58 protein-coding genes and 2 pseudogenes are annotated in these 85,995 nt (G+C 43.1%); 29 read left to right on the top strand and 31 right to left on the bottom strand.

Translation table 11 applies throughout. From position 1 onward, the window contains the following. Positions 1-372: 372 nt before the first annotated feature. Entirely contained in the window at positions 373-510 is a 138-nt protein-coding gene (locus ACPK8D_RS02265; protein WP_424716218.1) for a hypothetical protein, read from the bottom strand. A gap of 473 nt (positions 511-983) precedes the next feature. Here ACPK8D_RS02265 and ACPK8D_RS02260 point away from each other — a divergent pair, with 473 nt between their 5' ends. From ACPK8D_RS02260 to ACPK8D_RS02250, 3 genes are all read left to right on the top strand, one after another. Then, the gene (locus ACPK8D_RS02260; RefSeq protein WP_424716217.1) at positions 984-1,247 is read left to right on the top strand and encodes a hypothetical protein; all 264 of its coding nucleotides are present in this window, start codon (positions 984-986) and stop codon (positions 1,245-1,247) included. Positions 1,248-2,144: 897 nt separating this feature from the next. Beyond that, positions 2,145-2,663 carry a 4Fe-4S dicluster domain-containing protein gene (locus tag ACPK8D_RS02255; RefSeq protein ID WP_424716216.1) on the top strand — a complete coding sequence of 173 codons (519 nt, stop codon included), beginning with the start codon at positions 2,145-2,147 and terminating at the stop codon, positions 2,661-2,663. Next, a complete protein-coding gene (locus ACPK8D_RS02250) occupies positions 2,660-4,423 on the top strand; it encodes an aldehyde ferredoxin oxidoreductase C-terminal domain-containing protein (RefSeq protein WP_424716215.1) in 1,764 nt (587 codons plus the stop codon). Before ACPK8D_RS02255 ends, ACPK8D_RS02250 begins: the two co-directional genes overlap by 4 nt. A 128-nt stretch (positions 4,424-4,551) precedes the next feature. On the opposite strand, the gene ACPK8D_RS02245 is transcribed toward ACPK8D_RS02250, so the two are convergent. Beyond that, positions 4,552-6,105, bottom strand: coding sequence for a dicarboxylate/amino acid:cation symporter (locus ACPK8D_RS02245; protein WP_424716214.1), 1,554 nt, complete (start codon positions 6,103-6,105; stop codon positions 4,552-4,554). A 461-nt stretch (positions 6,106-6,566) separates the two neighbouring features. On the opposite strand from ACPK8D_RS02245, the gene ACPK8D_RS02240 reads away from it, so the two are divergent. After that, positions 6,567-7,085: an NUDIX domain-containing protein gene (locus tag ACPK8D_RS02240; protein WP_424716213.1), complete on the top strand. Its 519-nt coding sequence runs from the start codon at positions 6,567-6,569 to the stop codon at positions 7,083-7,085. Positions 7,086-7,190: 105 nt separating this feature from the next. On the opposite strand, the gene ACPK8D_RS02235 is transcribed toward ACPK8D_RS02240, so the two are convergent. From ACPK8D_RS02235 to ACPK8D_RS02210, 6 genes are all read right to left on the bottom strand, one after another. Beyond that, complete coding sequence (locus ACPK8D_RS02235; RefSeq protein ID WP_424716212.1) at positions 7,191-7,445, bottom strand: hypothetical protein; 255 nt, start codon at positions 7,443-7,445, stop codon at positions 7,191-7,193. 220 nt (positions 7,446-7,665) lie between these two features. Continuing rightward, the gene (locus ACPK8D_RS02230) at positions 7,666-8,484 is read right to left on the bottom strand and encodes a nitroreductase family protein (RefSeq protein ID WP_424716211.1); all 819 of its coding nucleotides are present in this window, start codon (positions 8,482-8,484) and stop codon (positions 7,666-7,668) included. Positions 8,485-8,866: 382 nt separating this feature from the next. Continuing rightward, positions 8,867-11,053: a DEAD/DEAH box helicase gene (locus tag ACPK8D_RS02225; protein ID WP_424716210.1), complete on the bottom strand. Its 2,187-nt coding sequence runs from the start codon at positions 11,051-11,053 to the stop codon at positions 8,867-8,869. Between the two features lie 419 nt (positions 11,054-11,472). After that, a complete protein-coding gene (locus ACPK8D_RS02220) occupies positions 11,473-13,380 on the bottom strand; it encodes a threonine--tRNA ligase (RefSeq protein ID WP_424716209.1) in 1,908 nt (635 codons plus the stop codon). Positions 13,381-13,666: 286 nt separating this feature from the next. Then, complete coding sequence (locus ACPK8D_RS02215) at positions 13,667-14,773, bottom strand: AI-2E family transporter (RefSeq protein ID WP_424716208.1); 1,107 nt, start codon at positions 14,771-14,773, stop codon at positions 13,667-13,669. A 227-nt stretch (positions 14,774-15,000) separates the two neighbouring features. Continuing rightward, positions 15,001-17,301 carry a phosphoadenosine phosphosulfate reductase family protein gene (locus tag ACPK8D_RS02210; protein ID WP_424716207.1) on the bottom strand — a complete coding sequence of 767 codons (2,301 nt, stop codon included), beginning with the start codon at positions 17,299-17,301 and terminating at the stop codon, positions 15,001-15,003. A gap of 459 nt (positions 17,302-17,760) precedes the next feature. Between ACPK8D_RS02210 and ACPK8D_RS02205 the strand changes: the two genes are divergently transcribed. The 3 genes from ACPK8D_RS02205 (at position 17,761) to ACPK8D_RS02195 (ending at position 21,047) form a co-directional block, all read left to right on the top strand. Next, positions 17,761-19,011 carry an NAD(P)/FAD-dependent oxidoreductase gene (locus ACPK8D_RS02205; protein WP_424716206.1) on the top strand — a complete coding sequence of 417 codons (1,251 nt, stop codon included), beginning with the start codon at positions 17,761-17,763 and terminating at the stop codon, positions 19,009-19,011. Positions 19,012-19,536: 525 nt separating this feature from the next. Beyond that, on the top strand, positions 19,537-20,787 hold the full coding sequence (locus ACPK8D_RS02200) for a Glu/Leu/Phe/Val family dehydrogenase (RefSeq protein ID WP_424716205.1): 1,251 nt from the start codon (positions 19,537-19,539) through the stop codon (positions 20,785-20,787). Between the two features lie 107 nt (positions 20,788-20,894). Then, positions 20,895-21,047 carry a rubredoxin gene (locus tag ACPK8D_RS02195; RefSeq protein ID WP_424716220.1) on the top strand — a complete coding sequence of 51 codons (153 nt, stop codon included), beginning with the start codon at positions 20,895-20,897 and terminating at the stop codon, positions 21,045-21,047. Between the two features lie 490 nt (positions 21,048-21,537). On the opposite strand, the gene ACPK8D_RS02190 is transcribed toward ACPK8D_RS02195, so the two are convergent. Next, entirely contained in the window at positions 21,538-21,675 is a 138-nt protein-coding gene (locus ACPK8D_RS02190; RefSeq protein ID WP_424716204.1) for a hypothetical protein, read from the bottom strand. Positions 21,676-22,208: 533 nt separating this feature from the next. Here ACPK8D_RS02190 and ACPK8D_RS02185 point away from each other — a divergent pair. The 8 genes from ACPK8D_RS02185 to ACPK8D_RS02150 all read left to right on the top strand — a co-directional run bounded on the left by ACPK8D_RS02185 (position 22,209) and on the right by ACPK8D_RS02150 (position 40,884). Then, entirely contained in the window at positions 22,209-24,851 is a 2,643-nt protein-coding gene (locus ACPK8D_RS02185; protein ID WP_424716203.1) for a PAS domain S-box protein, read from the top strand. Positions 24,852-25,314: 463 nt separating this feature from the next. Then, positions 25,315-27,027, top strand: coding sequence for a hydantoinase/oxoprolinase family protein (locus ACPK8D_RS02180; protein WP_424716202.1), 1,713 nt, complete (start codon positions 25,315-25,317; stop codon positions 27,025-27,027). After that, positions 27,024-28,607: a histone deacetylase family protein gene (locus tag ACPK8D_RS02175; protein ID WP_424716201.1), complete on the top strand. Its 1,584-nt coding sequence runs from the start codon at positions 27,024-27,026 to the stop codon at positions 28,605-28,607. Before ACPK8D_RS02180 ends, ACPK8D_RS02175 begins: the two co-directional genes overlap by 4 nt. Positions 28,608-29,414: 807 nt before the next feature. Further along, positions 29,415-32,501, top strand: coding sequence for a NosD domain-containing protein (locus tag ACPK8D_RS02170; RefSeq protein WP_424716200.1), 3,087 nt, complete (start codon positions 29,415-29,417; stop codon positions 32,499-32,501). A gap of 897 nt (positions 32,502-33,398) precedes the next feature. Then, the gene (locus ACPK8D_RS02165) at positions 33,399-35,450 is read left to right on the top strand and encodes a right-handed parallel beta-helix repeat-containing protein (RefSeq protein ID WP_424716199.1); all 2,052 of its coding nucleotides are present in this window, start codon (positions 33,399-33,401) and stop codon (positions 35,448-35,450) included. Positions 35,451-35,796: 346 nt separating this feature from the next. Continuing rightward, positions 35,797-38,097 (top strand): PGF-pre-PGF domain-containing protein, encoded by a 2,301-nt coding sequence (locus ACPK8D_RS02160; RefSeq protein WP_424716198.1) that lies wholly within the window; start codon positions 35,797-35,799, stop codon positions 38,095-38,097. A gap of 721 nt (positions 38,098-38,818) precedes the next feature. Then, entirely contained in the window at positions 38,819-40,186 is a 1,368-nt protein-coding gene (locus ACPK8D_RS02155) for a NosD domain-containing protein (RefSeq protein WP_424716197.1), read from the top strand. Between the two features lie 44 nt (positions 40,187-40,230). After that, the gene (locus ACPK8D_RS02150) at positions 40,231-40,884 is read left to right on the top strand and encodes a class I SAM-dependent methyltransferase (RefSeq protein ID WP_424716196.1); all 654 of its coding nucleotides are present in this window, start codon (positions 40,231-40,233) and stop codon (positions 40,882-40,884) included. Positions 40,885-40,904: 20 nt separating this feature from the next. Here ACPK8D_RS02150 and ACPK8D_RS02145 read toward each other — a convergent pair whose 3' ends face one another. The 5 genes from ACPK8D_RS02145 to ACPK8D_RS02125 form a co-directional block, all read right to left on the bottom strand. Next, complete coding sequence (locus tag ACPK8D_RS02145; RefSeq protein WP_424716195.1) at positions 40,905-41,192, bottom strand: hypothetical protein; 288 nt, start codon at positions 41,190-41,192, stop codon at positions 40,905-40,907. Between the two features lie 122 nt (positions 41,193-41,314). Further along, positions 41,315-41,713 (bottom strand): molybdopterin dinucleotide binding domain-containing protein, encoded by a 399-nt coding sequence (locus tag ACPK8D_RS02140; RefSeq protein ID WP_424716194.1) that lies wholly within the window; start codon positions 41,711-41,713, stop codon positions 41,315-41,317. Then, complete coding sequence (locus ACPK8D_RS02135) at positions 41,713-42,957, bottom strand: formylmethanofuran dehydrogenase subunit B (RefSeq protein WP_424716193.1); 1,245 nt, start codon at positions 42,955-42,957, stop codon at positions 41,713-41,715. The genes ACPK8D_RS02140 and ACPK8D_RS02135 overlap by 1 nt, the downstream gene beginning before the upstream one ends. Positions 42,958-42,968: 11 nt before the next feature. Beyond that, positions 42,969-43,433, bottom strand: a complete 465-nt coding sequence (locus ACPK8D_RS02130; RefSeq protein WP_424716192.1) for a (Fe-S)-binding protein — start codon at positions 43,431-43,433, stop codon at positions 42,969-42,971. A 388-nt stretch (positions 43,434-43,821) separates the two neighbouring features. Then, on the bottom strand, positions 43,822-44,103 hold the full coding sequence (locus tag ACPK8D_RS02125; protein ID WP_424716191.1) for a ferredoxin-thioredoxin reductase catalytic domain-containing protein: 282 nt from the start codon (positions 44,101-44,103) through the stop codon (positions 43,822-43,824). A 1,313-nt stretch (positions 44,104-45,416) separates the two neighbouring features. Here ACPK8D_RS02125 and hdrA2 point away from each other — a divergent pair. Further along, complete coding sequence (gene hdrA2, locus ACPK8D_RS02120; RefSeq protein ID WP_424716190.1) at positions 45,417-47,798, top strand: CoB-CoM heterodisulfide reductase HdrA2; 2,382 nt, start codon at positions 45,417-45,419, stop codon at positions 47,796-47,798. After that, positions 47,795-49,240, top strand: coding sequence for a 4Fe-4S binding protein (locus ACPK8D_RS02115; RefSeq protein WP_424716189.1), 1,446 nt, complete (start codon positions 47,795-47,797; stop codon positions 49,238-49,240). The genes hdrA2 and ACPK8D_RS02115 overlap by 4 nt, the downstream gene beginning before the upstream one ends. Before the next feature lie 116 nt (positions 49,241-49,356). Here the strand turns inward: ACPK8D_RS02115 and ACPK8D_RS02110 are convergent, their stop codons facing one another. Beyond that, positions 49,357-49,782: a universal stress protein gene (locus ACPK8D_RS02110; RefSeq protein ID WP_424716188.1), complete on the bottom strand. Its 426-nt coding sequence runs from the start codon at positions 49,780-49,782 to the stop codon at positions 49,357-49,359. Between the two features lie 216 nt (positions 49,783-49,998). Between ACPK8D_RS02110 and ACPK8D_RS02105 the strand changes: the two genes are divergently transcribed. Continuing rightward, on the top strand, positions 49,999-50,652 hold the full coding sequence (locus tag ACPK8D_RS02105; protein ID WP_424716187.1) for a DUF2284 domain-containing protein: 654 nt from the start codon (positions 49,999-50,001) through the stop codon (positions 50,650-50,652). A 698-nt stretch (positions 50,653-51,350) separates the two neighbouring features. Here ACPK8D_RS02105 and ACPK8D_RS02100 read toward each other — a convergent pair. Then, positions 51,351-52,724: a TolB family protein gene (locus ACPK8D_RS02100; RefSeq protein ID WP_424716186.1), complete on the bottom strand. Its 1,374-nt coding sequence runs from the start codon at positions 52,722-52,724 to the stop codon at positions 51,351-51,353. A gap of 1,041 nt (positions 52,725-53,765) precedes the next feature. Between ACPK8D_RS02100 and gatE the strand changes: the two genes are divergently transcribed. The 4 genes from gatE to ACPK8D_RS02080 all read left to right on the top strand — a co-directional run bounded on the left by gatE (position 53,766) and on the right by ACPK8D_RS02080 (position 59,824). Beyond that, positions 53,766-55,667, top strand: coding sequence for a Glu-tRNA(Gln) amidotransferase subunit GatE (gene gatE / locus ACPK8D_RS02095; protein ID WP_424716185.1), 1,902 nt, complete (start codon positions 53,766-53,768; stop codon positions 55,665-55,667). A gap of 576 nt (positions 55,668-56,243) precedes the next feature. Beyond that, positions 56,244-56,627, top strand: a complete 384-nt coding sequence (locus tag ACPK8D_RS02090) for a response regulator (RefSeq protein ID WP_424716184.1) — start codon at positions 56,244-56,246, stop codon at positions 56,625-56,627. 277 nt (positions 56,628-56,904) lie between these two features. Continuing rightward, the gene (locus ACPK8D_RS02085; RefSeq protein ID WP_424716183.1) at positions 56,905-58,386 is read left to right on the top strand and encodes an aldehyde dehydrogenase family protein; all 1,482 of its coding nucleotides are present in this window, start codon (positions 56,905-56,907) and stop codon (positions 58,384-58,386) included. 79 nt (positions 58,387-58,465) lie between these two features. Further along, positions 58,466-59,824, top strand: coding sequence for an aminotransferase class III-fold pyridoxal phosphate-dependent enzyme (locus tag ACPK8D_RS02080; protein ID WP_424716182.1), 1,359 nt, complete (start codon positions 58,466-58,468; stop codon positions 59,822-59,824). A 479-nt stretch (positions 59,825-60,303) separates the two neighbouring features. On the opposite strand, the gene ACPK8D_RS02075 is transcribed toward ACPK8D_RS02080, so the two are convergent. The 3 genes and pseudogenes from ACPK8D_RS02075 to ACPK8D_RS02065 all read right to left on the bottom strand — a co-directional run bounded on the left by ACPK8D_RS02075 (position 60,304) and on the right by ACPK8D_RS02065 (position 63,417). Then, entirely contained in the window at positions 60,304-60,786 is a 483-nt protein-coding gene (locus tag ACPK8D_RS02075) for a hypothetical protein (protein ID WP_424716181.1), read from the bottom strand. A gap of 371 nt (positions 60,787-61,157) precedes the next feature. Further along, positions 61,158-62,151: pseudogene (locus tag ACPK8D_RS02070) on the bottom strand (ankyrin repeat domain-containing protein); the annotation flags it as partial. A 393-nt stretch (positions 62,152-62,544) separates the two neighbouring features. Beyond that, positions 62,545-63,417, bottom strand: a complete 873-nt coding sequence (locus ACPK8D_RS02065) for a tetratricopeptide repeat protein (RefSeq protein WP_424716180.1) — start codon at positions 63,415-63,417, stop codon at positions 62,545-62,547. 973 nt (positions 63,418-64,390) lie between these two features. On the opposite strand from ACPK8D_RS02065, the gene carA reads away from it, so the two are divergent. The 3 genes from carA to ACPK8D_RS02050 all read left to right on the top strand — a co-directional run bounded on the left by carA (position 64,391) and on the right by ACPK8D_RS02050 (position 70,213). After that, entirely contained in the window at positions 64,391-65,497 is a 1,107-nt protein-coding gene (carA, locus tag ACPK8D_RS02060) for a glutamine-hydrolyzing carbamoyl-phosphate synthase small subunit (protein WP_424716179.1), read from the top strand. Next, the gene (carB, locus tag ACPK8D_RS02055; RefSeq protein ID WP_424716178.1) at positions 65,497-68,739 is read left to right on the top strand and encodes a carbamoyl-phosphate synthase large subunit; all 3,243 of its coding nucleotides are present in this window, start codon (positions 65,497-65,499) and stop codon (positions 68,737-68,739) included. Before carA ends, carB begins: the two co-directional genes overlap by 1 nt. Before the next feature lie 289 nt (positions 68,740-69,028). Continuing rightward, entirely contained in the window at positions 69,029-70,213 is a 1,185-nt protein-coding gene (locus ACPK8D_RS02050; protein WP_424716177.1) for an argininosuccinate synthase, read from the top strand. Between the two features lie 396 nt (positions 70,214-70,609). On the opposite strand, the gene ACPK8D_RS02045 is transcribed toward ACPK8D_RS02050, so the two are convergent. Beyond that, entirely contained in the window at positions 70,610-71,158 is a 549-nt protein-coding gene (locus ACPK8D_RS02045) for a hypothetical protein (RefSeq protein ID WP_424716176.1), read from the bottom strand. A 379-nt stretch (positions 71,159-71,537) separates the two neighbouring features. Here ACPK8D_RS02045 and ACPK8D_RS02040 point away from each other — a divergent pair. Continuing rightward, positions 71,538-71,654: pseudogene (locus tag ACPK8D_RS02040) on the top strand (hypothetical protein); the annotation flags it as partial. A 23-nt stretch (positions 71,655-71,677) separates the two neighbouring features. Here ACPK8D_RS02040 and ACPK8D_RS02035 read toward each other — a convergent pair. The 3 genes from ACPK8D_RS02035 to ACPK8D_RS02025 form a co-directional block, all read right to left on the bottom strand. After that, on the bottom strand, positions 71,678-74,254 hold the full coding sequence (locus ACPK8D_RS02035) for a DUF3320 domain-containing protein (protein WP_424716175.1): 2,577 nt from the start codon (positions 74,252-74,254) through the stop codon (positions 71,678-71,680). 65 nt (positions 74,255-74,319) lie between these two features. Continuing rightward, positions 74,320-76,449: a DUF4011 domain-containing protein gene (locus ACPK8D_RS02030; protein WP_424716174.1), complete on the bottom strand. Its 2,130-nt coding sequence runs from the start codon at positions 76,447-76,449 to the stop codon at positions 74,320-74,322. Positions 76,450-77,229: 780 nt separating this feature from the next. After that, entirely contained in the window at positions 77,230-77,925 is a 696-nt protein-coding gene (locus ACPK8D_RS02025) for a hypothetical protein (RefSeq protein WP_424716173.1), read from the bottom strand. Between the two features lie 2,002 nt (positions 77,926-79,927). Here ACPK8D_RS02025 and ACPK8D_RS02020 point away from each other — a divergent pair. Then, entirely contained in the window at positions 79,928-80,227 is a 300-nt protein-coding gene (locus ACPK8D_RS02020; RefSeq protein WP_424716172.1) for a hypothetical protein, read from the top strand. A gap of 708 nt (positions 80,228-80,935) precedes the next feature. Here the strand turns inward: ACPK8D_RS02020 and ACPK8D_RS02015 are convergent. The 8 genes from ACPK8D_RS02015 to ACPK8D_RS01980 form a co-directional block, all read right to left on the bottom strand. Then, positions 80,936-81,160 (bottom strand): type II toxin-antitoxin system HicA family toxin, encoded by a 225-nt coding sequence (locus ACPK8D_RS02015; RefSeq protein ID WP_048131891.1) that lies wholly within the window; start codon positions 81,158-81,160, stop codon positions 80,936-80,938. Beyond that, on the bottom strand, positions 81,161-81,379 hold the full coding sequence (locus ACPK8D_RS02010) for a type II toxin-antitoxin system HicB family antitoxin (protein ID WP_424716171.1): 219 nt from the start codon (positions 81,377-81,379) through the stop codon (positions 81,161-81,163). It abuts the gene before it with no gap. 296 nt (positions 81,380-81,675) lie between these two features. After that, positions 81,676-81,918 carry a type II toxin-antitoxin system HicB family antitoxin gene (locus ACPK8D_RS02005; protein WP_424716170.1) on the bottom strand — a complete coding sequence of 81 codons (243 nt, stop codon included), beginning with the start codon at positions 81,916-81,918 and terminating at the stop codon, positions 81,676-81,678. A gap of 2 nt (positions 81,919-81,920) precedes the next feature. Further along, positions 81,921-82,115: a type II toxin-antitoxin system HicA family toxin gene (locus ACPK8D_RS02000; protein WP_424716169.1), complete on the bottom strand. Its 195-nt coding sequence runs from the start codon at positions 82,113-82,115 to the stop codon at positions 81,921-81,923. A gap of 49 nt (positions 82,116-82,164) precedes the next feature. Further along, positions 82,165-82,368, bottom strand: coding sequence for a type II toxin-antitoxin system HicB family antitoxin (locus tag ACPK8D_RS01995; RefSeq protein ID WP_424716168.1), 204 nt, complete (start codon positions 82,366-82,368; stop codon positions 82,165-82,167). Positions 82,369-82,769: 401 nt separating this feature from the next. Next, on the bottom strand, positions 82,770-82,952 hold the full coding sequence (locus tag ACPK8D_RS01990; protein ID WP_424716219.1) for a toxin-antitoxin system TumE family protein: 183 nt from the start codon (positions 82,950-82,952) through the stop codon (positions 82,770-82,772). Continuing rightward, positions 82,898-83,101, bottom strand: coding sequence for a hypothetical protein (locus ACPK8D_RS01985; protein ID WP_424716221.1), 204 nt, complete (start codon positions 83,099-83,101; stop codon positions 82,898-82,900). Before ACPK8D_RS01985 ends, ACPK8D_RS01990 begins: the two co-directional genes overlap by 55 nt. Then, complete coding sequence (locus ACPK8D_RS01980; RefSeq protein WP_424716167.1) at positions 83,098-83,418, bottom strand: hypothetical protein; 321 nt, start codon at positions 83,416-83,418, stop codon at positions 83,098-83,100. Before ACPK8D_RS01980 ends, ACPK8D_RS01985 begins: the two co-directional genes overlap by 4 nt. A 449-nt stretch (positions 83,419-83,867) precedes the next feature. Here ACPK8D_RS01980 and ACPK8D_RS01975 point away from each other — a divergent pair, with 449 nt between their 5' ends. Together ACPK8D_RS01975 and ACPK8D_RS01970 are read left to right on the top strand one after the other, a co-directional pair. Then, positions 83,868-85,154: an ATP-binding protein gene (locus ACPK8D_RS01975; protein WP_424716166.1), complete on the top strand. Its 1,287-nt coding sequence runs from the start codon at positions 83,868-83,870 to the stop codon at positions 85,152-85,154. Between the two features lie 440 nt (positions 85,155-85,594). Continuing rightward, entirely contained in the window at positions 85,595-85,900 is a 306-nt protein-coding gene (locus ACPK8D_RS01970; protein ID WP_424716165.1) for a nucleotidyltransferase family protein, read from the top strand. The last annotated feature ends 95 nt before the right edge of the window (positions 85,901-85,995 follow it).

Here is an 85,995-nt window from a genome sequence, read left to right as displayed (position 1 = left end):
TCTGTCCAAAAGTATTGTTCTTTAGCTGTACTTTTAGTGGGGACAACTGTAAATTACGGCATTAAAGAAAGGAAGGAACTACAAGCCTTCTCTCAATGAAGAAATAAAGAGGGGGTTATTTCTCTTTGTCCCTATTTTTCTGCTGAATTCCTCACTTTTCACCGAATTTCCCGTCTTCTCAAGCTATGATTTCTCAGTCGATGGCTTTGTTACCATAAGGGATACCCCACCAAAGAATCATTTTCGGCAGGCTCAAAGCTATTAACATTGAAATTGCTGGGCAGCGCTGAAACAATAATCGAATTTCAAAAAGGAAAAGCAGTGTATTTAAAAAAGAAAAAAGAACCCGGAAGCCCCCTCCTGTTAAGAGAATCAGATGCATGCGCTAAAATTCAGGCTGTCGGGGTCAATATCCTTTTGAGTTTTAACGGCACATTCGGTGCAGAGTTTTTGCCCTTTGATCGTTATCAGATTCTCAACTTCTTTTCCGCAGCTTTCACATTTTCCCATGTTATTTCACCCTCGAGTAGCGATTTGAGTTCAGATATGAAAAGATGCCTTCACGGTATAATTTAATTCCGGAAAGAAATAATTTTGCCGCCAAAAGAAATGATAAAAGTAGGGTTCAGGAGCGGATTCTCACAGGAGATATGAGAGTATGAGAATAAACTATTGGCAAAAAATCTTTAAACCGGCAATCTGAGACCCGAATACCCGTAAGCTTCGATAAAAATCGGCAGGGAGATTCACTTTCTATGTTTCAGTTCCGATAATTAGGAGGCTTACGGCCTCTTCAGGCGCATGTTTTTCCTTACCTTTTTTTATCTTTTTCCTTACCTTTTTTCTTATCTTTTTTCTCCAGGGCACAGGCTCTGCTAACTTCCGTATATTCACTTGAGAAGAATAGCCGGGTCTGCCCTGAAGGCCTCTTTTCTGTTTATCCTGCGCGAGGCTTTCGAAGAACGGATTCGCAGGTGGAAATCGTGTCTGATACTTTTCTGACACTTCTGACAGAGGCCCAAAAAGAGATCAGGCCATCACATTTCTCGTTGTCGGCTTCAGGATACGGCCAGAAATCAGAAGGAAATATCCGGGAGATTTCGGGTTATACCGGCAGCAAGCCGATTAGCAAAACCAGCACGAACATCAAGCCGTACGTGCCAACTATCATCCTGTTTTGCTGCATAAGGAACCTTACGTATTACGTCCTGATATCTCCGATAGCTGAGAGTTATCCTTTCAACTAACCGGAATCCACTATCCTATTAATGTGAGACAGAGATAAAAAGTTTTCTATTTACATTTAGACATATTTAGGTGACATATTTAGAAGAATTTTTTAACATTATCTTTTATAAGAAAGTGAGAATGCAGGCAGACCTTTCATCTTTGTGGGCCCGAAGTATTTTTTCCTGAAACAACTTTTTTAAATATTTTTCGTAAGAAACTGACCCTCAAACGTAAAGAAAATGAAAATCTCGTTATCGAGATGGTAAAAAAGTTTATACTTCTCTTCTGCCGACATTGAGGAAAAGCGCGGAGAAAACCAGGAGAACCCTGAATTCTTTCAGATTAGGAGAAAATTAAAATAACTGATAGGAACCGCAAAGAAAATACCCGGTTCCGGTAGACACAACTCTTCTGCTCTTAGCTTCACGGGAAGCCCTGTATATTCTGGGGGAAAACTTTCCATCTTTTTGAAAGTCAAATAGTCGTTCCCTGCGGAATCCGCAATAAAGCAGGATCAGACCCAGAACAGGCCTACAAGCATCAACAAAGTAAACAGTGCACTGAAAGTACCGATTATCACTTTGTTCTGCTGCATCATCTTGTTTTGCTGTATCATTTCACTCTGTTGCATACGAACCTTCCAGGCGAGAATGTCTTCGATAGCTATTTATTTAATTGTTCAACAAACCGGAATCCACTTTCCTATGTATGCGAGTTGAGAATAAAAACATTTCGATTTACATCAAAGTAAAGATTTCTTTCAATGCAGCCTTATATATTATACAGGAAAGCCTTGCCGTTTTTTGGAAATCTGCTCCGTAAGTTTCGGGCCCGATTTGCTGCTGCATTGCAATACCAGATTATATAAACCGCGGATGCATACTTTCCAAAAACAGGAATCTGAGGGGGAAATAATGGCAAAAAGATTAAAGGTCGCTAATCCGGCCCGCTGCATAGGCTGCTACTCCTGTATGATGGCCTGCGCAAGGACCTGGTACGATACCATATCTTTGAAAAACAGCCGAATTGATATCCAGACTCGTGGCGGGATCGAAACTCCTTATGTTCAAATTGTCTGCCATGCCTGCATAGACCCTCCGTGCATGAGGGCTTGCCCGCTTGGCGCGCTGTCCAAACGGAAAGGGGGAGGAGTAAACCTCAATAAAGAGATCTGTGATGGCTGCGGAAACTGCATAGAAGCCTGCCTAATGGGGGCTATCCATCTGGATGCGGAAAATAAAGCCGTAATCTGCAAGCACTGTGGGGTCTGCCCGAATTTCTGTCCCCATGACGTGCTGGAAATGATCGAAGTCGAGGACAGTGGGGAAGTAAAAATTACTGATACGGGCCCGGCTCCGGATACAAGCCCGGTTAGCCCTACTGCATCCCATAAAGACCTTTACGGGGGAGAAGAACTCGGGGAGGAAAAATGACAACCGAGCAATACGCTATTGAGGGGCTTAAAAACGTGCTCTATATCGACCTGAGCAGCCAGAGCTACCACATTGAGGAAAGGCCAGACCTTTATGAGAAATATCTGGGAGGCGTGGGAGTCGCCACAAACCTCATGCTCGAAGAGTATAAAGAAGGTACAGGGCCGCTTGACCCGGAAATGCCGGTCATTCTCAGCACAGGGCCTCTTTCGGGTGTATACCCGACCTGTACCAAGGCTGTTGCACTGTTCCGTTCCCCTCTTAATGGAGAATTGGGAGAATCCTACGCAGGCGGCCATCTTGCCATGTCCATGCGCTATTCAGGGTACGAAACAATTGTTATCAAGGGAGCTTCCCGATACCCTGTGTATGTGGCAATCCACGACGATAAAGTTACTTTCAGGGACGCATCTTCCATATGGCACCTTTCTTCAGCAATTGATGTGGGGAAAATCCTTCGTGAGGTAGAGCCCGGTGCCGGCAGGCGCAGTATTATCCGGATAGGGCCTGCGGGAGAAATAGGTGTCACATATGCCGATGTTAATGTCGATACCTACCGCCACTTCGGACGCCTTGGGCTTGGAGCGGTCTTTGGGGCAAAAAAACTTAAAGCTGTGCTCATTTCCGGAAACCGGGAGCTAAAAAGCCCTGAGCACAGTGCCTACCGAAAGACCTGCAATCTGCTTTACGACTTAATTGTAAAAACCGGGCTTACTGAGAAATACCATGACCTGGGCACAAGCGAAAACATCCTGGTGCTGAACGAACTTAAAGGACTGCCTACCCGAAACCTGCAGGCAGCTTTTTTCGAGGGAGCTGAAACGATATCAGGGGAACTTTTTGCCGAAAAGTATCTTCTCAGGCGGGTTTCCTGTGCAGGCTGCCCAATCGGGTGTATCCATGTGGCCATGCTGAAGCGGGCCTTCTCAAAAGCCCATGAATATGAAGCGCTGAATATTTCTTACGATTTCGAATTAATCTATGCCCTGGGCTCGAACCTGGGAGTAGCCGATCCTGAAGCCGTGCTCGAGCTTATCGACGCCTGTGAAAAGGCAGGAGTAGACATAATTAGCATGGGAGTCGTACTCGCCTGGGCCACGGAAATGCAGCAGCGAGGAAAAATTTCCACGGAAGAGACTCTGGGGCTCGAACTCGCCTGGGGAGATAAAGCTGCATATCTGAGGGCAATAGACCTTGTAGTCCAAGCCCCAAATGAATTTTATACAGCTCTAGGGAAGGGCGTAGTCTATGCCTCAAAAAAGTATGGGGGAGAAGAGTTCGCAGTCCAGCTCGGTGGCCTGGAAATTCCTGGCTACCATACAGGGCTTGGAAACATTGTCGGGATTGCTGTGGGCTTCCGGCATTCCCATCTTGACAATGCAGGGTATGCTGCAGACCAGGCTGCGTTTAACCACCCGCTTTCGGATGAGGAAATTGTCGATCATATAATTGAGGAAGAAGACCGCAGGAGCATCCTTAACTGTATGGTTCCATGTCTTTTTGGCAGGAACGTCTACACCTACGAAAACGTTCTTCTGGCGCTTAAATCTATAGGGATAGACCGGACCGAAGAAGAATTGAAGGAGTTAGGCAAGGAGATTTTCAGGAAAAAATATGAACTGAAGAAGAAATTCGGTTTCAAATTCGAAAATCTCACTTTCCCAAAAAGGTTTTTTGAAACGCCCTCGACCACAGGGGTGATCGAGGAAGAAAGGGTCAGGCGGGCAATAGAGATATACAGGGAAAAGAGGGGAGTTTGAGTTAAGAAATCCCTGAAGGCGGATTTTCGGTAAACGTTGATTAATAGATACTTCGGCAGAGAAGGTATAGAAGTATTACGAACAGAGATCAAATATTAAGAATAGAGCCTAAAAATTAAGAACACGGCTCAGGAATTTGATTTTCCAGGCGCCGTAAGCTCGCTGTTTACCGAAGCCTTTTCTTCTTTTTTGTCTTTGGGATTTTCTCCAGTCGTTGCAGTTGCTGCTGCACTCTTTACCTTACTTTTTTCTCCAAGCAATCGGTCCATAACCTTGCAGGTTACAAGGTCCCCTGCTACATTTACTGCAGTTCTGCTCATATCCAGAATCCTGTCCACTCCCATTATAAGCGCTATCCCGCTTGTAGGGATTCCGACAGTGCCAAGGATCATGGCAAGGACAACAATTCCCACACCAGGGATTGAAGGAGTCCCTATGGAAGCTGCAACAGCCATGACCAGCACGATGAGTAGCTGGAAAGGCCCTAGATCTATCCCGAAGACGTCAGCCAGAAAGACCGTTGCTACGCCCTGATAAAGCGCGGTTCCGTTCATATTCACGGTTGCACCGAGAGGGATTACGAACTGGGAAATCGAAGGTCCAACGCCCAGCTTTTCCTCTGCGGTTTTGAGAGTAAGGGGCATAACTGCGGCGGAACTTGAAGTCGAAAAGGCAAGGAGCAGGACATCGCGGGTAGCTTTTAAAAAGCTAAAGGGATTGTACCTGGCAACAAGAAATACGATTAACAGATTAAGGCACATCAGGAGCAGCAGGCTTCCAAGCACTGTGCCCACATATATGGCCATCCCCATAAGGGCATCTATCCCGAGTTTTATAGTGAACTTCGTAAGGAGCCCGAAAACGGCAATCGGGGCAAGCGACATACTCCATTTGACCACAGTCATGCAGATAGCCTGTACTGAATTCAGAAAGCTGACCATAGGAGTGGACTGGCTTTTTTCCAGGGAAACAAGGGCGACACCTATAATGATTGCAATAATGACAACCTGAAGCATCTCCCCGTTAACCATTGCGCCGAGAGGGTTTGCAGGAAGGAGGCCTCCAACAAGCGAAGAGGGAAGAGTCAGAATGGAGGGGTCGAAACCCAGATCGGTAGTTACCGTCTGCGCCTCTCCTCCAAGCGCATTTTCAATAAGGTCTCCACTTATGAATTGCCCGGGCCGGATATAGAGTGCCATCCCAAGCCCTATTGCCGTTGCAATTGCCGTAGTTACTACAAAATAAACCGCTGTAAAAAACCCTGTCTTTTTTAATTCACTGATGCTCTGGCTTGAGGCTACCCCCAGGATAATCGATGCAAAAACAAGGGGGACAACGATCATCTTCAGGAGCCCGAGGAAAATATAACCGGGCAGGGCAATCCATTCTCCTATGATTTCCGCATAAACGGGGTCTACATAGCCTCCGAAAGGCCCCAGAAAAAGCCCGAAAAGCACCCCAAGCCCCATAGCTATCAGGATTTTCAGCCAGAGTTTCTTTTCAAGCAAGCTATGAAGGTTCCGGCTCAGGCTTTTAAGGGAGTCATTGCGCCTTAAATCCAGAGGATAATAGATATGCGTGATTCCCTCCGCAATTTCCTGGCGAAGCAGCCTGGTTTCCTCTGCGATTTCATGGGCAAACTCCCTGGGGTCAGGAATATAATGGTTATTTTTGTCTTTCATGGGGGATCACAGGGAAAAATTATAGGGAATTTCAGGTTATAGGGAACTTCAGGTTATAGGGAATTTAGAGTTGCAGGAAATTTCCAATTGTAACCAATGTCGAATTGTAGGAAATCTCAGGTTATAGTGCATTTCAGGTGTTAAGTTCTTTTTTAGAAATTTAGTTAATTGTATATTACTTACTCATTAAATTATATAAAAATTTAGGAAAAAAATATTAAAATATTTAATCTGAACGCTCTCAAGAATTATAAAATTGTTTATAAAATATGATTCCAGACCAGATATAGGACTGTGGCAATTAACTTCCGTAGAAAAGAAATGAATACGGAGGTAGCAATAAGCTATATGATCTTATTAAATGGCTATTGGTTAGGTTATTCTGCTTCATTTAGAAGGTAGTACCTGTGAGTTTATTATGAAACAGGAAGATCAAAGCAGTTTGGAGAGGAAGTAGAAAAGTGAGTGTTTATAGTTATGGCATTCTTTTGTTCAGGTTCAGGAATGAGATACTCGAAGTAATGCTGGTTCATCCGGGTGGGCCAACCTGGGCAAAAAAAAACTTTGGGGTATGGTCAATACCCAAAGGGCTACCAGAAGAGCATGAAACCCCCCTGGATACGGCAAAAAGAGAGTTTAGAGAAGAAACAGGTTTTGAGGTTGACGGCGAGTTTATTGATCTGGGAGAGTTAAATCAGTCTAGCAACAAGATAGTGCATGTATGGGTTCTTGAAAAAGACCTGGATATAACAAATGCCGTAAGTAACACATTTATGCTTGAGTGGCCGAAAAACTCCGGGAAATTACAGGAATATCCCGAAGTCGACAAAGCAGGCTGGTTTGATATTGAGCTGGCCAGGAAAAAAATCCGAAAAGGACAAATTGGTTTTATTGATAGACTCATAGGTATTCTTAATTACTCTCCTAAGAAAAAGCACCTGGACAGGGAAAAAAGATACAGGCAAACTACACTATTTTAAACATTGACCATAAGAAACGCCATCAGTAAAGAGTTTCAAAATCTATGTCGATCTGCCTAATGTAAATTAGAAAAAAGATTGAAGAGAAAAAAGAAAAGAAACGAATTATCTTCGTTTTACTGTTTTCTGTGCCGCTTTTTGTGCTGACTTTTGAGCGGCTTTCTCTGCTGCACGTTCGGCTTTACCTTTTGGTGCCTTCTTTGCACTCTGTTCTTTTTGTGATTTAACTTTATCGATGATTGATGTTTTTGCTGGCGAAGGCTTTCTTATTTTCTCTCTATTTGCATCATCTCTAGCTTTTTTAGATTCCTTTTTGGTTTCAGTTTCTTCCTTACCAAAGATCTTTCTCAATATGCCCATTTTCTAAACCTCCTTTACTTCCTAATACTATTTCCAGGTTAATTAGTTCATCCTCAAAAATACATGACAGATAGGAATACGGCAGGAAGGGTTCAGCTCGGTGCCGAGTATCACCCGTCCGGCAATCATATGATCTGATGTACAAAATTTCACAGGCTCCCGCGTATGTAAGAGAAAGGGACTGAAAGCCCCTCAAAATCTCCCAAAGGCTCTCAAAAACTTACTGCCACATAACCTGAAGAGGTTTCCTGCGAGGGATTCCGTATGCCTTATACTGCGGGTACCCGAACATCATTGCATAGGCAGCTTTTCTTCCTGCGGGCAAGCCGAGTTCTTTCTGGAGAGGTTCGTAAAACATTGCAGCCGCAGCAACAAAGCCTGCCCAGCAGGTGCCGATACCGAATGCCGGCGCAGCTATATCAAAATGGGTAAGGGCGATAATGGCGTCAATAGGTGCAATGGGGCTCTCTTCGGGAATATGGGCGAAAAGCAAATGCGGAGCGTCCCGGCAAATGATATCGTATCCCTGATCCCATGCCGAAATAAGCATCGGTACATAGCCGCTCATCGGGTGGTCTGTATTCAGCAGGCTTTTCATCCATTCGATGGTTAATTCGGCAATTTTTCTTACTCTCTCCGGATTATGGACAACCAGCCACTGCACAGGCTGGCCATTGGTTCCCGATGCGGCATAGCGGGCAATATCGAGGATTTCAAGAATTTTCTCTCTTGGTACGGGCTCTCTGGTATAATGCCGCACAGACCTGCGTTTTTTAAGATAAATCCCTATGTCTTCCGGGGAAATTGTGCCGGCGCCGGCGAGCAAAGAAACTTTCTCATCAGGACGGAGATCCAGTGTGAGGGCCTGGGATGGGCAAAAAGCTTCACAGTGCCCGCAGTATAGACAGTGGGAAGCATTTGTCTCCTGCACCTGCGGGAGGTGATCCTCATCAACCGAGTCGATAATACCTGACGGGCAGATTTTTACACAAATCCCGCACCGTGTGCAGCTATCCTCATCAACAATAATGTGAGCCATAAGTATCAAAACCTGTTAAATAAGTATTAGAACCTGATAAAAACGATATCTACACAGAGGCAAGCGTTTATTTACTTTTCCTTTTTTCTGCCTGTGTTTCTCTGCCTGTAGGCTTTATTAACTATATTATTGCCTGGAAAAAGGATAAAAGGTTGCATTTTTCCCTATCTTCAAGCCTGATCCCAGAACTTAAGTTTGCTTTTCTGATAAAGAAGAGTTAAATCGGCTTCAATATTCAAATCATGAACAGGAATTCAAAAAAAGATGAATACGGAGAAAAGCAAAGAGAAAAAGTAAAAGAAACGCAAAAGAAAAACAAAGAAAAAAGTAAAGTTTTCTCCTGACAATTACTCCTTTTTAAAAACTAATTTTTGTGACAGAATTACTTCTGCCTGATAATATTCTTAACCCGCCTGTCCCATTCCGTGGACTCAAAGAGTTCCTTCAGTTCAGGAGAGTCATCAATGAAGCAAAATCCCCAGTAAACTGCAGGCAAAAACTCCCGTTTCCATTGCTCTTTCTTCTTTTTGTCAAGGAACTGGTAGGTTTCCGAGGACGAGAGGCGGCTAACGAACCCGAGCACCTTTACAAGCTCAGGAATAGTCTTCTGGGCCGAACCGAGTTTCAGGCATTTGAGCCTGTGGGTGTCTATCTTCCGGAAATCGGGCTCGAAACCCATGATCCTTAAGATCCGGTTTTTCTCGGGCATAGAAAGGTGTCCGCCTTCGTACTTGAGGGAGTTCAGGGCCTGGAGTTTCAGCAGCCATTCGACTTCCCCGAAAACCTTGGGTTTGTGTTGCCTTGAAACGTCCCCAAGCCTGCGATCTTCATAGGCTTCCCTTTTGAGCCTATTTATATTACCTGAAAGCTCTGCAAGCTCTTCTGCGTCCCTGGATTCCCTGACCCGGAATCTCAGGGTAGCCCGCATGAGTTCCCGCTTTTCCCGCTCAAAAGCCCCTATATCCTTCTCCTCGGTCAGCGCAAGCAGGCGTGAGAAGTATTTTGCCCTTATGGAAGTAGGGGGAAGCCTTACAGGTATTTCCGTGACCTGAGCACTTTTTCTTTTTCCCTTTCCGCGAGGTCCGAGTTCCACCTTCTTAATCTCGATTTTTCCTTCCTCGATCGCCCTGGCCGCATCTCCTTCGGAGAAAAGTTCTTCAAGGCGGATTTCAGGCTGGAGCATCTGGACCTGGTCGACCTTTTCCCCGGAAAAAACACCTTCTCCAAAGCGCTGATAGAGAGAATCAATATTGTCTGAAATCTCAAAGATATTGCCCCGCTGCTTTCCTGAGATTGGAGAAAGCCTGGTCACCCTTCCGACCTGCTGTTCAAAGAGGCGCATGCTCAGGGTGGGGCGCAGCAAAACAAGGGCTTCCAGCCCCGGAAAATCAAAACCTTCAATCAGCATGCCTACGGTGCACAGCACATAGGGAGGCTTTCCCATTTCCCGAAAAGCCGTAAGAATAGCACTCTGTTCATCTTTGGGCAGTTCAGAGCTTAGAAAAACCGTATCCCGAAACTTCCCTTCAGGTGTATGATTCTCGAAATTCACAGGTAGAGCAGGCTCAATATCCTTTTCAATTTCCTGGACTGAAACTTCCCCATTGAAAACCGAGGAGGTAAGCTTTGCATGGAAAGCGTTAATTTCTTCATCGCCTGCCCCTACCCCGTAGACACGTTTCCTGACAGGGGCGCAAAAGACAAGCGTTTTTGCATGCCTCTGTTTTACCAGAGAATCGTACACATCTTTTGCAAGCTGGGTTCTTCGGATTACTTTTTTCAGCCTGTCGGGAGTACTGCAGTCAAGGAAAAGATCCTGTTTATCAAGTTCGTCAAGCCCTTTTTCAAAATCAAAGATTTCAAAGATATCTTCCGAACTCTCGGCAATCGTATACTTAAGCGGTGCAAGTTCGTCGTCCAGGATGCACTCAGGAAGGGTTTTTGCGTAGATCTCCCTCATGTCCCCTGCAATTTCATCCACGAACTTGACATTCCCGACAACACCCTGGAAAGGGGTTGCAGTCATTCCCAGAATTTTTGTCCTTTCCCCGAACTCGTTGAGAAAATCATTACCTCGATTATTGATGAAATTATGGATTTCATCCACAATTACAAGGTCGGTAAATTCAAGAATCAGGTCTTTGAGCTCGGAACTCTGCTTCCCGAGTACGGTCTGCAGAGAGGCAAAAAGCACAAAACCTTCACCTTTTCCCTTCCCGAAAGCTCTCAAAGTTGCAGCAAGTTCTTTTCTGTCCACCTTATATTCGGACGAGAGAAGCGCACTACCGGGAAACAGGGGCTGGTTTTTCTTCCTGTCATAATAAGTCTGGCTAAGAAGAGGGTTGTTTTTCGAGACCAGGAAAAGCACAAGCTTTCCCTCGTCATAGTACTTTTTCATTATATGTTTCGAAAGAAAGGTCTTACCCCAGCCTGTAGGAACCTTGATATAGCCTCTCTGATTGGTATCAAAATATTTTAGAATATCTTCGAAGATTTTCTTTTTATCTTCCCTCAAGGGCTCAAGCTCGACGATTTCTATGCCGGCTGGGGTTTCATTTGAATCTGTCATCGGTACGCTGTCCTTACACTTTTGACTGTAGAAACTTTTTAATATATGATCAAAACCAGAAAGTGCCTTGCAAAGAGGTTTCTGGGAAACTGGTATAGCCACGCAACATTAATGCTGCATGCAACTGTAACCTGATAAGAAGTAACTCCCCGTAACTCACAAATATATAATAAAAATTTCAGTCCAGAAAACTTAAATCAGGACTTTTTCGTCCAGAAGCGGAAAAGAATAACCCTGGAACCGCTTTTATTTAAAAGGAATCCCTTTTCAATAATAAGGATTACGTCAATATATATGTTATCCCAAAAAAGCCAGAAGGAAGAAGCAAATAAGGAATTTTTGCTTCCTTCGGCGGCCTCCGGAAAACTTATTTGAAAGAGTTTACGGGCTTGTAGTGCTTCCGGATGACTTTAAAGACTTTAGAAGAACTTTGGCCTTGCAGAAAGATACTTTGCAAGCGGCAGTTTCCTGTAAGGTTTTCCTGAAATTTCGCCTCTGACCCATGTGTTGAGTTCTTCCGGAGTGATCTGGACTTTTTTCGGCTTATTCTGCCCGGACTCGGCCCGAATGGTTACGTTAATGGTGCCGTCCTCTGTTTCCTTATCTCCAATGACGACGACGTAAGGGACCCATTCCCTGCCCGCTTCCCTGACTTTCTTTCCTATAGACAGGTCGCGGTCGTCAATATCAACCCTGCAGTCCAGTTTCTGTGAAACTTCTTCAGCAAAGGCAATGTGTTTTTCCGAGATCGGCACAATCCTTACCTGAGTGGGAGAGAGCCACACAGGCAGCATGGGAACTTTCCCTTCTTCGGTTTCCATTGCAGCCTTTTCTAAGAGAGCGTAAATACAGCGCTCGATTGCCCCGCTCGGGGAGCAGTGAAGCACAGTAGGCCGTTCCAGTTTACCGTCCGGGTTTACATAGGAAATATCGTACCTTTCGGCGTTTTCGACATCAATCTGTACTGTGGAAAGTGCACTTGCCTTTTCAAGGGCATCTACGAAGTTAAATTCGAACTTGAGCACGAAGTAGAAGAAACGTGTATCCCACATCTCCACAAGCACGGGTTTGTTGACCGTCCTTGCCATACTGACTACAAGCTCTTTGTTTGACTCGTAAAAGTCTCTGGTGAAGCGGATGGCAACCTCGTAATCGTTAATATGGATCCCCACATTTTCAAGCACATCGATACAGAGGTCATACTGCTGTTTGAACTGGTCCACAGCCTGGTCCATGTCCTCGCAGAGGGTGTGCATATCAGGCATGGTAAAAGCCCGAAGCCTTCTCAAGCCCACAAGTTCTCCCCGTTGTTCCTTCCTGAAACTGTAGCGGGTCATTTCGATCATCCTGAGAGGCAGGTTCCTGTAGGAAATCGTCATGTCATGGCTCATAAGGAACTGCCCGAAACAGGCTGCAAAACGCAGGAACATCTGCCGCTTGTCAGACTCGATGGAGTACTGCCTTGCAGGGAATCTGTCGAGGTATTTTTTCAGGGTAGGATGATTCATGTCGTACATGATAGGAGTTTCGACTTCCATTGCCCCGAATTCGGTTGCGACATCAAGCACATAGTTTTCGAGGAGGGATTTTACAAGCCTGCCTTTGGGATAATAGCGCATATTCCCTGAATCGGACCCTGGCTCGTAATCCGCAAGCTCAAGCCTCCGCATAAGCTCTACGTGAGGAGGAGCCCGCTCAACAGCCCTGCTCTTTGAGATCTCGTAGTTTACGAACTGCTGGAGCTTGGGGTAAGACGCAAGGTCGAAATTCTCAACTTCATGAAGTTCTCCATCAGGGGTAAGAATGCGCCAGTAAGATTTTGCCGTACCTTCGGCTTTGAGGGCTTCGGAAACAACCTCTTCTTTTTCCCCGGCTGCTTCTGCCTTTCCTGACGGTTTTGACGCAGCTTCCGGGCGAATGCTCCTGGAAAGTTCGGAAAGGGGATGCCCTTTACAGCTTATACTGAAGGCCTTGTACCATCCGAAAGGAGCACGTTTGACCTCATACTTACCTGAGAGTGCGGTCTCTATTCCTTTCAGGACCTGTACTGCAACTTTCGGAGAGGAAAGGTCAGAACTTAAGTGAGCGTAAGGATAGAGCATTATACGGTCGGTTTTGACCTGGGCAGCTACCTTTTCGATTTCGGAAACCGTCTTTTCTATGGTTTCCTCAGGATTTGCCTCATCTACACTTTCCACAGCCATAAAAGCGGTAAGTGCTTCCTCAAGCCTGCCGGACTTTAAGGGCTCTTCGATTTTTTCAGCAACTGGAGTTTGTTTTTTGGTTTCGTATTCAATATAATCAGAGTGAATGAGCAATAACTGCATTCTATCACCTGTTTTCGCACTGGGATTTTGTTCAGAATTAACTTCGGTTTGAATTTCGTTCCGGATTAGCTTCGGTTGAAGCAGATAATTGATTTATATAAGATTGTCTGCGGCATGTACCCGCCAGTAGAGCTTGATTAAATGAGTAAAGAAGAATATATGACAGTCCTAATATCCTTCAACGATATAAAACAATCCCTTTCGATTGATATTTTCGGACATATCCTGAAAAACTCTCAGGCTTCCAGCATTTTTCAACTCATTTCTTGAGCCTGATTTTTGGAGATTACTTTTCTGAGCCAACCTTACAGGAGCGTCCGGAGCTTTTGAAATCTATTAGATTCTCTGCAAGTTCGGGATGAACCTGTTCTTGATAAACCCGGTAAGCTGCAACCAGAGCTCCGAGGAGAATAGGGGCTGCAAAAAAGCCTGCAATTCCTCCGACAAAAGCTCCGCCCAGGAAGGCAAGCATGAGCAGCATGGGATGAATTCTGGATTTCAGGCTGGTCAGGTAAGGCCTGAGAATCAATTCCGGAGGGCCGTAGATTATGAGGGAGGAGACTGTAAAGAAAAGAGCTGCACTCTCAAACCCGGACTCGAGGTACCTCATTAAAGCCAGAGGTACAAGTACCATATATCCGGCAAAAAGAGGAATTATCGAAGCTATGAAGATAAGGGTTGCAAGGGCCAGAACATGTTGAAACCCGAAAGCGTAGAAAACAAAAACCGAGGTTACGCTTACTATGAGGGCAGAGTAGGCATTGCCTATGAAAATTGCTTTAAGGATCATATCGAGGTGAAGCGCATAACGATTTACAATTCCTTTGTACTCTTTTGGCATTACTCCAAGAAAAGCGCAGTAAAGCCGGTCCCCATCAGCGAGTATAAAATAACAGAAAATGATTGAGACTATAAAATTAATAAAAAAGAGGCCGATGCTCTGGGCATATGAAAGAAGCCCTATACTGCCTACTGCAGGGAGCAGCGAGGTAAAAAGGTCCCATATAGCGGAATTAATGCTTTCTAAAATTTCTTCAGGTATATTCAGACCACTTATGAAATTCAGTATTGCTGCCGCAACTGCCGTCTGATTGTCAATAACCCAGGAGATCTGGTTAAGAATTTCAACAATGCCCGCCCCGACAATGAATACCACAGGGATGAATATGCACAGGCTGGCAATGAGAGCCCCGATCTTTCTATGCTTTTTGAACTTTATCTGAATAGGCCTGGCAATGTAAGCAAATACTATGCCCAGTACGATTCCGTCTGCCAGGGGCAGCAGGATTAAAATAGAAAAATACAGAAGCAGGGCTACAGCCAGGGCCGCTCCGATTTTCCAGCGGCTGGCGATTATCTGGCTTACTCCGTCAGGGGTTTGGCTCAATCTCATTTTTCAGTTCCGTTTGAATAGATAAATAATAGCAGATAACAGGTTTAAATCAAATTCGCAGGTCTAATTAAATTAGAGGTCTAAATCTAATTTAAAAGGTCTAAATCAAATATGTGGAAAATAATAGAAATGCAAGATCTAAATTTAACTAGAAAATGCAATATCTAAATATAATTAGGAACTATTTAAAAATATCATAGAGATGGGAAATCCGGACTTCTGATTATTCACACCTTCAACCTTTGATCCAGGTCAGGTACGAGTTTATCAAAGTATCTGGTCACCACACAGGACTCCGTGCATTTTCCGCATCTGATGCAGGCTTCGCTCACATGCGGAGTTTTTCCTTCGAGAGAAACTGCCCCGACCGGACAGGCTTTTACACAGATCCCGCAGCCGGTACAGCGGGAAAGCCTTGTAAATTGCTTTGCAGCCTCTTTAAAAAGCAAAACTGCCTTTTCCTTTGTTTCCGAACTTGCAAGCAGATTCCCGTTCGAAAAAAACTTTACAGTTCCGGTTCCGGTTTTAACCAGCAGCATCCCCAGGTCTTCCGCATAAACCGTATTCCCGAGTACATTGATGAAACCTGCGGCTTCTTTTTCCTTTATGCCCTTAACGCCTGCTTCTATTGAAAAGCCGCCTGCCCGGCAGGGGGAAATCCCTCCTACGACTTCAATTTCAAAGTCTTCAATGCTTTCTCTGGCAAGCACGGAAATCCCGAGTTCTTCGGCCAGCCTGAGCATTTTGGGAGGCAGTTCCTTCCAGCGCCAGAACCCGTGCTCTACGAATTTTTCGGAAAATCCCCGGGTTTTTGCCCACTCCAGCAGGAAGGCATTCCACCTCGCGTACATTTCAGGGTGAAGATCCTTTACTCTGGCATACTCGGCAGCAAGGGCAGACGGGCAAAGCCAGCACCCTACCCTTTCGAAGCCAAGGTCGTAAAGAGGATTGTAAGGAAGCCCCCTCCAGTGGATATAAAGCCAAACCTCAATCGCCTTCCAGTCCCTGATAGGGAAGATATTGAGCTGGGCAGGGACAAAGGGATTGGTCTCGCTTGCCGCAATCCTTGCCCTTGAGAAAGATTCGTGCTTCCGCTTACCGTCGATTGTTAGATAAGCCACATCCCTTGCTCCCTTTCGAGAGGGGGCTTCTTTCCCTGTATCGAGATCTCCGGCAGATGCCAGCTTGCAGACCTTACAGCACCAGCGGAAGTCTTTTGCAGGGGGCCCGAATTTTCCGACCTGCTCCCGGAAAGCTGATCCTGCGTTTGCCTCGTTGAGAGGGATTTCCCTTTCCCGGCAAAAACTCCGTACAAACTCGACAGTCTCCGGAAACTCAATCCCGGTGTTCAGGAAGAAAGCTTTGAGTTCCCTTTGCTTCAGGGAGGCCCGTGCCAGGTCAAGCACTACAAGGCTATCTTTTCCGCCGCTGAAGGAAACATACACAGGCAGGTCTCGATATTCCTTTCTGGAAATAATCCCGCGGATAGTGTTGATTGCGTTTTTCCCAAGCACCTGGAGGTGTTTTTTGTTGGCCTCTATGCATTCCCCGAGATCCGGAACTTCAGGATGAAACGATGCTTCACTGCTGTCAACCTTCCTGATCCTGAGAACTTTTCCTCCGGCTCCAGTTGAAGATTCCAGTTCAATCCGGTTCTCGGGTTCAGCCGGAGCTTTCAGATCCGGAAAGTCCGCGCCTTCAATATAAGAAACCCCGTAGCCTGTCAGGCTGCCTGCGGTCACAAGGACAAAGTCCCCTGCTTTTATATTGCTGTCAAAGGCTTCAATAAATTCTGCTGCCAAACTTTTTCCATTAAGGTGCCTGTTTGTTTTCTTAAGTTCGACTTTCCTGCCCTGGGCGTATTTCAGGAGAATTTTTGCTCCCTGGAGGGAAGGCTCAAAACTGTAATCCATTTTCGAAAGCTCAAACCGGAGAATTCCGAAAATAAAGCCGTCTACGAGCACCTCATCGGTTTTATCCTCACCCGGAATTTTATTGAGAAGAATTAGCCTCTCTCCTAGAGGATTACAGCCAAAGGCTGAGTAAAGCTGCCTGTCCAGGACTTCCCGCTCGTAAGGAGAACAAAAACGGACATCTGCAGGCTGAGAAAGCTTAAGGGCTTGCCCTTTGCTTCCGCACCTTCCGCATTCTTCCCCTATCAGGGGCAGGTTGCATTTTCCGCACCAGAAAATCTGATCGTCTTCATACTCGAAACGCTGGAAATTCTTTTTTTTCGGCAAAATCAAATCCGGGCTTTTTTCAGAGCCAGGGCTCTTGCCGGAAGCCTGCTTTCCCTCAGAAGGCCTTCCTTTAAAACCTGTGGATTTGTTTTCTACCTTATTTTCCCGGGTCTGAGAATCCTTTTTATACGGCGTCGGGGAATCTCTTTTATCCGAATTTCGGGAAGCTTTATTATCCGGAGCTCGGGAAATTCTTTTGTCCGGAGTTCGGGGATTTTTTCGGTCCTGATTGTTTTTCTCTGGTTTCTGCGGACCCGAAGCCTGGAATTTTTCTTTTTTCTGCTGCATGGAAACCCTGGTTAATGGTTCGAGGAAATCATTAAGTATTTGATCGTTCAGTTCTATGGTTCAGTCTCACGGTGAATATGTTTATCAACATATTAAGATTGTGAAGCGTGGAAAGCTCAAGTGATCTAAAAAATTTCAAATGAAATTTTACGCGAGATTGAAAATCAAAGAAGAACTCAAAAGCTCAATAAAGAATTATCCTGATCTGTAAAGGATTCATCTGATCTACAAAGAGCTATTATAATGGGTGTAAAGGATCATTAAATGGGTAAAGGATCATATAATGGGTAAGGAATTGATTCGATCGATGAAATATCATTCTAATCGATAAGATCAATTTCTTCAGTATAAATATCACTTTAGACATATATTAAGCTTGTAATTTAAATTATATTTATGAATTCTGAGTATATTAAGTTTCCTGCTATGGCAGGGGCTTATTCTCGAAGGTAATGAGGTATGAAATACGATGTTGTTGTGGTTGGAGCCGGTCCTGTGGGGTCCACTGCAGCTCGGCATGCGGCCCTGAACGGGGCAAAGGTTCTCCTGCTCGAAGAGCATGCTTCCATAGGGTCGCCGGTAGGCTGTACCGGGCTTTTGAGCACCAGAGCGGTTGCAGAATGCGAGCTCAAGCCTTCGGACGAGTTTGTGTTTAATTCGGTACGCGGGGCGGCTGTACACGCCCCGGACGGGCAGTGCCTGCCAATCGATGGAAAGCAGACCAGAGCATATGTGGTCTCACGGAAAAGTTTCGACCGCACCCTTGCAGTGATGGCTGTGGAAGAAGGTGTGGAACTTTCTCTCAGGACAAGGGCTATAGGATTCGAAAAAACGAATCCGGAAGCCGGTAAGGAAGGAAAGGAAAGCTTTCAGGTAAAACTGAAGGTACTAAGAAACGGCAAACCCGAAACTATAGCTACATCAGTCGTGATAGGGGCAGACGGGGTAAAAAGCCGGATAGCCAGCTATGCAGGGCTTGAAAAACCTGCCCGCGTACTCCCGGGGATCCAGATCGAAGCCCCGTATGCTTCGGATGACAGCGATTTTGTTGAGCTTTTCCCTGGCTCTTCTGCTCCCGGCTTTTTTGCCTGGACCGTACCTGTTGACGAAAAAATTTCAAGAATCGGGCTTGCCCTTGAACCCGCACTTGCCTGGAAAAATGGTCAGGAAGAGAAGTCTCCCCTTGCTTACCTTGAGAAATTCCTCCGCTCCAATCCTCATGTAAAAGCAAAATACTCAGGAAGCATGCTTGATTTTGTAGTAGGGGGGATCCCTATAGGCCCTCAGGAAAATACGGTTTCGGATGGGATTCTGCTGGCAGGTGATGCGGCAGGACAGACAAAACCTACTTCAGGAGGCGGAATCTATACCGGGGCTTTTGCAGCAAAAATCGCCGGAAAAGTTGCAGCAAGGGCTGCCCTTGAAGGGGATACCTCGGCAAAACGGCTTTCCGAATACGACCAGCTCTGGCGAAAGGGACTTGGAAAGGAGCTTGAAATAGGCATGAAAATCCATGATTACGTGGGAAAGCTCGAAGACAGGCAATTGAATGACCTTATAGGTTCGCTAAATACCCCTTCGATACTCAATACCATCACCGAGTACGGAGACATGGACCATCCTTCTGTCCTTATGAGAAAGCTCATGTTTTCAGGAAACTCTTTAAGGCTTATGAAAGCTTTCGGAACTTTCCTCAAAACACTTTTTTAAAAATTTTTGATATCTTTTTTCTGCTATTTCAGTTTTGATGTTCTTATTGCTGTTTTTATATTTTTAAGGAACTCTCTAATTAATTATAAAATGCATTTTTTTTAATAGTTTAAGTGTATAGTAAATTAAGAAGGTTCTAGGGGAGAGCTATCGGGGGAAACTATGGAAAACAAATTTTTAGGGGGAAGTATGGACAAATTATCGGCTATTGGATTGGTTATTTGTATCCTTTTACTTTTTATTTTTTTAAATGCGGATAACTTCTACAGCAGTTTAGATAGTACTTACTGCTGTGCCAATACAGGGTCTACATATTGCTATATGCTAATACCTTAATTACGACCTCTGCGTTTTACAGCTCTCAAAAACCTGTAGGATGCAGGCTTTTTTATTTTTACCGGCTCCAGATGAAATGGACAAAAGGAATTTGAGGTTCTTGCTGCTTTTTAAGGACCCGGTGTGCGGGAGGTCCAGGTTTCCAGCAGGTATTTACTTTCGGAAGCCCATTATTCTAAAGGGGTAACTATGGGTTCTAGTTCCAAGCTCCTTGAAGATGTTAAGCAGCATCTGTGTACCTGTGCTGCGGGCCTTAAGCTCACTCCTGATATGGAGGCGTTCCTGGAAATGCCTATGAGAGAACTCTATGTTTCCCTGCCTGTCCATATGGATGACGGTTCTATAAAAGTTTTTAAAGGTTTCCGGGTGCAGTACAATGAAGCTCTGGGCCCCACGAAGGGAGGTATACGTTTCCATCCGGAAGATACCATGGAAACAACGAGAGCCCTCGCAGCCCTCATGACCTGGAAATGTGCCCTTCACAAACTGCCTCTCGGGGGAGCAAAAGGTGGGGTTATTTGCAACCCAAAAGAACTTTCACATAGGGAAATCGAGCGCCTGAGCAGGGCATATATCCGTGGGATTTACCAGATAATAGGCCCGGACAGGGATATCCCTGCCCCTGACGTCTATACGAATCCTCAGGTTATGGCCTGGATGATGGACGAGTATTCGAAACTTGCAGGTAAGAACGTGTTTGGCTCAATTACCGGGAAGCCGACAAGCCTCGGAGGCTCGGCAGGCAGGTACGATGCCACGGCAAGAGGCGGTTTATATGCAATAAGGGAAGCCGCAGAAAAACTTGGAATAAACCTGAAAGCTTCAAGGGTTGCAGTTCATGGTTTCGGAAACGTAGGGTACCATGCCGCTTATCTGGCAAAGAAGCTGTTCGGGTGTAAAGTTGTGGCTGTAAGCGACAGCAAAGGCGCGATCTTCTCCGCTAACGGGCTTGACCCTGAAGACGTTTCAGGATATAAACACTCAACGGGTTCGGTACTGGACTATCCGGGAGCAGAAAACCTGACTAACGAGGAGTTGCTGGAACTTGATGTCGAAATCCTGATCCCGGCTTCCCTTGAGAACGTAATAACCGAAAGAAATGCAGTAAGGGTCAAAACCCGAATTCTTGCAGAGATGGCTAACGGCCCAACCACAGTAGAAGGAGAAGCGATCCTCAATTCAAACGGGGTTCATATCATCCCCGATATCCTCTGCAACGGAGGCGGAGTTATTGTTTCATACTTTGAGATGGTGCAGAACCAGTCAAGCACACAGTGGGAAGAAGGGAAAATTCAGAGTCGCCTGGAGAGACAGATGAAAGAAGCGTATAATTCGGTGTACGATTTCGCATCAAAAAACAACGTCAATATGCGGCAGGCTGCATATACCCTTGCAGTCGGCCGAGTAGTTGAGGCCATGCAGCTCCGGGGATGGATCTAAAAGCCGGAACTGATGCATAAGCAGGAGCATAAATAAACAGGAGCATAAAATAAACAGGAGCATAAGATTTTGAAACAAATTTAGACTCATCAAAACAGGTGATTCGAATGTACAGATGCAGCAACTGCGGATACCTCTACAACCCCCAGCGTGGGGATTCTTCACAATCCATAGCTCCGGATACGCCCTTTCAAAACCTCCCAAAATCGTGGAAATGCCCCAGATGCGGAGCCCCCAAAGAAAAGTTCAAAGAAATTTGACATTAAACCTTTGAAAGATCGTTGCTTACTGGAAGAAAAAATAAGAAATCTGCTTAAAAATGCCCATGGTACTTTGCTTTAAAACACACATGGTGCCAATAAGCGATGGTTAGTGCAGACGATAGTTATTTCAAAAATTATTTAACTTTCAAATACGGGTAAACAATGGAAATACCTGCAAACTGGATAAGTTACTGGATAAGTTGCTGGATAAGTTGCTGGAAAAGTTGTTGGGTAAGTCGCTAGAAAATTTGTACCTGTATTCCATTTCCCCGGATTTCCCGGTCGCCGGCATATTATAACATTATACTCTAAATAGCCCTCTTAAGCAAGCTCAGATTATTATTTATGAAGTACCCCGCTTGAGCGAACGAAGTGAGCGAAACGGTCCCGTGCTCCCGAAGCGGAACTCGGGCGCCGAAGCGGAACTCGGGCGGCAACTCGGGCGGCGACTCGGGCAGCTCAGGATAGTTTATTCTGCTCTTTACTTTCAGGCTTCCTCTTCATTCATCCTGTTTCTTTCAAAGTTCAGGATTTTTCTGATTACTATTTTTTTGGACCCGACCCATAGCTCCTCATTTTCAGGGTAGTTTTCCCTCACATACTCAGAAAGCTCAGATAAGCTCATATCGTCAAGTTTTCTCTTGAGTAGATTGAAATTCTCGATAAAAACACCTTCCTCACAAGTTTAAGCTTTAATCTGGATTCCGATACTGGCTTTTATACTATTCGGATACATTTATCCGAACATTTCTATCTGAATAAATTTATTTGATTATTTGTCCGCGTAGTTTTATCCTGGTATCTACCAGAGACCGTAAATTTTTTCACTCATTACCGTAGAATTTGCCAGGACTTGCAGCTTCTTAAATGCGAGGCTTTTTATAAATATTCATGGTTAATTGTCCGGACTAACCTAAAGAAGTATTGGGAAAACTTATATAATTTATTTTGAATAAACTATCAGAATGTTAATATGTTATAAGAATTTACAGGTAACCACAGGCTAATGCTTAAAAATACCCCTGTGAATTTGAATTCTGGCATAAAGAATGTGTAATATTTGCAAACAATTACTAAAAATAAGCGGGTAAATCAGGAACAGGTGGCTCAGGCATAAATCCGAATGGCAGTACGGATGCTGAAATCGAAGAAAACTGGATGAAAGAATTTCTCTTAAATAGTCCTGACCCTATCCTGAGAATCGGAAAAGAAGGAAAAGTTCTTTACGCAAATAAGGCAGGAAAAACCTTGCTTGAAGTTCTTAAAAGCCGGGTTGGAGAAAAGGCTCCCATTGAAATCCTGGAGACTGCACGGCGAGTAGCACTCCGACAGAAAACCGCGCAGACCGAACTAAAAGCAGGTGAAAAAGTCTATTCAATCACTTTTACTCCCTCGCCTGCCTGCAAAGGCACGGTTGTTTCTGCATTCGAGATCACTCCCCTCAAACAAACCGAAGAGAAATTACTTTTAAGAAAAAGAGAGCATGAAGTGCTTTCCCGAATTTCCGGGCTCTCTCTCAAAATCCCGGATTTTCAGGCTCTGCTCGATCAAGCCCTGCCTCTGGTTGCAGCTACTCTTGGCGTAGAATACTGCAGCGTTCTGAGGCTTTTGCCTGATGGAAATTTTTTATTTGAGACAGGAATCGGCTGGAAACCAGAGGAAGCAGGCAGAGTCTTTAAAAAAGATTCAGTGTCAAGAGCAGGCTGCACTGTGCTTTCAAGCCGGCCGATCCTGTTAGAAAAGCTGGACAGGAAGAACTCCTTCAGCACAATGGGCCTTGAGGGATACCAGGATATCATTAGCGGGATAAGCGTGCTTATAGGAAGTGTAGAAAAGCCGTATGGGGTGCTGATGGCTCACAGCACGAAAAAGGAGAAATTTACCGACGAGGATGCTCGTTTCCTGAATGCGGTTGCAATAATCTTTTCATTTACAATTAAACGAAAAGAAATGGAAGCCGCACTCCGGGACAAGGTGCATTTCCTGGAAACGCTGCTGGATACCATTCCGGCTCCCGTATTTTACAAGGACCGGAGAGGCTATTATCAGGGCTGCAATGAGCTCTTTGCAAAGATGGTCCTTGGAAGTTCAAAAGAAAAAGTAACCGGGCACCCTATGGATGAGCTTCCCGAAGCAATTCCCCCAGAGCTTGGGGAAGTTTACAAAAGAATGGACAGTCAGTTATTCCAGAAAGGAGGAAGCCAGGTTTACGAGTCCAAAGTAATGTGCTCTGACGGGCTCAAAAGGGACTTTATTGTCAATAAGGCTGCATACAAAAGTTTCTGCGGGACTGTAGAAGGGCTTATTGGAGTAATGCTTGACATCACAGGGCGCAAAAAAATGGAAGAGAAGCTGCAAAAAAGTGAAGAGCGATACCGCCTTATTGCTGAACAGACCGGGCAGCTGATATATGATATTGACCTGAGAGACGGCCGTGTTGAGTGGGCAGGGGCGGTCAAGGAACTAACAGGCTATAATAATAAAGAAATTGAGAATCTGGATTTCTACGGCTGGCTCGATCATATTCACCCGGAAGACCGCAGAAGAGTACAGCAGGCACTCAAAAATTGCTGGAATACAGGAGAAAGATTCGATGAAGAATTCAGGTTCAAGCGGAAGGGTGGAAGCTATTTTTGTGTGAAAAACAAAGGGGTATACTTGAGAGATGAGGAAGACTGCATATGCCGGGCTCTCGGGGTAATGGAAGATGTTACCGAACTTAAGCAGTCTTCAAAAAAATTGAGGGAAAGCGAAGAGCTCTACAGGTCGTTTTTACAAAATTTCAAAGGAATTTCGTTTAAGCTGGGCAGCGATTTTACTCCTCTTTTAGTAGAGGGGCCTCTTCAGGAAATAACCGGATACACAGAAGAAGAATTTCTCTCCGGTAGAATAAATCTCCTTGACCTCATTGTCCCGGAAGACAGGTCATTGCTCAATACAAGTCGGAAAAAAATGATTTCCTCCCCGAATTCCATTATGGAGTACGAGTACAGGCTCAGACGAAAGGATGGAAGTGAAAGATGGGTCCATGAATTAATCCACAACGTCTGCAATGCCTCAGGAGAAACCGTATTTATTCAGGGGTATGCCTATGACATTACCCAGAGGAAAAAAGCCGAGGAAACCCTTGAGAAAGTCGAGAAAATCGGCATGAGAGAAATCCACCATCGGATTAAGAATAACCTTCAGATAGTCTCGTCCCTGCTCAGCCTTCAGGCTGACAAGTTCAAAAATAAGGAGGTTATTGAAGCCTTCAGGGAGAGCGAAAACCGTGTAGTTTCAATGTCCATAATCCATGAGGAGCTCTATAAGTCAGAGGACGCGACTAGCATTGATTTTGCAGCATATCTCAGGAAATTGACTGCGGACATTCTGCACTCTTATAGAATCGGAAATGAGAAGATCAGGCTTCTTCTCGAGGTGGACAGTACACTTCTTGGAATCGATACCGCAATTCCCCTGGGAATTATAATTAATGAACTATTCTCAAACTCCCTTAAATACGCATTTCCAGAAGGCGCAGAAGGAAAGATCAGGATTTCCCTTTACCGAAATGAGGCCGACTGCCAGAAAACAGGTGCAGCCACAGGAAAGAAAGTCCCGGAGACACCTGCAGGGTTTACTCTTATCTATTCGGACAACGGGGCTCGTTTTCCGGAAAATGTTGACTCCAAAAACCCCGGAACTTTAGGCTTGCAGCTCGTAAATGCCCTCGTTGAGCAGATTAACGGAACAATCGAGCTTGAGAGAGAGAAAGAAACAAAATTTACTATCAGGTTCGAAGATCGTGGATCACTCTAAAAATATAAAAACCGCCCCGTACCTTACAATCCGATCAATCCCGCTTTCAAAACCGAAATTTCAAAACCGAAACTCAATCGGGCTTTCCTAGTCGGGCTTTCCTAATCGGGCTTTCTTTTCACCTATCCTGAAAGCAAATTTTTGTAGACAACGGTCTTTTCAATTCAGAATGTTTTTGTCATATAAGCTTAAAAATAGTGTCCTTGTGCCTGAGAGACATGGCATGATATAAGTTGAAGCAAAATCATACAGGCTTCTATACTAAGAACTCATCTGGAAATTGATATCATCCGGAACTGGATATCATTCGGAACTTGATATTGCTTGGAGTCTGATATCATTTGAAGTTTGATATCATTCGAACCTTATGTTTTCTGAAATTTGATATCTACTGGTACCTGATATGAAATAAGGATAAAAATAGAATAAAAGAACACATATAGCGAGGATAGGCGAATTGTGAATGCTAATAGGAATCGATGTCGGAGGCACTACCACGGATGCAGTGCTAATCCGGAATGGAGAAGTATGCAGTACTGCCAAGGTTTCCACTGAGTCAGGGAATCTTCTGAACTCCCTGCTTGAGGCCCTTGATGCGATCAGCAGGGATGTTCCTCCTGAGCAGCTGGAAAGGGTGGTATTCAGTACAACCGTAATAACAAATCTTATCGCCGAAGGCAAAACTGACCGTGTAGCCCTGGTGCTTATTCCGGGACCTGGCATTAACCCTGCAAGCTATACTTTCCCTGACAGTTTTTACCTAGAAGGGGCTATGGATTACAGGGGAAGGGAAATCCAGCCTCTCGATGAGGCCGAAATCAGGAAAGCTGTGAATTTGATCCGGGAATCCGGATTTCCGAGAGCAGCCATTCTAAGTAAATTCGGGCAGAGAAACCCTTCCCATGAATTAAGGATAGAGGAGATCTTCAGGGAGATCCATCCTGGCTGTAAACTGGAACTCGGGCATAAGGTTTCGGGAAAACTGAATTTCCCAAGAAGGATAGCGACTGCCATGCTTGCCTCTGCTACCAGGGAGCGCTATCAGGAGTTCGTTCAGAAAATCAGGAAAGCCCTTGAAGAGAGAAATATTCGGGCTCCTGTTTATATCCTGAAAGCCGACGGAGGAACTCTCCCGGTTGAGAAATCAATAGAATTTCCTGTGGAAACTATCTTTTCGGGCCCTGCTGCCAGCACAATTGGGGCTCTTGCCCTTACCCCTGAGGGACAGACCTCGGTGGTAGTGGATATAGGAGGGACTACTACAGACCTTGCATTAATCCTTTCAGGCAAGCCCCTTCTGGCTTCTAAAGGCGCAAAACTCGGAGGCTTCCTGACACATGTCCGGGCCTTTGCTGTCCGCTCGATAGCTGTGGGAGGAGACAGCGTCGTAAGGGTTAAGGGTACGGATACCGGTACGAAGCTGATAACGGTCGGCCCTGACAGGGCAGGCCCTGCTTACTGTATGGGAGGAAAAGAAACTACCCCGACTGATGCCCTGAACGTCCTCGGGCTTATCGAGGTAGGAAATCCCGAACGGGCAAGCGAAGCGATAAAAACAACAGCTTCGGACCTGGAAAAATCCGAAGTTGAAACTGCGTCCCTGATAGTGGATAAAGCTGCACAGATGATTGCTGATGCAGTCAATGCGATGTTTCTTGAATGGGAACAGGAGCCTGCCTACAGGATATGGGAGGTCCTGCAAGAGAAGAAGGCGAGACCTGAAAATGTGGTCGGAATCGGAGGAGGAGCAAAAGGTCTGATTGCCGAGATTGCGAAAAAACTTAATGCAAGACCTGTTATCCCTGAATACGCCGAGGTTGGAAACGCTATAGGAGCAGCCGTTGCAAGACCCACGCTTACTCTGAACCTGCACATTGATACTGAACAGAAAGTGTACTCTGTCGCCGAGGAAGGAGAGATTGTCAATCTAAGTGCAGCAGAACTTGGGAATTTCAATAAAATACACCTCGATGAGGCTGAATCCCTTGCCGCAAAGCTCCTGAGGGAACGTGCGAAAGACTTTGGAATCTCCGAGTATGCGGGCGAAGCCGAGATTGTTAATAGTGAAGTTTTCAATGTCGTCAACGGCTGGTACACTTCAGGGCGACTTTTTGACGTGGATATGCAGATTCCTGCAGGCCTGATCCCGGAATGGAAAAGGAGGGAAAAAGCATGAAACTGGGGCTTGGAAAAATCAGGGATGTACTGAAAACCGGCTCCGGGGCAGGTATGAAGGAAGGGAAAAAAGAGCAGACAGAAGAGGAAAATAAGGCAGGGAACGAAGAAACTCGGATGATAAATGAAGAAAACAAGCCTGAGACATCCGAGGGAAATGAGGGAAATACAATGGAATTGAAAAAGGCCGGGCTGGAACTGAAAGATGCACCTTTGTCCCCGGCAGACCGCACTGAGGCCAAAAAGACAGGCCTGATTTTCTTCCCTGCCTTTGACTGGGCCATTTCGCCGACGCATCCGGAAAGAGAAGAGCGCCTCCTTTATACAAGGGACCAGATCTTTGAAGAAGGCCTGATGGACCTGCCAGAGATAACCGAATATAAACCCCGCCTTGCCGGGTACAGGGATATTGCCAGAGTTCACTTCTGTGTGCCTGATATAAAAGCCCAGGCTACAACTCCTCACCTGATCGCAGCAGGCAGCTGCCTGGTGCTTGGGGATGCCCTGATGAAATCGGAGGTTAAAAACGCTTTTGCGCTTGTCCGCCCGCCTGGACACCATGCAATGACAGTAGCGCACGGGAACAGGGGCTTTTGCAATATCAATAACGAAGCTATCCTTGTCGAGTACCTGCGGAAAAAATACGGGATTCGCAGGATTGCAATTGTGGATACCGACGTGCATCACGGGGATGGAACCCAGGAAATCTTTTATAATGATCCTGATGTGCTTTTTATCTCATTCCACCAGGACGGAAGGACCCTTTACCCGGGCTCGGGCTTTATAAACGAACTTGGAGGCCCAAAAGCCCTTGGCAGGACGATTAATATTCCCCTGCCGCCAGGAACCCCTGATGAAGGCATACTTCACGTGCTCGATTCCCTGGTGCTTCCGATTCTTGAGGATTTCAAACCTGAACTTGTACTGAATTCTGCGGGACAGGATAACCACTATACCGACCCTCTTGCAAATATGCGCTTTTCCGCACAGGGCTATGCAAAATTGAATGAGAAACTTGCCCCTGACATGGCTGTGCTTGAGGGAGGATACGCAATCCAGAGTGCTCTTCCTTATGTGAACACAGGCATAATCCTTGCAATGGCAGGGCTTGATTATTCCTGCGTAAAGGAACCTGACTTCAAGCCGGGGATGTTTGTCCAGGCTGCGAGGGACAGAAAGACGCTGGAAGAGACGGTTGCAGCCCAGCTCGAAAACTGGAAAAACAGGGACAGGCTAGTAGAGACAGAGGTGGCAAAACACGGAGACTTCTACAGCAGGAAAAAACAGATCTTTTACGATACGGATATGATTCAGGAGTTCCAGGAAGAGACAATCCGGATGTGCCCGGACTGCCAGGGCTACAAGACCATAGACTCCCGTGCCCACAGGAGCATAAACGATACCAGGATCTTCGGGGTCTCGATTCCGATCTACGCCTGTGATAACTGCCAGGCTGAAGCCAGGGAAGAGTACAGGAAGAGGCTGAATCATCCGGAATACGAGTATGTTTACCTTCAGGATAAAAAAGAGGATGAATACAGGGCATATAACTCGAGGAAAAAACAGGAAACGGTTTACTAAGGCAGGAAAGAATCTGTTGAAGCAGGAAACAAGTTATTAAAATTTGTACAGATCTTTTTTCATTTTATCCCTGCTTATTTCTCTTATTTCTTTCCAGCCTCCCAACTCTATTGTCTCTTATTTTTTCCAGCCTGCCGTATCTTCCCTTATTTTTCACCCGGCGAATAACCAGGGTCTGAAGGGAATTTTTTCCGCCTGAGATTTTCTAGTAGCTACAGGACAACGAGTAGGTTACCTCCAGGCATTCAGATTCGAAGCTATGGCGCGTTTTGCGCCAGTATCCTTTTTGAATGAGTAATAGGAAAATACATGCATAATTTTTAAGAGAAAATTTGTGAAGATTACCCCATTTTTTTGAGGCACTTACTAAATATATTAATTTTGCCCTTCAACGTCAAAATATTCAGATTATTCGCAGGTTCGCAGATAGTTTAAAAACCGTGATTGATGGCTTGACAGTAGCTGAAGAATAGACACTGCCCGTTGATTCCGGCAGTCAGTTAAAGGTGAATAAAGAATGGGATGCAGCCTGTGTTAACTCATTTTCAGTTTAATATAATCAAAAAAGGATTGTGGAGAATAAGGGAGAGGAACCCTGAGAGAATTCCAGTAGACTGGAACGTTATTTCACAGTCTTGTCTTTTTTAATATTTTCAAAAATATGTTAATTAAACCGCTATGTTTATATTGTATTTGCAATTAGTTTCTAATTAATTTAAGGGAGTGATATTCCAATCTATTTTTATTTGTATGGAGGAATTCAACATAAACAGAATAAAACTTTTGTTACTAACCTTTTTAATACTCATGCTAAGCTCCGGCATCGGGGCAGCGGCTGAAATTCACGTCAACCAGACGTCAATACAGGCCGCAGTGAACAGTGCAAACCCCCAGGGTGATACGATAATCGTACACCCGGGTACTTATAATGAAAATCTTGACCTGAGTAGAATTAGCAACCTGATACTCATGTCAGCGTCGGGAAACCCTGATGATACAAAAATTGTTTCCAATGACACAGGCAAAAATGTTATCTCTGCCACAAGTAGAATGAATCTGGTAATTAAAGGCTTTACCATCAGTGGGGCCACAACAGACCACTCAGGTATCTACCTGCGTAGCTGCAATGGCTGTACCATTGAAAATAATAAATTTTTAGATGATGCCATGGGAGTATATGCAGTATCTTCCTTTAATACTACCATACGCAACAATACAGCTGCCAAAACCAGTGAAGTTGGAACAGGTAGGGGAATTAACATTGAAGGGTGCGATTTAACCAATGTTTCGAGCAATACGGTTTCAGATCAGAGGTTTGGGATTTATTTTTCCGGATCCCATCGTAATACTGTCTCAGGAAATTCTGTTAGCAACAGCGTTAATGACAGTATAGTTATGTCTTCCTCAAACAGTAGTACCCTCGAAAACAATACCGTAAAATCAAATGCAAGGTTCGGAATTTCCCTTTCAGGTTCAAGCAACGATATCCTTAGAAACAATAAAGTGTCCAATGGGGTCAATGGAGTTTACCTGGTATGGTCCCCTAAAAATACAATTTCAGGTAACACCGTAAATTTCGGCAGTCAACATGATATTATGCTTGACAACTCAAGCGACAACAGCCTGACAAGTAACAACGTTTCAAGCAGCCCATACGGGATAGCTGTAAGGTATTCCAATAAAAACATCATTACCGGCAATACTGCATATAATAATACCCTGGGTCTCTACGTGACCCTTACATCTACAAAGAATACAGTTTCGGGCAATAAGGCAAATTCAAACAGGGGTTCCGGTATCGGTCTTTTTATGGCAATTGATAACCTCGTAGAAAACAATGAAGCAAATTCGAATACCAATCAGGGTATCACTCTGGACAATTCAAACAATAATAAGATTTTCAACAACAGCGTATCCCAGAACGCAAGAGGTATTTATGTAAGCTCACTTTCTCGCAGAAACATACTTTCAGGCAACATCGTGAATTCTAATTCCGGTAACAGTGGCTTTAGCGCTGACGGTATCCTTCTTGAGAATTCAAGTGAGAATAACGTTACCAGTAACATTGCAAATTCAAATCTCAGATATGGGATCTATGCGGTAAATTCCAATAACAGTTACATCGAAAACAATACAGTGCAGAATAATGTGAGAGGTATCAGCCTGCTTGGATCAACAAACAGTACAATTTCTAAAAACATAGCCTCTGATAGTACTGGATCTGGATTGTACCTATCGCTCTGTAATAATAGTATCCTTTTGAAAAATATAGTTAATAACAACGCTGAAGGTATTTCCCTCGACTCCTCTGAGATCAATGTAGTTTCTGGCAACAACATCAGTTCAAACGGTAATGGAATTTACATGTGCCCCAGAAGCTATGGAAACCGGGTCTATGATAACTGTTTCAACAATATCAACAATGCAAATATCAGGAACAATAGAAGTTCCTGGAACATGGAAAAAACTTCAGGCAAAAACGTCATGGGTGGACCAACTCTTGGAGGTAACTTCTGGGGAAGTCCGTCATTAATGGGTTTCTCCGATACGAATTCTGATGCAGACGGTGACGGTATTATTGATATCCCCTTCGTTTCAGCCAACGGCAATGTCACAGACAATTACCCGCTGATACGTGTAGTGCTGCCTGTAGCAAATTTCAATGCCAAGTCCACAAAGGGTTTTGTCCCTCTCACTGTTGAGTTTACGGATTCCTCACAGGATGCAAGCTCGATAAGCTGGGATGTTAATGGTGACGGAAAATCCGACAGTAATAATAGTACCTTCGTCTACGTGTACCAGACCCCCGGAATCTATAATGCCAGTCTGACAGCGAGCAACAAAAATGGTACGGATTCAAAATCTGTGCAAATAACTGCGGAGCTATTTAAAGTTCAGCCTGTTGCAGACTTCAGCGCCAATGTAACGAGCGGCTATGCTCCCCTTTCAGTCCTGCTTACCGACAGGTCGCAAAACGCAACCTCAAGGAGCTGGGACTTCAATAAAGACGGAATCGGGGATTCCAACGAGTCAAGCCTTGTTTATGTGTACACTACTCCCGGAACCTATACTGTTAGCTTAACCGCGACAAATGCAAACGGCACTTCCCCGGCAAAAACTGCTCAAATAAACGTAATGCAGGTAATCATTCCAGACGACGATGATGATGGAGGATCCAGCCACAGCAGCAGCGGTGGAAGCAGTGGCGGCGGCGGCGGTTCCCCTGAACCTGCGAGAAATGTCCAGGTTAAAGAGATTTCACAGGCACATGTTGCAAACGGGAAGCCTGTAAAGTTTGATTTCTCAAAGAATGCAACCTGCGTTGTGTATGTGAGCTTTGATGCAAAGAAGACTGCCGGCAAGACGACAACCATTGCCGAGCAACTCAAAACAAAATCAACCCTGGTTTCCAATCTATCCTCAGGCGAGGTCTATAAGTATTTCAATCTCTGGGTAGGAAACTCAGGGTTTGCAACTGAAAAGAACATTGGAAACCCTGTAGTGTGCTTCAAGATTGAAAAGGCCTGGCTGCAGGATAAAAAGATCGACCAGGCTTCAATCACGCTCAACAGGTACAACGACAAAAAATGGTCACAGCTGCCCGCAAAAATGTTGAAGGAAGATAGCAAGTATCTGTACTTCACGGCGGAAACGCCAGGTTTCTCATTCTTTGGAATAACAGGAAACGCTGTAGAGAAAGAAAGCGTGGTTGAGGCAAAGCCTGTAACTAACACTTCGGAGCTTGAGCAGAATATCACAACAGTATCGGAAACTGAACAGGATGAGAACCCCGATCAGAAAACAGGGAAGGAGAGTCTCACAAGCATACCAGGATTTGAAGTGATCTACGTAGTGGCTTGCCTTATTACGGTCTTTCTGCACAGGAGAAAATAAAAGTACAATTAAAAAGAAAAAATAAAACTAAGAATAAAAAGTAAAGAATAAAAAGTCAAAGCTAAATAATGAGAAGAATAAGAAGAAATAGAAGACAAGATAAAGAAGAGATAGAAGAACAAGATAAAGAAGAAGTAGAAGGTAACTCAATACCTGAAAAAGGTTAAAATTCAATACCGGAAAATGTAGGATGAAGGCATTAAACCTTTATTCCTATTTTCCTGCTTTTTCATTTTCCTTATTTCTTGATTTTTTTCTTTTTATTTTTTTCACACTTTTCCTCATTCTTCTCCTTTGCGACGACTTTTTACTGTTTTCCCAGCCCTTTTTATTTTATCTTTCTTCATTAGTGCTCTAATTTTCCTCTATTTTTTCATTTTCCGCTATTTTTCCAGTGCTGTTTATTTTTTCCCTCCTTCTTTATTTTTTGAAGCGTTTGTTATTTTCCCTCAGCTTTCTGTCTTATGAGCGTCCCTCACTCTTTTCCGTTTCCATCGAACTCGCTCCTCCTCAAAAATTTTCTATCAGGAACAGCGCCGGACATGAACTTTCTACATATGCAGTCGACTCTGGTTTATTGGAGTCGAACCGTACTTTTCACGCATGAGGGTTATTTTTTGTGTCGAGGCAGACAGTCTATCATATTATTAGGAAAGTCGGTCCGGGACATAAGAAAAAAAAGACTAGCTGGTTTATTTCACTGAGCTGGCTATTGATTGCTCTTTGTCTTATATTTTTATCTCTTTATTTTGATATTATTCTGATCCAATAAATTTATATCATTTAATGTTTAAAATCAGATTCATTAATAGAGAATTAAATAATAACTTACATAAAAAGTGGGGGATTTAAATAAACAAACTTGTCACTTTAGCGGTAGCTTTTCTTATTTTTGCGTTGAGTTCGAATATCGGCACTGCGGTTGAGCTCACGGTCCAGCCCGGAGAATCAATTCAATCCGTAGTAAATAATGCAAGTTCTGGAGATGAGATAGTTATAAGTCCCGGAAATTATAACGAGAACATCGTAATAACAAAGGACAACCTTGTAATAAGGTCAGAGTCTGAGAATCCTGGAGACACCGTAATTACGGCTAATAATAACGCTTCAGATGTGTTCTTTATAGATGCAGATAACACAACAATTACGGGATTAAGCATTATGGGAGCCGGGATTGACAGGTCAGGAATCTACCTATCGGGATCCAATAACTGTACCATAGATAATAACAGACTCGTTAATAACGCCCTTGGAATATATGTACAGTATTCAATGTACAATAATATCCTCAATAATACAGTGGAGCAGGGTAAGAGAGCAATTAATGTTGAGAGGTCACATTATAACACAATAACAAATAATGATGTTTCAAGCCAGAGGTTTGGAATTTATGCTACTGCTTCTGAAGGGAACAAACTTTCGGAAAACACGGCAAACATGAATTCTAATCACGGGATTGTCCTGGAAAACTGCAACAATAGCAGGCTGGAAAATAATACCGCAAATGCAAACAACGGTTATGGTATCTACATAGTATACTCAACCAGTAATAACCTGACCGGGAACACCGTAGACTCAAACATGATTTATGGCATCTCTTTTGTCGACTCCAGTAACAGCAACATTACAAACAACACAGCGGTCAACAGCAGCCGGGGCATTTTCCTGTTAAGGTCCGGCGAAAACACAATTCTGGATAATCTGGCTTTAAACAACGAGTACGGCATCCGGATTTCTTCAGGAGTGAGCAGCAATATCTCAGGGAATGAGGTCTCGAACTGTAATGCCTCAGGGATTTCTCTACTGAACTCTGTTAACTGTACAGTCAATGAGAATTTGCTGTTAAATGACAGTCTCGGTATAGACCTGGAATTATCCAATAATACGGTTGTTCTTAATAACAGCCTCCTAGAGGGTGGAAGGGGAGTTAGCCTGCGGGATTCGGGTAATAACTCAATATTAAACAACACGGCCTTAAACAACAGGTATGGACTTTATATCCTGCGCTCGCAGTGGAATACACTATTAAATAATACGGCAAGCACAGGAGTTAATCACGGCATTGTGCTGGTAAATTCCACTAACAATAACTTTACAAACAATATACTGAATTCAAACGGAGGTCACGGGGTTTATCTGACCAATTCGAGCACCAATACCTTCGATAATAATACAGCTTCGGGCAATAGCAGAGGAATTTACCTGATATCATCTAATGGAAACGATATCCTGAATAATGCGATTCTGGGTAACAGGGAATACGGAGTCCTGCTATCATACTGCACAAACAATAACATTTCCAGAAACGAGGCTTCCAATAACGGTCGCGGGATTCACCTGAGCACCTCCCAGAACAATATTGTCTCAAGAAACATCATCGCTTTGAACAGTATCTCAGGCATTTTCATGAGTTCTACAAGCAATGGCAACGTCGTCTTTGATAATTACCTGAATAATGTCTTTAATTCCGACGTTAAGGACGGAAGCGAAGGAAATACCTGGAACACTACAAAAACTGCTGGCACCAATATAGTTGGGGGACCATTCGTAGCAGGTAACTTCTGGGCAAAACCTGACGGTACCGGATTTTCCCAGACCGCAACCGATGCGGATGGAGACGGGATTGCTGATGCCGCATATAAGCTTCCAGGCAATAATTATTCGGACTTCCTGCCTCTGGTAGGCGGCTCTGAACCCGAAAGGTCCGTAGCGCCTCCCGCAGAATTCAATATCTCAGGTACCGGAACAGGTACCAGTGAAACGAAAACAAAGGCAAATGAAACGGTTGTCAACAAAACGGAAACAAGTAAGACAGAAAATAAGACTGAAGTAAATACGACAAAAACAAATAAAACAGAAATGGACGATGACAGCAAGGTAGAAATGGACGATGGCATCAAGGTAGAAATGGACGTCGATGAGACGGAAGACGATATGGAACTTGATTGAAGCAGCCTGAAATGTCAAAAGAATAAAGCAACAGACTAAAATTCCGGGATGAGGGCTTGACCCTCTATCCTATTTTCCCTCTATCCCATTTTTCCCTCTATCCTATTTTTCCTGTTTCTGCTTTCCCAGGCATTTTTTAAGTACTTTGTCAGGCATTTTAATTTTTTTCAAAGTCATTTCAGGAAAATTGTTACTGTTATATCAGTACTTTATATTTTTCTATTTTTTGCATTTTTTAATTTCACAGACCTTTGACTGAATCAATATATTTATATTGTTTGCGCTTACTTCCTAATTTATTAAAATAAATTTTAGCAGAATTCTACTTTTATATTGGGGAATCAAAATGAAGAAACTAATCACTCTGCTAACGGCCATGCTCATTTTTGCGTTAGCCTCTGGGATAGGGGCAGCGAATGAGATTTACGTTAATTCGACAGATTCTATACAGGCTGCTGTAAGTAGTGCAGTTTCAGGCGATGTGGTAATCGTTAAACCCGGGATATATACCGAGAATGTTAGAATCACTAAACCAGATCTAGTAGTAAGGTCCGAGTCCGGGAAGCCTGAAGATACTATAGTTAGGGCTAAATTAAATACAAGTGCATTCTACATGGCAGCAAGTAACACTACAATTAGCGGGTTTAAAATTGAATCCGCTGAAACCGGAATTTATATGTTTAGCTGCAGTGGCTGTACGGTTACTAACAATTATCTTTCTGACAACAAGATAGGGATAAATCTGTATAGTTCGAATTACAACAAGATTTTGGGAAACAGAGCAAACTCAAATAAACAGTACGGGATTCAACTCTTAAATTCTGAAGGAAACACGCTCTTAAACAACAGTGCAAATTCAAATGAAAGAGGCATTAATCATTTAAACTCAAACAAAAGCACGATTTCAGGCAATAATGTCTCGAATAACAAGAATTATGGAATGTGGATTTCGCTTTCGAACTATAACACGATCTCTGGAAACAAGGCTAATGAAACCAGTGGAGGTATCAATCTGGATTCCTCCAGTGATAACACGCTTTCCGAAAACATTGTTGCTTTTAATAATGTATCCGGCTTTTACGAGTGTCCAGCCTGCCGCAGAAACCTGATTTTCAATAATTACGCCAATAATGTCCGTAATGCAAACATCAACAGCAGGGACACCACCTGGAATATAGAGAAGACATCTGGCAGAAATATTGTCGGAGGGCCCTTTATAGGAGGCAATTTCTGGGCAAAACCTGACGGCACGGGGTTTTCGCAGACCGCAACCGACAGAGATGAAGACGGGATTGCTGATGCTGTATATACTGGCGACTTACAGAACGTTACGGATTACCTGCCTCTTGCACTTTTTTCCAGCCCACAGCAGCCAATCCTGCCTGTGGCAAATTTCAGTGCCAGTGTAACCAGCGGTTATGCCCCTCTTGCGGTTCAGTTTACTAACCTGTCGCAAGATACGGTCTCGTGGAGCTGGGATTTTGAAAGTGACGGAAATATAGACTCCAACGATAAAAATCCGGTTCATACGTATACGATTCCAGGAAACTATACCGCTAACCTTACAGTAAGCAACGAAAACGGCACGGACTCAAAAACTCAGGAGATTTTTGTGCAGGAAGTACAGCATGAAGACAAAATTTATCCTGTTGCGGATTTCAGCGCCAATGTAACGAGCGGCTATGCTCCCCTTTCAGTCTTGCTTACCGACCTTTCACAGAATGCAACCTCAAGAAACTGGGACTTCAATAAAGACGAAATCGGGGATTCCAACGAATCAAGCCTTGTTTATGTGTACACTGCTCCCGGAACCTATACTGTTAGCTTAACCGCTATCAATGCAAACGGCACTTCCCCGGCAAAAACTGCTCAAATAAACGTAATGCAGGTAATTCCAGAAGACGATGATGATGAACCCAGCCACAGCAGTGGTGGCGGCGGTTCTCCTGAACCTGCAAGAAACGTTGAAGTAAAGGAACTTTCACAGGTACGGGTTACGAACGGAAAGCTTGTAAAGTTTGATTTTACAAAGAATGCAACCTGCGTTGTTTATGTAAGCTTTGATTCTAAGAGGACTGCCGGCAAGACTACAACCATTGCCGAGCAGCTCAAAACAAAATCAACCCTGGTATCCAATCTATCCTCAGGCGAGGTCTATAAGTATTTCAATATCTGGGTTGGAAACTCAGGGTTTGCAAGCTCAAAGAATATTGAAAACCCTGTAGTGTGCTTCAAGGTTGAAAAGGCCTGGCTGCAGGATAAAAAGATCGACCAGGCTTCTATCAACCTCAACAGGTACAGCGACAAAAAATGGTCACAGCTGCCCGCAAAAATGTTGAAGGAAGATGACAAATACTTGTACTTCACAGCAGAAACCCCGGAATTCTCGTTCTTTGCAATAACAGGGAAAGCCATAGAGAAAGAAGCTGGGATTGAAATAAAGCCTGAAACCAGCACTTCGGAAATTAACCAAAATAGTACAACAGTATCGGAAACTGAACAGGAACAGAAACCCGAACAGGAAAGTCTCACAGGCACATCCGGATCTGAGAAGGGAAGTCTCACAAGCATACCCGGATTCGAAACACAATATGTGATAGCTTGTCTTCTTGTTGGATCTATTATATCCCTAAATAAAAGAAAATAAGCGTATAATTAAGAAATGAAGAAGTCAGGGAATTTATTTGAATAAAGGATGAAGGTTTGATACCTCATCTTATTTTTTATTTGATACGCCCATAATTCATGAGAAACAAGAAAGGTTTCAACAGTCATTGTTTAACTTTAGCATGATTATTTCGGGTCAGCAGGGTGAATTTGATTTTCAGTAAGGTTATTCGGCTTTCAATATGTTAGCCTGATTTCGATATGTCAGCTTGATTTCAATATGTCAGCTTGGTTTCAATATGTCAGCTTGATTTCAACAGGATTAATACAATTTCAACATAGCCAGTCCTATTTCATCGCAATTGAGCGCATTTAATCAGGCTATATCTAATTTTTTTCAGACCTGTATATAAGCTAACGTGCTGTTTTTCCTTTTTACTTATTTTGATTTAAACCAGCATATTTATATTCTTATATACATTATTCCGGCTATTCTTACAATTTATATAAAAAATTCCTTAGAGATAGAGCAGTTCCATGCATAAAAGCGTGCGAATTCCTGCATTTTATTCAGATAAGAATCGAGTAAAGCATGACTTACGCGGCAGTTTGCAAAATATTTATGCCGATTTACGCGGTTGTTTAAGGAACTGATACTTTAATTTACGCAGTACGATAATTTATACAGTTGTTTAAAACAAGTTTGACAACAAAAATTTCATTGCTTTCCTTGAAGGGACGGAGGAATTGGAATAAACAAATTGATCACTTTACTGTTAGTTTTTCTTATCCTGATATTAAGCTCTGGTATCGGAACGGCGGATGAGATCTTCGTCCAGTCAGGAGAGTCCATACAGGCCGCTGTGAATAGTGCAGTTTCAGGCGATGTGATAATTGTAAAGCCCGGAACTTATACCGAGAACATCAAAGTAACCTTACATAACCTGGTTATAAAATCAGAGTCAGGGAACCCTGCAAATACGATAATAATTGCTAAAGACCCGGCTGCAGATGTGTTCAGTATAGAGTCAAATAAAGTTACTATTAGCGGATTTAAAATAATGGAGTCAAAAAATGACGGGATCTATATGTACCAGTGCAAAAACTGCACTGTTGAGAACAATAGATTGCTGAATAATACTGTTGGAGTATATCTGAAGAATTCGGAGTATAACCTGATTCATGGCAACCTGATAGGAAAAGGCGAGAAGGGCATTGATATCGATCAGTCCAGTTATAACACAATCTCCGAGAATAGAGCTTCAAAAAACCGGTACGGATTCTATTTCCCGAACTCCGAAGGAAATGTTATCTCAAATAATACGCTTTCGGAAAACAAAGACTACGGAATTTTGCTTTCGACTGCATCAGGCAACACCCTTTCAGGAAACAAGGCTTCCGATAACGGCAGGGGCATCCACCTGGGCAATTCGGACAGCAATAAGATCTCAGATAATACTATTGTTTCAAACAAGGTCTATGGGCTTTTTATATGTCCTAAAAGCGATAAGAACCGTGTCCTCAATAATCACTTCAATAATACTGTCAACGCTGAAGCTAATAATGGGACCGACAATATATATAATATCGAAAAAACCGCAGGTACGAACATTGTCGGCGGGCCATACCTTGCAGGAAATTACTGGGCAAAACCCGATGGATTCGGGCCTTCGGAAATCACGCCTGATGCAGACGGGGACGGCATTGCTGACAAAATCTACAGGCTTGAAAACAGCGACTATGTCGATTCCAGGCCTCTCGTAGCCGTCGAGATTCAGGAACCCGTTCTTCCGATTGCAAATTTCAGTGCCAGTGAAACCAGCGGTTATGCTCCTCTTTCGATCCAGTTTACCGACCTTTCGGAAAATGAAACCGAAAAACACTGGGATTTTGAGAGCGACGGAAACCTCGATTCAACGGATGATAACCCGGTTCATACCTACGCAGCGCCTGGAACCTATACCGTTAATCTTACCGCAGGCAACGAAAACGGGACTGCTTCCAAAGTTTTCATAATAACCGTTATAGAAGAAAATAAGACGCAGAATGGAATTACGGGCTTACCTGGCTTCGAATTGGTTTACGGAATGCTCGGTTTGCTTGCCGTCGTCCTGCATAGAAAAAAATAAAGTAATTCGGAAGAACAATCGATTAAGAAGGGAGTGGGGGTTTAATGGGGTCGTGGGAGAACTTTGACAGATATGCAGAAGAATATGACGCCTGGTATGAGCAGAATAAGCCTGCGTATGAATCCGAACTTCTTGCCCTGAAAGTTTTCCTTCCCGAAAATCCGGAGAAACTGAAAGCCCTTGAAATCGGAGCCGGAACAGGCAGGTTCGCCTCGGCCCTTGGAATCGGACTCGGGCTTGAACCAGCATGGACTATGGCCAGGCTTGCAAAGCAACGCGGCATGGAAGTTGTGCTTGGAGTTGCGGAATTTCTGCCCTTTAAAAGAGAACAATTTGATCTTGTTTTGATCGTTACTGCACTTGCTTTTTTCGAATATCCGAACCAGGCACTCAGGGAAACCCTGAGGGTACTGAAGCCAGGGGGACAAATTCTAGCCGGAATCCTTGATAGGGATAGCCCGCAGGGGCGCCGGGCCGAGTCAGGAAATGAAAGCAGGTTTTCTTCGAAGGCGCATTTTCTTTCGGCAGCTGAGGTATCGAGATCTCTGGCAGAACTCGGGTTCGAAAGGCTTGAGACCTGTCAGACCCTTTTTAAACAGCCTGAAATAATCAGGGAAATCGAAATTCCTAAAAAAGGGCACGGAAGAGGATGGTTTGCAGTACTTTCCGCCCGAAAACCTTTTAAGAAAGATTTTTGAAAGCTCCGGAAGCTAAAGGCTTAAAAAGTGTTTCGGCTCCGGATTTCCCTGAGCCTTCCTTTTCCCTTATCGACAATGGACAGCAGTTCGTAGTATACGTTCTCTGAGAGTTCGCTACCCTGAACAACTGAAAAGAGGTTTTTCCCATCCGAATATAGAAGAATTCCATTCCATGCCGCGAAATGAGGGCCTGATAGGTACTCACAGGGCAGTTCCCATCTTGAATCTACATTTTCAAAACCCTCAAAGCGGTAGAAAACGGTTCCGTTTTTCAAGATTCTGGTAAATCTCAGAAGTTTACTGGCCATACTCTCATCCGGTTTGCAGTTAAACAAGCCATAAAAAAGGAGAATAAAATATTTTTGCCGTTTTTAAGGAAATTTTTAAGGGAATTTTTAAGGAAATCTGTTAGCCTTACCAGGGAAAGCGTTTAAAACCTGAGTTCAGTGATTTTTTCCCCTTTCGCGCTGGTAACGATTGCAGAGATATCTTTAAACCTCGGAACCCCTTTACCTCCTGTTTCATCCGAGACCAGCATATTGGACCAGGGGCTGTTAGGCATATATGCAAGGCCTCTGTGAGGGGTTTCGTATCCTGACTCCTCAGCTTTGACCACAATCCTTCCGAAGGAGTTTTTCAGGGCCACTGTATCGCCTTTTTTTATGCTCAGCTGTTTGAAATCGGCAGGATCCAGCTTTATAACGGCTGAACGGTCCCTGTACTCTTCCCCAAAGCGGTTTTCAATCATGGCCTTATCCTGAAAAATATCCCTGTAAGTTACGATTTTGAGTTTTATTTCAGGAGCTGCAAGAAAAGATCCGAAATCCATCAGAGCGCCTCCATTATTTTCTTGAGGATTGCTTCATCCGACAGGTGAGCTGTCTCAATAACAGGTTTAAAGTTTACCTTGGTCCCGTCCATGCGTGTGGCACTGCCTCCTGACTCCACCCCACTGATTGCGGTATTAATGTAAACCTTTGCATGCTTTGAAGTCAGGGTTTCACAGGGATCCATTGAGATAACCGGAATTTCAAGCAGGTTCTTCGAAACCGACCTGGGAAGGCTTGAAAGCGGGTCAGAACCGATAATAAGAGCCGCATCCACCGTTTTTGCTTTCAGGGATTCGACAACCGAGTACTCAGGTCCGTGCTTTACCGTACCATTTTCGAACTTTACGCTATTTACGTACCCGGTTTCCGCAAAGAGGTTTTCGTTAAAGCCCCGCATGTTGTAGTGCCCGACCATCGGAATCAGGTGGAAGTTTGCTTTTTCGTTCAGAGCTTTCATGAGCCTGAAAACGGGTTCAAGGTTTTCCAGCGAATAAATCAGGCCAAGCCCTGCAAAAATTACCCCGAATTTTGCCCCTTTAAGAATATTTGCAAGTTCAAGGATTTTCTTGGGCGGGTAATTGTAGGAGGTTTTCGGCAGCTTTCCTGAAAGTGCTGCAATAAGGGCATCAATAAATTCGGTATCTTCTTCCGGGGGGATCTGGAAGAAATAGTTTCCGCAGATCTTTGCGGTATGGGACTTCCGAATATCGATCGCAATAGCGGTTCTTTCTTCTTCCCAGCCCCGCTGCTTTTCGCTTCCCCTGGGAAAATAGGAATATTTTGAAAGGTGGCGGGGATGAGAATCGGAAGGGTCCGCCCCCCAGAAAATAATAACATCGGCTTTATTCCTTATATCGTCAAGGGTACAGGTCTTAACCTTATCCTGAATAAGGGCCTCAACAAGAGGCCCCAGGCAGAACGAGGACGTGTCGTCAAGAGTGGCACTGGTCTTTCTTGCAAGCTCGATTGCCAGTTTCTGAGTTTCGTCCGTAGAAGTCCCAAGCCCGAAGATCAGAGGGTTTTTTGCATTTTTAAGGATCGAAGCAGCCTCACGGATTGCAGTTGCCTCATCAACAGGCTTATTATCAACCCGGAAGTTTGCTTCGCCCTTTGCCTCCTTAATGTGGGCTACCCCTACCCTGCAGGCTGTATAAACTTTATTTACTATGTTTTTCTCGGACTCGACCTCGATATCGTCACAAAGGAGTCCGCAGCCTGTGCATACATAATAGTTCTTCTCCATGTCCACTTCCCTCACACAAACTCTATGGCCTCTACAGGGCAGGTTACTATACAGCCATTACAGAGAATTTTGTTCTTTCCGAAACGGCGGCATTCCCCTAAGTTCTGGGCTTTTACAATGCCGTCTTCTATGGTCAGGACCAGCTTATGAACATTCCTGGGAGCATTTCCCGAGCCTACCCCATAAGGATCATTTGCTACATTAGGAGGACAGGCAACCACACAGTTTCCGCAGCCAAAACACAGGTCTTCATGCACTATAAGTCCCGTTTCGGTTGCTCCTTGAGACGGTTTGAAGATTTCGATTATCTTTTCATAGCTTTCTCTATACTTCGATTCTTCCTTAAGGGGCGGGCAGTCCTCAGGTGTGAGCTCGTGGGCCATGAGGGCTACTGCAAAGGCCATACATGAGGTTTTTCCGCACTTTTTGCAGTTGGTTTTTGGAAGCATCTGATAGAGTTCCATTGCATTTGTCATTCCAGGTCACCCTTAGTCAAATTTTTTACAACATTTTTCATTAAAGGGCATGCAGGTTAAGAAATATGATTAAAAGCAAAATTAAATGTATCACTGAAAAGTATTTCAAATAACCTTCAATTAAATATATCTAGGTAATCTTCCTTAAACTCTCGCTTTTTTGTTTTCAGTGTTACTTTCAGGTTGCATAAGGGAATACCCGGCAACCCTTTATGAATTAATTCAAGTCTTCAGATTTTGATGCCCTTAGATACGCAGGCTTTTGTTTCCGGAATTTTTCAGGTAGAAAATCTCGAAAATTAATCTCCCTACCCCCAGAAACAAACTGGTAAGGCCTTTTTGCAGGCAAACCGAATTCAGATGAGCTCCGAATAGAAACGAGCTTAATTTAATTTGCTTTGAAGAAAAGTTCGCAGTGGCAGTTTCCATCCCTTTCGACTTCTTCCTTATGGTAGATGCAGGGACATACAATCTTTCGATCTTCCTTTTCATCTCCAGTAACTATTCTACAGGGGCAGTAACGTCTTCCGAATTTTTCAAGTTTGACTGTAAGCCCATCAAGCACATAGTCAAGGGCTTCTTTATCCGGATTAAGCCTGTAACCTGCTTTTTCTGCATATTTCTTAGTCCATTCATACATTTTCTCTTTTATTTCATTATGATCAGCCATACAAAGAACTCCTTACTTTAAATTGAAACAATCGTGAAGCTTGATGAGAAGAATATGTGAATATAGGTGGAGTCATTTATAGAATGGTAGTATCATAAAATATACTAAAGATTTTTAATTGTGCTAAGACTTATAGAATGACTCAAGTTTTAGCATTAACTTCAGTTTATAACATTATATAACTCTAATTTTATTCAGGTTATATAGAAATACCTTATCCTGCAGGAATTATTAATCCCTGTCATAACCGGTTTAATCTCACTCACGCCATATATCAAATTTAATCTCATTTACGCCCATGTAACCAATTTCATCTCACTTACGCCCATATAACCAATTTTCCATTAAATTTCTCTTGAATTGTCCGTTTGAAACTGGTTTCTCGATTACGAATTAAGCTTTCAAACTATAAATCTATTGGTAAAACTCCGGTGATAAGGCAGAAGTAATGATCTTAAGGTTTTATCCATGACCCAGCAGGTATCAGTTAAACTGTACATAGTCAAACCGGAATTGGCAGTCTGGAATTGACAGTCTGGAATTCAGGTTATAAAGTTAAATCTGGCTAATTAGCTGGCTCAGGACAAATAAGAAAGTTAATATATCAATAAATATAAATTCTAATATATAAATAAACTGTCAAATTCTGTCACATAATAAACTGTCACGGGCCATAGTGAAAAATAATTAATGAAAAACGAATTATTGGAGCATACTGGAAATTATCCGATTTCTAACAAGCTAAATCAATTCTCAATAAATTGGAAAAACCTTATGAAATAAAGGTTTTGATTTTGTACAAAACATCTATGTTTTTATTCAGTTCAAAAGAAAAAGTATAGGGATATGCAGAAATAACTGATTTGCGACTAAGCGACTAATTCACGACTGAGTAACAGATTAATTGGTGAGTGATAAATTAACCGGTAAGTAACAAATTCATTAGTAAATTATGATTCATTGATAAACATGGACATAAATTCATTAGTAAGTAATAACTCATTGATAAACAATGGACATCAAAAAGTAACAAGCCACGTGAAAATAACAATTCATGTGAAAGTAATAAATTCATGTGAAAGTAATAAATTGATGAATTTGAAATGATAAATTTTATTCTTAGTTCAAAAAAATTTTTGTTGAGCAGCTGTACCGAACCTGATTTTTCTGTATGGCAAAGTGCTCTGATACACGGTTCTGAACTACGGTCAGAAATTATAACTTTCAAGTTATATGTAAAATATGTTAAAATTTATGTCGTGACGTAATCGTCAACATTCAATGTTAAACACAGGTATATGGAGTCACCAATTATGCGAATCGGAGTCTATGTTTGCCACTGCGGGCTGAATATTGCGGGAGTTATAGATGTGTCGGCTCTGCAGGAAATGGCATCTGAACTGGAAGATGTGGTGCTCGCCCGGGAAGTACAGTTTCTATGTTCCGATTCCGGACAGGAAGGCATCATCAAGGATATAAAAGAAAACAAGATCGACAGGGTCGTAATAGCTGCCTGTTCCCCGAGGCTGCACGAAAAGACTTTCAGGCACGTGATGGAAAAAGCCGGGCTGAACCCTTACCTCATGGAAATGGTAAATATAAGGGAGCAGTGTTCCTGGGTGCACGCCGATGACCCCCAGATGGCGACCCAGAAAGCTCTTGACCTTATAAGGATGGGGGTTGCAAAGGCAAAATTCCTTAAGGAGCTGAGTGCAACAAGTTCCAGAGCCAGCAGAAATGTCCTTGTCATAGGAGGAGGCGTTGCCGGAATCGAGGCAGCCCTGAATCTTGCAGAAGCCGGTTTTCCAGTCATAATGGTAGAAAGGGAATCCACGATAGGAGGCAAAATGGCCCTGATGAACGAGGTCTTTCCTACGAATGACTGCTCTATCTGTGTGCTTGCCCCTAAAATGACAGAAGTTCAGAACCACCCGAATATTACGCTTTACACCTACTCCGAAGTTACCGATATTTCAGGATCCGTCGGCAAATTTCATGTAAAAGTCAAGCGCAAGCCCAGATTCATACTTGAAGACAAATGCAAAGGCTGTGTCGACCTCTGCGCGGCGGTCTGTCCTGTAGAGATCGAAAACCCAATGAATTATGGGGTCGGAAAGACCAGAGCCATATATATGCCAATTCCCCAGTCCGTTCCCCAGGTAGTGCTTATAGACCCTGACCACTGTGTCGGCTGTGGGCTGTGTTTACAGGCCTGTCCTGCTGACGCCGTAGATTACGAACAGAAGCCTGAAGAGATTGAGTTTGAAGCCGGCGCGGTAATCGTTTCAACGGGTTACCAGCTCTTTGATGCGTCCAGAAAAAAAGAGTACGGGTTCGGGAAATATCCTGATGTTATAACGAATATGCAGCTTGAGCGCATGCTTAACTCGGCAGGGCCTACAGGCGGAAGAGTCCTTGTGCCTTCCACAGGCAAGCCCCCAAAAAGCGTGGCATTTATCCAGTGTGTCGGGTCAAGGGACAAAACCGTCGGCAATGAGTACTGCTCAAGGGTTTGCTGCATGGCCGCACTCAAGAATTCCCAGATGATTAAGGAACGCTATCCTGATACCGAGATCACGATCCACTACATTGACATCCGGGCTGCAGGGGAGATGTATGAGGAATACTATGCAAGGACACAGGCTATGGGTGTGGACTTCATCCGGGGGAAAGTGGCCGAAATTTACGCGGGTGAAGACGGCAGGCCTGTACTCCGTTATGAAAACACCCTGGAGTGCCGGGTCGAAGAGGAGGCCTGTGACCTTGTGGTGCTTTCAACGGGCTACGAGCCCAGCAAAGCGGCAGAAGGCATAGGCCGAATGCTAAATCTTGCCAGGCGGCCGGATAGGTTCTTTGCAAGCGCCCACCCGAAAATGCGCCCTGTAGATGCTCCTGTCAGTGGGGTTTTCCTTGCAGGCTGTGCCTCAGGGCCAAAAGAGATCCAGGTCTCGATTGCGCAGGGGAGTGCATGCGCCTCCAAGGTTATGCAGCTTCTCGGGACAGGAGAGCTAGAAGCCGATCCCATGGGAGCTCATGTTGATCCTGATAAATGCATAGGCTGCAGGACCTGTCTTGAGGTCTGCAAATTCGGGAAAATCAGCATTGAAAATAAGAAAGCTGTGGTAGACGAGGTTTCATGTTACGGCTGCGGGGACTGCAGTGCCGCATGCCCTGTAGGGGCGATTCAGATGCGGAACTTTGAAAACGAGCAGATTCTCGCTCAGGTTCGGGCTGCAACTGCTCACAGGTCCCAGAGTCCTTTCATAGTGGCTTTCCTCTGCAACTGGTGCAGTTATGCCTGCGCAGACCTGACCGGAATGTCCCGGCTTCATTACCCGACAAATATCAGGGTTGTCCGTACAATGTGCTCGGCAAGGGTAAATCCGGAATTCGTACTTGAAGCGTTAAAAGGCGGAGCCGACGGGGTACTGGTTGCAGGCTGCAGGATGGACGAGTGTCACTATATCCACGGGAATTTTGATGCAAAACAGAGGATGGATGTCCTGAAGGAAGTTATAAATGAGATCGGGCTCGATCCCCGACGGCTGAGGACCCTGTGGATCTCGGCTGCCGAAGGAGAACGTTTCTCAAACACGATTACCGAGTTTGTAAAGGAACTTGAAGAGCTCGGGCCCATAGGGACCGAGCTCAGGCTTAAAGAAACCGGAACCGAACTTGAGGAGGTGACACAATGAGCGAGGAGCAAACGGAACAGGAAATTCACGCATGCAAGGGATGCTGCGCAGCCGAAGAAAACGAAGTTGCAGAGGCTGAAGCCGATGAGTTCGAAGCAGAGGATTTCGAAGCCGAAGAGCCCGAGACTGCTGAGGGGGAAGCCCAGGAAAAGATTACGGTTACAACCACTATGGATCTACAGGGCTCCCATTTTCTCTATACCCAGGCAACCGAAAAATCCATCAAGACTCTGGATTATGACTACAAGCGCTGCAATGGCTGTGGAATCTGTGCAGAAATCTGTCCCACAAAAGCTCTCGAACTGGGGCCCATTCATGAAATTGCAACCGGGCTTGATGCGCCTGCGATAATGATGGACCTTGAAAAGTGTACCTTCTGCAGGATGTGCTCAAATCTCTGCCCTGTGCATGCCATCACCTTTGAGGCTGTGGGAGAAGTCCCTGATGAGAAGCAGTACCCTAAGTACGATACTTACGTTAAGATAAACGAGAAGTGTCTCCCCTGCGTACTCTGTGAGGGAGCCTGCCCTCAGGATGCAATCGAAGTGGAGTTTACCTTCCCGAAAAAGGAAGAGATCGCGCCTTTAAAGGAAGGGGCCGAAGGAGAGATTGCAATTGACACGGATAAGTGTAATTTCTGCGGAATCTGTGCCCGGTTCTGTGACGCCTTTATCCTGCTTGAGCGTGAACCCACACCTGAAAATCCCGTGCCTTTCGAGCAGATCCTTGTGGATGAGGACAAATGCGACTATTGTGTGCTCTGCCAGGATCTCTGCCCGGAAGAAGCAATAAAGGTTAAAGGGGAACGCCCCTGCGAGGCTCCCAAGGTTGAAGGGAAAGTTAAAGTAGATGAGCTGAAGTGTACGCAGTGCGGCCGCTGTAAGGCGGTCTGCCCGTATGAAGCCGTAGATCTGCAAAAACCCATGGAAGGGGAACTGAGCCTTATTGAAATGAACCTTAAGGAATGCGATCCTCAGGGTTGCCGTGGCTGTTTCAACGTCTGCCCCTCGAAACTCTGGTATGTGCCTACAGACCCTGAAGACACGCGAAAAATTGCTTTTGCGGAAGATTTCTGTACTTACTGCGGAGCCTGTGTGAAAGCGTGCCATCTTGCGGCTATCAAAGTCGAAAGGACCGAGATTCACCATACCGAAATTCCTGATACACCCTGGGCTGCCCAGTGGAAAGACGCAATCGAGTCCCTGAAGACAGGAGTAAGGAAAGGAGTCGACCGTGCAGTCCTCAGGGAAACCGAGACCCTTAAAGCCCAGAAGTTCATGGGCATAGAGCCCCCGGGATTTGATGCGGAAATGCTTGCAGCCGTGCAGGCAAAGCTTGAGGCCTTAACACCAGCCCTCAGGAGTGCTAAAGTCCGGAAACTCTGGGAAACCGACTCCCCGAAAAATGCAGCTGCAGCCGTAAAAAAGAAAATCGAAGGCTGAAAGGCCAGAGGGAAGAAGCTGAACCAGGAATACTGCAAAATCAGGACAGGAGAAGTAAACGGGGAGAGCTGAAGGCTGTGGGTTGGCTGTGAATTATTACTTGCCCGAACCCGGCCTCATAAGCCGCATTTCTCCTTTATGACCATTACAGGAACTTTTGAATGCCGGAGCACATTTCCTGCGACGCTGCCCAGGAGCAGCCTGTCAAGACCTGTCCTTCTAACGGTGCCCATGACGATAATATCCATGTTTTCCTCTTCAGCATACCGGATCAGCTCATCGGCAGGATGGCCTTCAAGCAGGACGGACTCTACATCGACGTTTTCCAGTTCTCCTATTCCTTTTACATAATTTACGGCCCTGAATCCCTCTTTCTTCAACGCTTCGTGCATTCTCTCCCAGTCAAAGTCCACAGCCATCGAAGAAAAGTAGTCTGTGGATACTACATAAACTGCGTAAACCGTTCCTCCGCTCAATCTGGCAAGTTCTATCCCTTTATTGGCAGCAACTCTTGAGCAGACCGAGTCGTCAGTTGCAATCATTATTTTCTTAAAAGTAACGTTCCCTATGCTGAATCCCCATTTACATATTCACCTGCAAGAAATATAACAGCATCGGAGGTTGGAAAGTGAAAAGCTTAGCTAACATGAAAAAAGCTCAGCTAACAGAAAAAAAGCCAGCTAACATGAAAAAGATGACCTGAAAAATCGGTTTATACTGCAAAACTATTTTTCCCTGGGAATTATAATGAAAAGATAATGATAAGTAACGAAAATTACGAGAAGCTGGAAGAAAAGGCAAAAGAACTGGGAGCAAAGAGTGTAAGGCTGTTTCCTGCAGAAGATATCGTGGTCGAAGACCGAACCGTATTAAAATGTATTTTTGGATGCAATGGCTACGGAAGCCGGGTCTGTCCTCCTTATATTCCCACAGTGAGCGAATTTAAAAAAATGCTTGCAGACTATAAATCTGCCCTCCTTGTTGAGTGGAAGTCTGAGAACGTTTTTTCCAGGGAGGTCAGCGAGAACTTCGTAAAATTCAGCGTCGAACCACCTGAAGATGAAACTATAAAACAACAATTCGAGAATAACCTGAAAACAATATTGAAAGACCGCAAAGAAACGATCCAGCCCGGAGTTCTCGAGCTTGAAAAACTCGCCTGGACCCTTGGTTATAATACTGCTCTCGCAACCTTTCCAGGAATGTGTGCCTGGTGTGCTACAAGCGACTACTCGAGCGTAAAATGCGCCGGAGAGAAAGGCCCCTGCCACCACCCGACTCTCCGCAGGCCGTGCCTTATGGGACTTGGCATAAGAATGGATAGGACCCTTGAAAAAATCGGCACTCCCCTGCAGAAATTCCCAATGGATGATGCGGCTCCCTCGCCTTTCACACTGATATTGCTTGATTGAAGGAAAAGGTAGCGATGTTAAAGTAAACCAGATTATTTATTTCCGGAGAGGCTGCACTGGTTCAAAACTATAATTCTATATATGGGGAAAAATTATTGTATAATTATGGCAGACTTTATCGGAAACTTTCTCTCCAGTTTGAAACAAAACACTCCATATCTAAAAGACCACGACGTAAATCATGAAGTCGCGCTTGGAATAGTCCTGCACTTATTCGTCTTCCTCTGTTTTATCACTATATTTTACCTGTTAGTAAGAACGTTCATTTAATTTCAAAAACCATAACTTGATATAACCTTGCCTCAGGATGAACAGGGCGCTTGAGCATCTGGCAAGCCGATAAGGAAGAGCAGTATGATTTTATAAATTACTTTCAGGACTGAAATGCCTGCTTAAAAAAATAAAAAGCGGTGACCCAAGGGATACACCACTACTATTTGAATAAGTCCCGCACTACATACTATTTCAATAAGTCCTGTGTGTTTTAATCGTCCTGCGTGTTTCAATAATGCATTTTATAAACCGATGATACATATTGCAAATAGATAATACATGTTGCAAACCGATAACATGTGTTATAGTACAGCGTGCCATAAACATATACTGTGTTACAAACGTAATCATATGTTAAAAACACATATAGCTGTTATAAACACACATTACGTGTTACAAACACTGTCCGTTATCCTGTGAAAGCTTCACGCATTCTGCATTATATCGAAAATTCTCTCTGCCTCGCTGATTATATAATTTGCCTCTTTGCTTTCGATTCTACCTTTCATTTCCATAATTGAAACACATTCTATGTAAAAGCCAAGCTTAATCAAAGCCGTATCGGTGTCTCCAGCTTCAAGATAATGGATTACATACCTGAGTTTTATATTGAGAAGATCCTTTGCAGATGGCTCTATGTCTAAAGAGTTCACGTGTGCTTTGAGTTTCTTCAGTTCTTCTACAGAATCTATTTCAGCGGGCTCTTCATCCACAGGCTCTTCATCCGCAGGTTTTTCCTCAGAAGCCCCGAGTGTGAACATATAGATATCGTAGTTTCCATTGCGGTTGTCTGTCCATACAATTTTAGCACCGTAGATATCATCTGCCCACTGCTCAGATTCACTGGTTGTTATCTGCATTTCTTCGGAAGTGGAGAGGTTGTACATGTAGATATCAGGGTTATCCCATCCGTTACCATTGCGATAATCCGTCCAGATTATCCTGTCCTCATAAATAGCAGGATACCGCTGTTCGGATTCATTGTCGGTTATCTGGATTTCCGTAGAGTTTACAAGGTCGTACATATAGATATCAGAGTTTCCATTGCGGTCGTCTTCCCACACAAATCTGTCACCATAGATGTCAGGCCTGACGTCAGAAGACACGTTTGTAACAAGCCTGGTTTCCTCGGATGTGGAGAGGTTATACATGTAGATCTCTCCGTCTGCGATCTGGTGAGAGTACAGAGGCTCTCCGTTACGCCCGTCTATCCACAGGATTTTGTCGCCATAGATTGCAGGGAAAGTCTTCCATGATTCATTCGATGTGAGCCGGGTTCCCTTTGAGGTGGAAAGGTTGTACATGTAAACATCCCAGTTTCCTTCAGGCCAGTGATTCGAATCCAGGCTTCCTCCTTCATTGCGCCCATCCAGCCAGACTAGCCTGTCTTCATAGAGAGCAGGAGAGTACTGATCAGAGCCGTTTAGAGTTATCCGGGTTTCCGTGGAGGTGGAAAGATTGTACACATAGATATCCCAGTTCCCGTTACGGGAATCCTCCCAGGCTATCCTGTCTCCGTAGATAACAGGAGAGTACTTCAAGGATGTATTGTTGGTTATCTTCATTTCTTCGCCAGTGGAGAGATTATGCGCATAGATATCAGTAGTTTCATAGCTTTCCCCATTGCGATAATCTTCCCATACTATCACGTTGCTGAATGTAGCAGAGTTGCTTTGATCAGCTTTGTCGATGGTTATCTGAGTCTCGTTTTCCTCTGCTACCGCTGCAGTTGCTGTTCCTGCAGATATTAATAATAAAGAAATAAAAAAACAAATTATCAAGATACGTTTAATTTTCATAACATTCCCCCGAAAATAAAGCTGTCTGGAGATTATACTTCCAGGCACTTTAATATTTACTTTAGTATATATCAAAGAATATGAAATTTATGTAAGAATTTAAGAAATTGTATGAGTAAAAGTAAATATTTATTCTAAATTGTATATATATAGCTGAATTTGTCTGTTTATCTATGTTGGGCTAGTGTGTTAGAGTGCGGCTGTGAAGAACCTGTGTTCATGCGGACTTAAATATTGATCGACTAGAGCATTTTGCGTATCCGGGTGGCAGTTTATTTAGATTGAATATGGCAAAAAATTGACAACTCTAAAACAGAAGCTCTCAGCGGTTTTGCTTTCATAGCCGGCCTGCTGGTAAAGTTCATAGGCTGGAATGTAAACGAGTAAAGCATAGAGAAATGTACGCTCTTAAATTAATTTTAAGCAAAAAATAAACCGTCTACAGCTTGTAGACGCAGAAGAAAGGGAGCACGGATACAGAGATTCCTGTACTTTCAATGTTTTTAATGGTTGCCGAAATCGATTGGGTTTTCCCGCGCCTTTTAAAGAAGCTAAAAGCCCGCAAATCCATATAAGCACATTCCAGAAGTACCGCCATAACCGGGAGGAGATTTCCTCTGGACAGGCCGATGCTTAAAATAATTTTGGATAAAAATAGATCTGCCGGGAAGCGGCCAGCACTTTTTTACTTATTTTGTTACATAGGCTGTCAATTTAGTGCTTCACTCTTATATACAGAGATACCTTTATACATTCTGTCATACCTTTTACATTTAATTTCTTACTCAGCAATTACTCTATGAATTACTCTATAATTACCTGTAACTGCCAGTGCAGCACCTAAAAGAGCTAAGAGAGGAATCGAGCGCAGAAGAGGGTTTAAAAATAAGAGCAAAAATAATGAGCCGATGGACTTAAAACCGAAGGAAGAACAAAAAGAAGCTAATTTGAAAGCGTTAACGAAGAATTAGGGAAAACTTAAGAGGATTACAAAAGATTAAAGAGAATTAAGGCGCTTCCTGCTTAGATTCGGGTGAGAATATGGAAAAATACGATTACAGTGAACTTGGGCTGAAAGCCGGGCTTGAAATTCACCAGCAGCTGGATTCAAAGGAGAAGCTGTTCTGCAGGTGTCCGACCCTGATCAGGGATGTCAGAGATTCGGACTTTGAATTTTTCAGGTATCTCAGGGCTACGGAAAGCGAGATGGGAGAAAAGGACAGGGCTGCGGTAGAGCAGACCAAGATCAGGAGGAAGTATATCTACAAGGCGTATGATACGACCTGCCTTGTAGAGAATGATGAGGAGCCTCCAAGAGAACTCAATAAGGAAGCCCTGGAGATTTCCCTCGGGATTGCAAAACTCTTTAACATGAAGCCTGTCGATCAGATGCACGTTATGAGGAAGATCGTGGTGGACGGATCAAACACGAGCGGGTTTCAAAGGACCGGTTTTCTTGCAAGCGACGGGTATATTGAGACCTCTGACGGGCGCTGCAGGATTGATAGCCTCTGCGTGGAAGAAGAAGCTGCCCAGAAAATAGAGGAAATCGGAGATTCGATAGTTTATTCCCTGGACAGGCTGGGAATCCCACTTGTGGAAATCGCGACTGCACCGGATATCAAGTCTCCTCACCAGGCAAGAGAGGTTGCCGAGCAGATAGGAATGTTCCTCAGGTCTACAGGGAAAGTAAAGAGAGGACTTGGCACTATCAGGCAGGATGTAAATATCTCAATTGCCGAGGGCGCGAGAGTAGAAATAAAGGGCGTGCAGGCGCTTGACCTCATAGAAGATATCGTCCGCAGGGAAGTTGAAAGGCAGTTGAACCTTCTTTTTATCCGGCAGGAACTTATGGAAAGAAAAGCGTTTGTCTGCGAGGAAATCTACGACATAACAGGGCTTTTCATAGACACCAAATCCAAAGTCCTGCAAAAAGGCGTGAAAAAAGGCGCAATCCTTGCCGCCCTTCTCAGGAAATTCGAGGGACTCGTAGGCAAAGAAGTCCAGCCAGGAAGAAGGCTAGGAACCGAATTTTCAGACCGGGCAAAAACTGCGGGCGTAGGAGGGATTTTCCACACCGATGAACTTCCTAACTACGGGATAACCGAGAAGGAAGTCCAGACCGTCAGGGACGTAATAGGTGCACACCCCGGCGATGCCGTTATAATGGTTGCGGACGAGTCCGAAAAAGCCAGGCTTGCAATAGAAGCGGTTATTGAAAGGGCAAAAGAGGTTATAGCAGGAATTCCTGAAGAAACCCGAAGAGCCCTTCCCGATGGAAACACTGCCTATATGCGTCCCCTTCCGGGCGCAGCAAGGATGTACCCCGAAACCGATGTGCCTCAGATCGAAATTTCGCAGGAATATTTCGATTCGATCGAGACTCCCGAACTTCTAACCGAGCGGGCTAAACGTTTTGTTTTCGAAAACGGCCTGAATAAAGAGCTTGCCGAAAAAATAGCTTATTCAAAGTATCTTCCTCTCTTTGAAAGCCTGATCGAGATCTACAGGAAAGACGCAAATGTAAATTCAACCCTGATTGCCAGAACTCTTGTAGGGATCGTTCCGGAAATCCGGAGAAACGGGGTTGAAACCGAAAACCTTACGGATGAGCACTTCAAAGGGCTTTTTGCAGCCATTTCAAACCAGGAGATTGCAAAGGAAGCCATCCAGGACCTTTTGACAGCTCTTGCAAAAGAGCCGGAACTGAGTACTCCGGAAGCGATTTCAAAGCTTGGGCTTAGCGCCTTTGACCCTGAAGAGGTCGAAAAATTCATCAAGAAAACAGTCAGGGAAAGAGGAGACTTTATCAGGGAAAAAGGCCCGGCAGCTCTTGGCCCCCTCATGGGCATTGTCATGAAGGAATACAGAGGCACAGTTGACGGAAAAATCCTTAGCCAGATGCTGAAAAAGGAACTGGATAGTTTCATTAATCAGGGGTAACTCCCCTCTTTATTTTTATTCTTACTTTATTCTTACTTTATTCTGATTTTTGTTCTTTATTCTCTATTCCTTATTCTCTATTCTCTATTCCTTATTTTCTATTCTCTATTCCTTAGTTTTTATTTTCTATTCTCTATTCCTTATTCTCTATTCCTTATTCTCTATTCTTTATTCTCTATTCTTTATTTTCTGTTCTCTATTCCTTATTCTTTATTTAGTTAAGAAATACCATTTTTCTTCACCTTTTCACACCAGCATATTACCTTCAGTAAAGTTTCAGGCAGACGGGAGAAAAATAATAAATTTTCATTCCTGAAATACAGAAATCCTCACTCCTGAAATGTCTAATTCAATTCCGGAAATATGAAATTTTCACTGGAATACAAAATTTTTATTCAAGAAATCTAAAAACTCCGGTTTATGAGGTATAGAAGTTAACTTTTTATATTAATTAAGACATTTGTACTAATAGTATTAGATGTGGCTGAGATTTAGCTACTTCTTACCAGGAAATGGTAAGTGGTATAATGATCCACAAGAAGGTTACAGAATAATAACCTCAGGAGAAGACCCCTCATGAAAATACTGCTTGTAGATGATGACCCCCTGTTTTTAGAGTTATCAAAGACTTTCCTGGAAGTTTTCCATGATATAACTTCGGATACGGTAAACTCTGCAAGGGAAGCCCTTCAGAAATTGGAGAAAGATTCTTATGATGTGGTAGTTTCAGACTATGATATGCCTTTTATGGATGGCATCACGTTCTTGAAGACTATCCGTGACAAAAGTATTAGCATTCCTTTCATCCTGTTCACAGGTGTGGGTAAAGAAGAAATTATGAGCCAGGCAATCGAAAATGGTGCAAATTCCTTTATCCAGAAAATAGGTGATCCAAGATCTCAGTATTCCGAGCTATCCAAAAGAATCTGGCAGCTTGTCAGCAGCAGTGCAAGCTGCTAAAAAGAGTAAAAGAAGGACCTGAATCTCCTTCGGCAGCTCTCAACCAGATTCAGAGGATTTGGTTGAGGATATTTGATCTGGAGTATTCTTATTTGTCAATAGCTTTTGCGAATCCCGGTTTCCGGAACTTTTCTTCTTAACGACTTTATGGAGCCTGGCATCTAAGATTATTTAGCCTGATCCTGTTCAATAAAAAGTCAGATCACCCAGCAGGCCCGGAAAGAATTTTCTGGAATATATTTATCTCCCTGTATATTCATGTTTTTAGGGGGATTGTATGGTTCAGGAATACAAGCTGTTTATAGGGGGAGAGTTTAAAGACTCGTCAACCGGAGAGGTTTTTGAGGACATAAACCCGGCTACTCTGGAAAGCCTGGCCACAATACAGGTAGCTGGAACGGAAGACGTGGACAGAGCAGTTGAGGCTGCTGAGGCAGGGTTCAGGGCCTGGAGCGGAGTCCCGGCTCCGAAAAGAGCCGAAGTACTTTTCAGGGCAGCCCGGATTTTGCAGGAAAGAAAGGAAGAGCTTGCTGTCCTTATGACACAAGAGATGGGAAAGGTGCTGCCTGAGACCAGGGGAGATGTACAGGAAGCCATTGATATCACAAATTATGCCGCAGGGGAAGGAAGGCGAATGTTCGGAGAAACAACGACTTCCGAACTCAAGGAAAAATTCTGCATGACCGTGCTCAGGCCGATAGGGGTTGTTGGCCTGATTACGCCCTGGAACTTCCCGATTGCGATCCCTGCCTGGAAGATTATGCCAGCCCTTGTAGCCGGAAACGCGATCGTATTCAAGCCTGCAAGTGATACGCCCCTGCTTGCCCTGAAGCTGGTAGAGGTGCTTATTGAAGCAGGCTTACCTCCGGGAGTAATAAACCTGGTAACAGGGCCAGGAGGGACTGCAGGGAAAGCCGTAGTCCAGCACCCGCGTATAAAAGCTATTTCCTTTACAGGCAGCCTTGATACCGGGAAATGGATAATGGAAGAATGTTCAAAAACCATGAAACGGGTTTCTCTGGAACTCGGAGGCAAAAACCCGGTAATTGTCATGGATGACGCCGACCTTGAACTTGCCCTTGAAGGTGTACTCTGGGGGGCTTTCGGGACTACAGGACAGCGCTGTACTGCTACGAGCAGACTGATTCTTCATGAGAAAATAAAGGACGAATTCATAACAAGACTGCTTGCAAAAGTTAAAGCTCTAAGGATTGGCAACGGGCTTTTGCCTGAGACGGATATCGGACCTGTAATAAGTAAAGCCCAGCTTGAGAAAATCGAAAGATATGTTAGAATCGGGAAAGAAGAAGGGGCAACTCTTCTTACAGGGGGAAACAGAGTAGATCCCGGACTTCCGGGTTATTTCTTCGAGCCCACAATATTTACGGATCTCAGGCAGGAAATGAGGATCGCACAGGAAGAGATTTTCGGGCCGGTACTCGGGATCCTCACGGTTTCAGGCCTTGAAGAGGCAATCAACGTTGCCAATAATACCAAATACGGGCTTTCTTCGGCAATTTACACCGGAAATGTAGGAAACGCTTTTAAGGCAATCGAGAAAATCGAAGCCGGAATCACATATGTTAATGCCCCTACAATAGGGGCCGAAGTTCATCTCCCCTTCGGGGGCGTGAAAGGGACAGGAAACGGTTTCCGGGAAGCCGGCACCGAAGCCGTCAAGGAGTTTTCCGAGGTAAAAGCCGTATATATAGACTATAGCGGAAAGCTGCAGAAAGCCCAGATCGATTCGGCGGAATGAAATTCGAGAGCATGGAGAAACCGGGGAGGAATGCGTTCTGGGTAAGGAGAAAACCGAAGAATTCGAAAAAGCTCAAAAGATGGAAAAGCCGGGAAAGAGTACAGCACAGGATGAGGCACAAGATCTTGATTTTCATGAGGAGATCGAACTGCTCGATATCGTCGGTCCGAAGGCCAGGGAGATTATAGGGCAGGATTGCAATATTATGTCGGCCTGTGCAGCCCGCCCTTATCCTCTGGTTGTGGACAGCGCAAAGGGTTCGATAATCAGGGATGTCGACGGAAGAGAGTATATTGACCTGGTTGCAGGGATTGCTGTCATGAATGCAGGCTACTCCAACCCTGAGGTTAAGGCTGCAATTTCAGCCCAGCTTGAGAAAATGACTCACTGCGGATACGGGGATTTTTTTGCCGAGCCCCCGGTGAAGCTTGCAAAAAAGTTAGAAGAGCTTTCAGGCTATTCAAAGGTCTTTTACTGCAACAGCGGGACAGAAGCCGTGGAAGCTGCAGTCAAGCTTGCCTTCTGGAAAACAAGGCGCCAGGGCCTTATCTCTTTTTATAATGCCTTTCATGGCCGGACTCTGGGTTCACTCTCCCTTACCTGCTCAAAAATCAGGCAAAAGGAGCATTTCCCTGCGATCCGCACAGCCCATTCCCATTATGCCTACTGTTACCGCTGTCCCCTAAGGCTCGAATACCCTTCCTGCGGGATTGAGTGTGCAAAAGAGCTCGAAAACCTCATTTTCAGGCGGGAATTGAGCCCGGAGGATACAGCTGCCGTTTTCGTGGAACCGATCCAGGGGGAAGGCGGGTATATCGTCCCTCCTCCCGAGTTTCATAAGGAAGTGAGGCGGATCTGTACCGACAATGATGTCCTCCTTGTAGCTGACGAAGTACAGGCAGGCTGCTTCAGGACAGGCCCCTTCCTTGCCCTGGAAAATTTTGGGGTAAGGGCTGAAATTTCCTGTCTTGCAAAAGCCCTTGGAGCAGGCCTTCCTGCAGGCGCAATGCTTGCAGACCGCGAGCTTATGGACTGGCCTCCAGGTGTCCATTCAAATACCTTCGGAGGAAATCTCCTGGCCTCAGCCGCTTCCCTTGCTTCCCTTGAATTTCTGGAAAAGGAAAACACGGAAACCCGGGTAAAAGAACTTGGTTCCTATATGAGGCAACGCCTGGGGGAACTTCAGGGAAACTTCCCCTGCATAGGGGATGTTCGCGGCCTCGGGCTGATGATCGGTGTCGAGATCGTAAAACCCGATAAATCCATAGACCCCGCCCAAAGAGACAAAATTCTCAGGGAGGCCTTTAAAGAAAGAATCCTGCTCCTTCCCTGCGGGGATTCGGTAATTCGTTTCTCTCCTCCCCTGGTGATAACATCTGAAGAGATTGACCTCGCGCTCGAAAAATTTGAAACGGCTATGAAGAAAGCAGGAACTTAAGTTTCCGAACAATGTAAGAAAATTAAAAGGGGTTGAAGGAATTAAAAAGTCTCAAAGGAATGAAGAGTTTCAAAATTTATATAAAAAATACTAAGAGTTTTTACATGAGTTTTGCGGTCTCTACGAATAAATTCGAGGCTTAGCCGAATGTTTCCGTGAAATAAATTTCGTAAGACTTGCAAAGGTTTTTAACCAATTATCGCTTATATAATAATATGGATTATAAGAACAATGCTCCGTTTGAGAACGATGGTTCGGCTTTGATTGTTTTTATAACTATTATTGCGATGGCAGTAAGTCTCCTGGGAATAATAGTATGCATCAAGTAAAAAAGATAATAGTATGCATCAAGTAACCGATCTCTAAAAAATCGGTAAAAACGACCACTTTTTTCCGTTAAACGATAACAATTCTTCCAGGCAGGTGAAGTACAAGTAAAAGATAGGGAATAAACTTTCCCTATTCTTCCAGCTCTCCCTTTATTTTCTCTCCTTATCGGCTCCCTTCAGCCCATTTTCGGCCTGCCTGAGCGTTACAAGCCTGCTTGCAAGAGGAGCCATAGGAAGGTCTGAGCTGAGAGTGCACATCCTTGCACCTACCAGTGTCCTTCCAGGCAGGTCAGGCAGGATCTCAAGCCCTTTTCCTGCAGGCGTCTTCAGGCTTTCGGGTACGGACTCCGGAAGAGCAGAAGATTTGATCCCGGAACAGGAGCTGGAAACAAGCCTGGGAAGAGTTTCCGGACTCAGGCGGAGATGTCCCGAAGAAGAAAGTCCCAGATCCCTGCCAGGCGAGAGTCGTTTATTGAAGTCGGGCATAAGGTCCCTGAACTGGTCAAGAACCGGGTTTGAAAAAGTAGCGGACTCGTAAATAGGATTAATCTTTCCGATAAGGGCCTTTTCACGGGCTGCACGGTCAGTTAAGTGAGAAGGTGAAGCTGAACTTTCGGATTTGCTGCTATTCATAGCATAAGGATTGTCACGATGGTATATCAATTATACTAGGGCTTTTTCTGATTTCTTTATTGTAGTCAAAAACGTAGAGAGACAGGGCTTTTGAGACCGATCCATTAAAAAATTTAAAAAATACGTAAAAGTCTGGGCTCACAGACCTGAAAGAGCTGAAAGAGCTGAAAGACCTGACAGTATGCAATATGTAACTTTTCCTGATCTTCCTGTAAGATCAATTATGTTCTTAATTGCTGGTTCTCTCTATACTCGGTATCTAATTCTTTGTCGTATATAACCGGGTTTTTGATGGTCGCTTTATTTTACATTGCAATTTATTTGTTGCATTTTCATTTTAACAATGCCATGAGATTCACCTTTCGGATAAATCATGGCCTGGAACCTGCACCGGCTTTAATAAGCAAATCAACAATTTCGTTAAACTCCATTTCTGCTGCAAGCTCCAGAGCAGTATTGCTATTTTCGTCCTGAATTGTAAGGTCGGCACCACCTTTAATTAGCAATTCAACAACATCTTTATTCCCCGTTTGTGCCGAAACCATCAAAGCGGTAAGCCCGTTTTCGTCCTGAATATTGAGATCGGCACCACCTTCAATAAGCAGGTCTGCAATATCTCTGTATCCTCTATCTGCTGCATAAATCAAAGCCGTTTTACCGGTTTTGTCCTGAACATTAAGATCGGCGCCGGCGTTAACAAGTAACTCAACAATGCCTTTATGCCCGATTTTTGCTGCGGCATTCAAAGCCGTATTACGATTTTTGTCCTGAATATCAAGCTCGGCACCAGCTTGAATGAGCCGCTCAACAATATCCCTGTGCCCCCTGGACGCAGCCGAAACCAGAGCCGTTTCGCCATTCCTGTCCTGAATATTGAGATCGGCACCGCTGCTTATAAGCAAATCAACAATATTCCTGAATCCTACTTTTACCGCAAACTTCAAAGCAGTCTCGCCGTTTTCGTCCTGAGTATTGAGGTCGGCACCGTTTTTAATGAGCAAATCAACAATATCAGCACGTTCTATCTTTGCCGCAGAAGTTAAAGCAGTATCGCCGTTCTGGTCCTGATGATTGAGATTGGCACCACCTTCAATAAACAATTCTACAATATCCCTGTATCCATTACTTGCCGCATAAATCAAACCAGTTTTACCGTATGCGTCCTGCGAGTTAACCTCAACTTTTTTGCTTTTCAAAAGTCTCTCTACATTTTCTGTCTGCCCTGATTTGCAAGCCTCTAAAAAATTTTGGGTTTTGTCTTTACCAAATAAATTAGATATAAAGTCCATTGATTCTCTCCTCAAATCTCTAATATTTTATTATCTGTCGGAATGCAGCCATCTTTGCATTTTTGATTGATGCATAGAATCAGAAAATATAAATTTATCACTCAGCATCATGAAATGTATACAATTATAAGTCTGCCTTGGTTATCAATTATTCTTTTTGGAATCGGAAAGTGGGCACCTCAATAATAAGATATTCAACGATGCCCAATGCGCTGCCGAGTACAATGATTTCACACCAGGGAAATTCCAAAAAGACAATATTACTATAATACAAGTAAATATAAATGGCCTGGGTATAAATGGCCTGGAAAGTTATATTCTACTGTTTCAAAGAGCCTGTTTCATAACAACTTCAAATCATAGGAACCGGTTTAACAGGAAATAAGTGACGGTTAACTGAACCGAATGAAATACAGGTTTGCTATAAAAATATCCGGATCTGGAGTTTTTGAAACAGGTGAGTTAACAATTACTCATTAATTTTCGCTTCACAAAGTTCCCTTCCTTTGCTGGCAGCCTCATTTCCCGGACTGAGTTTCAGGGCCCGTACATAGCACTTGAAAGCCTCTCCGTATTCGGCAAATTCGCAAAGCAAGTTTCCTCCGATAAGAAGAGAACCTAGATGATCAGAATCGCTTTCAAGAGCCATTTTGAAGGCGTCGAGGGCTTTTTCCCTTTCGCCGAGTTCAAGAAACACATTGCCTTTCCAGTACCAGGTCTCGGCATTGTCAGGCCTCATAATGGGAGCTTTGTTCCGGGAAAAGAAACCGAACCTGGGAATTTTGCAGGCCCAATCCGATGCTTTCCTGGGTTCGGCTGCCAGAGCGCAATCGAAAGTATCGAGAGCCTTTTTCAGGAGTCCCATTCTGAAATACACTATGCCCTTGCTGGTCAGGATTTTGGGAGATTCCGGATCAATCGTTAGCGCTTTTTCGAAAGCTTCCAGGGCTTCTTCGTTCCTATCCAGGGCTGAAAGCACAAAACCCCGGTTGGACCACTCGGTAGGGCTTTCAGGCTTAGTCTCAAGGGCGGCATCAACAATCTCCAGAGATTCCTCATACCTCCCAAGTTTGAAAAGCGCCATCCCGTAACACGACCTGGCATCTCTGGATTTCTCCAGAAACTCTTTTCCACTTGCCTCTTTTCCTTTTTCAAAAAACAGGCCTGCAACTTCTTTCCAGGCGTCAACTGCCTCACCATAGGCAGCAAGCGCTTCTTCGAACCTCCCCGTCTGAAAAGAAATCCTGCCTTTTTTGTAAGCTTCCCCGGCCGACCTGTCAATTTCCTTAAATATGTTTTCCATTTTTGCCATTTTTGCCATTTTCTGCCTCTTACCTGCCATTTTCTGCCTCATATCCACCCTTATTTGAAAAAGCAGTTACTTGATGACCGTTTTTTGAGAAACGATGTTGAACGGGCAACTCTCAGATAAATATTGCTTAGAGTATCAGTAATAGAAAATCAGTTACTAATTATGAATATCAATTTAAAGTGGACAAAAGCTTACAAAATATCTTGAGTTTTATAATATATAACAGTTATACTACCCCAGTCCCACAAACCACAAGCCTTTTGAAAAAAAGTTTGATCAAAAACCCTGGCAACGGCGTGATCAAACGGCGAAATGGTTATGTTTGAGAAATATTTCTAATCCCCAAGCCCTATCCGGCGTGATAAACCGGCGCAACGGTTTCGGCTCAACATTTGCGCTCAAAGGGGCTAATTGTAAAATAATGTAGAAATATTATAGAACATTGGCAGGCGAGAATACAGAATTCGAAAAGTGCTAAATCCGAGAAATGTGAAATCCGATAGATGCAGAATTAAAAAAGCAAGGACACAATTTTTCTGCATTTTCTTTTTCTGCATTTTCCGTGCTTATTAAAGATAGACAAAGCTTTTCCCTTTTCAAGTATAATTCCTTTTTGATACTTCCGCCCCGAGTTTGCTGCCGGATCAGTTGATTAAATGTGGCTGCCAGGGTTTTCGGGGTTTCCCTTAAAACGAGCCTGGAAAAGTCCATTCTGCCGCGCCAAATCTCCTTTGCAGCAAGAATATTGTCAGTCGCGGCAAAGATTCTGAGCGCTTTTGCGTTACCTGAAGATGGTCAGTTTTCGAACAGTTCCAAATTTAGAGAGCTCTTGTTTTACGAAAAAAGTTGTTAAACAGAATGAAGGGGCATGTTTATCCTGCATAGACTTTAATTGAAAGATTTATATATTAAAAGACTTAAGAAATAACTTCAATTAAGGGAATCGAGAAATTCATCGCAACACTTATACATGTCTTATGACATTTACTCGCAGGTTCAGATGATGAAAGCAGTACTAGGCTTAGAAGACGGAACAGTTATTAAGGGCACCGGTTTTGGTGCCGAAGGCACAGCTTGCGGCGAACTTGTTTTTACCACTCAATTCACGGGATATGAGGAGGCTCTGACAGATCCTTCTTACAAGGGTCAGATTTTAATGTTCACTTACCCCCTTATCGGAAACTACGGGGTCAGCGGGGAGCGCGTCCAGTCCGATAACATTCATGCAGAAGGGCTTGTTGTCAGGGAAGCCTGTAAAAAGCCCTATCATTACAAATCATCCCGTTCTATCCACAAATTTTTAGAGGATGAGGGAAAGCCAGGAATTGAAGGCGTGGACACCCGGATGCTCACCATAGGAGCAAGGGAGCGCGGAACCATGCGGGCAGCCCTTATCACTGGCAGTGACGACGGGGAAGAGGCTGTCAATGTGGCAAGGAACTTTCCGCAGATTACGGACGAGGAACTTATCTCCCTTGTAACCTGCAAAGAACCGCGTTTTATTCCCGGAGCCGAGGGCGCCTGGAAAGGAATAAGCAAACGCAAACATGCGGTTGTAATCGACCTCGGGATAAAGCGCAATATCATAAATAACCTGCACAGGCGGGGAATTGATCTCACGCTGGTTCCTGCAACTGCAAAACCCTCGGAAATTGAAAGCTACGACCCGGATCTCCTTTTTATCTCAAACGGGCCAGGCGACCCGGAGAAAGCAAAGGATGCAATCAATGCCGTAAAGGCTTTTGCAGGCACGATTCCGGTCTGCGGGATCTGTTTCGGGCACCAGATTATCTCCCTTGCTATGGGAGCAAGGACTTACAAGTTGAAATTCGGGCACAGGGGAGGAAACCAGCCAGTAAAGGATATGATTGAAAACAGGATTTTCATAACCTCCCAGAACCACGGGTATGCCGTTGATGCGAACTCCCTTGAGGGCACGGGACTCTATGTGAAGTACCTGAACGCAAACGACAAAACCGTAGAAGGGGTTTCCCATAAAGATCTGGACATTTTCAGTGTGCAGTTCCATCCTGAAGCCCAGGCGGGGCCAATGGATACCGAGGAAACGTTCTTTGGCAGGGTTGTAAAGGTCCTCGGAGGTGAAATTTAATGCCTAAACGCGAGGACATTAAGAAGGTTTTGCTTATAGGCTCAGGGCCGATCACTATCGGACAGGCTGCAGAATTCGACTTCTCAGGCAGCCAGGCCTGCAGGTCCTTAAAAGAAGAAGGGGTAAAGGTTGTACTTGTAAACTCAAACCCTGCAACCATAATGACCGATCCTGAAATGGCGGATTCGGTCTATATCGAGCCCCTTGATGCCAGAATCGTAGAGAAAATTGTTGAAAAAGAACGCCCTGACGGCATCATTGCAGGCATTGGAGGACAGACCGGCCTTAATATTACCAGTGAACTTGCAGAAATGGGCGTTTTTGAGAAATATGGGGTTCAGATCCTCGGGACTCCTGTTGAAGCCATTAAAAATACTGAAGACAGGGAACTCTTTAAAGAGACCATGCTCAGGATAGGGGAAAAGGTTCCCTTAAGCCGGGCCGTCAATTCTTTAAAAGAAGCCGAAGAGGTTGTTGAAGAACTTGGCCTTCCTCTCATTGTTCGCCCGGCTTACACCCTTGGCGGGGCAGGAGGCGGAATTGCCCGCACAAAGGAAGAGCTGCTTGAAATCACGGAACGCGGGCTCAGGCGCAGCCGCATTTCCCAGGTGCTCATAGAGGAAAGCGTACTCGGCTGGGCAGAGGTCGAGTACGAGGTCATGAGGGATGCAAACGATACCTGCATCGTAATCTGTAACATGGAAAATATTGACCCCATGGGTGTACATACCGGCGAATCCGCAGTTGTCGCTCCTTCCCAGACTTTAAGCGATGCCGAGCACCAGATGCTCAGGAGCGCCTCAATCAAGATTATCCGTGCCCTCAAGATCGAAGGTGGGTGCAATATCCAGTACGCCTTAAAAGAAGGCGATTACCGTATTGTCGAGGTAAACCCCAGGGTTTCGAGGTCGTCAGCCCTTGCATCAAAGGCTACGGGTTACCCGATTGCCCGCGTAACCGCAAAGATTGCAATCGGAATGACGCTTGATGAGATCATAAACAACGTTACCAAGAGTACTCCTGCTTCTTTTGAGCCGGCTCTGGACTATGTAATTACCAAAATACCCAGGTGGCCTTTTGACAAGTTCGTAACCGCAGACAAGACCCTGACCACAGCCATGAAAAGTACGGGAGAAGTCATGGCAATTGGCAGGACAATTGAAGAGTCCCTGCTGAAGGCTTTCAAGTCACTCGATATCGACTCCCAGTTAGGGATAAAAAGCTGGGAAGAGCCTGAAATCAAAACTCTCCTCAAGACCCCTACAAGCGAACGCCTTTTTGTGATCTTCCATGCGCTTGAGCGGGGCATGTCGGTAAAGGAAATTGCCGAACTTTCAAGCATCAATCCCTTCTTCATCTCGAAGATGAAAAGGATCGTAGACATGGAAAAACGCATCAGGGCAGAAGAATTCACTCCTGAACTTCTGCGCGAGGCAAAAAGGATGGGCTTTCCGGACACCCGCCTTGCAGAACTGACTGGCAGGACAGGGCCGGAAATAAGCGACATCAGGCACGCAGCCGGAATTGTGGCTACTTTCAAGATGGTGGATACCTGTGCAGCCGAGTTCGAGGCAGCTACTCCCTATTACTATTCAACTTACGAGGATGTCTGCGAGACAAACCCCACAGACAGGAAGAAGATTCTCATCCTTGGGGCAGGCCCGATCAGGATTGGACAGGGAATCGAATTCGACTACTGTACCGTTCATGCAGTTACTGCGCTTCGGGAAGAAGGAATCGAGACTCACATCATTAACAATAATCCCGAAACCGTGTCCACAGACTTCGATACCTCGGACAAGCTCTTTTTCGAGCCTCTGACCCTGGAATATGTGATGAATGTAATCGAGCGTGAAAGGCCTGATGGAGTCCTTGTGCAGTTCGGAGGGCAGACCTCGGTGAACCTTGCGATTCCTCTCAAGCAGGAATTGAAGCGCAGAACCGACCTTGATACCGTAATTATGGGCACGGATCCGGATGATATGGATCTTGCCGAAGACAGGGAAAAGTTCTATCTTCTTATGCAGAAACTGGGCATTCCGCAGCCTGAAGGCGGATATGCAACTTCCCAGAAGGAAGCAATCGAGGTTGCAAAACGGATCGGTTTCCCTGTACTTGTGCGCCCCTCCTACGTGCTCGGCGGGCGGGCAATGGAAATCGTATATGACGAAATCGACCTTGAACGCTATATGAAAGAGGCGGTCAGGGTTTCTCCCGAACACCCGATCCTCATTGACGACTTCCTTGAGGCAGCCTGTGAAATCGATGTCGATGCGGTCTGCGACCAGGAAGATGTGCTTATAGGTGCAATCATGGAGCACATCGAGGAAGCAGGCGTACATTCCGGGGATTCAGCCTGTGTAATTCCGCCCCAGACGCTCTCGCCTGAAGTGCTTTCCCAGGTCAGGGACTATACCCGCAAGGTAGCCCTTGCCCTCAGGGTCAAAGGCCTGATCAACCTTCAGATGGCCGAAAAAGGCGGAAAGGTTTTTGTGCTTGAAGCAAATCCCCGTTCAAGCAGGACAATTCCCTTTGTCTCAAAAGCCGTGGGAATCCCGCTTGCAAAGATTGCAGCCAAAGTTATTGCAGGGCACAGCTTAAAGAGCCTGGGCTACACGGACGAACCGAAGCCCAGGCATGTTTCGATTAAAGAAGTCCTCCTGCCCTTCGATAAACTGCCAGGCGCAGACCCTGTCCTTGGCCCGGAAATGAAAAGCACGGGTGAGGTCATGGGTATTGACTACGATTTCGGAAGGGCATATTATAAAGCCGAACTTGCAGCCGATAACGTCCTGCCCCTTACGGGAAAAGTTTTCCTCTCCATAAGGAATGCCGATAAAACCGACCTTGTCGAGGTTGCAAGGAAACTGCAGGCAGCGGGGCTTGAACTTATGGGCACGCAGGGTACTGTTAACTATCTTGCACAGCACGGGGTCTTCATGGACGTGGTAAAGAAAGTCCACGACGGAAGCCCGAATGTGATAGATATGATGCGCAGGGACGAGGTTGACCTTATCATCAACACCCCGACAAGCAAACAGTCCCGCAGGGACGGCTCAAGGATCAGGCGGGCAGCCGTGGATTTCAAGGTCCCCTACATCACCACAATGCAGGCAGCAATTGCCGCAGCCGATGCCATAGAAACCATGAAGAAAGGGCAGGAACTTACGATTAAATCCATCAACGAGTACCACAGAGAGATGGAACAGGAAAACAAAATCGAACCGGCAAAAATCGAGTAAAAATTGGTGAAAGCCAGCAAGAATATAGTAAAGTGAGTAAAAGTCGGAAAGTTCCAAGCCGAAGTTCTGCTCAGATGCTCTGAACCAAAAAGGATGGCAAACCAGCCATCTTTACATATTTATTTTAACTTTCAATCTTATTCATTCCTATTGAATCTTACTGGATCTTACTGGATCTTACTGGATCTTATTCAATCTTATTCAATCTTATTCAATCTTATTAGATCTGTTTCAAGTTACTCATCACTCTTATTTGTCTTAATCCATAAGTTAAAGGGGTAGTAAAAGCATGGCAAAGAAAGTTGCACTTGCATATTCAGGAGGGCTTGACACCTCGGTGTGCATACCCATCCTCAAGGAAAAGTACGGGTACGACGAAGTAATTACAATCTCGGTCGATGTCGGCCAGCCTGAAGAAGAAATCAGGCGGGCTGACGTAAAAGCCGAGAAGATCAGCAACAAGCATTACACAATCGATGCAAAGGAAGAGTTCGTAAGAGACTACATCTTCCCCCTGATCAAAGCCAACGGAAACTACGAAGGCTATGTTATGGGCACGTCGGTTGCCCGCCCCCTGATCGCGAAAAAAGTGGTCGAGGCTGCCAAAAAAGAAGGTGCAGTTGCCCTTGCCCACGGCTGCACAGGAAAAGGCAATGACCAGCTCCGTTTCGAAGCCGTTTTCCGCCAGACCGATATGGACGTTATCGCCCCTATGCGGGAGATGAACCTGACCCGCGAGTGGGAAATCGAGTACGCAAAAGAGCACGGAATCCCGGTAGAAGCCACAAAATCCAGGCCCTGGAGCGTTGACGAAAACATCTGGAGCCGCAGCATCGAAGGCGGCAGGCTTGAAGATCCCTCTTTTGTCCCGCCGGAAGAGATCTACGAGTGGACAACCTCTCCTGAAAAAGCCCCTGACCAGCCCAGGATTCTTGACATCGGCTTCGAAGCAGGAGTCCCGGTCTCCCTTGACGGTGAAAAGCTAGGCGGCTATGACCTCATCAAGAAACTGAATGCCATCGCAGGCGAAAACGGCGTTGGCAGAACCGACATGATCGAAGATCGTGTCCTCGGCTTAAAAGCCCGCGAGAACTACGAGCACCCGGCTGCAACCGTCCTCCTCGCAGCCCACGCCGACCTTGAAAAACTCATCCTCACCCGCGGCGAACTCAAGTTCAAGAAAATCGTTGAAGAACAGTGGTCCGAAATGGCATACGCCGGCCTGGTGGACGACCCCCTCTTTGCCGACCTCAACGCCTTTATCGACAAGTCCCAGGAAAGGGTCACAGGCACAGTGAAAGTGAAGCTCTACAAAGGCGCCCTCATGATCCTTGCCCGCAGTTCACCGAACGCCCTGTATTCTGAGGATCTGGTTTCTTTTGACAGCCAGACCATTGACCAGAAGGATGCAGAAGGGTTTGCGAAGTATCACGGGTTCCAGGCGAGGATGTACAGGAAAGTTATGGAAAAATAAAGTTAAGGTTTGTCTGTTCCTAGAAGAACAGACTTCTCCTCTTTCTATTTTAATACTTTTGTCTTTTAACTGATTTCTTTTTTAGACGAATTCTGAAGCCGATAGTTAATCTACTATCTTTGAGCTTATTCGAAAAGTGGTTAACGGTGTAACTTTTGCAATGTATTAATGCAAAACTGGAACGGATATTCTTATATTATATACCTATTTAGGACTTACGCACTTGAAGTACAAAATCAAGCACATTCGGCGTTGTGACTGATTTAGTGTTTCAAACAGTTAGAGGTTTAATGCCGTTGATTTTTCAGTTCAACCGCGTAAGTCCTACTATTATGACTTTTCAACATGCCGTTATCGACTTTTCGGATAGGCTCTAAGCTTATGTAGCTAATATACTCATTGACTTTCCATTTGTTCTGATAAATATTCTGTCATTCCCAGAAGCACAAATGCCCTCGTTACCAATCCGAAGAATGCACTGTAGAATATTAAAAAAAAGATGTCAACAAATACATAAATAGGATTATCGCTTTCCCAGCCAAAGAGGGGGTAAAAGTCCAAGTGGGTAATAGAAAAATATACAAGGAGGGCTAAAATTCCCAAGAAGAAGGAATTAACCGAATTTTGTTGCATTCGCTTCTCAGTTGAAACACCTTTGAAGTCCTTTTGATTCATTTCCCATTCCGCTTTCAGGAGGCGGCGTTTGCAAAATATATGGAACATTACAAACAAGCAAATCAGCATGGTTATAACGGTAACCTGCTCGGGAGAGAAATACTTCAAAGCACCTTCATCAGGCCATTTTCCCAGAGGAATTATCTTTATTAAAGCATTGGAAAGAGGAAACAGAACGGACACTCCTGCAAGGATGCCCCATAAAGTTTGAAGAAAAGAAATGAATTCTTTAAGCTCCGTTATAACTTTCGAAGTCCCCATATTTCCCATCCCTTTCAATTCTTTTTCTCTTTTGTTGTATTGTTAATTTTTACCTATCCCAGGATGTTTTCCTCCTTTTAATTATATATATTATAATAGATAATATTTACTAACGGGAAATTTATTTTCGCTTTCAAGTGCATAGGTCCTACAAATTTATACATCAGCCCCATAATGATGAACGACCATTTATTTGAATGGATCAAAAAGCTTCAACACCCTTCAAAATAAAAGATCATTTCAACTAAAAGATAGCCCTGTAAAGCATTCTTTCTCCTAAATTTGCAAAATCACGGGCTCTTTGTTCTTTAACTTCTCATTCTTAACAAACGCATTCAGGGAAGATTGAGGCAGAAAGTAGGCAGGAGAAATATATTTCAAATGAATTCTCGACAAGTCCCAGGAAAGGGTCACAGGCACAGTGAAAGTCAGGCTCTGCAAAGGGGCACTTACTATCCTTGCCCGTAGCTCGCCAAATGCCCTGTATTCCGAAGACTTGGTCTCTGTTCGTTTTTTCTAGAGATACGTTTAATGCTGAATAATCTGCTTAGCAATAACAGGCTCCTTAAAGTATATCCTATTATTTGGCGATATTGTTAGACAGTTGTCTTGTACTAGAGACTCAATTATATCATTAATTTTATCTTTAGCATTCTTTCGTACAACTTTAATCCCAAGGACTCGGGCTGTCTGGACTATGAGACCCTCCTGAGCAGTGGAATATTGGTTATTAAGGACAGAAAACACAGCTTGGATAATTTCTTCATCACAAATCCATTCAATTTTTACTGATGTATTTCCGCAACGTTTTCTTAATATATTTTCAGGCTCAGAATCTGGCCAAAGAAAATCACCTCTAACCAATATCTTTTTTGATTGCTCCGCAGATTTAATTGCACTCAGAATCGTGCCTTTTATTATGTTTCCAGCACGTGCAATTCCAAACTGCATTTTAATGCGTTGAATTAGCTCATCTGAATGGACAGGTCCTTCAAAATTAACAATTTTTATAACTATTTGTTCTAACTGAAACCCTGACAATTCGGAAAAATCTTTTGTAGGAATGTCAGATAGTGAACAAATTTTATATTCTTGAATTTCATTTTGAAGTTTTTCCAATGTTTCTGTTTGTGGTGTGAACCGATTAGTTACATCCATTTTTTCATCATCTTCGAAGTCATCTTCACAAATCTCTGAATTACTTTTAGGACTAATTTCTTCTGCTATTTTGTTTAATTTTGTGTTTTCTATAGCTTCCAATAACTTTTTCCCACTTTCTATCGGATGACGATACCAATCTGTTGACCATATCCTGTAAATTTTCCATCCAAGTTCTTCCAATCTTTGTTGACGCAATCTATCGCGATCACGAGCAACAGGAGAGGAATGATACTGTGCACCATCACATTCAATTCCAATGAGATAACATCCACGATTACGCTGATCTACAATTGCAAGGTCGATTCTGTAGCCAGCACATCCAACCTGCTTATGAACTTCATATCCAATGTCTCTCAGGAATTCATAAACGGAATCCTCAAATGGAGAGTCACTATCTTCGCTAGGTCCAGATATTGAAATAAGATTTTTAGTTTCTGCATATTCAAGAAAAGTTTTTAGGGCTTTCAAACCAACTGACGCACTTCCGTCAATACTTAGATCTTTTGCTGTAAAATTCGAGAAAACAATACATTTCTCACGTGCTCTGCTAATCAAAACATTTAGTCTTCTTTCCCCGCCATCCTGATTAAGAGCACCAAAGCTGCGAGATAACTTATGATTAGAATCAAATCCGAAACCTATACTTATTAAAATAATATCTCTTTCATCTCCCTGAATAGTCTCAATATTTTTAACAAAGAAATTTTCTCCTTTTTCATTTGTGAAGTATTTTTCCATTTCAGGATTCTGACGTAAGAGCAGGTCTATTTGCTCTCGTATCGCTTGCTGTTGTTTTGTATTGAATGTTCCCACTCCAATACTTTTAGACGGGAAACGCCTGTAGTGATTGAGAACTGATTTTGCAACTGCACGCGCTTCTCCAAGGTTTGTACTGGTTTTACCTCGGTCGTATACAGTCTCAGGAAGATGTACAAATTTCAATCCGAGATTTTCACTATCATGCATGGGAGAAGGATAAACGTATAGACGATTATCATAAAATTCGTGATTAGAAACTGCAATTAAAGACTCATGTCTACTCCGATAGTGCCAGAGTAGGGACTTTGAAGGAAAACTTCTCTTACACATATTCAGAATGCTTTCCATATCTTTATAATCCGAATCATCATCAAGGTCAGGATCTAAAACTTCGGTAATATGATCAAAAAAGTTTGTTGGGGGAAGTTGACGAGAATCTCCCATCACAACAGCGTGGTTTCCGCGCAGTAAAGCTCCAATTGCGTCTTCAGGCTTAACCTGACTGGCTTCATCAAAAATAATTACATCAAATTTTGTTGTGCTTGGATCAAGGTACTGAGCGACTGAGAGAGGACTCATCATAAAACAGGGCTTTATTTTTTGAATTAAGCCTCCTGCTCTGGTCATGAGTTTTCTAATTGGTAGGTGCCCACGTTTTCGGGTAAATTCTTTTAAGAGAATTCCAGCTTCAGAATCTCCTGAAGCTCCAGAAGATAAATTAGGTCTGTGACAGTATGCTTCATATGCAATACGTTGACGATTTAAGGAAATAACTCTTTTATCAAGCTCTTTGAATTTGTTGATCTTATTATCTTGAAGTTCTTTAACAAATTCTGGAAGGAACTTTTTTTCTCTAAAAATAATTCTCAATAAACTGTCTACGTAGTTACCTTTGAACGTAAACATAAGATCTTCTGCGATAATTTTATCGTTATCAATTAAATGGATTAAAGGTGCTGCAACGGTATGCAAACATTTGTTTCTGTGATTGATGAAATGACTCCATGTGATAAGCGATGACTTTTCGTACTTCCACAAATTTAATTTATTTTTTAGCTCTTCAAATGTAATGTTATCAAAATTCCTCCCAAAGACGGTTTCAAAGTCTGGCTTGGTTAATTTAAACAATGAATTTTGCTGATCTATAAATTTAGCATTTATCTGTTGTATTTTATTAATAGCCAAATTCAAATCTTCTTTGTTAGAGCCTTTGCTTATAATCTCACAAGCATTTTCTGAAAGTGTGCCTTTTAATACACATCTTCTAAAAGAAATAATCTCTTTACTGAGATTTCCAATGATCTGGGATCAGTTTTTTCATTATTCCAATAAATTCCAAAGAGTTTTTTCCCTCTTGGTTGTAAGCTTTTAAAGTTCTCGGTTATCAACTTCAAGTCAGATACATAATCTAAGTCTTCTAAGATTTTTGTATCATCAGAAGGAGGCTTTGAATTATAATAACTTTGAATTTCACGTTTAGTCTTTTTATATTTTGGACTTAAAAACTTTAGAAACTTTGAAGATGATGATTTAAAAGAAGAAACATCGTATTCTAAGATAGAAATTTTAAATCTTCCTTGGACAATTGAGTTTAGCTCTTGATATTTACTTAATTCTGAGATAAGCTCCTCTGCGTTTTTATTTGGAGAGTTCCATTCTGGATTTTTTAGAACTTCTTCATCTATCTGATGCATGGAGACAATAATTTTAGCAGCATCAATTAAAGAAATAAGTTGAGATTCTGACAAAGGAGTGTCAGTTCCAGTAAGATTCACCATTTTTTTAATTAGATATTCTAGATCTGTGACCGACTGCAAAGTCTCATCAATTAATTTAATTAATTCCTCAATGTCAGGAGGCAAAAGATCGTCAGGTTCACAACCTCTCCAAGGGTTAGACAATACTGTATTTATAGAAGGTAAGAATTCGGCCAATTTCTCAAGTGTTGAAATTGCCTTATCCCATTGATCGTTATCCCATTTATCCGGATCGGAAAACTCAATTCTTGGCATTGATCTACTTATTTTAACAAAATAGAGTCGAATTTCTTCTCTTAAACCATATAAATTATATAAAGAAATACCACGTTTTCCAATAGGTTCATGAAGAGCTCTTGCATACTCATTTAATTCTGACTTTAACTGCTCAAGTTTATTAATCTCTTGATCAATATTTACCTGTTTTATTGGAGGTCTGTTTAAAGTGCGTTCAAGTTCAGCCAGTACCTCTTTCTTCTTTGCTTTATTACTGTGAATCTCCAGACACAAATCGCCCAGACCTGTATTATCAATACGAGTTTTCACAACTTGTAAAGCTGCCATTTTTTCACTAACAAACAGTACACTTTTTCCCTGTACCAGTAATTCTGCAATAATATTAGAGATTGTTTGGGATTTCCCAGTTCCTGGAGGTCCTTCTACAACCAGATTCTTTCCAGCTTTTACATCTTCAATAACTGCGATTTGAGAAGAATCCGCATCCATAATATGATAAGTATCTTTTGCAGAAAGTTTTATATCGACATCGTTTTCTGAAAAGCTCTGTAGATTCCTTGGATCTGACTTGGGGTTAAAAATTTGTTCCATAAGAGGATGATTTGCAGGAGATAAATCTCCAGGCCACGCAGAAGGATCCAAGTCCTTATACATAACGAATTTTTTAAAGTTAAAAAAATCAAGTGAAATCTCACTAAGCACGTTCCACTCTTTCTTTTCTGATATAGAATCCACAACGGACTGAAAATATACATCAATACCAGTTTTTTCATCAGGCATTTCAAACTCTGGGAGTTCAACACCTTGTTCAGCAAGCTTTGCCTGCAAGGTGATCGATGTAAAAATGTCATCTCCAGTCCATTGTAGCGTAAATTTACGTCCCACTCCAGGACGTTTAAGTTCGACGGGAACAAGAATTAGGGGAGCTTTATGTACGATATTTGAATCTTGGCTCTCTGTCCAATTTAGAAAACCAAGGGCAAGATACAGTACTGGGTATCCTTGTTCTTCAAATACTGAATTAGCCTTGTTAGCGATGTAGAATAGACGTTTTTCAAGCTCTTCAGGTTCATAAGGAGTATTAAGGTAGTTGTCAAAATAATTCTCTGGCTCTTCATCCTCATTAATTATTGGAGCCCATTTAACATCTGCGTTATCAACTGCTTCAGAGTCAGATTCTAAAGTACTAGAACCCTGATTTTTAGCTGGTAAAAACTTCATCGGCTTTTCTTGAAGGACAAATATGTTGTAAATTTCACGAGGATGTTCGTCTATTATCGATAAAGTTTGACTTTTTGATACTCTATAGTTAATTAAGTTATTTCTTAGAGAAAGATCTAAAAGATTTTGACGCAAGAGATCTAATTCTTTTTCTATATTTGCCATACGAACACTGCCTAATATCTAAATTTGAAAATCAATGATGAGAAAGAAAGAATTATTACCACATTTGTCTTTTTCATACAATTTCTTATAATAAAAATCTTTTTAATCGCAATAAAAATTAGAAATACCTCCCCCACAGGAAAAAGAATCGCTTAATCTAAAGGAGCCCTGCAAAGTACCCCTTCTAAAGCTGCAAAATCGCAGGTTTTTAATTTCTCTTAAATTTACAAACGTGTTCGGGAAAAATTCAGCAGACCGCCGGCAGGAAAAATATATTTCAACTTGCTTATTCCGCAAATCGGGACAGATATGGAGTCATTTTTAGACCCCTGGCTCTCAAAGGCCGACGAAGGAAGCCGGCTTTCTCTTAATAAACGCTGAAAATTGACTTGTATAATATTACGATTATGAGGCAATTAATTGAACCCTCAGAAGTGCTCATAGTACTTTGTTCTAACCTTCTCAGAAATAGTGTAAAATCGTGAAGTTTGTTGAAGAAACTCTTGGAAGAATTCATTACCTCTTCCCCAGGTTACTTGTTTGAAAATTTAGGCTCTTTCTAAATAACTTGCGCCTAGTTTAATATGCTAAACAACACAGATATATGAAAAATGCGATGCCTATAACTTCTAGTGAATCCAAAAAAATCTAAAAAAGTTATTCTAAGCTTTGATATGCCAGCGGTAGTAAAATTGCAAGGCAAACAGAAGAGTGGCTCCATGCAAAACCATTTTTGGTTCTTATATCAGATTTATTTGACATTCTTTTCTTTAAGTAGTGTTAACGATTTATAACATTATACAAATTAAGGTAAAATTTCAAGTATTCCTCGTACTCTATTTGGTCGGCTTTTATTTCTGCAGTTATACGTTCAACTTTACTATTGATTCTTTGGGAGTGAGTAAGGATAAGTTTACAATTCTTCCAATCCAGTTTTATGTTAACGTATTGTACGCCCATGTTAAGATCTAGCACTTCATCGTATGTTTCCCCACGCAATTCCCTATCTAATAATTCGCAATGGACAAGTGCTGGAGATAGATACTTATCTGTATATTCCACGAAAAGTTCAGCTACGTCTAATGCGTCTTCAACCTCTTCTTCGATTGGGTTTTTATATTCATGTTCTAAGAGATTTCTCTTCTTGTTAATTTTATTCAAAATTTTTGGTGAAATTATCCCCATATCGTTTAAGAATTCTATTTTCTTCGGAAATCTCCATCTTTCTTTCTTTGATTTTTTAAACAGTCCGAGTCCAATTAATAGAGAATCTAATTGAGAATCAATAGCTCTTTTAGTATTTGTCAAAGAGTTCAATAGATGGTTATCATATGAAGCTGTTAAGTCAGACTTAGCAAGTCTAAGAAATTCATCTGGTGTTATGCCAAAACCTGTTTTTACAGTTTCATATTCAGAATCTACAGTGACGCCGTTAGTAATATAGAGATTAAGAGACTCCAAATCAAATTCTTTCATATACACCACTGTTGGAAGTTAAATAATAAGATAAATGAAAGTAATAGTTAGGTCTTCAAAATTACTTATGAAACGTAATTATCTTTAGATTTCCAGAGATTAAAAACTACCGAAATCTAGCTTGGATAATACTTTCTTTGCATTCATTTTCTTTTTTGTTGTAATTATAAAGGCTTATACGGATACTATTCTTCTTAGTATATACTCACAATAAACTTGCGTATCCTTTTGTGATTGTATAAAATGAAAAGGTTTTTACATCTGTTTGTAAATTATCCTTTAAGTGCGAATCTCCAAGTATCGACTAAAGAATAAGTAGTTCTTTTGGTTTGAACATGATATTTTCATTTCGTAGCTTCGATTTGAAAAGAGGTGAAAACCATAACGAAAACAGATGTAGAAGGGCTACGTTACATAGCAGTGATCTGTTACTTCATTTCTGTTATTGTTTCGACAATACACGGATAAAGTTACATTCACTGAACGGAGGTTTGCACTTTACTCTTACACATAGAGACACAATTAATCCTAATGCTTCTTTTGATCCATAATTCACTTGAAAAAATCAAGTAGTCGAAAAGCCCTCCCAGCAAAAAAATCACTTCGATCAAAAAAGGCCCTACAAAGTGCCCCTTCTCAAACTTTAAAGGTTTAAGTTTTCAACTTCACTTTGATTCTACAAACGTATTCGGGGAAGATTCCAGCAGACCGCCGGCAGGAAAAATATATTAAAACTGAGTTGAACGTGAAGAAGGGTCCACTTGAATCCGAAAAATCCCTCCTAGTGAAAAAGATCACTTCAATCAAAAAAGGCCCTGCAAAGGGCTCCTTATAAATCTGCAAAAATCGCGGGTTTTCAAGTTCTCTTTATATTGAGGCAGACCGCTGGCAGGAAAAATATATTTCAAATGAATTGGAATTATGAGAAGAGTTTTCATTCCATATTCAGCGGTCCAGTTTCGGATACTTCTGAATACTTAAAACTGGGGAAATGTTTAAAAAATGTTAGAGGAAAGACACTAAATTTTAGTTTCTAATGAGTTCATGCTTATTTATCTGAATTTTAAATTGCCATGTATCTGTCTCAGAATTAGGAGTTTATAACAGGTAATACCCATTTTACCAAAATTGTGAGAATAGCAAATATAATAATAAGCCAAATTACCCAAGCGGGTAAATTTTCGGGTGTGTCAACCATAATAACAGATATTTCAGAATCATATAAAAAGACGTATAGATGGATGACTCCAACTTACCTTTTTAGAATCAATTTTGAGTTACTTGGAAAGGATAATGAGAAATTTTCACCTCTTATTAAGCGATCCATTTTCTGGCTACTTTCTTTAGTCTATAGTTAACTTGAAAAAATCCCTTAAATCAAAAAATCTCTCCCAGAGGGAAAAAATCGCTTAATCTAAAAAAGCCCCGCAAAGTGCCCCTTATAAAGCTGCAAAAATCACGAGTTTTTCAATTTCACTTTTCTTAACATTATCTTAACAAATGTACTCAGGGAAGATTTCAGCAGACCGCCGGCAGGAAAAATATATTCAAACTGAACTGGAAACAGGGAAGATAATCATTTCAAATTCGGCGGTCCAGTTTCGACAGCTTTTCTTGATCCATAATTCACTTGAAAAATGTCACTTCAATCAGAAAAATCCCTCCCCAAAGGGAAAAGATCACTTCGAGCAAAAAGGCCCTGCAAAGTACTCCTTTTAAAACTGCAAAAATCACGGGTTTTTAATTTCTCTTTTCTTACTCTTTTTCTCAAAAAACGTTTTCGGGGAAGATTTAAGCAGACCGCCGGCAGGAAAAATATATTAAAAAATGAATTGAAATGAGTCAAAAAAGCTTCACTAGCCCTCCAAACAAAAGAATCACTTCGAATCTATGCGAAAAATGTTACTATCTACTGTATCTTTTTTGACTTTTCGAATGGCTTAACTCTTCTAGAGTTAGCGATTTAAAAGACTTATAAATAATAAAGCATCGCAGTATACATATGGCTGATTCAATAATTAATCCAAAAAGGATTCGGGATAATGCCCCTCCTCGTAAGTCCATTTCATTAACTGAAGAGGACCTCCTAAGGGTTGCTTACTTGGAGAAAATCTATACAGAACGTTACCCTATGGATGCTCCTTTCAGCTTTTCTAATACGATTTCAAAGGCTATAGAGATTGCCTTTGCTAATGCTTCAAATCCTGAATGGGGTGATTTAGCACAAAAACGGCTGAATGACCTGGATGAGGTGGAAAGGAGATCGTCAAGAATCGGGAAACCCAAACGAAAAAAGAATTAAATGCTCACGGGTATTTTATTTCTCATTCTTAACAAACGTATTCAGGTAAGATTTCAGCAGACCGCCGGCAGGAAAAATATATTTAAACTGAATTTCTTTGAGGACAGATTTTCATTTCGTGTTCAACGGTCCGTTTCTGACGGCTTTTCCTGGCCCATAATTCCCTTGAGAAATGTTGTTTGAATCAGAAAAATCCCCCAAATAAAAAGAATTGCTTAATCTAAAGAAGCCCTGCAAAGTGCCCCTTCTTAAGCTGCAAAAATCACGGGTTTTTGGTTCTCTTTTCTTAACTTTATCTTCAAAAACATATTCGGGGAAGATTTCAGCAGACCGCCGGCAGGAAAAATATATTAAAACTGAACTGAAAACAGGGAAGATTTTCTTTTCGATTTTGGCGGTCCAGTTTCGACAGCTTTTCTTGATCCATAATCCACTAGAAAAATGTCACTTGAATCCGAGAAATCCCCCCCCAAAGGGAAAGATCACTTCGAGCAAAAAAGGCCCTGCAAAGTGCTCCTTTTAAATCTGCAAAAATCACAGATTTTTTGGTTCTTTTTTCCCAATTATTTTTTAACAAACCTATTCGGGGTAGATTTAAGCAGACCGCCGGCAGGAAAAATATATTAAAACTTAATTGGATAAATTGACAAGGAAGATATACCTTCACAAATGGACTTATACGACAAAATGGTTAAACACACAAAGATTTTACTTCAAAAGAGCCTCAAATTCTTCCACTGTCAGTCCTGAAGCTTTAATCAAATTTCTTAAAAGGCCCGGCTTCAATTCCTTGTGCTTCGGGACGGTCAACGTAACTTTCGAACCCTCTTTTCTCAGGACAACGTGACTGCCCACCTGCCGGTGAGGGAGCCAGCCAGCTTTAGAAAAGGCTTTAATTGCCTGCATCCCGGAAATTACAGGAAGTCCAGACATTTAAGCAACCACGTCAACTACTCTGCAGGAGGATTTTCCAATGCATTCTTGCAGTTCATCTTCTGCGAGGGATTCCAGACAAGCCTGAATTGCTTCCTTAATATTTTCAATAGCTTCTTCAACCGTATCTCCCTGCGAAAAACAGCCAGGCAAACCTGGGCAGCTGGCAATAAACCCTCCGGCTTCTTCATCTTCCTCAAGGATAATTTTGAACCGCATAAAACCGATTATGAGGTTTTTACTTAAATTTGTATGGGTAAGGATTTGATGTTTATATTTTTTGACCCATAATCCATTTAAAAAAACGTCGCTTGAATCCTAAAACTTCCCAGAGAAAAAGAATCGCTTAATCTAAAGAAGCCCTGCAAAGTGTCCCTTCTAAATTTGCAAAAATACAGGTTTTTCCATTTCACTTTTCTTATCTCAATAAACGTATTCGGGATAGATTTAAGCAGACCGTCGGGGGGAAATATATTTTAAAGTTACCTAAATAAGTTTAAAATAAAAAATTTAATTCAAACAACTTCAGAACTGGTAGAGGGTTTTTCAGCAATAGCCACATACTCTGCAAAGGATTCTGATTTTGGAATAGGCAAATTATCCTCAAGAAGTCCCTGCACGTGCATTTCAATGGCTTCATATATATTTTTCTCTGCTTCTTCACGAGTAGAACCTGTGGCCACACAGCCCGGAAGATCAGGTGAATATGCTGAATAGTTGTTATTTGCTTTTTCGATTACAACGAGGAAACGATGCATAATTAGTCCTCCATTTTTAACTGCGCTTGTTTTAATACACTATTCAATGTCCCTGGAGCAAGATCATCTCCACTATGGCCTGCAATTGTTACTCTGCCTGGTTTAGTAGGGTGCTTATATTGTCGATGGCTACCTCTTGTTGCAACCAGATGCCAACCATCGGCTTCAAGAAGTTTTATGACCTCACGTACTTTCATTTCAATCTGTCTTCATGGATATTTAAATGTAATTCGAAAACTTGCAGAATTAAGGCAGGTGGAGTTCATTTCCTGATCTGATGACAATCCATTCATCAATAACTTCTTCCAGGTTTCTGCGGCATTCTTCCAGAGTCTTGCCTGTAGTCCATACACCCTCAAGTTCGGGAACTTCTCCATAATAAGGTTCTTCGTCATCTATTATTTCATATTTTGCCTTTTCAAGGGCTGCCTGGATATATTGTATAAGCATAATAAGACTCCTTCATGCCTGAACTCTTACGTATTTAGTTTTATGCTGTCTAGATCTTATATAGATTCTACGGATCGGTTGATTAAGTTTTGGATTCTTGGCACTAAATGGAGGAAGAAATAAGTTAAACTTATCAGCCCTGCAAAGTGTCCCTTATAAAGCTGCAAAAATCACGGGTTTTCAATTTCACTTTTCTCACTATCTCTTACAAACGTACTCGGGGAAGATTTCAGCAGACCGCCGGCAGGAAAAATATATTTAAACTGAACTGATAAAATGAGTGAAATTGCTCACAAGGAAGATCAAAAGAAGATAACTCAGACCTGGGCCTTTCTAAAATGGATTTCTAGTGTAACTAATGAAAAATGATGAGAATCATGGATTTGAACTCAGTAGTTTCTTCACCTCACGGAGAACGTCTTCATAAATACTTCGGGAGATTCTCTGGGTGCTGCTTCATTTCCTTTATGGACATGATAAGGGAACGTTTTTAGATTTTTCCAGTGTGGAGAATTATCCCAACGCTTTATCATTGCATCCTCTTTTTGCAGGTGATAAGAATATCGTCTGAAATAGGGGCCCACACTCTCACTAATCTCCAATAGGTAGCCATCTTGAGAGTTGCTCTTGCTTTTAAAGTCTGGACAGGAGGTTCAACTATTGCTTTGAGAACTTTTAATTCAAGTACAATCTCACTGGATGAAAGAGCAGAAACGATTTTGCTTATAGTCATAAGAACTTTTCCCAATATCGTGATGCTGTGACATAGCTTTCCCAGATTATGAAATCATCCCACTCTTCAAAGTCTTCTTCCTCTACTCTCGATTGGATTCTTTTTTCAAAAGCAGAAAAATCCATACCGTATTTCTGCTCCATTTCAGCTACCTTTTTACCATAGTAATCGATCTTTTGTTCAGCCTGGTCATGCACAAGCCGCTGCAAAGCTTCCTGCTCGTCTTTGTACAGGCTTGCTTTTACCATATCAGTGATAGGCTCAAAGATTTTTCGTGGGATTTTTACATACTCAATAGCATCGCCCAAAAGAACCACCTAATTATGACTTTGTCTTCCATTTCTTAAATATATCTGTTACTCCTACACACTTCTACTTTTAGTTTTCACTATTGATCTGTCCCAATATTGCGATAGAAGTAGTTTTAAGAAGAATTAAGAGAAAATGTGTTTTTTAAATTATCCTGTCAATTTAAAAATATATTTTAATTGAAATGAGCGTAATTGCGGTTTCATCAATTTTGCTTTTCTTAACTTTATCTTAACATACGTGTTCGGGGGAGATTTAAGCAGATTGCGAACAGAAAAAATATATTTCAAATGAATGGGAGGACAAAATAAGAAATCTTCTTTCTTGTTCAACATCCCGATATTTAAAGCTTCAAACCTAACTTCATTTATATAATCGTCATTGTAATGACGATATTTATGGCTGGAATCATCATTGTAATGAAAGATATAAATACCCAACACACAAATATTCCCTTATGAAGCAGCTCATGAAAATGTGGAATCCCTGGTGGACAGAAAGAAAAGTTCCCGCTTCCAAAAAGAGGATCTCACGCCCAGAGACCCTTGAAACAATCCTGAAGCTTCTGGATATAAGGGAGGTTATATGCATTACCGGGGTTAGGAGATGTGGGAAGTCAACTATAATGTACCAGGCAATAGACTACCTACTCGGAAAAGGAGTGGAACCTGAGAATATCCTTTACTTCAACCTCGATGAACCTTTTGAAGACAAAAGCAGAGGGCTGCTCGACAGAATATTTGGGGAATACATAGAGCTTCATGTGCCGAAAGGGAGAAAATATATCTTCTTTGATGAAATCCAGAATATAAAAGGTTGGGAACAGTGGGTCAAAAAGTTCTATGATCTTTATGGGGAAGAAATCAAGTTTGTGCTTACGGGTTCGAACAGCAGCATGCTTTCTGACCAGCTCTCTACCCTTTTGACAGGGAGAATGATCACGCAACATGTGTTTCCCCTTTCTTTTAAAGAGTATCTGGACTTTGAGGGTTTCGAACTAAAAGACCCTGACATTCAGAGAAGCGAAATTCTGCACTATTTTAATAAATATCTCTTTAAAGGAGGTTTTCCCGAAGTTGTCCTTGAAGAGGATATGGACATCAACCACCTAAGGCTAACTGAATACTTCAATAGCATCCTCCTTCGGGACATAGTGGTGGGTCGTAATATCCGGGAAAGTGCAAAACTGATCGAACTTGCAAATTATTCCCTATCAAATGTCTCCACTCTCCTGAGTTATTCAAAAATCTCGAGTGCCACCGGGCTCTCGGTCAACAGCTTGAAAGAATACCTGCTTTATCTGGAACAGGCCTACCTGATATACCAGTTGAACTTCTTCTCATATTCGGTCAAAGATTCAATCTCAATCAAAATGCCCAAAAAGGTTTACTGCATTGATAATGGGCTTCGAAATTCAGCGGCATTCACCTTTTCTGCTGATGAAGGAAGGCTTGCAGAGAACCTGGCTTTTGTAGAGTTGAAGCGGAGAAAAGTAGAATTCTTTTACTGGAAAGAAAAAAGAGAAGTGGATTTTGTCATCAAAGGCAAAGACGGAGCGCTTACAGGTATAAACTGCACCTGTACAGATCATATAAGACACGGAGAAATTAATGCTCTTCTGGAATTCAAGGAGTATTTTGGGGAGAAAGTTTCCAGGTTAATCTTGCTTACAAAGAATCTAGAAAAAAAGGAAAGTGATATCAGCTACGTTCCTCTCTGGAAATGGGTTCTTGGAATCAGATGATTGAAATGGCTTAGATTCTTGCTGAGGATAGGCGGTTAGGAAGATGATTTAGAGTTACCTGAAAAGGATAAGGAGAAGTTTTCACCTCTTTTTAAGCGGTCCATTTTCCGGCTACTTTCTTTAGTTTATGGTTAACTTGAGAGAATCCCTTAAATCAGAAAAACCTCCCCCAGGGGAAAAGAATCTCTTAATCTAAAGAAGTCATGCAAATTGGCCCTTATAAAGTTATAAAAATCACGGGTTTTTCAATTTCACTTTTCTTAACTTTATCTCAACAAATGTATTCGGGTAAATTTCAGCAGACCGCCGGCAGGAAAAATATATTTTTATTCAATTGAAGGTAAATACAGTAAAATTCCGTTCTCCTTCTTTAGTAATTATAAATACTACAATCGCAGATACTATAACGCATTAAAAGGAACCAAACAGAGCCTGAAAAAATGCCAGAAAATCGAAAAGAAGCTGACATCTATATTAGGAAACTCCATGAGATGCTTCCCGAGCTTAAAGAAAAATACCACGTTAGTTACCTGGGGATTTTTGGGTCCTACGTTAGGGGAGAACAGGAACCCGGAAGCGATTTAGATATACTCGTTGAGTTTTCCAGGACTCCTACTATTTTTAAATTTGTCAACCTTGAAAACTACCTTTCGGAAGCTCTGGGCGTTAAGGTAGATCTGGTTATGAAAGACGCGTTAAAGCCAAACATAGGCAAGCATATTCTGAGTGAAGTTGAAGCTGTCTGAAGAGGGATCTAAAATTCGTGAAGTAAAAGATTGTATTCAGGATATCTATGATGCAATGGAAGCAGCAGAGGAATTTGTCAGCGGCTGGACATTTG

This window comes from Methanosarcina sp. (genome assembly GCF_049706645.1).
Taxonomy (GTDB): Archaea; Halobacteriota; Methanosarcinia; order Methanosarcinales; family Methanosarcinaceae; genus Methanosarcina.
This window is presented reverse-complemented; position numbering and strand designations above follow the sequence as displayed.

Bases quoted from the DNA above. Each gene is read 5' to 3' on its own strand.
- ACPK8D_RS02190 (WP_424716204.1), bottom strand. From the start codon at position 21,675: ATGAGCTTATCTGAGCTTTCTGAGTATGTGAGGGAAAACTACCCTGAA.
- ACPK8D_RS02045 (WP_424716176.1), bottom strand. From the start codon at position 71,158: ATGGGAAATATGGGGACTTCGAAAGTTATAACGGAGCTTAAAGAATTC.
- ACPK8D_RS02090 (WP_424716184.1), top strand. From the start codon at position 56,244: ATGAAAATACTGCTTGTAGATGATGACCCCCTGTTTTTAGAGTTATCA.
- ACPK8D_RS02105 (WP_424716187.1), top strand. From the start codon at position 49,999: ATGATAAGTAACGAAAATTACGAGAAGCTGGAAGAAAAGGCAAAAGAA.
- ACPK8D_RS02170 (WP_424716200.1), top strand. From the start codon at position 29,415: ATGCTAAGCTCCGGCATCGGGGCAGCGGCTGAAATTCACGTCAACCAG.
- ACPK8D_RS02005 (WP_424716170.1), bottom strand. From the start codon at position 81,918: ATGCATCGTTTCCTCGTTGTAATCGAAAAAGCAAATAACAACTATTCA.
- ACPK8D_RS02265 (WP_424716218.1), bottom strand. From the start codon at position 510: ATGGGAAAATGTGAAAGCTGCGGAAAAGAAGTTGAGAATCTGATAACG.
- ACPK8D_RS01970 (WP_424716165.1), top strand. From the start codon at position 85,595: ATGCCAGAAAATCGAAAAGAAGCTGACATCTATATTAGGAAACTCCAT.
- ACPK8D_RS02130 (WP_424716192.1), bottom strand. From the start codon at position 43,433: ATGACAAATGCAATGGAACTCTATCAGATGCTTCCAAAAACCAACTGC.
- ACPK8D_RS02075 (WP_424716181.1), bottom strand. From the start codon at position 60,786: ATGAATAGCAGCAAATCCGAAAGTTCAGCTTCACCTTCTCACTTAACT.
- ACPK8D_RS02000 (WP_424716169.1), bottom strand. From the start codon at position 82,115: ATGAAAGTACGTGAGGTCATAAAACTTCTTGAAGCCGATGGTTGGCAT.
- ACPK8D_RS02065 (WP_424716180.1), bottom strand. From the start codon at position 63,417: ATGGCAGGTAAGAGGCAGAAAATGGCAAAAATGGCAAAAATGGAAAAC.
- ACPK8D_RS02030 (WP_424716174.1), bottom strand. From the start codon at position 76,449: ATGGCAAATATAGAAAAAGAATTAGATCTCTTGCGTCAAAATCTTTTA.
- ACPK8D_RS02010 (WP_424716171.1), bottom strand. From the start codon at position 81,379: ATGCGGTTCAAAATTATCCTTGAGGAAGATGAAGAAGCCGGAGGGTTT.
- ACPK8D_RS02160 (WP_424716198.1), top strand. From the start codon at position 35,797: ATGAAGAAACTAATCACTCTGCTAACGGCCATGCTCATTTTTGCGTTA.
- ACPK8D_RS02015 (WP_048131891.1), bottom strand. From the start codon at position 81,160: ATGTCTGGACTTCCTGTAATTTCCGGGATGCAGGCAATTAAAGCCTTT.
- ACPK8D_RS02185 (WP_424716203.1), top strand. From the start codon at position 22,209: ATGAAAGAATTTCTCTTAAATAGTCCTGACCCTATCCTGAGAATCGGA.
- ACPK8D_RS02255 (WP_424716216.1), top strand. From the start codon at position 2,145: ATGGCAAAAAGATTAAAGGTCGCTAATCCGGCCCGCTGCATAGGCTGC.
- ACPK8D_RS02115 (WP_424716189.1), top strand. From the start codon at position 47,795: ATGAGCGAGGAGCAAACGGAACAGGAAATTCACGCATGCAAGGGATGC.
- ACPK8D_RS02175 (WP_424716201.1), top strand. From the start codon at position 27,024: ATGAAACTGGGGCTTGGAAAAATCAGGGATGTACTGAAAACCGGCTCC.
- ACPK8D_RS02080 (WP_424716182.1), top strand. From the start codon at position 58,466: ATGGAAAAGCCGGGAAAGAGTACAGCACAGGATGAGGCACAAGATCTT.
- hdrA2 (WP_424716190.1), top strand. From the start codon at position 45,417: ATGCGAATCGGAGTCTATGTTTGCCACTGCGGGCTGAATATTGCGGGA.
- gatE (WP_424716185.1), top strand. From the start codon at position 53,766: ATGGAAAAATACGATTACAGTGAACTTGGGCTGAAAGCCGGGCTTGAA.
- ACPK8D_RS02150 (WP_424716196.1), top strand. From the start codon at position 40,231: ATGGGGTCGTGGGAGAACTTTGACAGATATGCAGAAGAATATGACGCC.
- ACPK8D_RS02110 (WP_424716188.1), bottom strand. From the start codon at position 49,782: ATGATTGCAACTGACGACTCGGTCTGCTCAAGAGTTGCTGCCAATAAA.
- ACPK8D_RS02125 (WP_424716191.1), bottom strand. From the start codon at position 44,103: ATGGCTGATCATAATGAAATAAAAGAGAAAATGTATGAATGGACTAAG.
- ACPK8D_RS02195 (WP_424716220.1), top strand. From the start codon at position 20,895: ATGTACAGATGCAGCAACTGCGGATACCTCTACAACCCCCAGCGTGGG.
- ACPK8D_RS02050 (WP_424716177.1), top strand. From the start codon at position 69,029: ATGGCAAAGAAAGTTGCACTTGCATATTCAGGAGGGCTTGACACCTCG.
- ACPK8D_RS02100 (WP_424716186.1), bottom strand. From the start codon at position 52,724: ATGAAAATTAAACGTATCTTGATAATTTGTTTTTTTATTTCTTTATTA.
- ACPK8D_RS01985 (WP_424716221.1), bottom strand. From the start codon at position 83,101: ATGACTATAAGCAAAATCGTTTCTGCTCTTTCATCCAGTGAGATTGTA.
- ACPK8D_RS02145 (WP_424716195.1), bottom strand. From the start codon at position 41,192: ATGGCCAGTAAACTTCTGAGATTTACCAGAATCTTGAAAAACGGAACC.
- ACPK8D_RS02230 (WP_424716211.1), bottom strand. From the start codon at position 8,484: ATGGCTCACATTATTGTTGATGAGGATAGCTGCACACGGTGCGGGATT.
- ACPK8D_RS02135 (WP_424716193.1), bottom strand. From the start codon at position 42,957: ATGGAGAAGAACTATTATGTATGCACAGGCTGCGGACTCCTTTGTGAC.
- ACPK8D_RS02200 (WP_424716205.1), top strand. From the start codon at position 19,537: ATGGGTTCTAGTTCCAAGCTCCTTGAAGATGTTAAGCAGCATCTGTGT.
- ACPK8D_RS02250 (WP_424716215.1), top strand. From the start codon at position 2,660: ATGACAACCGAGCAATACGCTATTGAGGGGCTTAAAAACGTGCTCTAT.
- ACPK8D_RS02215 (WP_424716208.1), bottom strand. From the start codon at position 14,773: ATGAGATTGAGCCAAACCCCTGACGGAGTAAGCCAGATAATCGCCAGC.
- ACPK8D_RS02225 (WP_424716210.1), bottom strand. From the start codon at position 11,053: ATGACAGATTCAAATGAAACCCCAGCCGGCATAGAAATCGTCGAGCTT.
- ACPK8D_RS02245 (WP_424716214.1), bottom strand. From the start codon at position 6,105: ATGAAAGACAAAAATAACCATTATATTCCTGACCCCAGGGAGTTTGCC.
- ACPK8D_RS02020 (WP_424716172.1), top strand. From the start codon at position 79,928: ATGGCTGATTCAATAATTAATCCAAAAAGGATTCGGGATAATGCCCCT.
- ACPK8D_RS01995 (WP_424716168.1), bottom strand. From the start codon at position 82,368: ATGCTTATACAATATATCCAGGCAGCCCTTGAAAAGGCAAAATATGAA.
- ACPK8D_RS02140 (WP_424716194.1), bottom strand. From the start codon at position 41,713: ATGGATTTCGGATCTTTTCTTGCAGCTCCTGAAATAAAACTCAAAATC.
- carB (WP_424716178.1), top strand. From the start codon at position 65,497: ATGCCTAAACGCGAGGACATTAAGAAGGTTTTGCTTATAGGCTCAGGG.
- ACPK8D_RS02025 (WP_424716173.1), bottom strand. From the start codon at position 77,925: ATGAAAGAATTTGATTTGGAGTCTCTTAATCTCTATATTACTAACGGC.
- ACPK8D_RS02085 (WP_424716183.1), top strand. From the start codon at position 56,905: ATGGTTCAGGAATACAAGCTGTTTATAGGGGGAGAGTTTAAAGACTCG.
- ACPK8D_RS02180 (WP_424716202.1), top strand. From the start codon at position 25,315: ATGCTAATAGGAATCGATGTCGGAGGCACTACCACGGATGCAGTGCTA.
- ACPK8D_RS02210 (WP_424716207.1), bottom strand. From the start codon at position 17,301: ATGCAGCAGAAAAAAGAAAAATTCCAGGCTTCGGGTCCGCAGAAACCA.
- ACPK8D_RS02235 (WP_424716212.1), bottom strand. From the start codon at position 7,445: ATGGGCATATTGAGAAAGATCTTTGGTAAGGAAGAAACTGAAACCAAA.
- carA (WP_424716179.1), top strand. From the start codon at position 64,391: ATGAAAGCAGTACTAGGCTTAGAAGACGGAACAGTTATTAAGGGCACC.
- ACPK8D_RS02205 (WP_424716206.1), top strand. From the start codon at position 17,761: ATGAAATACGATGTTGTTGTGGTTGGAGCCGGTCCTGTGGGGTCCACT.
- ACPK8D_RS01975 (WP_424716166.1), top strand. From the start codon at position 83,868: ATGAAGCAGCTCATGAAAATGTGGAATCCCTGGTGGACAGAAAGAAAA.
- ACPK8D_RS02220 (WP_424716209.1), bottom strand. From the start codon at position 13,380: ATGCAGTTATTGCTCATTCACTCTGATTATATTGAATACGAAACCAAA.